129 protein-coding genes, 2 tRNA genes and 2 pseudogenes (2 of these 133 only partly in view) are annotated in these 113,460 nt (G+C 63.5%); 87 read left to right on the top strand and 46 right to left on the bottom strand.

Annotated elements, in window-relative coordinates; all coding sequences use genetic code 11:
• A protein-coding gene (locus ABH922_RS13735; RefSeq protein WP_424807436.1) for an acyl-CoA dehydrogenase family protein crosses the window boundary here: on the top strand, nt 1-386 show its final stretch. Its footprint begins 820 nt before the window's first position; only the last 386 of its 1,206 coding nucleotides appear in the window; the start codon falls outside the window, past its left edge; the stop codon is at nt 384-386.
• Here ABH922_RS13735 and ABH922_RS13740 read toward each other — a convergent pair.
• Genes ABH922_RS13740 through ABH922_RS13750 form a run of 3 tightly spaced genes read right to left on the bottom strand, consistent with a single transcriptional unit; the run spans nt 379 to nt 2,467 of the window.
• Entirely contained in the window at nt 379-1,641 is a 1,263-nt protein-coding gene (locus ABH922_RS13740) for a tyrosine-type recombinase/integrase (protein WP_424807437.1), read from the bottom strand. The two genes, ABH922_RS13735 and ABH922_RS13740, sit on opposite strands and share 8 nt — an antisense overlap.
• A gap of 3 nt (nt 1,642-1,644) precedes the next feature.
• The gene (locus tag ABH922_RS13745; RefSeq protein WP_424809673.1) at nt 1,645-2,010 is read right to left on the bottom strand and encodes an ImmA/IrrE family metallo-endopeptidase; all 366 of its coding nucleotides are present in this window, start codon (nt 2,008-2,010) and stop codon (nt 1,645-1,647) included.
• Nucleotides 2,011-2,047: 37 nt separating this feature from the next.
• Entirely contained in the window at nt 2,048-2,467 is a 420-nt protein-coding gene (locus tag ABH922_RS13750; RefSeq protein WP_424807438.1) for a hypothetical protein, read from the bottom strand.
• Between the two features lie 201 nt (nt 2,468-2,668).
• Here ABH922_RS13750 and ABH922_RS13755 point away from each other — a divergent pair, with 201 nt between their 5' ends.
• From ABH922_RS13755 to ABH922_RS14045, 59 genes are all read left to right on the top strand, one after another.
• Nucleotides 2,669-2,911, top strand: a complete 243-nt coding sequence (locus ABH922_RS13755) for a helix-turn-helix domain-containing protein (RefSeq protein ID WP_424807439.1) — start codon at nt 2,669-2,671, stop codon at nt 2,909-2,911.
• Nucleotides 2,908-3,141 (top strand): helix-turn-helix transcriptional regulator, encoded by a 234-nt coding sequence (locus ABH922_RS13760; protein WP_424807440.1) that lies wholly within the window; start codon nt 2,908-2,910, stop codon nt 3,139-3,141. Before ABH922_RS13755 ends, ABH922_RS13760 begins: the two co-directional genes overlap by 4 nt.
• A gap of 59 nt (nt 3,142-3,200) precedes the next feature.
• Nucleotides 3,201-3,638, top strand: a complete 438-nt coding sequence (locus ABH922_RS13765) for a hypothetical protein (RefSeq protein WP_424807441.1) — start codon at nt 3,201-3,203, stop codon at nt 3,636-3,638.
• Nucleotides 3,635-4,408, top strand: a complete 774-nt coding sequence (locus tag ABH922_RS13770; RefSeq protein ID WP_424807442.1) for a BRO family protein — start codon at nt 3,635-3,637, stop codon at nt 4,406-4,408. The genes ABH922_RS13765 and ABH922_RS13770 overlap by 4 nt, the downstream gene beginning before the upstream one ends.
• Nucleotides 4,405-4,659 (top strand): hypothetical protein, encoded by a 255-nt coding sequence (locus ABH922_RS13775; protein WP_424807443.1) that lies wholly within the window; start codon nt 4,405-4,407, stop codon nt 4,657-4,659. The genes ABH922_RS13770 and ABH922_RS13775 overlap by 4 nt, the downstream gene beginning before the upstream one ends.
• Nucleotides 4,659-4,976, top strand: a complete 318-nt coding sequence (locus ABH922_RS13780; protein WP_424807444.1) for a hypothetical protein — start codon at nt 4,659-4,661, stop codon at nt 4,974-4,976. Before ABH922_RS13775 ends, ABH922_RS13780 begins: the two co-directional genes overlap by 1 nt.
• The gene (locus ABH922_RS13785) at nt 4,973-5,149 is read left to right on the top strand and encodes a hypothetical protein (protein ID WP_424807445.1); all 177 of its coding nucleotides are present in this window, start codon (nt 4,973-4,975) and stop codon (nt 5,147-5,149) included. The genes ABH922_RS13780 and ABH922_RS13785 overlap by 4 nt, the downstream gene beginning before the upstream one ends.
• 38 nt (nt 5,150-5,187) lie before the next feature.
• A complete protein-coding gene (locus ABH922_RS13790; RefSeq protein WP_424807446.1) occupies nt 5,188-5,511 on the top strand; it encodes a hypothetical protein in 324 nt (107 codons plus the stop codon).
• 187 nt (nt 5,512-5,698) lie between these two features.
• A complete protein-coding gene (locus ABH922_RS13795; RefSeq protein WP_424807447.1) occupies nt 5,699-6,445 on the top strand; it encodes a hypothetical protein in 747 nt (248 codons plus the stop codon).
• Nucleotides 6,442-6,702 carry a hypothetical protein gene (locus ABH922_RS13800; protein WP_424807448.1) on the top strand — a complete coding sequence of 87 codons (261 nt, stop codon included), beginning with the start codon at nt 6,442-6,444 and terminating at the stop codon, nt 6,700-6,702. The genes ABH922_RS13795 and ABH922_RS13800 overlap by 4 nt, the downstream gene beginning before the upstream one ends.
• Nucleotides 6,699-7,673, top strand: a complete 975-nt coding sequence (locus tag ABH922_RS13805; RefSeq protein WP_424807449.1) for a DNA cytosine methyltransferase — start codon at nt 6,699-6,701, stop codon at nt 7,671-7,673. Before ABH922_RS13800 ends, ABH922_RS13805 begins: the two co-directional genes overlap by 4 nt.
• Entirely contained in the window at nt 7,670-7,855 is a 186-nt protein-coding gene (locus ABH922_RS13810) for a hypothetical protein (protein ID WP_424807450.1), read from the top strand. The genes ABH922_RS13805 and ABH922_RS13810 overlap by 4 nt, the downstream gene beginning before the upstream one ends.
• A complete protein-coding gene (locus ABH922_RS13815) occupies nt 7,852-8,760 on the top strand; it encodes a YqaJ viral recombinase family protein (protein ID WP_424807451.1) in 909 nt (302 codons plus the stop codon). Before ABH922_RS13810 ends, ABH922_RS13815 begins: the two co-directional genes overlap by 4 nt.
• The gene (locus ABH922_RS13820; protein ID WP_424807452.1) at nt 8,757-9,635 is read left to right on the top strand and encodes a hypothetical protein; all 879 of its coding nucleotides are present in this window, start codon (nt 8,757-8,759) and stop codon (nt 9,633-9,635) included. The genes ABH922_RS13815 and ABH922_RS13820 overlap by 4 nt, the downstream gene beginning before the upstream one ends.
• Before the next feature lie 156 nt (nt 9,636-9,791).
• Nucleotides 9,792-10,568, top strand: coding sequence for a hypothetical protein (locus ABH922_RS13825; protein WP_424807453.1), 777 nt, complete (start codon nt 9,792-9,794; stop codon nt 10,566-10,568).
• Entirely contained in the window at nt 10,565-10,945 is a 381-nt protein-coding gene (locus ABH922_RS13830) for a hypothetical protein (protein WP_424807454.1), read from the top strand. The genes ABH922_RS13825 and ABH922_RS13830 overlap by 4 nt, the downstream gene beginning before the upstream one ends.
• Entirely contained in the window at nt 10,942-11,955 is a 1,014-nt protein-coding gene (locus ABH922_RS13835) for a hypothetical protein (RefSeq protein ID WP_424807455.1), read from the top strand. Before ABH922_RS13830 ends, ABH922_RS13835 begins: the two co-directional genes overlap by 4 nt.
• A complete protein-coding gene (locus tag ABH922_RS13840) occupies nt 11,952-12,281 on the top strand; it encodes a hypothetical protein (RefSeq protein ID WP_424807456.1) in 330 nt (109 codons plus the stop codon). The genes ABH922_RS13835 and ABH922_RS13840 overlap by 4 nt, the downstream gene beginning before the upstream one ends.
• Nucleotides 12,278-12,637: a hypothetical protein gene (locus ABH922_RS13845; RefSeq protein WP_424807457.1), complete on the top strand. Its 360-nt coding sequence runs from the start codon at nt 12,278-12,280 to the stop codon at nt 12,635-12,637. Before ABH922_RS13840 ends, ABH922_RS13845 begins: the two co-directional genes overlap by 4 nt.
• Nucleotides 12,634-12,891: a hypothetical protein gene (locus ABH922_RS13850; protein ID WP_424807458.1), complete on the top strand. Its 258-nt coding sequence runs from the start codon at nt 12,634-12,636 to the stop codon at nt 12,889-12,891. Before ABH922_RS13845 ends, ABH922_RS13850 begins: the two co-directional genes overlap by 4 nt.
• Nucleotides 12,888-13,184: a hypothetical protein gene (locus tag ABH922_RS13855; RefSeq protein ID WP_424807459.1), complete on the top strand. Its 297-nt coding sequence runs from the start codon at nt 12,888-12,890 to the stop codon at nt 13,182-13,184. The genes ABH922_RS13850 and ABH922_RS13855 overlap by 4 nt, the downstream gene beginning before the upstream one ends.
• Nucleotides 13,181-13,438 carry a hypothetical protein gene (locus ABH922_RS13860; RefSeq protein WP_424807460.1) on the top strand — a complete coding sequence of 86 codons (258 nt, stop codon included), beginning with the start codon at nt 13,181-13,183 and terminating at the stop codon, nt 13,436-13,438. Before ABH922_RS13855 ends, ABH922_RS13860 begins: the two co-directional genes overlap by 4 nt.
• A 68-nt stretch (nt 13,439-13,506) precedes the next feature.
• Entirely contained in the window at nt 13,507-13,875 is a 369-nt protein-coding gene (locus ABH922_RS13865; RefSeq protein ID WP_424807461.1) for a hypothetical protein, read from the top strand.
• On the top strand, nt 13,875-14,144 hold the full coding sequence (locus tag ABH922_RS13870) for a hypothetical protein (protein ID WP_424807462.1): 270 nt from the start codon (nt 13,875-13,877) through the stop codon (nt 14,142-14,144). The genes ABH922_RS13865 and ABH922_RS13870 overlap by 1 nt, the downstream gene beginning before the upstream one ends.
• Nucleotides 14,145-14,173: 29 nt before the next feature.
• Nucleotides 14,174-14,965, top strand: a complete 792-nt coding sequence (locus ABH922_RS13875; RefSeq protein ID WP_424807463.1) for a hypothetical protein — start codon at nt 14,174-14,176, stop codon at nt 14,963-14,965.
• Between the two features lie 382 nt (nt 14,966-15,347).
• Nucleotides 15,348-15,431 (top strand) — tRNA-Ser (locus ABH922_RS13880).
• Between the two features lie 31 nt (nt 15,432-15,462).
• Entirely contained in the window at nt 15,463-15,657 is a 195-nt protein-coding gene (locus ABH922_RS13885; protein ID WP_424807464.1) for a hypothetical protein, read from the top strand.
• Nucleotides 15,654-16,250, top strand: coding sequence for a hypothetical protein (locus tag ABH922_RS13890; RefSeq protein ID WP_424807465.1), 597 nt, complete (start codon nt 15,654-15,656; stop codon nt 16,248-16,250). Before ABH922_RS13885 ends, ABH922_RS13890 begins: the two co-directional genes overlap by 4 nt.
• Nucleotides 16,251-16,254: 4 nt before the next feature.
• Nucleotides 16,255-16,437 carry a hypothetical protein gene (locus ABH922_RS13895; RefSeq protein WP_424807466.1) on the top strand — a complete coding sequence of 61 codons (183 nt, stop codon included), beginning with the start codon at nt 16,255-16,257 and terminating at the stop codon, nt 16,435-16,437.
• Entirely contained in the window at nt 16,427-16,771 is a 345-nt protein-coding gene (locus tag ABH922_RS13900; protein ID WP_424807467.1) for a hypothetical protein, read from the top strand. The genes ABH922_RS13895 and ABH922_RS13900 overlap by 11 nt, the downstream gene beginning before the upstream one ends.
• 21 nt (nt 16,772-16,792) lie before the next feature.
• The gene (locus ABH922_RS13905) at nt 16,793-17,551 is read left to right on the top strand and encodes a hypothetical protein (protein ID WP_424807468.1); all 759 of its coding nucleotides are present in this window, start codon (nt 16,793-16,795) and stop codon (nt 17,549-17,551) included.
• A 68-nt stretch (nt 17,552-17,619) separates the two neighbouring features.
• Nucleotides 17,620-17,829, top strand: a complete 210-nt coding sequence (locus ABH922_RS13910) for a hypothetical protein (protein ID WP_424807469.1) — start codon at nt 17,620-17,622, stop codon at nt 17,827-17,829.
• Entirely contained in the window at nt 17,822-18,181 is a 360-nt protein-coding gene (locus ABH922_RS13915; protein ID WP_424807470.1) for a hypothetical protein, read from the top strand. The genes ABH922_RS13910 and ABH922_RS13915 overlap by 8 nt, the downstream gene beginning before the upstream one ends.
• Nucleotides 18,156-19,697 carry a hypothetical protein gene (locus tag ABH922_RS13920; RefSeq protein WP_424807471.1) on the top strand — a complete coding sequence of 514 codons (1,542 nt, stop codon included), beginning with the start codon at nt 18,156-18,158 and terminating at the stop codon, nt 19,695-19,697. Before ABH922_RS13915 ends, ABH922_RS13920 begins: the two co-directional genes overlap by 26 nt.
• Before the next feature lie 371 nt (nt 19,698-20,068).
• Nucleotides 20,069-20,986, top strand: coding sequence for a phage portal protein family protein (locus ABH922_RS13925; protein ID WP_424809674.1), 918 nt, complete (start codon nt 20,069-20,071; stop codon nt 20,984-20,986).
• The gene (locus ABH922_RS13930) at nt 20,983-22,179 is read left to right on the top strand and encodes a head maturation protease, ClpP-related (protein WP_424807472.1); all 1,197 of its coding nucleotides are present in this window, start codon (nt 20,983-20,985) and stop codon (nt 22,177-22,179) included. The genes ABH922_RS13925 and ABH922_RS13930 overlap by 4 nt, the downstream gene beginning before the upstream one ends.
• A 2-nt stretch (nt 22,180-22,181) precedes the next feature.
• Nucleotides 22,182-22,592: a structural cement protein Gp24 gene (locus tag ABH922_RS13935; protein ID WP_424807473.1), complete on the top strand. Its 411-nt coding sequence runs from the start codon at nt 22,182-22,184 to the stop codon at nt 22,590-22,592.
• Between the two features lie 18 nt (nt 22,593-22,610).
• Entirely contained in the window at nt 22,611-23,525 is a 915-nt protein-coding gene (locus tag ABH922_RS13940; protein ID WP_424807474.1) for a hypothetical protein, read from the top strand.
• Nucleotides 23,525-23,908, top strand: a complete 384-nt coding sequence (locus ABH922_RS13945) for a hypothetical protein (protein WP_424807475.1) — start codon at nt 23,525-23,527, stop codon at nt 23,906-23,908. Before ABH922_RS13940 ends, ABH922_RS13945 begins: the two co-directional genes overlap by 1 nt.
• Nucleotides 23,909-23,924: 16 nt before the next feature.
• Nucleotides 23,925-24,287 carry a hypothetical protein gene (locus ABH922_RS13950; RefSeq protein ID WP_424807476.1) on the top strand — a complete coding sequence of 121 codons (363 nt, stop codon included), beginning with the start codon at nt 23,925-23,927 and terminating at the stop codon, nt 24,285-24,287.
• Nucleotides 24,274-24,609 carry a hypothetical protein gene (locus tag ABH922_RS13955; RefSeq protein ID WP_424807477.1) on the top strand — a complete coding sequence of 112 codons (336 nt, stop codon included), beginning with the start codon at nt 24,274-24,276 and terminating at the stop codon, nt 24,607-24,609. Before ABH922_RS13950 ends, ABH922_RS13955 begins: the two co-directional genes overlap by 14 nt.
• A complete protein-coding gene (locus tag ABH922_RS13960; RefSeq protein WP_424807478.1) occupies nt 24,602-24,934 on the top strand; it encodes a hypothetical protein in 333 nt (110 codons plus the stop codon). The genes ABH922_RS13955 and ABH922_RS13960 overlap by 8 nt, the downstream gene beginning before the upstream one ends.
• A complete protein-coding gene (locus ABH922_RS13965) occupies nt 24,935-25,348 on the top strand; it encodes a hypothetical protein (protein WP_424807479.1) in 414 nt (137 codons plus the stop codon).
• A 68-nt stretch (nt 25,349-25,416) separates the two neighbouring features.
• Nucleotides 25,417-26,106: a hypothetical protein gene (locus ABH922_RS13970; RefSeq protein ID WP_424807480.1), complete on the top strand. Its 690-nt coding sequence runs from the start codon at nt 25,417-25,419 to the stop codon at nt 26,104-26,106.
• A gap of 103 nt (nt 26,107-26,209) precedes the next feature.
• The gene (locus tag ABH922_RS13975; RefSeq protein ID WP_424807481.1) at nt 26,210-26,479 is read left to right on the top strand and encodes a hypothetical protein; all 270 of its coding nucleotides are present in this window, start codon (nt 26,210-26,212) and stop codon (nt 26,477-26,479) included.
• Complete coding sequence (locus tag ABH922_RS13980) at nt 26,479-26,862, top strand: hypothetical protein (RefSeq protein WP_424807482.1); 384 nt, start codon at nt 26,479-26,481, stop codon at nt 26,860-26,862. The genes ABH922_RS13975 and ABH922_RS13980 overlap by 1 nt, the downstream gene beginning before the upstream one ends.
• 2 nt (nt 26,863-26,864) lie before the next feature.
• Nucleotides 26,865-27,671: a hypothetical protein gene (locus ABH922_RS13985; protein WP_424807483.1), complete on the top strand. Its 807-nt coding sequence runs from the start codon at nt 26,865-26,867 to the stop codon at nt 27,669-27,671.
• A 12-nt stretch (nt 27,672-27,683) separates the two neighbouring features.
• Nucleotides 27,684-32,819, top strand: a complete 5,136-nt coding sequence (locus ABH922_RS13990) for a tape measure protein (protein WP_424807484.1) — start codon at nt 27,684-27,686, stop codon at nt 32,817-32,819.
• On the top strand, nt 32,816-33,652 hold the full coding sequence (locus ABH922_RS13995) for a hypothetical protein (RefSeq protein ID WP_424807485.1): 837 nt from the start codon (nt 32,816-32,818) through the stop codon (nt 33,650-33,652). The genes ABH922_RS13990 and ABH922_RS13995 overlap by 4 nt, the downstream gene beginning before the upstream one ends.
• A gap of 3 nt (nt 33,653-33,655) precedes the next feature.
• Nucleotides 33,656-35,233 carry a hypothetical protein gene (locus ABH922_RS14000; protein ID WP_424807486.1) on the top strand — a complete coding sequence of 526 codons (1,578 nt, stop codon included), beginning with the start codon at nt 33,656-33,658 and terminating at the stop codon, nt 35,231-35,233.
• Between the two features lie 15 nt (nt 35,234-35,248).
• Nucleotides 35,249-35,632 (top strand): phage gene 29 protein family protein, encoded by a 384-nt coding sequence (locus ABH922_RS14005; RefSeq protein ID WP_424807487.1) that lies wholly within the window; start codon nt 35,249-35,251, stop codon nt 35,630-35,632.
• Entirely contained in the window at nt 35,633-36,337 is a 705-nt protein-coding gene (locus tag ABH922_RS14010) for a peptidoglycan-binding domain-containing protein (RefSeq protein WP_424807488.1), read from the top strand.
• The gene (locus ABH922_RS14015) at nt 36,334-36,477 is read left to right on the top strand and encodes a hypothetical protein (protein ID WP_424807489.1); all 144 of its coding nucleotides are present in this window, start codon (nt 36,334-36,336) and stop codon (nt 36,475-36,477) included. Before ABH922_RS14010 ends, ABH922_RS14015 begins: the two co-directional genes overlap by 4 nt.
• Nucleotide 36,478: 1 nt before the next feature.
• Nucleotides 36,479-36,865 carry a phage holin gene (locus ABH922_RS14020; protein ID WP_424807490.1) on the top strand — a complete coding sequence of 129 codons (387 nt, stop codon included), beginning with the start codon at nt 36,479-36,481 and terminating at the stop codon, nt 36,863-36,865.
• A gap of 3 nt (nt 36,866-36,868) precedes the next feature.
• Nucleotides 36,869-37,156: a hypothetical protein gene (locus ABH922_RS14025; protein ID WP_424807491.1), complete on the top strand. Its 288-nt coding sequence runs from the start codon at nt 36,869-36,871 to the stop codon at nt 37,154-37,156.
• 3 nt (nt 37,157-37,159) lie between these two features.
• Complete coding sequence (locus ABH922_RS14030) at nt 37,160-37,957, top strand: hypothetical protein (protein WP_424807492.1); 798 nt, start codon at nt 37,160-37,162, stop codon at nt 37,955-37,957.
• Nucleotides 37,927-38,250: a hypothetical protein gene (locus ABH922_RS14035; protein WP_424807493.1), complete on the top strand. Its 324-nt coding sequence runs from the start codon at nt 37,927-37,929 to the stop codon at nt 38,248-38,250. Before ABH922_RS14030 ends, ABH922_RS14035 begins: the two co-directional genes overlap by 31 nt.
• Complete coding sequence (locus tag ABH922_RS14040) at nt 38,247-39,905, top strand: hypothetical protein (RefSeq protein ID WP_424807494.1); 1,659 nt, start codon at nt 38,247-38,249, stop codon at nt 39,903-39,905. Before ABH922_RS14035 ends, ABH922_RS14040 begins: the two co-directional genes overlap by 4 nt.
• 327 nt (nt 39,906-40,232) lie before the next feature.
• Entirely contained in the window at nt 40,233-40,823 is a 591-nt protein-coding gene (locus tag ABH922_RS14045) for a hypothetical protein (RefSeq protein WP_424807495.1), read from the top strand.
• 43 nt (nt 40,824-40,866) lie between these two features.
• Here ABH922_RS14045 and ABH922_RS14050 read toward each other — a convergent pair whose 3' ends face one another.
• The 7 genes from ABH922_RS14050 to ABH922_RS14080 all read right to left on the bottom strand — a co-directional run bounded on the left by ABH922_RS14050 (nt 40,867) and on the right by ABH922_RS14080 (nt 44,122).
• Nucleotides 40,867-41,190 (bottom strand): hypothetical protein, encoded by a 324-nt coding sequence (locus ABH922_RS14050; RefSeq protein ID WP_424807496.1) that lies wholly within the window; start codon nt 41,188-41,190, stop codon nt 40,867-40,869.
• A gap of 1 nt (nt 41,191) precedes the next feature.
• Nucleotides 41,192-41,530: a hypothetical protein gene (locus ABH922_RS14055; RefSeq protein WP_424807497.1), complete on the bottom strand. Its 339-nt coding sequence runs from the start codon at nt 41,528-41,530 to the stop codon at nt 41,192-41,194.
• A 90-nt stretch (nt 41,531-41,620) separates the two neighbouring features.
• Nucleotides 41,621-41,989: a hypothetical protein gene (locus ABH922_RS14060; RefSeq protein WP_424807498.1), complete on the bottom strand. Its 369-nt coding sequence runs from the start codon at nt 41,987-41,989 to the stop codon at nt 41,621-41,623.
• Nucleotides 41,990-42,084: 95 nt separating this feature from the next.
• A complete protein-coding gene (locus ABH922_RS14065; protein ID WP_424807499.1) occupies nt 42,085-42,363 on the bottom strand; it encodes a hypothetical protein in 279 nt (92 codons plus the stop codon).
• A complete protein-coding gene (locus ABH922_RS14070; protein WP_424807500.1) occupies nt 42,360-42,557 on the bottom strand; it encodes a helix-turn-helix transcriptional regulator in 198 nt (65 codons plus the stop codon). The genes ABH922_RS14065 and ABH922_RS14070 overlap by 4 nt, the downstream gene beginning before the upstream one ends.
• Complete coding sequence (locus ABH922_RS14075; protein WP_424807501.1) at nt 42,554-42,736, bottom strand: hypothetical protein; 183 nt, start codon at nt 42,734-42,736, stop codon at nt 42,554-42,556. Before ABH922_RS14075 ends, ABH922_RS14070 begins: the two co-directional genes overlap by 4 nt.
• A gap of 432 nt (nt 42,737-43,168) precedes the next feature.
• The gene (locus ABH922_RS14080) at nt 43,169-44,122 is read right to left on the bottom strand and encodes a DUF2510 domain-containing protein (protein ID WP_424807502.1); all 954 of its coding nucleotides are present in this window, start codon (nt 44,120-44,122) and stop codon (nt 43,169-43,171) included.
• A gap of 470 nt (nt 44,123-44,592) precedes the next feature.
• On the opposite strand from ABH922_RS14080, the gene ABH922_RS14085 reads away from it, so the two are divergent.
• Nucleotides 44,593-46,221, top strand: a complete 1,629-nt coding sequence (locus ABH922_RS14085) for an acyl-CoA synthetase (RefSeq protein WP_424807503.1) — start codon at nt 44,593-44,595, stop codon at nt 46,219-46,221.
• Between the two features lie 86 nt (nt 46,222-46,307).
• On the opposite strand, the gene ABH922_RS14090 is transcribed toward ABH922_RS14085, so the two are convergent.
• Nucleotides 46,308-46,384 (bottom strand) — tRNA-Met (locus ABH922_RS14090).
• 456 nt (nt 46,385-46,840) lie between these two features.
• Here ABH922_RS14090 and ABH922_RS14095 point away from each other — a divergent pair.
• Entirely contained in the window at nt 46,841-47,389 is a 549-nt protein-coding gene (locus tag ABH922_RS14095; protein ID WP_424807504.1) for a transglycosylase family protein, read from the top strand.
• Nucleotides 47,390-47,555: 166 nt separating this feature from the next.
• On the opposite strand, the gene ABH922_RS14100 is transcribed toward ABH922_RS14095, so the two are convergent.
• The gene (locus ABH922_RS14100) at nt 47,556-50,486 is read right to left on the bottom strand and encodes a UPF0182 family protein (protein WP_424807505.1); all 2,931 of its coding nucleotides are present in this window, start codon (nt 50,484-50,486) and stop codon (nt 47,556-47,558) included.
• Between the two features lie 175 nt (nt 50,487-50,661).
• Here ABH922_RS14100 and ABH922_RS14105 point away from each other — a divergent pair, with 175 nt between their 5' ends.
• Nucleotides 50,662-51,264, top strand: coding sequence for a PPA1309 family protein (locus ABH922_RS14105; protein WP_424807506.1), 603 nt, complete (start codon nt 50,662-50,664; stop codon nt 51,262-51,264).
• A 7-nt stretch (nt 51,265-51,271) separates the two neighbouring features.
• Here ABH922_RS14105 and ABH922_RS14110 read toward each other — a convergent pair whose 3' ends face one another.
• On the bottom strand, nt 51,272-52,294 hold the full coding sequence (locus ABH922_RS14110) for a YlbL family protein (RefSeq protein WP_424807507.1): 1,023 nt from the start codon (nt 52,292-52,294) through the stop codon (nt 51,272-51,274).
• Nucleotides 52,295-52,422: 128 nt separating this feature from the next.
• Between ABH922_RS14110 and ABH922_RS14115 the strand changes: the two genes are divergently transcribed.
• The 3 genes from ABH922_RS14115 (at nt 52,423) to ABH922_RS14125 (ending at nt 56,173) form a co-directional block, all read left to right on the top strand.
• Nucleotides 52,423-53,826 (top strand): zinc-dependent metalloprotease, encoded by a 1,404-nt coding sequence (locus ABH922_RS14115; RefSeq protein WP_424807508.1) that lies wholly within the window; start codon nt 52,423-52,425, stop codon nt 53,824-53,826.
• A gap of 108 nt (nt 53,827-53,934) precedes the next feature.
• Nucleotides 53,935-54,825: a hypothetical protein gene (locus ABH922_RS14120; RefSeq protein ID WP_424807509.1), complete on the top strand. Its 891-nt coding sequence runs from the start codon at nt 53,935-53,937 to the stop codon at nt 54,823-54,825.
• Nucleotides 54,826-54,829: 4 nt separating this feature from the next.
• A complete protein-coding gene (locus ABH922_RS14125) occupies nt 54,830-56,173 on the top strand; it encodes an ABC1 kinase family protein (protein WP_424807510.1) in 1,344 nt (447 codons plus the stop codon).
• Nucleotides 56,174-56,176: 3 nt separating this feature from the next.
• Here ABH922_RS14125 and ABH922_RS14130 read toward each other — a convergent pair whose 3' ends face one another.
• The 3 genes from ABH922_RS14130 to ABH922_RS14140 form a co-directional block, all read right to left on the bottom strand.
• A complete protein-coding gene (locus ABH922_RS14130) occupies nt 56,177-56,452 on the bottom strand; it encodes a WhiB family transcriptional regulator (RefSeq protein WP_424809675.1) in 276 nt (91 codons plus the stop codon).
• A gap of 213 nt (nt 56,453-56,665) precedes the next feature.
• The gene (locus ABH922_RS14135; protein WP_424807511.1) at nt 56,666-56,839 is read right to left on the bottom strand and encodes a hypothetical protein; all 174 of its coding nucleotides are present in this window, start codon (nt 56,837-56,839) and stop codon (nt 56,666-56,668) included.
• A gap of 129 nt (nt 56,840-56,968) precedes the next feature.
• Nucleotides 56,969-59,107, bottom strand: a complete 2,139-nt coding sequence (locus tag ABH922_RS14140; protein WP_424807512.1) for an ATP-dependent DNA helicase UvrD2 — start codon at nt 59,105-59,107, stop codon at nt 56,969-56,971.
• A 96-nt stretch (nt 59,108-59,203) separates the two neighbouring features.
• On the opposite strand from ABH922_RS14140, the gene ABH922_RS14145 reads away from it, so the two are divergent.
• Entirely contained in the window at nt 59,204-59,470 is a 267-nt protein-coding gene (locus ABH922_RS14145) for a mycoredoxin (protein WP_424807513.1), read from the top strand.
• A 19-nt stretch (nt 59,471-59,489) separates the two neighbouring features.
• Here the strand turns inward: ABH922_RS14145 and nudC are convergent, their stop codons facing one another.
• Together nudC and ABH922_RS14155 are read right to left on the bottom strand one after the other, a co-directional pair.
• Nucleotides 59,490-60,398: an NAD(+) diphosphatase gene (gene nudC, locus ABH922_RS14150; protein WP_424807514.1), complete on the bottom strand. Its 909-nt coding sequence runs from the start codon at nt 60,396-60,398 to the stop codon at nt 59,490-59,492.
• 71 nt (nt 60,399-60,469) lie between these two features.
• Nucleotides 60,470-61,537 carry a potassium channel family protein gene (locus tag ABH922_RS14155; protein WP_424807515.1) on the bottom strand — a complete coding sequence of 356 codons (1,068 nt, stop codon included), beginning with the start codon at nt 61,535-61,537 and terminating at the stop codon, nt 60,470-60,472.
• 149 nt (nt 61,538-61,686) lie between these two features.
• Here ABH922_RS14155 and ABH922_RS14160 point away from each other — a divergent pair, with 149 nt between their 5' ends.
• Entirely contained in the window at nt 61,687-62,103 is a 417-nt protein-coding gene (locus tag ABH922_RS14160) for a DoxX family protein (RefSeq protein WP_424807516.1), read from the top strand.
• Here ABH922_RS14160 and ABH922_RS14165 read toward each other — a convergent pair.
• Together ABH922_RS14165 and ABH922_RS14170 are read right to left on the bottom strand one after the other, a co-directional pair.
• On the bottom strand, nt 62,100-65,522 hold the full coding sequence (locus tag ABH922_RS14165; RefSeq protein WP_424807517.1) for an ATP-dependent helicase: 3,423 nt from the start codon (nt 65,520-65,522) through the stop codon (nt 62,100-62,102). The two genes, ABH922_RS14160 and ABH922_RS14165, sit on opposite strands and share 4 nt — an antisense overlap.
• Nucleotides 65,523-68,867, bottom strand: a complete 3,345-nt coding sequence (locus ABH922_RS14170; RefSeq protein WP_424807518.1) for an ATP-dependent helicase — start codon at nt 68,865-68,867, stop codon at nt 65,523-65,525.
• A 55-nt stretch (nt 68,868-68,922) separates the two neighbouring features.
• Here ABH922_RS14170 and ABH922_RS14175 point away from each other — a divergent pair, with 55 nt between their 5' ends.
• From ABH922_RS14175 to ABH922_RS14190, 4 genes are all read left to right on the top strand, one after another.
• Nucleotides 68,923-69,708 carry an alpha/beta fold hydrolase gene (locus ABH922_RS14175; RefSeq protein ID WP_424809676.1) on the top strand — a complete coding sequence of 262 codons (786 nt, stop codon included), beginning with the start codon at nt 68,923-68,925 and terminating at the stop codon, nt 69,706-69,708.
• 10 nt (nt 69,709-69,718) lie between these two features.
• Nucleotides 69,719-70,015, top strand: coding sequence for an MGMT family protein (locus tag ABH922_RS14180; protein WP_424807519.1), 297 nt, complete (start codon nt 69,719-69,721; stop codon nt 70,013-70,015).
• A complete protein-coding gene (locus ABH922_RS14185; RefSeq protein ID WP_424807520.1) occupies nt 70,005-71,747 on the top strand; it encodes an NTP transferase domain-containing protein in 1,743 nt (580 codons plus the stop codon). The genes ABH922_RS14180 and ABH922_RS14185 overlap by 11 nt, the downstream gene beginning before the upstream one ends.
• Before the next feature lie 387 nt (nt 71,748-72,134).
• Nucleotides 72,135-72,557: a hypothetical protein gene (locus ABH922_RS14190; protein ID WP_424807521.1), complete on the top strand. Its 423-nt coding sequence runs from the start codon at nt 72,135-72,137 to the stop codon at nt 72,555-72,557.
• Between the two features lie 15 nt (nt 72,558-72,572).
• Here the strand turns inward: ABH922_RS14190 and ABH922_RS14195 are convergent, their stop codons facing one another.
• From ABH922_RS14195 to ABH922_RS14235, 9 genes are all read right to left on the bottom strand, one after another.
• Nucleotides 72,573-73,205 carry a maleylpyruvate isomerase family mycothiol-dependent enzyme gene (locus ABH922_RS14195; RefSeq protein WP_424807522.1) on the bottom strand — a complete coding sequence of 211 codons (633 nt, stop codon included), beginning with the start codon at nt 73,203-73,205 and terminating at the stop codon, nt 72,573-72,575.
• A complete protein-coding gene (locus tag ABH922_RS14200) occupies nt 73,165-73,914 on the bottom strand; it encodes a sirohydrochlorin chelatase (RefSeq protein WP_424809677.1) in 750 nt (249 codons plus the stop codon). The genes ABH922_RS14195 and ABH922_RS14200 overlap by 41 nt, the downstream gene beginning before the upstream one ends.
• Nucleotides 73,904-75,061, bottom strand: a complete 1,158-nt coding sequence (locus ABH922_RS14205) for a uroporphyrinogen-III synthase (RefSeq protein WP_424807523.1) — start codon at nt 75,059-75,061, stop codon at nt 73,904-73,906. Before ABH922_RS14205 ends, ABH922_RS14200 begins: the two co-directional genes overlap by 11 nt.
• Nucleotides 75,058-75,474 (bottom strand): nitrite reductase small subunit NirD, encoded by a 417-nt coding sequence (gene nirD, locus ABH922_RS14210; protein ID WP_424807524.1) that lies wholly within the window; start codon nt 75,472-75,474, stop codon nt 75,058-75,060. The genes ABH922_RS14205 and nirD overlap by 4 nt, the downstream gene beginning before the upstream one ends.
• 66 nt (nt 75,475-75,540) lie before the next feature.
• Nucleotides 75,541-78,042: a nitrite reductase large subunit NirB gene (gene nirB, locus ABH922_RS14215; RefSeq protein WP_424807525.1), complete on the bottom strand. Its 2,502-nt coding sequence runs from the start codon at nt 78,040-78,042 to the stop codon at nt 75,541-75,543.
• Complete coding sequence (locus ABH922_RS14220) at nt 78,039-79,520, bottom strand: FAD-dependent oxidoreductase (protein ID WP_424807526.1); 1,482 nt, start codon at nt 79,518-79,520, stop codon at nt 78,039-78,041. Before ABH922_RS14220 ends, nirB begins: the two co-directional genes overlap by 4 nt.
• Nucleotides 79,517-81,655 (bottom strand): molybdopterin oxidoreductase family protein, encoded by a 2,139-nt coding sequence (locus ABH922_RS14225; protein WP_424807527.1) that lies wholly within the window; start codon nt 81,653-81,655, stop codon nt 79,517-79,519. The genes ABH922_RS14220 and ABH922_RS14225 overlap by 4 nt, the downstream gene beginning before the upstream one ends.
• Nucleotides 81,652-83,052 (bottom strand): nitrate/nitrite transporter, encoded by a 1,401-nt coding sequence (locus ABH922_RS14230; protein WP_424809678.1) that lies wholly within the window; start codon nt 83,050-83,052, stop codon nt 81,652-81,654. Before ABH922_RS14230 ends, ABH922_RS14225 begins: the two co-directional genes overlap by 4 nt.
• A gap of 131 nt (nt 83,053-83,183) precedes the next feature.
• Nucleotides 83,184-84,425 carry a CynX/NimT family MFS transporter gene (locus ABH922_RS14235; protein ID WP_424807528.1) on the bottom strand — a complete coding sequence of 414 codons (1,242 nt, stop codon included), beginning with the start codon at nt 84,423-84,425 and terminating at the stop codon, nt 83,184-83,186.
• Nucleotides 84,426-84,527: 102 nt separating this feature from the next.
• Between ABH922_RS14235 and ABH922_RS14240 the strand changes: the two genes are divergently transcribed.
• Nucleotides 84,528-85,193: a FadR/GntR family transcriptional regulator gene (locus tag ABH922_RS14240; protein ID WP_424807529.1), complete on the top strand. Its 666-nt coding sequence runs from the start codon at nt 84,528-84,530 to the stop codon at nt 85,191-85,193.
• Nucleotides 85,194-85,220: 27 nt separating this feature from the next.
• Here ABH922_RS14240 and ABH922_RS14245 read toward each other — a convergent pair whose 3' ends face one another.
• The 3 genes from ABH922_RS14245 to ABH922_RS14255 are packed head-to-tail and all read right to left on the bottom strand — an operon-like array spanning nt 85,221 to nt 88,450.
• The gene (locus tag ABH922_RS14245) at nt 85,221-86,075 is read right to left on the bottom strand and encodes a TIGR02569 family protein (RefSeq protein ID WP_424807530.1); all 855 of its coding nucleotides are present in this window, start codon (nt 86,073-86,075) and stop codon (nt 85,221-85,223) included.
• A 46-nt stretch (nt 86,076-86,121) separates the two neighbouring features.
• Entirely contained in the window at nt 86,122-87,309 is a 1,188-nt protein-coding gene (moeZ, locus tag ABH922_RS14250) for an adenylyltransferase/sulfurtransferase MoeZ (RefSeq protein ID WP_424807531.1), read from the bottom strand.
• A gap of 37 nt (nt 87,310-87,346) precedes the next feature.
• Nucleotides 87,347-88,450 (bottom strand): DUF3152 domain-containing protein, encoded by a 1,104-nt coding sequence (locus ABH922_RS14255; protein WP_424807532.1) that lies wholly within the window; start codon nt 88,448-88,450, stop codon nt 87,347-87,349.
• Between the two features lie 332 nt (nt 88,451-88,782).
• Here ABH922_RS14255 and ABH922_RS14260 point away from each other — a divergent pair, with 332 nt between their 5' ends.
• The gene (locus ABH922_RS14260) at nt 88,783-89,454 is read left to right on the top strand and encodes a TetR/AcrR family transcriptional regulator (protein ID WP_424807533.1); all 672 of its coding nucleotides are present in this window, start codon (nt 88,783-88,785) and stop codon (nt 89,452-89,454) included.
• A 144-nt stretch (nt 89,455-89,598) separates the two neighbouring features.
• On the opposite strand, the gene ABH922_RS14265 is transcribed toward ABH922_RS14260, so the two are convergent.
• Both ABH922_RS14265 and ABH922_RS14270 read right to left on the bottom strand, forming a co-directional pair.
• Nucleotides 89,599-89,829: a DUF3107 domain-containing protein gene (locus ABH922_RS14265; RefSeq protein ID WP_424807534.1), complete on the bottom strand. Its 231-nt coding sequence runs from the start codon at nt 89,827-89,829 to the stop codon at nt 89,599-89,601.
• 436 nt (nt 89,830-90,265) lie between these two features.
• Nucleotides 90,266-90,958, bottom strand: coding sequence for a ferritin-like fold-containing protein (locus ABH922_RS14270; protein ID WP_424807535.1), 693 nt, complete (start codon nt 90,956-90,958; stop codon nt 90,266-90,268).
• A 609-nt stretch (nt 90,959-91,567) separates the two neighbouring features.
• Here ABH922_RS14270 and ABH922_RS14275 point away from each other — a divergent pair.
• A complete protein-coding gene (locus ABH922_RS14275) occupies nt 91,568-93,136 on the top strand; it encodes a DEAD/DEAH box helicase (protein ID WP_424807536.1) in 1,569 nt (522 codons plus the stop codon).
• A gap of 9 nt (nt 93,137-93,145) precedes the next feature.
• Nucleotides 93,146-94,348 (top strand): hypothetical protein, encoded by a 1,203-nt coding sequence (locus tag ABH922_RS14280; protein ID WP_424807537.1) that lies wholly within the window; start codon nt 93,146-93,148, stop codon nt 94,346-94,348.
• 23 nt (nt 94,349-94,371) lie between these two features.
• On the opposite strand, the gene ABH922_RS14285 is transcribed toward ABH922_RS14280, so the two are convergent.
• On the bottom strand, nt 94,372-95,160 hold the full coding sequence (locus ABH922_RS14285) for a ParA family protein (RefSeq protein ID WP_424807538.1): 789 nt from the start codon (nt 95,158-95,160) through the stop codon (nt 94,372-94,374).
• 143 nt (nt 95,161-95,303) lie between these two features.
• On the opposite strand from ABH922_RS14285, the gene ABH922_RS14290 reads away from it, so the two are divergent.
• The gene (locus ABH922_RS14290; RefSeq protein WP_424807539.1) at nt 95,304-95,900 is read left to right on the top strand and encodes an acid phosphatase; all 597 of its coding nucleotides are present in this window, start codon (nt 95,304-95,306) and stop codon (nt 95,898-95,900) included.
• A 36-nt stretch (nt 95,901-95,936) separates the two neighbouring features.
• A complete protein-coding gene (locus ABH922_RS14295) occupies nt 95,937-96,416 on the top strand; it encodes an N-acetyltransferase family protein (RefSeq protein ID WP_424807540.1) in 480 nt (159 codons plus the stop codon).
• A gap of 154 nt (nt 96,417-96,570) precedes the next feature.
• Here ABH922_RS14295 and ABH922_RS14300 read toward each other — a convergent pair.
• Nucleotides 96,571-96,984, bottom strand: a pseudogene (locus tag ABH922_RS14300) (hypothetical protein); the annotation flags it as partial.
• A gap of 41 nt (nt 96,985-97,025) precedes the next feature.
• Here ABH922_RS14300 and ABH922_RS14305 point away from each other — a divergent pair.
• Both ABH922_RS14305 and ABH922_RS14310 read left to right on the top strand, forming a co-directional pair.
• Nucleotides 97,026-97,991 (top strand): diacylglycerol/lipid kinase family protein, encoded by a 966-nt coding sequence (locus ABH922_RS14305; protein WP_424807541.1) that lies wholly within the window; start codon nt 97,026-97,028, stop codon nt 97,989-97,991.
• 245 nt (nt 97,992-98,236) lie between these two features.
• Nucleotides 98,237-98,491: a WhiB family transcriptional regulator gene (locus ABH922_RS14310; protein WP_003940950.1), complete on the top strand. Its 255-nt coding sequence runs from the start codon at nt 98,237-98,239 to the stop codon at nt 98,489-98,491.
• Nucleotides 98,492-98,655: 164 nt separating this feature from the next.
• Here the strand turns inward: ABH922_RS14310 and ABH922_RS14315 are convergent, their stop codons facing one another.
• Nucleotides 98,656-100,158 (bottom strand): sensor histidine kinase, encoded by a 1,503-nt coding sequence (locus tag ABH922_RS14315; protein ID WP_424807542.1) that lies wholly within the window; start codon nt 100,156-100,158, stop codon nt 98,656-98,658.
• Between the two features lie 9 nt (nt 100,159-100,167).
• Entirely contained in the window at nt 100,168-100,383 is a 216-nt protein-coding gene (locus ABH922_RS14320; RefSeq protein WP_424807543.1) for a biotin/lipoyl-binding carrier protein, read from the bottom strand.
• Nucleotides 100,384-100,519: 136 nt separating this feature from the next.
• Here ABH922_RS14320 and ABH922_RS14325 point away from each other — a divergent pair, with 136 nt between their 5' ends.
• On the top strand, nt 100,520-100,594 hold the full coding sequence (locus ABH922_RS14325; protein WP_022597109.1) for a 50S ribosomal protein bL37: 75 nt from the start codon (nt 100,520-100,522) through the stop codon (nt 100,592-100,594).
• Between the two features lie 73 nt (nt 100,595-100,667).
• Here the strand turns inward: ABH922_RS14325 and rsrA are convergent, their stop codons facing one another.
• Together rsrA and ABH922_RS14335 are read right to left on the bottom strand one after the other, a co-directional pair.
• Complete coding sequence (gene rsrA, locus ABH922_RS14330; RefSeq protein ID WP_424809679.1) at nt 100,668-100,946, bottom strand: mycothiol system anti-sigma-R factor; 279 nt, start codon at nt 100,944-100,946, stop codon at nt 100,668-100,670.
• A 51-nt stretch (nt 100,947-100,997) separates the two neighbouring features.
• Nucleotides 100,998-101,606: pseudogene (locus ABH922_RS14335) on the bottom strand (sigma-70 family RNA polymerase sigma factor); the annotation flags it as partial.
• 220 nt (nt 101,607-101,826) lie between these two features.
• On the opposite strand from ABH922_RS14335, the gene ybaK reads away from it, so the two are divergent.
• The 4 genes from ybaK to ABH922_RS14355 all read left to right on the top strand — a co-directional run bounded on the left by ybaK (nt 101,827) and on the right by ABH922_RS14355 (nt 105,193).
• Nucleotides 101,827-102,321, top strand: a complete 495-nt coding sequence (ybaK, locus tag ABH922_RS14340; protein WP_424807544.1) for a Cys-tRNA(Pro) deacylase — start codon at nt 101,827-101,829, stop codon at nt 102,319-102,321.
• Nucleotides 102,322-102,644: 323 nt separating this feature from the next.
• Complete coding sequence (locus tag ABH922_RS14345; protein WP_424807545.1) at nt 102,645-103,808, top strand: hypothetical protein; 1,164 nt, start codon at nt 102,645-102,647, stop codon at nt 103,806-103,808.
• The gene (locus ABH922_RS14350; RefSeq protein ID WP_424807546.1) at nt 103,789-104,406 is read left to right on the top strand and encodes a class F sortase; all 618 of its coding nucleotides are present in this window, start codon (nt 103,789-103,791) and stop codon (nt 104,404-104,406) included. The genes ABH922_RS14345 and ABH922_RS14350 overlap by 20 nt, the downstream gene beginning before the upstream one ends.
• Nucleotides 104,407-104,476: 70 nt before the next feature.
• Complete coding sequence (locus ABH922_RS14355; protein ID WP_424807547.1) at nt 104,477-105,193, top strand: SIMPL domain-containing protein; 717 nt, start codon at nt 104,477-104,479, stop codon at nt 105,191-105,193.
• Here the strand turns inward: ABH922_RS14355 and ABH922_RS14360 are convergent.
• A complete protein-coding gene (locus tag ABH922_RS14360; protein ID WP_424807548.1) occupies nt 105,190-105,942 on the bottom strand; it encodes an SOS response-associated peptidase in 753 nt (250 codons plus the stop codon). The two genes, ABH922_RS14355 and ABH922_RS14360, sit on opposite strands and share 4 nt — an antisense overlap.
• A gap of 49 nt (nt 105,943-105,991) precedes the next feature.
• Here ABH922_RS14360 and aroA point away from each other — a divergent pair, with 49 nt between their 5' ends.
• Both aroA and rsgA read left to right on the top strand, forming a co-directional pair.
• The gene (gene aroA, locus ABH922_RS14365; protein WP_424807549.1) at nt 105,992-107,299 is read left to right on the top strand and encodes a 3-phosphoshikimate 1-carboxyvinyltransferase; all 1,308 of its coding nucleotides are present in this window, start codon (nt 105,992-105,994) and stop codon (nt 107,297-107,299) included.
• Nucleotides 107,254-108,285, top strand: a complete 1,032-nt coding sequence (gene rsgA / locus ABH922_RS14370) for a ribosome small subunit-dependent GTPase A (RefSeq protein ID WP_424807550.1) — start codon at nt 107,254-107,256, stop codon at nt 108,283-108,285. The genes aroA and rsgA overlap by 46 nt, the downstream gene beginning before the upstream one ends.
• A gap of 76 nt (nt 108,286-108,361) precedes the next feature.
• Here rsgA and ABH922_RS14375 read toward each other — a convergent pair whose 3' ends face one another.
• The 5 genes from ABH922_RS14375 to ABH922_RS14395 form a co-directional block, all read right to left on the bottom strand.
• Nucleotides 108,362-109,603, bottom strand: coding sequence for a fatty acid desaturase family protein (locus tag ABH922_RS14375; RefSeq protein WP_424807551.1), 1,242 nt, complete (start codon nt 109,601-109,603; stop codon nt 108,362-108,364).
• A gap of 149 nt (nt 109,604-109,752) precedes the next feature.
• Entirely contained in the window at nt 109,753-111,015 is a 1,263-nt protein-coding gene (locus ABH922_RS14380; RefSeq protein ID WP_424807552.1) for a fatty acid desaturase family protein, read from the bottom strand.
• Between the two features lie 24 nt (nt 111,016-111,039).
• Nucleotides 111,040-112,158 carry a ferredoxin reductase gene (locus ABH922_RS14385; RefSeq protein ID WP_424807553.1) on the bottom strand — a complete coding sequence of 373 codons (1,119 nt, stop codon included), beginning with the start codon at nt 112,156-112,158 and terminating at the stop codon, nt 111,040-111,042.
• A gap of 92 nt (nt 112,159-112,250) precedes the next feature.
• Nucleotides 112,251-112,745: a DUF6912 family protein gene (locus ABH922_RS14390; RefSeq protein WP_424807554.1), complete on the bottom strand. Its 495-nt coding sequence runs from the start codon at nt 112,743-112,745 to the stop codon at nt 112,251-112,253.
• Nucleotides 112,746-112,822: 77 nt separating this feature from the next.
• On the bottom strand, nt 112,823-113,460 hold the final stretch of the coding sequence (locus ABH922_RS14395) for a WS/DGAT/MGAT family O-acyltransferase (protein WP_424807555.1). It continues 772 nt past the right edge of the window; the window shows 638 of its 1,410 coding nt (coding positions 773-1,410); its start codon lies off the right edge, out of view — the gene reads right to left on this strand; the stop codon is at nt 112,823-112,825.

Consider the following 113,460-nt stretch of genomic DNA (forward strand, 5'->3'; position numbering starts at 1 on the left):
GCGCCCTTCTGACCGAGGCGGGCGTCGAAATCTCCTACGACACCCCGGCCTACAACCAGCATGCCGCGGCCGCAGAGTTCATCCGCCTCGAGGCCGATTGGGAAGCCTCGTACCTTTTGTCGCTGCGCGCGGCATGGATGGCGGACAACAAGAAGCCGAACTCGCTCGAAGCGTCCATGTCCAAGGCGAAGGCCGGACGTACCGGCACCGACATCACCCTCAAGGCCGTCGAGTTGGCCGGCACCTACGGATACTCGCAACGCCCGTTGCTCGAGAAGTGGGGACGCGACTCCAAGATCCTCGACATTTTCGAAGGCACGCAGCAGATTCAGCAGCTCATCGTTGCTCGCCGACTGCTCGGAAAGTCGTCTGCAGAGCTTAAATAATTTGTTTGCGAACGGCTTTCAGCTTCGTCTTCGCCCCGGTCGGCTTCGGTTCGATCGGGGCGTTTTCGTCCGTCTCCGCCTCCGAATCCTCACCAGTCCCGTACTGGTCCCGCATCAGTGCCGAATCGACAGCCGAACGGGTCCGCTCGTCTTCGCCCGGCCAAAGGTGTGTGTATATCTCGAGAGTCGTCTCTGCGGACTCGTGCCCAAGCCTGACCTGAACAGTTTTCACCGACGCCCCCGCGTGGATCAATGCACTCGCATAGAAGTGCCGGAGACTGTGCCAGGTCACCGCATCGTCAATGCCGACCCGCCTCCGCACCGCCTTGAACGAGTGGGCGACGGTTGACGACGACCACATGCGACCATGCATCGTACGGAATACAGGCATAGACCGATCGTCGCAAGGATTTTCAGCGAGTTCCTCCGCAATCGCCTCGATGGCCATATCGGACAACGGCAACACCCTCTCCGCGGCGGCGGTTTTCAGGGGTGCCCATGTGAACGTCGATGTTGCGGTTTTCGACTGTTCAGTGATGGTCATTTCCCGCCGGAGGAAGTCGACCGACCGGATGCGAACCCCGGCAATCTCTCCCCCACGCAGCCCAGTCGACGCGCCGACGATGATCATGCGCGCGAACGTCCGGTATGGCGGCACGCTACCGCGCCCCTCGGGTACGCCGATCCTCGCAGCCTCTTCCAGTTTCCACACCTCGTCGGCAGTGACGAGTTCTGCGCGGGTAACCGCCCGCACACTGCTCTGCTGTTTGCGTTTCTTGCCAATACCGGCGGCGGGTGACCTGATCAGCAGTCCATCCTCGACGAGCATGCCGAAGAATCCAGCGACCTGTCCGCACCATCCGTCGACGGTGTTGGGCTTCAGTCCGGTGCATCCCGTTTTCCAGGGTCGCCCAGACTCAAGGTGTTGCTTCCAGGTGCGCACGTCGGACACTTTTACCGCGCCGATAGGCGCGTTCTCGAGCCTGCCAAGGTTGCGACCGACCAGCTCGCGAACCTTGCGCGTACCGTCCGTCTTGGCTGCATTCTCCCAGTCGGCCCACATCTTGCCGACAGTGACCTCTTGATCCTTTGGATTGATCCACTCCCTCCGCCGCAGCTCGCGCTCACGGTCGCCCACCCACAGCTTCGCCTCGCCCTGAGTATCGAAGGTCTGGCTGTACTCCTGGCCGTCACTGCCGTAGTAACGGCCTATCCAGCGCACCTTGCCATTGCGGATTCGTTTCTGTGGCTTCATTGGTCAGACTCCTCGGTTGCGTCGTTGGATTGCCTGCCAGGCATAGATCATCGGCGCGGTGACGCCTAGTTGTGTGGCGAGAAGTGGAACGTGAGACCCGTACATTCGCTCGGCGACTTCGTAGTCATAGGCGCTTATCAACAGCTTCGCGGCGAATTCGTCCGCTCTGCGTTCCTGCCGGATCGCTGCGATCAGGTGGCGATCGTCCGTGTGTTCGTCTTCGAAATGTGCGTGGCCGAGCTCGTGCCCAAAAGTGGCCGACATCTGCCGTCGATCCAGCCGTGAGTTGAGCACGATTGACCTACGGGAGTGGACATACCTCCCCCGCTGGCGACCGGGTAGGCATCGCTCTACCACGGTCACCTCCATGTTCTTTGCGAGTTCGTACAGCCGTTCCACGTTTCCCCTAGGTGTCGTACCGCGACTCGTCGTCGTCCTCTTCGATGCCCTCGTCGGGTTCGTGCGCTACGTAGGGAAGGTCGAGGATGTCATCCTCTTCGTCAATGACAGATGGTTGATTTGTCCGAGTCAAACGATGGACGTTGACATCTTCCGTGCCAGGCAGTGGTTCGCTTGCGACGATCGGACCGTCGTACGCCCGAGACCCACCCTGCATCCGCCGAAGAACCTCGTCCATCAACTGCTCATCCTCGGCACGGTGCAATGCGTCTTCGATCGAAACCTCCGCGATGTCACTCTCGGTCAGTAGGCCGAACGCAATTAGACCCGGGACTGCCGGCTCGTTGTAGCCCCTTGCGATCTTCACGATGGTCTCGGGCGTCAATGCGGACTCTGCGAGCTGTCGATTGAGGGTTGCGGATGCCATCCCGGCTTTTTTAGCAATTTTCCGACCCGAATCTTCGCCCGTAATTCTGCGTATCCACTGGTCAATGTCTGTCATGTCTCAATTATGAGACATGGAGTGTCCCGAAGTCAAGACAATTTGATCCAATTCTTGGTTGCATGAATGACTCGCTTGTGATTAAGTCTGTCCAGCAAGTCGGACAAACCGAACAGGAAGTGAGTCATGAAAGAGATGGAAGCGCGTATGAAGCCGGGACTGCTCGACCGGCTCAAGCGGAATGCGGGCATTCGATCTGATGAGGCATTCGCAGCGGCAATTGGATCGAGCCGCGCCACCTTGGATGAAGTGCGCAGGGGTAGTCGCTCCCCGTCGATGGGTTTCGCAATCGGTGTCTGCAGGGCGTTCGGTCTGGGGCTCGGCGAGGTAGTGGAGTTTGACCGTGACGACTTGAAGGTGTCGGCATGAGCGCCAGCACCATCCGACCCGCACTGACCGCGGCCCAAATCGCCGAAACACTGTCGATGAATCCAACCTCGGTCTACCGGCTGTTCGACCGAAAAGATCATCCACTCCCCCACGTTCGAACCGGCGACAACGCCGTCCGAGTCCGTGCCGACACGTTCGATCAGTGGCTCCGAGAGGAAGAGCAGCTGTCAGTCGGCCAGGTCGCGAAGCGGAGAAGGAAGTCCGCATGAAAAAGCCGTCACCTGCTCGAACAGATGACGGCCAGTCGAATCCCAAGCAAAGGAATCTGATGACAGACGTTACCGCAGCAATCCGGAGTAGGCCCAGTACCGGCGCTGAGTTGCGCGTCGAGTTCGACGGCCACACCTACACCCTCCCGCGCCTGATCGAGCATGTCCGCAATCTCGAGTCCGCACAGGACCAACTCGTCGGCGAACGTGCCGACTACCACCGCCAGGTCATTCGGAAGCCGATCGATCACATGTTCCTTGGGACCGCCAGTACCGAAGAACTCGCTGCCCGCGACCGTCGCCCGGCAGGCAAGGGCTTCTCGGACGCCGAGCTCGACCCGATCATCTCGGCCCGCTACGACCGGCCGCTGAATCAGATCGCGATCAGTGTCGAGGGTGAGGACGACGTCTACCTCCCGCGTGGCAACGCTTTCAGCTTCATGGATCAGATCGCTCAGGCGCTCGAGGTCCAGGCCAAGCTCGGCGGTGCAGCATGAGCATCGAGCGCTTCACTTACGCCTCGACCGAACTTCACGCCACGGTCCGAACAACTGTCATCGATGGCGAACCCGCTTTCAATGCCGCCGATGTCTGCGCAATCCTCGACATTCGGAACAGTCGCGACGCGATATCTCGATTGGATGATGACGAGAAGGGTGTCGGTAGTGCCGACACCCTTGGCGGAAAGCAATTGGCGACATACGTGACCGAATCCGGTCTCTATTCTCTTGTCTTCACCAGCCGTAAGCCGGAGGCGAAGGCGTTCAAGCGCTGGATCACCGGCACCGTCCTTCCCGCGATCCGCAAGACCGGCTCCTACTCGACCGCGCCGGCACTCACTGAACTCGAAGTTGCGCAGAAGTACGTCGCCGCTCTCGAACGTGAGTCGGTCGCCAATGCCAGGATTGCGATCCTCGAGCCAAAGGCGTCGTACGTGGACATCTTCGTGGCAGGCAGTGACCTGATGACGGTGCGCACGGTCGCCTCGACCCTCGGAGTAGGTGAGACGTGGCTGCGCGCCGAACTGGTCAGCCGTGGATGGATCTACGCCGAGAAGTCGTCTCGGTTCTCAGAGAAGCACGGCAAGGTGATGCCGCAGACGCGCTACTCCGAATACTCCGACAAGAAGGCGTACTTCCAGCGCTGCGAGGCGCATGACGCACCGCGGTTCCGTGGCGAGGTCATGCACACACTCAAGATCACTCCTGCTGGTGCGCAGGCGATCGCGCGCGCAGTCGAACGCTGGACGAAAGGCGATGCAGCGTGAAGACCTACACCACCACCCCGGCCGGAAAGGTGATCGCAGTCGGCCAGCTCTACCGCGATGCCCGTGAGGTGCATGTCCGCACGTTGCGCGTCGACACGATCGACGTCGACCGATACGACTGCATCCGCGTGACGTGCACGGTGATCAGGCAGGAGGACGGCGACAAGGTAACGGAGCCGATGCGGCCGACGACCATGTCGCCTGCCCGGCTCACCAGCAAATCGTTTCGACTACTCGAGGATGTGAAGTAATGCCAGAACTCGACCGCCAGTACGCGATCCGACTTCCGAGTGGTCAGCTGCTCAGTACGCAGCCGCCCGAGGCTGCCACGTACTTCGGTCTGACCTTTCGGGCGCCGCAGCCGGAGCATCGGCCTCGCGTTGTCGTCTTCGATCACGAGCCCGACGCGCAGAAGACGCTTGACTTCCTCCGGGCCGAGGCCGCAAAGATCGGTGTCACGAACATCGGCGCCGCGATTGTCACTCGCATGGTCGGACCCTGGGGAGATTCAGACCTGACCAGTTTCCTCACCGCCATCGAGGGCCACGCGAACGGAGAGTCGTCATGACGGCCGTCGTGGCGGTTCAGCGTCACCGCGCGCTCGCAGCGATCGAGGTCTACGACGCCGCACTCCAAGCGTACGAGCTTCCTGACGCGCCCCGCACGCCTGAGCAAGAGGCCGCCGCAGCAGCGCGACTGATCTCCGCCGGGTACGGCCTCCGCGCCGCCCTCCCGCTCTAACTCTCAACCTCCATTCTCCCAAGACAGGACTTTTTGCGATGACGCATGTCCAAAACACCACCAAAACCGTTCCAGTTCAGCCTGAATCGTGCCCGGAATCCTCGCCGCTCGCAGTGCTCGGCACTGGCGACCCAATCGTCACGGCACGAGCGTTCAACTGGCCGGATACCCTCGACAATCCCGACGACGACTTCGATGCAATCACGATCGACAACGGCCGGATCAGCTTCTCCGACGACGTCGAGCCTGCGCCGAAACTCTCTCGCTCGGTGAAGATCACCGTCGGCGTCGTCCTGACGATCACCGTCGCCGCATTCATCGCATCGATGATCGCGCTCGGACAGCTCGGCGGCGTGGCATGAACGATCACATCCATAACACCGAATGCACGAAAGCCGGGCAATCGTGCCACGGACTTGGTGCCCGCTGCGGCGCAAGGCATCCCGCACAACCTGACCTCACATGCGCGAAACTCTCGATTCCTCACGGAGTGCACGAGGGCTGGGGATTCGCAATGAAACGCACCACCTGGACATCGGAGACAGCAGCATGACAACGACATTCAGCATCTCGCGATACGACCTCGCGAAAGCGCTCACGATCGCACTCAAGTTCCCCAGCAAGGACGACACGCTGCCGATGATCTGCGGGGTCGATCTGGCGATCATCAAGGGGCAGTTGACACTCACCGCCACCGACCGATTCCGACTCGGCGTGGTCAGGGTCAAACCGAACCCCGGCCTGGATGGCCCGAACGGGCGCATCGGATTCATGCCACATGCGACAGCAACCCGACTGCTGCGCGTGATCGGCGGTCCACTCGCTGGGCGTCCGCCCAGCGTGGCCGTCTCGTCCGTCGGCGCGAGCTTGACCGTCGCGGATGGCGAGACCAGCATCACCGTCTCGCTCTCGTTCGAGAAGTTCCCTGATGTCGCCGGAATCCTTCTCGGAGAGATGGACCGTCCGATCGATCTCGACCTCTGGGGAGTAAATACCGCGATGTTCGCGGCATTCAAGGATGCCGCGTGGAACAAGGGCGACCATGCGAGCGTGCGACTGTCGACGCCGTCACACCCCGCGGTTGTCCGCATCGGCGACCACTTCATCGGCTGCCTGATGCCGGTACGTCTGACCGAGCGCGGGGCGCCCGCATCGGACTGGAGGGAATTCCTCACCCCTGAACCGGAGCCGACTCCCGAGCCCGAGAAGCCGAAGCGCGCGCCGCGCAAGGCTGCGGCCAAGCGCGCCCCCGTCAAGAAGTCCACGGCTAAGCGCGCACCTCGGGCGGCGAAGTGATCGACCCACTACAGGATCCCGCCGACCGGTGGGACGACGATTTCGGCGCGCAGGTCGACCGGGCGTACGACCGTCTCGTCGCCGAGCAGGTCGAAGACGTCATGCGTTCGTTCCCGAGAATGCCGGACTACCTCACCTGGCGATGCCCGAACGGCAAACGATCGTCACCGTGCTCGCCGTCGTGCATCCAATGTGACCGGATCGAGTCAACCGACCTCAAACACGCACGTATCGAAGCAGATCGGAGGCAGGCATGATGATCGGTTCACTATTTAGTGGCTACGGCGGACTCGATTTGGCTGCGCTGCAATTGTTTCCCGGCTCGTCGGTGGCGTGGCACTGCGAATGGGACGACGCCCCGTCGAAGATTCTCGCCCACCACTGGCCGACTGTGCCGAACCTCCGCGACGTGACGAAGGTCGACTGGAACTCGGTCGAGCCGGTCGACATCCTCACCGGCGGCTACCCCTGCCAGCCATTCAGCGCAGCCGGACAACGCAAAGGGACGGACGATGAACGACACCTCTGGCCCTACGTCCGGGACGCAATTCGCGTACTACGACCACGATTCACACTCTTGGAGAATGTGGCCGGCCACCGGTCTCTGGGGTTCGATCGAGTTCTCGGAGACCTGGCCGAAATCGGGTATGACGCGCGATGGACGAGCCTACGAGCTTCCGACGTCGGCGCCCCCCACCACCGCGAGCGGGTTTTCATCCTCGTCAGTGCTCCCAACGCCGACAGTGGGGAACGCAACCGGGACGAACGAGCGCAGGGGCGGATCGCGATCGAACGAAAAGCTACTGCCGGGCGTGGTGCTGGATTTCCTCCCGACACCGAAAGCCAACGACTTCCGGGACAACAACAGCCCGAGCGAGGCCAGGCGGAAAGATCCGTCACTGACGGCAGTTTCGGTTTACTTCCCGGAATCAACTGGGGCAACTACGGACCCGCTATTCGACGTTGGGAACGACTGACCCGACCAGCGCCCGCACCAACCAGGCTCAACCGGAGTGGAAAGCCGCAACTCAACGTGGATTTCGCTGAATGGATGATGGGCCTCCCTGCCGGCCACGTCACCGATCGGACTATCGGCATCGGGCAGAAGGGCGTTTCGAAAGGCAACTCGCGCGCCCACCAACTCAAGGCCATCGGCAATGGGGTCTGCCCGCAGCAGGCGATTGCCGCGTACTCATCACTACTGACTCGAATGGAGGTCGCAGCATGAAGCTGTCCGAAGCCCGCGAGAGCGTCGGCAAGCGCGTGGTCTACATACACCCCGAAACCGGCGAGAGCGAGCCCGGCATCATCCGCGGAATCGGTGAACGCAACCTCGTCAATGTCCAGTACGGCCCGAAAGTTTGGGGCACTCACCACGACAACCTTCGTATCGACAGGAGTCGCAGATGACCTCACGCGAAGTCACCGCCAAAGCAGCGCCGGGCTCGCCGGAATGGCTCAAGATGATCACAGCATCGAAGATTCCGAGCATCCTCGGCATCTCGCGGTTCAAGTCGCAGTTCTCGCTGTGGCACGAGATGGCCGGCAACGTCGAGCCTGAGCCGATCAGTGAGTCCCGGCAGGATGATTTCGACTACGGGCATGCGGTCGAGCTGGCAGCGGCCGAGTACTGGCGCTACAAGAATGATGGATGGGTCATTTCGCGCGGTGAAGTCCAGTACACCGACGATGCGCTCGAGTTCGGCAACGCCGCCACGATCGACGGCCGAGCCTCGCGTGGAGCGTGGCGCCGCATCGTCGAGATCAAGACCGCTCGCGACCTCGCAGAGTGGGGCGACGACGGGTCGGGTGATGTGCCTGCCGACTATGCCGCACAGGTGATATGGCAACAGCTCATCACCGGATGGCATGAACCAGCGAACATCGTCCTGTGGCCGCAGTACGGCAAGCCGAAAATCTACGCGATCGACTACGACGCCCAGATCGCTGCCGAGATCTTGGCGCGAGTCCGCGAATGGAATGCCAGCCTGGCCGCCGGGATTCCACCCGAACTCGACGACACGATCAGCACCTACGAGACCGTCCGTCGTCTGCATCCAGAGGTCGACGGCCGAGAGGTTCAGCTCGATCCTGATCTGGCGCACGACTACCTGACCGCCGTCGCGGACGACAAAGAGATCACGAAGCGACTGCGCGGGTTGAAGAGTCGCGTCCTCGACGTCATGGGCAAGGCGCAAACCGCTGTCGTGATCGACCTCAAGATCGCCACACGGACACCGGGCCGCGGCGACTCAATTTCACTCCGCTCCAACACCAAGGCCGACCCGGCCGAAATCGAAAGGCTCGCAGCATGAGCAACGACATTGAGCACTACGCACCCACCGCCGTCATAGGCTCCACGCCCATCGTCCAGCAGAACCCCGCCGTGAGTCAGCTCATGCAGCACGCCGAGGCCATGAGCGCCGCATTCGACCTGGCCGAGAAGCTCTGCAATACCCAATTGGTGCCCACGCTCTACCGCGGCAAGGCCAACGACGCCACTGCCGCAATTCTGTACGGCGCAGAACTCGGCCTGAACCCCATCCAGTCGCTGCAGCAGATCTTCGTGGTGCACGGCATGCCGTCGATCTATGCCCGGACAATGGTCGGGCTCATGAAGTCCAAGGGGCACAAAGTATGGACCGAGGAGTCGACGGACGAGTCCGTGACCGTATCGGCACAGCGCCACAACGAATCTCACATCGAGACCAGCACGTGGACGATGGAACGCGCCGAGCGCGCCGGATACGTGCCGACCATCGACGAGAAGACGGGCAAGCACGCGACCAACGCGAACGGCAGGCTGATCGGCAATGAAAAGTACCTCAAAGATCCGCAGGCGATGCTGTACGCCAAAGCTGCATCGGAAGTGTGCCGCAAGATCGCCCCGGACATCTTGCTCGGCATCGCGTACACCCGCGAAGAGTTGGAGCTCGAGGAAGCTGCGAATCCGACGCGAGTGAAGTCCGAGCGCGTGCCGGCACCGAAGGGTGGCACTGCAGGTTTGGCCGCCAAGCTCGGCGTGACCGTCGACGCTGGGGCCCGAACCGGAACCCGCACCAGCGCAGCCCGAGCTGCCCGCACCCGCCACGGACACCGAGATCAAGGCCCTGGTCGATGGACTGACCGAGGCTGGCATCTCGGACAAGGATCAGGCGATCGCATTCCTGCGTGCCCGCACCGGCCGTGACGAGATCGAGAAGTCGAAGGATCTGTACGGCGCCGAGGTCGCGGCTGTCCTCGATTTTCTCGTCAACGGCGAGCCTGCGTAACCCAACCCACAACAGGTCCGGGCCGTCGTCACGGCGGCGGCCCGGCCTACGCACAGGAAGGAGGATTGAGCCCAATGGAGTGGTTCGCACTGTCGTCGAAGTATTACATCGACCTCGACGACGAAGGCGTTTCCGAGAAGGCGCAAACCTTGCTGACGCGCATCTGTGGGTACATCGCAGACAATGAAACGTCCGGATACATCGCGAAAAGTGCGCTGAAAAAGCTCGGTTTGTCGTCCGTTTCTCGGCGAACTGATGAACTGATTCGCAACCGAATCATCGTCGAAACTGCGGACGGTTTGGGGTATGACGTACCAGCTTGGTTCAAGTGGAATGAAGCCCTAGAACGCCTGGTCAGGAAGAGAAAAGCGGACCGGGATCGCATCGCGGAGAAGCGTCGTCATTCGCAAAATGTCGCGCGACAGTCGCAAAATGTCGCCGAACCACATAAACAGTTACATAAAGAGATAACTGAAGTTGTAGAGGTATCTCACGTAAGTAGCGCGCGAGAAATCGAACCACCTCCGCCCAATCTGGACCTGGGTCCGCGCTGCGATCAGCACCTCGCCGATCCGAATCCGCCGGCATGCCGTGGCTGCGCCGACGCCAGGCGGGCTGTCGAAGAATCTCAGCGACAGGCGGCGGTGACTGCCCAACGGCTCAAGTCGTCCGAAGCGCGTCGCCGAGCCGAGCTGATCCAGGAAGCCGTCGACGAGTGCGACATGTGCGACGAGCGCGGATATTTCGGCACCACGGTCTGCAATCACGATCCGAACATCGTCGAAACCGCCCAGCGAGGCATGGCGCTCGTGCGCTCGGTCCTCGCCCAATCCGCTCAGGAGCGATCGTGAGTATCCAAAACCTGACCATCCGCCTGCCCTACGAGAAACCTCCGCTGTCGATGAACGATCGTCAGCATTGGGCCGTGAAGGCTCGAATCACGGCAGGGGTTAGGCGAAGTACCCAAAGGCTCGCAAAAGCCGCCCACGCCCCCGTAGGGCTCGAATGCGTGGCCGTCACGCTCCACTACCGACCCCGCGACAACCGCAGGCGCGACACCGACAACCTCATGCCGGTTCTCAAAGCCTGCTGCGACGGACTCGTCGACCACGGAATCACCGCCGACGACACCCCCGACCTGATGACCAAACACATGCCCGTCATCCACCCCGCAGTCAAGGGCACACCACCTGCCCTCTGGCTCGAACTCGAATGGAGTGAGAAATGACCGACGACCTCACCGCCCAACTCGCGAAGATCCACCGCAAGGCGCTGGCGGACCAGGTTTACACCCGATGGGAAGACCTGACAGACGACGCAATCGAGTCGAGCGTGTCAGCAATCAACGCTGTGCTGGCCGAGCTGCACCACCAGGGAATGCTGGTTCCTGCCGGCGGTCTGGCGCTCACCGCCGAACAGGTGGAAGATGTGCGGCTGGTGATCGAGGCAGCGAAGCCGTCTGGAGTCCTCGCGTACCGTCTCCTCGCCCTGTTCCCGGCAACCGAACCCGCCGAGGCAACTCTTAACGCAGAGTTAAAAGTTCCCGCCCCATCCGATGAGTCTGCCCGCGCCGGCAAGGCCCCGACCGCAGAAGTCGAAGTGATGCAGTGGGACGGCACCCGCAAATCCATTCAGACGATCTGCGATTGGGTCAACAGCTTCGACGACGAACTCGACGACCCCACGATTTCCTACTGCTTCTCGAGCGCCGCGCCTGATGACGTGCTCGACGTGTCCCTCGCAACCAATGAAGGTGATTTTGTGCGGGTTTCGGGTGGCGACTTCATCGTCCGCGACACGCAGGGCAACTTCTACCGACGTGACCGCAACGCCTACGCGACTGTGGATGCCACCCCTCCGGTCGCCCCTGCCCCCGCCGAAACCGACTGGCCGACATGGGATGCAGTGCCGGAGGGTGTGAAGTACCGGAGCGAAGGTGACCCGAGATCCTGCTATTTCGTCAATCACGGCGGAATCATCTACCTCGCAAGTGGCCGGCCATCGACCGTATCCGAGTTCGCAATGCAAGAACTCGCCCCGTTCGTTGCGGCCCCCGCCGAAACCAAGTGGCAGGACATCTCAGAGGCTCCGAAGCACCTCACCCTGATTGACCGAGCTGGCGACAAATGGACGTATGACGGCGACAACTGGGTCACGCCTGAAACGGCGATCCTCCCGGTCCTGTACATCAACCGGAAGTACGCCCCGTTCGTTGCGGCCAAGGAGGGGAAAGCGTGAGCGCGGACAGCTGGCGGATCTTCCTCATCTGCCGAACCGAGAAGTGCAATCACCCCGAACACGAAAAATCAGCCAAAGCGAAGTGGAAGACGTTCCTCGCAACCGAAACCATCTTCGCCGCCGCGAAACTCGTTCACGCGGAACGCTGCTCGATGCTGTGGCAGGCCAATCACGGCGGCACTTATGTCGATGCCCATCGGCGGCATTGCGGGGAAGGCAGTGTCCGGCACATTGTGGCTATCGCGAATAAGCCGTGGTTCATCGACCTATGGAGTGACACGCATTCATCTGCCGACGAGCAAATGACATTTGAGGTGGCATCGTGACTGACATTGTTGAGCGGGCGACCGCGCTGGCAGCAGCAGCCCAGTTCGGGCACCTGACGACCGGAGTTTCGAGCGGCGACCATTGGTATGTCTGCGATGAAAACGAGGTGGTGGCGCACATCGCGGCGAACGACGGCCTGGACGAGGAGTTGCGTCAGCCTCGCGTCGAGCTGATTGTTCTGGCGGTCAACCACTTTCCCGCTCTGGTTGCTGAGGTGCAGGCACTCAGGGCGACCGTGGCAGCAGTGGAGGCACTGCATGTGCCAGTCGAGGTGTGCGGTGGGGAGCCGTACTGCCGAGAATGCGGCTGCCAATACCCCTGCGACACCCGACGAGCATCGGAGACAAAGCCATGAGCGAGAAGAAAATCACTGTGGAGTTGCCTGAGGTTGTCACAATTACGCCGCACGGGTCCAAGTATTGGCATCACGAAGGCTATGACTGGTTCGTAGAGATGCTGCCTGCCGACCCCGAACTCGGCTATGACGTGCCGGGGATCGCCGCATCCGCCCCGGACTGGACTGATGAGAACCCTGGAACCGTCGAACAGGCCAGGGCTTTCGCGCTGGCATTGCTCGCAGCTGCCGATGCTGCCGAGGTGTCGTCGTGACCGCGCCTAATCCGGTGGCCGAGCTGATCGCGGCGGCATTGCTTGTTAATTCGACCCTCGACGCTGACGTGAGTGATCGACTCTGGGGTGCCTTCCCGAACACCATGACGCTCACTGAACTTGCGGCTGTCTTGGCCGAGGTGGTGCAGCAGCACACGATGGCACTGACTGCCCGTGCTGAGGCTGCCGAGGCCACGATCGCGAGGGTGGAGCGCGAACTCGAACAGCGGTACATGGACGGCACTGTCGAAGCCCAGTTCATCCGCGCAGCTTTGGAAGGGGAACAGCAGTGAGTGAGACCGTGTGGCCCGAGGGTTGGTCGAGTGTGAGGTTCGGCAGACAACAGGCATTCCACTACTACCGTTCCGGGAAGTCGCTGTGCGGCAAATACAGCCTGGCTGAGCACTACTTGGAGTTCACCACCTTCACGAAGCCGAAAGACCCGCACGACGTCTGCTTTACCAGCGGCAGCGACTGTCAGGCTTGCCGGCGAAAGATGCAAGAGATGGCCGTGAACGAGCGCAAGCCTTCGGAGGAGTCGTTGTGAGTGAGATCCGATCACAGGCCACACCCGCGAGGGGCGAAACTAAGCGAGAAACATTGGCAAGACTTGGCATGATCCACCTCGCAGAGCGTTACGGCACCAGGCTTAGGCTGGAACCGTCGCACGACAACGAAATTCGCGTCGACATCACTCATTCGGGCGGCACCGAGTCTCACTTCCCTGAGGCCCTGGATCTGCTCGAATCCGTCGAAGCGATTGTCGAGAGCATGGGGCTGCGCAAGCCTCGCACGGTGGAGACCATCGCGGAGTTGGAGGCACTGCCGGAACGGTCAGTGGTGCAGAACAAGCACGGCTATCCCGGCGAAATCAGCCCCGTCAGCGGACGATCGGTCATCTTCTGGGCTGGCAACGAATGCGAAGACGAACTGACCGAAGTCGCACTCCCCGCGACCGTCCTGTTCACTCCGGGTGGCGAGTGATGGAGCGTGGAACTGTCTACATCGACGGGAAGCCGTTCGGGACTGTCAATGAAATCCAGTTCACGCCCGATGGGGCCGAGGAGTTCGGCGGCAAGACGATCGACACTCGGATCGAGAATGCCTTCACGGTATCGGTGGAGTACCTCAACCTGCCGCCTGTTGTGGCCTATCCGCCGAAGCGTCCACCGGATCCTGAGCGTCCGTTCTGGGCCGACAATCCGGGCCGCACTCGACGGACGAAATACGGACCGACCGCGAGAGTGAAATGAATCATGCTGTTATGCAATGGAGGATCGACGTGGACTATAGGTCTTGCAATGCAGATCACTTCTACCTCGACAGGATCGGGCAACGGCAACTGATCGAGATCCTGCGTGCGATCCCGACGCTCGTGGCCGGCCTCGACGTCGCAGTCGCGAAGCAGGAGAAATTCGGATCAGGCGGCCCGCGGATCGGCCGAGTTGAGCGGGCGCAGCCATTGCCGTTCAATCCCCGAGTATCCGAGGCTGCGACGGTGCTGCATCACGAGCTGGCGTCGTGGGTGCGGTTCGTGTGCGAGCCCCGTGGGATCCGCTACTGGCCGGACGGATGCACGCACTCGGCTGGATTCATCGGACCGCTGCGCGAACACGAGCGGCGTGCGCCTGTCCACTTTTCACCGCCGAGCATTCTGGAGCTGGCAAAGTGGCTCGACCGCAACGTCGCATCCCTCGCGCTCACTCCGGGCAGTGAGGAAGCGCTCGATGCGATCCGTATCGTCGTCGAGGCTGGGTTCGCAACACTGCGACCACCACCGGAGGAGGCAGGCGCTCGACTGGATGGCGCGAAACTCGAGGACGCACGCAAGACCGAAGTGAACGCAAGTGCAGCCGCAGCTATGGCGAGACAGATGGGTCGAGTGCTCGACGTCGACGGCGAGGTCGTCGAGGACTACCGGACATTGACCAGGCGGCGGATCTTCCACCTGTGCGAGGTCGGCGCCGTGACTCCTGTGCGGCGGACGAAGATTCGAGGCAAGGACTCGCCGGTCTTCATCTTCGGGCAGCTACTCGACGCGCACCTCGCGCATCCGTCACTCGAAAGCGCCTGACCTGCAACGGACAGTGAGTGTGTTAAGCTTCGCTCGCTAGGGCGTGAGAGGTATCCGGAAGGGTAGGTCTCACGCCCTCTTTGCGTCCAGGGGTGCGACTGGATGGTCGCCGACGAAACGCCCTACAGTCATCGCGACGCGGCACGGCGAACACAACGCACACACACTTCCGCGCAGGTCAAAGTCACCGCTCCGCCTGATAGAGCGGGGATTACGGAATCCAAGCAGCACACGCCACCGAGGCGTCCTTTCCTCAGTTCGTGCTGCTGCCTGCGCGGTCTCAACGTCCCCGCTCTCGGCGGGGAACACGGCAATCCATGCGACGTCTCCAGGTCGCCGGCAGCCGAACAACTGAATAGCCCCGGCCTGCAGGCGGGGTCTCGGAGAGTAAACCGTCAGTGGTGGCGGGACCGCTTCGAACGCGGCACGGGCCGAAAGGCCAGGGGTTCGACTCCTCTGCTCTCCGCAATCCAGTCACTCACTCAACGGAGGCCGCCATGCCCGTACCCACCGAACCGATTCCGTACGACGAGATGCGCAGACTCTGCGGACTTCCCGACGTCCGGCTCAAGGTCGCTGGTGACCGAATGAGACTCGCAGGCAGGCGAATGCTCACAGCCTGCCGACAGCTCAACATCGCGACGACGATACCCACCGCCGAGGGCTACGCACTCGCAGGTGGTCGGCGATGAACGCCGATGTCACTGCGGCCGTCCTGCAGGTTGGAATCGCCATTGCCGCGATCCTTGTGGGTTACGCCATCGCTCTTCGGTTTCGGCGTACCCGAGCGCAGGGCGGCGCTACTGCCGCACCAGCATGGAGCAAGGAACCAGTCGCCTGGGACATCGAAGTCGACCACTCGGCCGACATCGAACGCGCTGTGGTGCAGCGCAACGCAATGGGCATCCTCGTACACGCACCGACGTACGACAACGGCAGTCTGATACCGAAGCAGACGCGCAACTACCTTCACGCTATCCACGTAGCCCGCCTGCGTGAAGCACAGAAGCGATCTACGCCGAACGGGGATGACCCGTGGATTGATCCCCACACGTTCGCCTGGCTCGAAGCTAAGCGGATCCTCGGCCGCCGCGCCCAGCGTATTCGTGCAGACTCGATCCGTCAGATCAGCGGCCGTTACCTCAAGGCTGATCAGTTCATCCTCGACGCTGACGGCAAACCGAAGCTCACCGCCAATGGCCTGGACTTCGCCACCGAGTCGGTACGAATCCGGATCCCGCGGGACTCGTGGCTGCGCAAGAACTTCAAACACCCGAAGCGGTGAACGAATGGAATCCGAAGCGCACATCGACGTTCACGCTGGCACGCCGATCACCGGCGGATGGTGCGAGGTATGCCAACTTCCCTCACTCATCACCGTGCCCGCACTGACCATCGATGATGAAGGCGTCAACGTCGTCGGCCACATCAAGATCTGCGACGAACACGAGATGATCGACGATGGCGGCTAAGACCACCACCGAACGCGGACTCGGCTGGGAGCACCAGAAGAACGCTGAACGGCTGCTGCGCAACCACGTTGACGGCACGCCGTGCTGGTGGTGTGGCGAACCCATGTACCGCACAGCCGAACAGAACTTCGACGGCAAGACGCTCAACGCCGACCACTCGGACGCCCGCGCCTATGGCGGAACCACGGCGGATCGCCTTCTCCATGACCGGTGCAACAAAGCGCGCGGCAAGGGCGACCGTGACCATCTCCGGCCCACCGTGACCGGCATGACCGTCGAGGACGGGGTGACCGCCGAGGCCGCCCTCGGTACCCGCGTCATGGCCTGGCCGTGACCGCGATCGAGAGGATGCACGATGACTGCACTGAGAACCCTGATGACTTGGCAGGCTGACGCGCTGGCTGCGATCGAAGCCGGAACACTGCAGGCGATCTCGGCACCGCGTCCGAGCGGTAAGACCGAGCTGATGATCGAAGTCGCCCGGCGTACCGCAGCCTTTGGTGGACGGGTGCTGTACCTGACACGCGGTGAGCCCCTGGCCGCCAACGGCTGGAGCCGTCTGGTCGAGCCGTTGCGGCAGCACTGTCCCGAAGTGATCGCGAAAGCTACGCGCTCGACAGGTCGTCACAGTGTCGAGCTGACCACCGGCGGCGAGGTTCGTTTCGTGTCGGTCGGTGCCAGCTCGCGCGGCGTCGCAGGTTTCGATCTGGCCGTCTGCGACGACGTGAATATCGAAGCGTTCACGATTGCGCAGCTCATGGCACGCAGGGTCGTATGGGCGGGTTGGGGCGCGCCCCCGAGTGGCGTATCCGCACTTCGCTTCGGGGCGGATCTGGGCGATGACCTCGACGACGAGGCGACGTGGCTCAAGGCGAATCCGGGCATCGGTACGACGGTCACGCTCGATCGACTACGCCAATGGCAGCGCGCCATGCCCGCCGAAGTCTTCGCCCGCGAGGCGCTCAACCTCGTCGATCCGGCCGCTCGTCGCACCTCCGGGGTCAGCGGCCATGTGACACTCCGCCAACTCCTCGCCGCCCGAGCCACTGCCGCCGAGGCCGACGCCCTGGCCACCCCCGCCCCCGAAATTATCGAGGGGGTGGGGGTGTCCTGACTGGCCGCCATCAGTCAGGCTTTTTTTACAGGGCCCCGAAACGCTGCGCGCAATAGGTGGTGACCAGCATGGATGATGCCGAAACGCTTCGATCGATGAGCTACGAGCAGCGCTCAATGGCACTGGGTGCCGCCCGACTCGCAGTGACGGTCGCGGTTGGCTCTATCGCAAGGGTTACCGGACTGCATTTGAGTGACGCGGGAGCGGCCGAGATCGCTAATTCTGCGGCCGAGGTCCTGGCCGAGCATCTCGATGATGTAGCGGCAAGCCATGGATGACGAGTTCACTCCCCGCGAAGTCGAGGAACTGTGCGACGCCGGCCGGAAGCTCTACACCTCACTACATCAGGACGATGACCCTTACTCGTTGACGGTGCTGATCGTCGAAGCATGTCGAGTCAAGGACCGACTTGATCTTCTGAACCGGCTCAATTCTGGCGATGAGGACGTGTGGTTCGACCTCGTGGCCTCACGCGGCTCTGATGACGTCCTCGAAATCAAGATCGATTCCGGACTGCAGGAGGCGCGTCAGTTGGCGTCGGTGCTGCGGCAGTTGCTCGCCGAGATCCGTCGTCTGAGAGGTGAGGGAACGGAGCCGAAGGAAGATGACGACCTCGCCGGTATTGTATGACGACTTTCCGACACTGACGGGTCGCCAGGAACCACACCATCTTTCAGTTTTCGACGGGTTGACGGATCGCGGTGACGCCGCGGTGTTGCTTGCCAGCCGTGTTCGCAAGACTCAGATGCCGTGGCAGCGGGATGCGATGCACGCGATCCTGTCGATGTCGCCGGACGGTCTGTGGACGCACCCGGATTGCTGCATCATCGTGCCCCGCCAGAACGGCAAGAGCCTGATTCTCGTCCTCCGCTCGCTGTACGGCCTATTCGTCCTCGGTGAGCGGATTATTTACACCTCGCAGCTCTGGCCGACGGCCGAAGATGCGTACAAGCGTCTGTGGTCGATCATCAAATCGCGGCCGTCGCTGAAAAAGCGTGTCGTGAAGAACACTTGCTCGCAGGGCAAGGGGTACATCGAGCTCGACAACGGCGCGAAGATCGTTTTCTGTACCCGGTCGAACGATTCTGGTCGAGGTTTCGACGAGGTCGACCTTGTGATCTACGACGAGGCGTACAACCTCACCGAAGGCGAGATCGCGGCACTGAGTTTCACTCAGATGGCGTCGCAGAACGCCCAAACGATCTACGCGTCGTCGGCGGTGAACCAGGAACAGCACCCGAATGGCGCTGTACTGGCAGCGGTCCGCTCGCGTGGCCTCGCTCAGGAAGAGGGTTTGTACTTCGCCGAGTGGATGGCTCCCGAGTCGATGCCTCGCGATGAGGAATCGACGTGGCAGTACTGCAATCCGTCGTACGGGGTGATCCAGAAGGCTCCGATGATCCGCAAACTCATGCGGGGATTTTCGACGCCGAAGGGCCGCAAGAGTTTCGACGTCGAAGCGTTGGGTCGAGGTGATTGGCCGGTCGAAGAGGTGTCGGTGAAGTGGTCACTGATCACCGAATCCGAGTGGCTCGAGCTGCATGATCCGGCGCCGGAGCTGGTCGGCCCGGTGGCTATCGGGATCGACCGCACGATGGACCGGCAATGGTGGGTGATCGCCGCAGCGCAACGCACGTCGGCCGGTCGAATTCATGTCGAGATCGGGTACTTCCGGTCGGGTAAGACGGCGGCGATCGTAGAGCTGGTCGAGAAGGTCATGGACGCATGGGATCCGTGCGCGGTGGGTACGGACGGCAAGTCCCCGGCGAAGACTCTCGAGCTGCCTTTGCTTGATCTCGGCGTCGAGCTGGTCAAGACGACGACGAATCAGATTGCGACGTCGTCGGACGGTCTGATTGACGACGCGAAGGCGGGCGTGCTCAGCCACTCGAATCAGCCGGTTCTCAACGACTCGGTCGAAGGTGCGGTCAAACGTGATCTGCCAGGCGGCGACTGGGTGCCGAACAAGCAAGGTACGGCGATGGTCGCCCCGATGCTGGCGGTTCAGATCGCCCGGTGGGCGCTGTTGACGTTCGGATCCCGTGCCGCCGGCCCCGCAGCGCTTCCGGCATTCGAAAAGCGAGTGCAGGACGAAATTTCACACAGTTCGGTCAATGCGTTCGATGCTCTGACCGCAGCATTCTAAGGAGGTTGGCGTGGCTCAATCCAAGGCCGCCGCACCGGCACCCGAGATCGGACACATATCCGAGCATGCGACAGATATGCAGCTGTGGAATCAAGGCGAGCGTGTCCCTGAGCTGCAATGGCCACGGTCGATCGAGGTCTACTCGCGAATGCCGCGCGAAGACGGGCGTGCCGCATCGGTCCTGCAGGCGATCGGCCTACCGGTCCGGCGTACGACGTGGCGACTGGCACAAAACGGCGCGAGCGATGAGGTGACCGACTTCGTCGCCCTGAATCTGGGCCTACCCCCGAGAAGGTGCGGAACCTGGGAACACGCCACGCCGGCGGGGGCGGTTCTCGTGGGCGCAGCACCTCCGAAACGCGCTGCTCTCGCTGAAGTACGGGCATTCGTACTTCGAACAGGTCTACCGCTACGACGAAGAGACCGACCGGATCATGCTCCACAAGCTGGCCCCGCGGCCTTCGAGAACCATCAGCGACATCGTGGTCGCCCCGGACGGTGGCTTGATCTCGATCAAACAGCACCCACCCACACAGGCAGGTCGAGTTGTACACAGGCCGAGGGGCGAGTTTGTAGAGATCCCGGTCTCGAAACTCGTTGCATACGTGCGTGATCCTGAGCCTGGGGACTGGATTGGTGAGTCGATCCTTCGGCCCGCATACAAGCATTGGATTCTCAAAGACGAGTTCATGCGTGTGCAAGCCGGGACCGCGCGCCGGAACGGCATGGGTGTCCCTGTGGGAACCGCCTCGAAGTCCGACGACCAGAAGGAAGTCGAGCACATGCGAGATCTGGCTTCGAACTACAAAGGCGGCGATCACTCTGGCGTGGGCTTGGCAAATGGCCAAACCCTCACGCTGGAGGGAGTGAAGGGGAACCTTCCGGATATGCAGCCGCCGATCAACTTTCACGACAAGTCGATCGCACTCGCCGCGCTGGCACACTTCCTCAACCTCGACCGCGGCGGCTCTCATGCCCTCGCATCGGTTCAAGCTGATGTGTTCACACAGTCCGTGCAGACATACGCGGAGTCGATTCAGGACATCGCCAATGCACACATCGTCGAAGACCTCGTGGATATCAATTTCGGCGAAAACGTTCCGGCTCCCCGAATCATTTTCGACGAGATCGGCTCTCAACAGGACGCAACCGCCGCAGCACTGGCGATCCTCGTGCAGAACGACCTACTCGAACCCGACGAGGCGCTTCGAGTGACGCTGCGACAGAAGTACCGGCTACCGGCTCCCGATCGGGACCCCTCGAAAGATGACGAAGGAGATTCCGAGTGAATCCATTGATCCGCGGCCGCTCCAATTCGTCCAAGAAGCGAGATTGGTACCGCGTTACCAATGCCGTGGCCGACGAGCCCGCGGAGATCTTGATCTACGACGTGATCGGCGAAAGCTACTGGGGTGGAGTAACGGCGAGCGATTTCGTTCGAGATCTCGCCGCACTCGATACCGACGAGATCACCGTACGGATCAACTCGCCCGGGGGTGACGTCTTCGACGGCATCGCGATTCTGAACGCGCTTCGCGGGCACAAGGCGAAGATCACCACAGTGGTCGACGGACTGGCTGCTTCAGCGGCGTCGTTCATTGCGATGGCCGGCGACGAGGTTGTCATGTCTCGGAACTCGGAGATGATGATCCACGACGCCTCGAATATTTGCTTTGGCAATGCAGCGGATATGCGCGCGTGCGCTGACGATCTCGATCGTGTGAGCGGCAATATCGCGTCGGTCTACGCCGAAAAGTCTGGTACCGACGTCGAGGAATGGCGCGTGGCGATGCAGACCGAAACTTGGTACTCCGCGCAGGAAGCCGTCGATGCTGGGCTTGCTGATCGCGTTGACGGGGCGGACTCCACGACCAAGAACGCATTCGACTTGTCGATTTTCAATCACGCCGGCCGCAGGGCATCCCCCGCGCCGACGAAACCCAAGAACTCCTCTGCCGCCGAGGCGGAGGCAAACAAGAAGGAGAGCCATATGGCCACCTTGCAGGAAGCCCTCGCGGAGCGCCTCGGCATTGACGCCGACGCCGACGAGGCAACAGTTTTGGCCGCAGTCGACGAAGCTCTCGACGAGCGCGCCGACAATGACGGCACCGGATCCGGCAGCGAACCGACTGCCGAGCAGGTGACGAACTACGCGCAGCGGAACGGCCTGACGGTCGTCGATCATGCGCAGTACACCACCCTCGTTGCAAGCGCCCAGGAAGGCCGCGATGCGCGAGCTGAACAGCTCCGTGCAGCCGACGAGACTTTCGTGACGAACGCGATCGCGAAAGGGAAATTCGGTCCCGCACGGCGCGATCACTGGATGAACGCACTCAAGCTCGACCGTGAAGGAGCTACCGCCGCGATCAACAGTTTGGCCGACGGCCTGATCCCCGTAGCGGAAACCGGTCACTCGACCGAGCCGACCGAAGACATCACCAACGTCCGCGCGAGCGACGCCTACAAGGGATTGGAGGGCTGATCATGGCCGGAATTGTGGTCAAGTTCGAAAAGGGCCGGATCACGCACACCGCCGAAAAGGCGATCGTGGGCGGCCAGGTCGTAGAGCCGGGAGTCAAGGCGCGAAGCGCAGTGCCCGCCGCGGCCGATTCGGAGAAAGTACTCGGTGTCGCACTCGCCGACGCGGCACCGAAAGGCAATCCCGTGCCGGGGCTGCTCTACGTCGGCACAGACAAGGTGACCATCGCATCGGCGCCCGCAGTCGTGCCGATCAAGTCCGACGGTTCCGCCAAGGCCGGTGACCTCGTGGTCGCCGACGCCGCAGGTGCTGTGAAGAAGGCCGGTGAAGATTCCACGATCGCTCAGATCGTCGGCCGTGTCATCGAAGTAAACGCAGACGCGGACAAGACCGTCCTCGTCCGATTGGGAGGCTGAGCAATGGCAGGAAGTAATGTGGTCGTCTCGCTCGACGACGGCACGCAGATCACGGTCGATCAGATCATGGGGAATCCGAAGGTGATTCCGACCAGGGTTCTTGATCTGGTGCGCGACAACATCATCGGAGAGGCACTGTTCCGCAACGCCGGCAACCCTGGCGGACTGCTGGTGCAGTTCCAGCGGTCGACGCCGCTGTTCCTCGACGGCGAACCTGAGGCGATCGCCGAGTTTGGCGAAATCCCGGTGTTCGACCTGGGCGAGGGCGAGCCCGAGGTGGCCCGCGGCGTCAAGGTCGGCGCGGCCGTGCGAGTCTCCCGGGACATGCGCGACTTCAATCAGATCGACAAGCTGCGCAAGCAAGTCAACGGCACCGCAAACACCATCATCCGCGCGAACGACTCGGCATTCCGGTCCGCGCTCGAAAATGCGTCGGTACCCGAAGTCGCCGCGAGCGGCTCGTGGGAAGGGGTTGGAAGCAAGATTCGCTCGGACATCAAGGAGGCGGCGAAGACTATCGCCGGCGCCCTGCATGACGGCGATCCGACCAAGCCCAAGGGCTACGTGCCGGACACGTTGGTGCTCAATTCCGCACTGCTGTACGACTTCATGGACAACGAGGATTTCAACAAGATCTACGTCGGCAACGTCGCAGACCAGTCCATCTCGTACACAGGCAAGCTCCCGAACAAGGTCCTGAACCTGAACGTGCTGCACTCTCCGCTGTGGCCGATGGACCGCGGACTGGTCTGCCAGCGCGGAGTGACCGGCTTCTACGCCGATCCGCGCTCGCTCGAGTCCACCGGCCTCTACCCCGAGGGCGGCGGCCCGAACGGCGGACCGACCGAGACCTGGCGCTCGGACACCACACAGACCCGCATGATCGGCGTCGACGAGCCCGAATCCGCATGCTGGCTCACAGGCATTCAGTGATGGCGGGCAAGTATCGGCTGCGCGCCACGCTGTGGCGCGATCGTGAAGGAGTGCGCCACAGGCGCGGCGACGTCGTCACTCCGCCTGAGGAGGACATTGACCGCCTCCTTCGTGCGCGAGCTATCGAGCCACTGGGCGAGCAGGCTCAGGTGGAAGGCAAATCAGAGGTTGTGGGTTCGCAAGCCGAGAAGTCGAAGGCCGAGCCGGTCGCACCTCAGAATCGGGAGCAATCGCCCGCATCGGCCCAGGCGCTCGAGCGACCGAAAAACGCGGCAGCGAAACCGGTCTGGGAGGCGTACGCCATCGAACGCGGCGTCGAGAACGCTGCGGAGCTGAGCAAAGACCAGATCATCGACGCGGTGAACGCGCTCGACGCCAAGTGAGAGTGGGGGCGCCATCATGACGGATTTCGCAGAAGTACCCGACATCGAAAACGGGTGGCGCCCTCTCACTGCGGCCGAGAAGCTCGACGCGGTATCGAAAATCGGAGCCGTCACCCGCTGGATCAGACGCAAGAGCCACGGCATCGCCGACGACGATCCGGACGCGAAATACGTTGTCGTCGATGTCGTGCGGTTCGCCCTCGCCACCGGCAAGCACGTCGGCCAAACATCGTTCTCGCGCACGGTCGGCGGGGTGACCCGCTCGGGTACATTCGTCGACCCGGGCGGTTCGCTGGTGATCACCGATTTTCATCGAGAACTACTCGAGATTTCGAAGACCGCACGACCGAGATGGAATTTCGGTGATGAGCGTGGATGATCTCGGCAATCAGACCGTGCGCGTAATTGAACGTAAGCGGCTCAAGCGCGCCGTTATGACCGACGTGACGACGGCAGAGTATCCGGGCTGTAGCGTGCAGCCGGTCACCGCAACGGATGGTGTCCCGATCGAGAAAACGTCGAAGTGGGTGATCTTCGCGCCGCCAGGATTCCCGCTGTCGACCGAGAACGTCTTTGACGTCGACGGTATCGGCGAACGCCTACACGTCGACGGCGACCTGCAGCCGTGGGTCGACGAGGACGGGATTGTCGACCACGTCTGGGGGCATCTGAAGAAGTGGGAAGGCGGCGGTAATGGCTGATCCGAAACCTGGATCGTTCCGATTCTCCTCGCGGGATGCGAAGGCGATCATGGCATCGCGCAAGGTCCAGAGTGAACTCGAGAAGGCGGCCAAGCGTGGCGTCGCGGCGTTCAAGGCGGAGGCCAACAAGCGGCGCAAGTCCGGCAAGCTCGCCGACCGGGTCCGTGTCGAGAAGGCTCAGGGTTGGGACGGCCGCCCCGGCGTGCGGATCGTCGCGACGTCGAAGGGCAACCAGTCCGCGCTCTTCGGTACCCGACGCTCGCGGCCGGTGCGCGCGCAGGAGGCTGCTATTCGGGCGATCAACGGCGGACGGAAGGGGCGGTAGATGGTCGTCGAAGCCGATGCCACGCTCTTTCCGGACGTCGAGGATGTCCTGATGGCCTACCTCGCACCACTCGGTGAAGTCGATACCGAACCACCGCAAGAGCATTCGGATTGGATCGGAATCCAGGTCAATCGGGTCGGCGGCGCCAATGACGAGACCGGTGACTATCCGCGGGTGATGATCGTCTGCTACCACCCGGATCCGCGAAAGGCATCGAAACTCGCCCGCAGGGTAGAGAATTACATGGACAGGATCGCCGACGACGATATCGACGTCGAAGACGAACCGAAACCGATCCGTGTCGATTTCTGCCGCGTCGACACCCCACCCGAGGCCGAGCCGATCGAGAATCCGAACGCTCGCACGGTCGTCGCCTATTACGCACTGGGTCTACAGAAGCCCTGGCGGATCTAGCCGCACCCCGTTCACATATCAAGGCCCGCAACGACTGTTGTGGGCCTTTCTCATGCCAGGAGGCATACATGGTTACCGATGCAGGAAAGCTCGAGGTCGCGCGGCATCAACGCGAACTCATCCTCAAGCCCAATCGCATGCACATCTTCGGCATGCCGATGTCCGTCGATCCCATCGAGCACATCACCGAGGGGGCAACCTCGAAGCTCGCCGAATTGCCCCAGGGCGCATTCGATTTCGGACTGCTGCTCAAAGATGACTCGATCACCCTGACCCGCGAGGTCGAGAAGGACGAGATCAACGCGATCGGCTACAGCAACCCGGTGAAATCCGATTTCATCAAGGACATTTCGGGAATCGGATTCACCGGCCTCGAGACAAACCGGTACAACATCCAGAACAACCTCGGTATGGACCTGTCGGAGATGCGAGCGGATCCGGTCACCGGCGAGGTTGCGTTCGATCAGGCTGCGATCGCCGAGATCCTGCAGCTGCGCTACCTGCTGGTTTCGCAGTTCAATTCGGGAGTCGACCGGATCTACCTGTCTCGACTGCTCTACTGCGGCGAGGTCGCCGAGATGGGCGAGCAGACGCTCTCCGATGCTGGTGGCGCGCTGACGTGGCCGACCAAGGTCAACGCGATGGTCGACCCGAAGTACGGCGTCTCGGTCCGTCACTTCTTCGGCGGTCCGGGCTGGGCCCGCGTCCTCGAGGATGCCGGATTCAAGAAGGGCACCACGTCCGGCGGCGGCGGATAGCCGCCACTCAATCGCACCGGGCAGGCGGGGATTTGGCGGTCGACCGCCTGCCTGGTGTTTCCAGACCGCCCCACTGACCGCTATCGAAGAGGAGTAATCCCACATGGGAACGATGAAGACTTTCAATCCCGACGACTGGACTCCGGTCACGCTCGTCGCGCCGGATGGCCGAACGTACACGCCAGGCGATCACATCGAGCACCGACAGCTGCTCACCCAGGGCTACACCGTAGCTCCCGCCGCTCAGGACGCGCCCACATCTCCCAGTACGGCACCCGTGACCGCACAGGCGCCCGCCGCCGAGACCAGCCCGTCCGACGCCGAGGCCAGTGAGAACAAGCCCAAGACCACCCGACGCAACGGAGGCCAGTAGTGAGTAACGACATCGACAACATCGCAACACTGACCGATTTCGACGATCACAATGTCGACACATTCAGTGGTGAACGGCGCGCGAAGAAGGCGCCGTACCGATTCCGGATTGGCGAATCTCCCGTCTTTCAGGTCGAAGCGCCCGACGCCGATGCCGTTCTTGACATCGAGGAAGCGAAGACCTCCCGCCGAGTCCTCAAACTGTTCCTCGGCGACCAGTACGACGACGTCGAGGACTATCTCGGCCCGCAGGATCCCGACACGCTCATCGACGTCATCCGCGCGATGTCTCGACACTTCGGACTCTTCGACGCCGACGCGGCGCTGAATCGCGCCGAGAAGCGTAGCCGTAGCCGCCGCCGCGGTGGTGGTGGTCGTCGGTAGTCATGACACCTGACGATAACGGGTCGGCGGCATCGTTTTTCGAGACACTTCTCGGCGAGGCTGTCGGCCCGTTTTTCGTCATTCTGGACGACGGGACCGAGCTGGCCATCGATGTGCCGAACTCCGACGATGTCGCCGAACTCGACACCACGGCGTCCATTCACGATCAGCTCGATCTTCTCGTCGCCGACGAAGACGTGTGGGACTCGATCGACGAAGCCTACGGCCGCCGGCCGATCGGCGACCTTGCCGAACTGGTCGACGATATTCGCGAGCATTTCGGCATCCTCGTCGCCCCGATGTGCGGCTGGGCGTACCTGGTCAACGAACTCGACCGGTACGGCGCCGCGATCGAAAAAGATCTGTTCGGCAAGCCCGAAGATCTCTACGACTGGGTGCGCGATCACCTGCGCACTCCCTGGGACAAGCTGCTACGCCTACTGCCCGCGCTGCCGATCGGCGGCTGGTATCACGCGGCCATCGCCGACGACGATGACCGCGCCCGTGAAGTCCTCAAGCTCGAAGTCGAAGGAAAACTACCCAAGCCGTCGACCCGGCCGTCACTGGTCGGCTGGACGCCGGAAATCGAGAAGCTGACCGAAGCGGTCGAAACACTGCGCGCGATTCAGCATGGAATCTGGGCTGCATCACCGAAGTTCCAAGGCAAGGGCGGTGCGCCGCCCCGGCCACTACCGCGCCCGCTGACCGCTCGCGAGCGCGTCGAAGAAGAACAAGCACTGGTCGAGCACGACGACATCGCGTCGCAGCTCCTCGGCTCGCGGTACACGCGCCGATTCTCCGAATCTTAAAGGGGGTGAACGATGTCCGACCTACAGGGTGGGCAGACATTCATCAACGTCCTGCCATCGATGACCGGATATTTCCAGCGCATGTCATCCGCGCTGAAAAACAACAAGGTGACGCAGAACGTCGACGTCGCACTCGATCAGAAGCGCCTCGACAAAGCGAAATCCGATCTCGAAAAGCTCACCAAAACCGAAGAGGCAGCTAAGAAGAAGTCCGCCGACGCGACCGGTGCGCAGACGACCGCTGAGGCGAAGCTCAAGCAGTTGCGCCTCGACGGCGTGACCGACCTCGGGCGCATCGCCACCGCCGAGGAGAACGTCGCAAAGGCCAAACGCAACAGCGAGGCTGCGGCGAAGTCCCTGGCGGACGCCGAGTCCAAGCGTGGCGCTGGCGAGCGCCGTGTGCAGCGTATCGAGGCCACATTCGACGGCAGCCGCGCGGAGGCGGACTCGCGCAGCTTCCTACAACGGCTAGCGGCTCGCTCGGAAAGCGAAGGCGACGGGATCGGCAAGAAACTGGTCGGCGGCATCGGTAACGCGATGAAGATCGGGGCTGTCGCGGTCGGTGGCGCCGTTGCCGGCGTGCTGGGCGTGTCGATGAAAAAGGGCATGGATCGTCTGGTCGCGATCGATGACGCCAAGGCGAAGCTGATGGGTCTCGGGCACACGACCCAGAACATCGAGGCCATCATGAACGACGCGATGGCCTCGGTGAAGGGGACGTCATTCGGCCTCGGCGACGCCGCTACTGTCGCAGCGTCCACGGTGGCCGCCGGTATCGAGCCGGGCAAGAAACTCGAACGCACGCTGTCGCTGGTCGGTGATGCTGCGACGATCGCCGGTACCGATCTCGGCTCGATGGGCGCAATTTTCAACAAAGTTGCCTCTCGCGGAAAGTTGACCTCGATGGAGGTCAACCAGCTCGCCATCGCCGGCATCCCGGTTCTGCAGCTCCTCGGCAAGGAGATGGGTAAGACCACCTCCGAGGTTCAGGCGCTGATCTCCTCTGGCGGTGTCGATTTCGAGACTTTCCAGAACGCGATCGAAAAGGGCATGGGCGGTGCGGCCCGCGCCGGAGACACGTTCTCTGCCGCTACCGCGAACGCCGGCGCTGCAATGGGCCGTCTCGGTGCTGCAATCTTGGATGCGCCGTTCAAGATGGCCCCGAAGTTGATCGGAAAATATACGGCCTTCATCGACGGGCTGACCGACAAGGTCAAGGGCATTCAAGAGCTGCTGATGACCGGCACATTCGGTGATGCGTGGGAGAAAGCTTTCCCGGGAAAGGATCTCGACAACTCGCTCATCGGGAAATTCCTCGTCGAGACGAACCAGAGGGCGGTCGAGCTCGGCGCAACGCTGAAGCTGTTCCGCACTGGCGACTTCGATGCAGACATCGGTCGCGCCCTCGGCGTGGACGAGGATTCCGCGCTCGTCGACAAGATTCTGCGAGTACGCGACGGCGTCGCCGGGCTGAAGGAGTTCATCGCCACCGGAAATATCGGTGAAGAGATGGCGCGGGCGTTCGACTTCGATATGCCGCTACTCGGCAAGATGGAACGCGCCCGTGAGACGGTCATCGAGTGGGGCGGTCAGATCGGCCGAATCCTCGGCACGGTGAAAGACACCTTCGTCGAACTCGGGCCACCTGTCGGTCAGATCATCGGATCTCTCGCTGAGGCATCAGCGTCAATCGGCATCAGTGTGTGGTCGATTTTCCTCGACACCCTCGAAGCGCTGCTACCAATCATCAAGGACATGATCGTCCCCGCAGTGCAACTACTCGCGGATCTGATGAAGGAAAACCAAGGCGTCGTCACCGTGCTCGTGGGCGTATACACCGGGTACCGACTCGCGATTGTCGGGGCCAGGGCTGCACTCATTGCCAAGTCGGCCGCCATTGGAGCATGGACGCTCGCTGTCAAGCTCGGCACTGCGGCCGTGCGGATCAAGACAATCGCAGTGCGAGGGCTGTCCGTGGCAACGAAGGTTGCAACGATTGGATTCCGAGTAGCCGCGGCAGCGGCACGGTTGTTCGGCGCTGCACTGAAGGCAAATCCGATCATGGCGATCATCGGTGTAGTCACGCTCTTGGTCGGCGCGTTGGTGTGGTTCTTCACGAAAACCGAACTCGGCAAGAAGATCTGGGACAAGGTCTGGGGCGGCATCAAGGACGCGATGTCGAAGGCATGGGACTTCCTGCGCCCGATCTTCGAGAAGATCGGCGAGATCGCCTCGACGGTATTCTCTGCGATCGGTGACATTTTCTCGTGGCTATACGACAACGTGATCTCACCGGTTTTCACCGGCATCAAGATCGCTATCGCGATCGTCATCACGGCATTCCTGCTGTGGTGGGACTACGTCAATTTCGTCATCGGCCTGATCGGCGACGTACTGACGTGGCTGTGGGAGAACGTCGCTCAGCCTGTCTGGGAAAAAATGAAAGAGGCGCTGGCGAAGGTCGGCGAGTTCTTTTCCTGGGTGTGGGAGTCCCTGATCAAACCGGCCTGGGAGGGCCTCGGTAAGGGCATCTCGTGGGTGTGGGAGAACGTGATCCGGCCCGTGTGGGATGGCCTGAAATTCGCCCTGGGCAAGGTCGGCGAGTTCTTCTCGTGGGTCTGGAACTCGGTCATCAAACCAGCGTGGGAGGGCCTCGGTAAGGGCATCTCCTGGGTGTGGGAGAAGGTCATTCAACCGGCATGGGACGGCCTGAAGAAGGCGCTCGGCGCGGTCGGCGATTTCTTCAAGTCCGTGTGGGAGGGCGTCATCAAACCCGCGTGGGATGGTCTCGGGAACGGGATCAAGTCCGTGTGGGAGAACGTGATCAGCCCGGCGTGGGACAAGATGAAAGAAGGACTCGGCAAGGTCGGCGAGTTCTTCGACACGATCGTCAAGGGCATCCGAGACGTCTGGGACAGGCTCAAAGGTTACCTGGCCAAGCCGATCAATTTCATGATCAATACCGTCTGGAATGAGGGTATTGCTAAGGCGTGGAACAAGGTTCGGGATTTCATTCCTGGCCTGTCGGAGGCGAAGCCTCTCGCGGGAATCCCGGAGCGCGCCACTGGTGGCCCGATCGTTGGACCTGGCACCGGAACGTCGGATGACGTGCTGATGTGGGGCTCGAACGGCGAGCACATGATGACCACCAAGGAGGTCCAGAAGGTCGGCGGCCACAATGCCGTCTACGCGCTTCGCGACATGATCATGCGCGGCATCCCTTTCTCCTGGGACGGCGGCAACCTCATCCGCGAGATGGGCCGCGACAACGTCAACGCCTACGGTGCTCAGGTCGCACAACACGGCCTCGGCAATGTCGACCCGCAGGGAATGTTCGACTGGCTCCTACCGAAGTATCGGGACGGCGGCGAGATCCGCCCGATGTGGGAAACCCAGCTCGAGAACGGTCACCGTGCGGCGAAGATGCGCAACGGCAATCCGTACACATGGGGATTCGAGGACTGCTCGGGCTACATGTCTGCGATTGCCGACGCCATTATCAACGGCGGTAACGGGTCGTGGAAGTGGGCTACCGGATCGTTCCCTGGCGGTCAGCCGTGGGTTCCGGGTCTCGGTCAGGGTTTCTCGGTCGGTGTCCACGACAATCCGGGCGGGCCTGGCGGTGGTCACACTGCCGGCACGTTGACCGGTGTCGGCGGGTACTCGACCACGAACGTCGAATCGGGAGGCGCGCACAATTACGTCGCGTACGGCGGCCCGGCTGCAGGCGCGGATTCGCCGCAGTTCGCGGGCAGGCATCCAGGGTTGTTCCATCTGGCGATCGGCGCAGATGGTGCATTCGAATCCGGAGGCGGGGGCGGTGGCCCCTCCCCTGAACAGAAGAAATCGTTCGTGCAGCGGAAAATCGCCGATGTCCTCGATTTCTTCCTCAACCCTGTCAAGGAGCGCATTGCGGGCGACGTCGGTAGCCCACCTCCGGCATGGCTGGGTATCCCTCCCGGATATCTGGACACCGGCCGCGACAAGGTGTCCGGATTCTTGGCGGGCACCGTCACAGGGCTCGGTGATCTGCTCGGCTCTGTATGGGACAAGGCCAAAGGCATCGGCGGCCTGTTCCGTGACCAGGGCGGGTGGATACCGACAGGGCGGTCGATCGTCCGCAACGAGACCGGCAAGCCTGAGGCGGTGCTGAACTGGGATCAGATCGAACTCATCCGGGACATCCTCGGACGTATCGGACTGGGCGGCACAGACAAGGTCGCCAAGGAGGGCGAGGTCATCGCGCCGGTCGACTGGGCTGGAGCGGGCTTGCAGATCGGGACGTCGTTCCTGGCGGAGATGGGTAACGATCTGCTCGCAATGTTCGGTATCGGCAAGCAATTCGAGGGCCTGCAACTGGTCGACGAGCACGGTCGCCGCGCCGACGAGCCTGGCGAGCGGAACGAGGCATCGTTCAACGAGTCGACGAGCGAATCGGATTCCAGTGCATCGGATTCGGCAGTCACGGAGTCCACGGTCTCGGATTCGACGTCCGTGGAGCTCTCCACGCCGGCCATCGAGGCATCGTCGAGTGACGAGTCCCCGATGTCGGTGGTCGACACGGTCAAAGCCGCATTCAAGCCCTACGGCTGGGATACCGGTGAGCAGTGGGCCGCTGTCGACTGGATCATCCAGAAAGAATCGGGCTGGAATCCGTTGGCGCGTAACCCGAAATCGGGTGCGTTCAGCTTGTTCCAGTTCCTCGGGTCGACGAAGGATCAGTATCTTCCCGACGAGTCCGAGGATCCGGCTGTGCAGGGTGCGGCCGGTGCGAAGTACATTCGCGACCGATACGGCGATCCTGTACGGGCACGGACGTTCTGGGAGAAGAACGGGTACTACGACCAGGGCGGTATGGCGTTCGGTAAGGGCTTCATGCTCAAGGACGTCATTCACCCTGAGCGTGTCCTGAGCCCTCGGCAGACGGAGGCATTCGAGAACCTGGTTCCGATGCTCTCCTCGATGCAGATGGCGACCACAGCGCCCGGTGAGGTCATGCCGGATGCGGCGCGCAGCGCACTCGAATACGCGCCGGTCAGTACCGGTGCGACGTACATCATCAACGGAAAGGCGGATCGAGGAACCATGAGCGAGTTGGGTATTCACGAACGCCAGTCCTCGCGGACGTACGGATCGAGGATGCGATGATCGACCTGCGGGATTCGATCTCGATTCGCGGTGTCGATGGTGCGTCCTGGGCTCTCGGTGGCCCGGGGCGCACCGCGAAAGATGCGTGGATCACCGGCGGGTTGGCCGCGCTGTTTCAAGCGGCCCCGCGGACCCCGACTCGTACGTCGCGTGCGTACGAGATCGGGTCCACCCCGCGGATGGTCAAAATCGAGGAACGTCTGCTCGATTTCCGGGTACGCCTCGAAGGGCGCACCCGGCGCGATCTCGAGCAGCTACTCGCGGCCTGGAATCGGTCGTGGTCGATGTACGCAGACACACAGCTCTTCACCCGATCGCTCGAGTGTGGGACACGCAGCATCAAGGTTCGGCTCGATCGTGACATCACGATCGCGACGGAACATTTCTCGATGCAGTCCACGAAAGTCGATCTCGAGATGGTCGTGGTCGCTTGCTGGCCGTACCTGACATCGGGTACCGACGAGCTGACATCGGATTTCCCGGCCGGGAGGTCCGAGCACAGGTTCGAGATCCACAACCCGACCGATGTGCCGCTGTGGATGGAATGGGGCGGCACACCGATCACCTCGGCGAAACTGCCGGACGGGCTTTCAGGCCGGATGGTGCCGATACAGGCGCAGACGAACGTCTGGAAGGCCCGCACGCGCGGCGGGCTCGAAAAACTCTCGTCGGCGGACGGCACGAACCAGCTCAAGGGCTTGCGAGGTCTGAGTTTCCTGTACGAGATCCCACCGAATACCCCGCCGACGATACTGCCGGCGGAAGTTACCGCGGCTGTGCCCGGAAAGCTCCGGGCGATCATGCCGCGCTACCACGAAATGCCCTGGGGGTGAGTCATGCCGGTCTATGACCTCGACGAGGGCCTACGGGTCATCGACGAGCGATACGAGCACGACCTCGCGCAGGCGAACGCCCGGCCCCGGGTGAGCATCCTCGACAAGGATCTCGAGCTGGTCGGCTACGTCTGGGGCGAGGACGACGGATCTCGCGAGGTGATCTGCAATGATGCGGGTGAAGCGTTCGTGACGATCCCCGCCGAGGACGATCTCGCGCAGTGGCTGATCGATCAGCCGAAAGATGCCGACATCTTCCTGTTGTTCGAATCCGAGTACGAGCACGAGTGCTACAAGGTTTTCGACATCGAGGTCGAGACCGACGAGAACGGCATCAGCGCAGTGCGGCCGGTGGCATTGCATATTTTCGACGAGATCAAACACATTCAGTGTTGGCCGAACCCGATGCGCACCATCCTGGTCCAGACACCGAAGACGGATCTGCGATTCGGCAACGCGATCAAGGTGATCAAAGCGTTCGCGCACATGAATCTGCTGCGCGAGCAGCAACCCGGCTGGAATCCTGCATTCGACATCTGGAATGCCGCGAACTGGCGAGCGAATTTCGACAACGACCGATGGCCGATGGTGATGATTCCGTACATCGCCGAACGTGACGGTATCGCAGAGTGGACCGCACTCGGGTCGAGGATGAACAACCTCTACGACCTGATCGCATCCACCCTCGATGACGCGGGAGTCCAACTGACAGCGAAGTTGTGGCGTCGAGGTGACCCGCAGCCGTGCCCGTCGCACTTCACCCTCACCCGCCCGACGATCGTCTTCGACGTCGTACGCCGCTCGGTCGCCGCCGGCATCACGGGCACGATTCTCGATCCGATCCGCGACCTGATGCGGATCATCCGATCCGACGGCACATCCGAGACAGTCACGATCGCTGACCCGAACAACAACCCGAACCACGCCAACGACGACGACCCGTACATCATCTTCCGTAGAGGGCAATATCTCGGGCTGCGATCGAAAATGACGATCCACAAGCCGATCGAGCACACGATCACCACGGGCGGCAAGAGCCCGGACTCGATCAACCAAGGCGCGAAGCTGATTTCGAACATTCTCCTCGGCCTGCTCGGCAGCCTCATCGGCATGCCCTGGCTCACGCTCGGGATTTTCAGCAAAGCAGTCGAGGATGTGATCCTGGCGTGGGCGGTCTACACCGACCACGAACGCAAAGCGGCGATGGGCCGATTCGCGCACAAATCAGGATTCGAATCCGGTGGCGGCGTGGCTATTTCTCCGTCCGGTCTGCAAACCGGGCGTGTCGGGCTGCACAAGGCTCGCGGATACGTCTCTTTCGCCGCGGACTTCGACGACGGTAGCGGCGGTTTCTTCATGGGCCGCCATATCGAGGTCGGCATCCGATGCGGCTTCGAGATCGGTGACCGAATTTGGCTCTCCAACATCGCATCCGGCAAACAGTCATGGTCGCGCACCATCGCCCCGTTCTGGGCGTTCTCGGTCGGCGACTACCGCGCCGGTGAACCCAACGGCACCAAAGCACTCCGGCACGCCGAAACATTCATGGGCGCATTGCGTCAGGTTTCGAGTGCCACCTGACCCGAAAGGACACCAGTGGACACCTCGCAAGAACTCAGCCCCGAACTGCACGAGGCAATGCCGCCGGACATGCACCCCTACGCCTACGCATTCATGCACCCGGCGATGCAGAACGCACTACCGAAATTCGAGCCCGACGAAATCAACGATCTCGCCCGCCATATCGAAAATCTCGGTTTCCGGCCCGTCGCCGACTGCCTCATCAGGTACGACCCACCCGAAGATGGCGACCTCCATCCGCACAACCCCGGTAAATGGTCGCCGAAAACGCGGCCACGACCGACACCACCGCCGACGGCGGTCGAACGGTTCGTAGCCCGCCTCAACGACCTACCGGAAAACCAACGCGCCGAAGCCATAGCGGCGCTCACCAAATCGGTTCCACCAGAGGAGGAATAGATGTCCTGGCGCACTGCAATCGCTCTCGACGAATACCGCAACGAGGTAAACCGCCGATTCCCGAACCGCTCCAAAGCATCAGACGGAACAATCGGCGACAACGCTCACGCCGGACAGGGCAAAGGCTCCGATCACAATCCGTGGGTGGTCAAGAACGGCGTCGGCGTCGTGCGCGCATTCGACCTCACTCACGACCCGAGGAACGGCGTCGACTGCGACAAACTTTCCGATTACCTGTTCGAGATGGGCAAGGCCGGAGATCCGCGCCTACGCAACCAGGGCTACATCATCTTCAACTGGTGGATCACCAACCCGGACTGGCGATCCTGGCGCCGGTACACCGGCAGCAACGGGCACACCAGCCACATGCACATCTCATTCTCCGTCGACGGATACGACAACCGCGGCGACTGGTCGAAGGCATTCGCGGGCATCGTTGTTCCCACTCCAACCCCGATCACACCTACCCCACCAACCGCTGGACCGAACCCGCTCCCCACCCTGCAACGCGGTTCAATCGGACCCGATGTCGCCTACCTACAGAATCAGCTCAATCGCATGTTCTCGAGCTATTCAACCCTGGCAGTCGACGGCGATTTCGGCCCCGCCACAGAGGCGGTTGTGCGGCAGGTGCAGAGCCGGTCCGGCCTCGCAGTCGACGGCATCGTCGGCCCAGCCACCTGGCGCGCGGCCGGTGTCCGATGAAAGGCGCTGCGGCAATCGCCGCCACCGCCGGACTCGTCACCGCAGGCACCGCCTGGGCAATCGCTTGGGCGGTCTGGCGCTGGGCAACCGGACACGCCGTCATCGCCCGATCCGATCACTACGAGCGGAGGAACTTCTGACATGGCAATTCTCGACACCATCCGCGCAGTCATCCCGGCGACTGCGCGCACCCAGTACTACACGTACGTCGCGGCCGTCGTGCTACTGCTGTCCGGGCTCGGCTACGTGGCCGAATCGGTGGCATCACTCTGGTCGGCGGCCGGTATCGCATCCGTCACACTGGTTTTCGCGCTACTGCACTCGACGTCGCCGTGGCGGACCGCACTCTACGGATTCCTCGCCGCACTCGCACCACTGGCGCTCTGGTACTCGATCGGCACCGCGACAGGCTGGGCGGCCGTGCTCACATTCGCGGCCACCGTCTTCGGCATCACGAAAGCAGCGAGCAACACCATCGTGACAGCTGTCCCCGGGGGCCGTCACCGCGCGCCGGAATCGAGCAGGTGATTCATGTTGCTCGAATTACTCAGCCCCGAGCGGATTGCGGCGATCGGCCTCATCATCACCGGCCTGTTCGGTTCCTGGTTGACGTCGAGAGTCCGCCACCTCGAATCCGAGGTGGCGGACCTGAAAGCGCAGCGGAAGAAAGATCAGGGCGTCATCAAGGTTGCGCTGCGCTACATCAGAGATCGGATCAGCTACTCCGAACTGCTGACCGGCCTGCTCCGCCAGCACGCGCCACACGTCGAGATCCCACCCGAACCGGTCACACCGGACGAGCTGAAAGATGATGTGTGAGAGATGACTTCGCCAGACGGATGGTCCAGTGGATATGACCCCGGATGGGGCGACATGGGCGACATGGCCGATGAGTACGGCCGTGAGATACGAAAGATTCAAAAACAGGGTGAGGACAACGGCATCCTGATCACTGGCTACGGCCGGCAGATTGCCGATCTCGAGGATGTCACGCGCACCGGAGTGACGACACCTGCATGGGCATCCGCCGGCGGCCGAGATCTGATCTCGTTCCCGGACACCATGATGCAGATAATCGACACCTTCACCGATACCGGGGCCTGGGATTCAGTGATACCCGCCTACAACCCGGCCAAACGTGCAGCCGAGTTTGCCTTTCTACGTGGAGGTTTGGATCGAGCAACGCCCCTGGAAGTGCTCCGCATCATCACCGGCTCCGACTCCGGATTGTTCGGAATCGACGCCTGGTATCTCGGCATCTACGGGTACGACCAGCCCGGCAACCGGATGATAAAAATCTGGGACTCGGGCGACATCAAGGCGATTCTGGCCAGGCAGAGGCGTCGCTATCACATCGCAACCGGGCTCAATCTGATGGCCGAGCCCGATCAACTATTCGCGGTCGCATCGCTGCAGATCGCCCCCGGACTCGCCCAGCGCACCAGAGGGCTGGGGGCGATCCAGCTGACGAATATTTCCGAGGAGGACGGGACGATTCCCCAAGCGCGGCATGCCCGACTCAGTAACCAATCGAGCCTGCCGTCGACCGTGCCTATGGGAGCGTTCGATTACGACAGGCGTCGGCTCATGTGGGCAGCATTGGGGGCGTCGTCGTCGTGATGATCGAGGGAAAGCTTCGGGTCTCAGCGGCCGAGCTGGCACAGTTCGCTGCACCCGCAGTCGGTGGCATCGCGCCGATCGCACCCCATCTGTGGATCATCGAAATGTCGACGGGCGCAACGCAAGTGATTCGATCGGGCGACTACGAGAGCCTTCCCGCAGGCTGGGTGCTCCTGATGACCGGACCTGATCCGGACTGGATTGCGCAATGGGACGGCGACTGGCAGCGCGCATGCGATGAGCAAATCAATCCAATCCTGTCCGAACACGACGATGAGAGTGAAGAGCCATGACTGTCATCAAGGAAGATTTCACCGATATCGCACTCGCGGGCGTCGACATCGTGATCACTTTTTCCGCCGAAGCCGGTCGACCGAAGTCCGGCAACACCGGCCTACTGGCACCGAAACCGGTACCCGTGCGCGCAATGAATGGACAGCTGACCTCGCCGGGGCTCGACGGCGGGCCGGGTCGGGTGTTGATCGAGGCCGGAACGTGGATTCAGTCGTACGACATCGTCATCCCCGACACCGGCACGCATCGACTGCGCGACCTGATCGAGATGTACGAGATTCCGGATCCGCCGGCCGTCTCGCTCGTGAAGCGGTACCTCGACGAGACCGTGGAGGCCCGCGACATCGCGGTAGCAGCCGCCGAAGGTGTCGCGGGTATCGCCGACGACGTCGAGCAGGTTGCCCAGGACCGTGCGGCGGCCGAGCTGGCGCGCAATCAATCAGTGGAAGCTCGCGGTGTCGCGGAGGGCGCAGCGGTATCGTCCGGTAACTCTGCAACCAATGCCGCCGATGCCGCCCGCGATGCGAAGAGCTTCCGCGACGAGGCCGAAGGTTTCGCTACAGCAGCGAACGGAAGCGCTGAGGCTGCCGGTCAGTCCGAATCTGATGCCGCACAACATAAATCCGACGCAGAATCCGCTGCGAACCTGGCCACACAAACAGCCGCGGGAATCCAAGACGTCGCCGCCGATGCCGCCCAGGTATCGGCAGATCGGCAGGCAGTCGAGTCGGCTGCCGCAGCTGTCGCCACGGACCGCCAAACCGTCACCGAAGCGCGCGACGTCGTCGTCACCGCCGAGGGTGCTGTCGGTCAGATCCAGACCGACGTCCTACAGATCAAGAGCAGCATCGAGAACACCGCCACGACCGTGGCCGCCGATCGGCAGGCATCGGAGCAGGCAGTCACCGATGCGACGGCGCAGGCGCAGCGAGCAGAGGACGCGGCCGAGGGCATCATCGCGGGCGCAATCCTCGACGGATCGGTCCTCACGTCGAAGCTCGCCGCCGATGCGGTCACGGTGCCGAAACTGGCTCCTGACGTCCGCACCTCGCTCGGCAAAGCGGACACGTCGATACAGCCGAGTGATCCGCGACTATCCGATGCCCGTACGCCGACCACGCACACCCACACCGAGGCGCAGGTGACCGGCCTGACCGCGAAACTCGCCACGAAAGCGGATCTCGACGGCGGCGGCAAAGTGCTGGCGGCGCAGATTCCGGTCGAGGCGCGCGCGAGCTTCCGGGGTGTGGCGCATTCGGAGGCGGCGATGATCGCGCTCGGCGGCGAGCGCGGCGACTGGTGCACTCGCAGTGATCGCGGCACGGATTTCCGGCTGATAGCGAATCCCGCTGCGGTGCCTACGAATTGGTTGGAGGCGACGTATCCGGCGTCTCCGGTGTTGTCGGTCAACGGCAGGAAAGGTGCGGTCGACACATCCAGCGCGGACATCACCGACGCCACGGCGGTAGGTCGGGCGGTCATGCGGGCCGCTGACGCAGCAGCAGCCCGAACGGCGATGGGCGCAGGAACGGGGAACTCGAACCTGACAGTCGGCACCACGGCGACGACGGCGCTGCGCGGCGATGCGATTCAGGTTGTCTCGTCGATCCCCGCCAATCCCGTGGCCGGCGTCCTCTACTGCATCCCGGAGTGAGCCATGCCCAACGTTGGTAATCAGAAAATCAAGACGTTTCAGGTCGGCAGCCAGCGGATCAAGGAAATCTGGACGCTCGTCGGCGGGACCATGCGCCGGGTCTACTCAGCCATCCCACCATTCACCCCGTCCGGGATGACGAAAAACGGTGATTGGGCTCCCAGTTCGACATTTCCATGGGTCACAGTCCCGGCGTGGACAGCAGATACCGGGTCGACTGTCGTGAGCAACGGGGTCGCGGTGCGGGGGACGAAATCCGATGCTGCTGTCATCTCGCAGGTGAGGGTCCGAAATACCGCGAATGGCGGCAACGAATGTGCTATGCGAATGCTCGTCGACGGCATCGTCGTAAAAACCGGATCGGTCGTATCCATGAGCGGTTCCCAGACTGTGGACCTGTCGCTCTCGACTGATCCGATATCTGTGAGCACCGGCCAAATCGTCACCGTGCAGATCCAGGGGCGGCACGGATACCTGGAGGTCCAGGGTGGGGCAGATACCTGGGTCCATATCGATAGGCAGCCCCTGGGGATGACGAAAAACGGCGACTGGGTTCCGACTGCAAACGGGTCGTGGCTCGCAGTGCCCGCATGGGCCGCAGACCCCGGGGCCACGGTTTCTGGAAACGGCGTCCAGCCTCGGGATGCGAAACCGAGCGCGATCATATCCGGGCAGCTGAGCGTGGTCAGCCGGTCGGGCCTGTATGCGGTCGATGTACGCCTGAAGCTCGACGGCACGGTCGTGAAGACGATCACCGACTTCCCTCTCGACGCGTGGGCGACGACCAATGTTCCGATCTCATCCGGCCCGATCGCGGTCGCCGTAGGCCAGGTCGCGACGATCGAATGCCGGTTCGTGAATTGGGCCAATGCCTTCACGATCCAACCCGGCGCGAACACGTACGTCCGCATCACCTGATCGACAAAGCCCCCACCTCATCGCGAGGTGGGGGCACTTTTTGTCACTTCCCGAGCCACTTCCGGATTGTCATCCGGTCCACGCCGGCATCGCGTGCCGTGCGCGTCTCCGCCTGCCCGTCCTCCACGGCCATCACCGCCAACTGTCGCACCGCGATTTTCGCGCGCCGCAGCTCGTCGCCGACTTTCGCGACCGACGTCTCACCGAGCATGTACTGCACGGCCGCCGACAGGGCAGCATCTCGCTCGTACTGGTCGTCAGGATCGGGGTATATCTCACCCACCCGATCCGCCTCCCGGTTCAGTCGCGCCCGCTGCTCATCGTCCAGCTCATCCCACGCCGGCCCTGCCCAATCCTGCATATCCATGTCATGCCTCCATTGCGTCGAATGCCGCGTCGATCAGATCGAGCAGCGTGTCGGTGATCGGGGTGACCGAGATGATCGAGGTCGGCATGATCAGTCGGGCACCGAGGTGAGCGTCCTCGTCCTCGTCGTCAGAGTCCGGCCCGTCCAGCTCGACGACCACCGAGGTGGCATCGAACGGCACACCCGATCCGGCGAGGTAGGTAGCAAGCTCCTCGAGGCTGTCGCAGACGGAGATTCCGGTGCGTACGTCGTCGGAGCTGTACGACTCGGAGACCTGCAGCTCGGGATCGAGGAGTGCTGCGGTATCGAAGTCTGCGGCCTGGACTCGGTAGTAGCTCATGTAGAAAACTCTACAGCCTGCTTGTAGAAAAGTCTACAGAATTGAGAAATCCCGCCACTCGGCCGAGTGGCGGGATTCTTTGCGTGTCAGCTACTCGATGTTGAATTGCTTCCGCATTTCATCCAGTGTCAACGCGCCGAGTGATTCCCCGTCGGGTAGTGCCGTGTCGATCCGAACTAGGTACTCACGGAGTCGGGTCGGGACCGGAAGCGTCTCAGCGATTGGTCCGGCAATAAACTCCGCGAGGTTTTCGAACGTATTGATTTGCCGGAATTTGGCGACCGTAAAGCCGACCTTCGCCGGATCGAAGACGACCGACAGGATTCCATCCTGGCATGAAATTACCGATACCGATTCGGCGATCTTGACGCCACTGCGCGATCGCTCGGCAACGAATTCCTGGGCGAGTTTGACAATCTCTTCGTCAGTTGGAGCGTTCAGTGCATTGCTGGTGGCCATAGTGTTCCCTTCGCGGAAGTGGGCAAACTGGACGGTAGGTTCAGGATGCCCGAGGCCCCACCCGATCGCAACGGAACGGGTGGGGCGTCTGTCGGTTACGGAAGTGCCGGCGGTTGGTAGTCGCCGAATACGCCCGTTGGTTTCCCGGCGAGGTAATCGCGGTCCTGCAGATCGGCCCTAGTTGCGATGACCCGCTCGGCGGCACGCCTGACGTTCCGGCGATGGGCAGCGAGCCCGTAACCGGCACCCGCGCCGACTACGACCCAGACGAGCGCGCCGAGCCACAGTGTCGAGATCATGCAGCCGAGCAGCCCGAGCGCGCTCACTCCGAGTAGCGCCCAGCAGGCGATGGGGATGATCTTCGATTGGGTCATGTCAGGTCCGTTCTCGCACCACGTCCGGGGCGGTTGGCGTTCCACTCGTCGATTGTTTCGGGTGCCCAGCCGAAGTTTCGGCCGACCTTCACATCCGGTTCGGGCAGGTAGCCGAGTTTGTCGTAGCTCTTGATCGTGCCGAGAGCCACGCCGAGACGTTCGGCTATCTCTCCCCGGCTCAGGTAGACCTTCATCGGTTCGTGCCGATGTCGGTGCGCTTGAGTTCGTGGCGCACGATGGCTATGCCAGTGATCGCCCACCCGATGCCCCAGACCACCGCGCGGGTGGGTGTGAAGTTCTGGGCGAGCATCGTGGCGGCGAAGCCGGTGATGACGATGAATACCGCGATCGGGGCGGTTGTCAGCTTTCGCATTGTGCCAGTCCTTTCGGTCGATGTTGCGTGTTCTTCGTGAGAGCGGGAGACTGACCTAGGTGACCGGCCCGGTACCATCGGGCCGGTCACTTTCGGCTACCTCCTGCGGTGACGTCCCTTGCGCTTGCGACGCTCGGTCAGATACCGCCGGAGTCGATGCTTTATCCCTGCTCGGTAGGTGAACCACCATCCGGTGATTATCGCTACCCAGAAGTAGATATCCGATTTGTCGGGCATCTCAGCTCCCACTCTGTTGAATTGTTGCAAGCCTTTCGGCTTGCAGTAGGGCCTCTCGGCCTTACATCTATTACTATACACCCATAAGGTAGTATTGTCTAGTCTTTTGACGGGGATCTGACAAAGAAAATGACCCGCCCACCATGTGGTGAACGGGCCATGTTTCGGGGGCCGCCTTCGAGCCTCTACAGCCACCTATTCGGGCGGGCTAACCAGGGGCGCAGTGTGGTCAGTCCACTGCCCGCCATCCCAGTAACGTTGCATTGGGTTACCGCTAGGGTCTGGATACCACCCTGCCGGGACCGATGGAGGCGGTGGTGGAGGTGCGGATACTGCAGTGACATCCTCGCGAATCGACTCGACAAATTCAGGTACTGGCGCTTGCGCTGACTCCGGCTCTGAATGGGTGGCCCGCTTACTCGCGACTGCACTCGCCTGATTCACGGCCGCAGCAAACTTTCGCGCATTACTCTCCTGCTTCGACTTCGCTTCAACCATGATGACTTGACCGTCTTCCAGGTCGATGGTCAGGTAGATGTTGTTCGTCTTTTTCTTTGCCATCGCGCCGATCGCTGTACCGACGCCAAGTGTGACGACGGAGCCAACGACCATGCGTGTAGCGGTCGTGCGCCGCTGGGTGCCACCGACTTCGACGGTGGCCCGAGCGCCGGCAACTGGATGCTTCGACATCTTGAAGTGGATGGAACCAGGCTTGAGTTTGATGCCTTCGAACTCCCCGAGGACCGCTTGATCCGCGAGCGCTTCCATCCAGCCGCGTTTCGGTGGGCCGGCCGTTGGCGTAAGTGTGCCGGGCGTGAAGTCGTCGATGGGCTGGGCATCGGCGAGCGCGCTTTCGACGGCGTGGGCGAAATCGGTAATCTTGTCCGCCCCGTTCACAAAATTGAAATCGTCCATCTTGTTGTCATCGAATCCAGCCCTGGATCGGAGGATCGCCCGAAACTCGGAAGACTTGAAGCCCTTGGTTTCTCGCCACTCGATACTCTCGATCGCTCCGAGTGGAATTACCCACGGTGACGCCTGCTTCTTCGCCTTTGCATTCAATATTCCACTGTGCTCAAACGTCAGCGTTTGTTCATCAGGGTTGAAGATCACCGTCGTCCCGTTGCCGGAATATCTCGTAGCCGTCATGCCAGCATCAAACCAGACAGAACGGTCGTAATGGGCATCCGATCCGCCAGCCAGCGCCTCGGATGATCGAATCTGTCACACCATCGGTCCCGTACTGGTCCCGCATCAGCACCGACAGCTATCGAAATGACGAGAACCTAGAGATGGCTTAGAACGATCTGACAAGCAGATATCCAAATTTCCCGCTCAGCCAAATATCCGAAGAAGATCCTCGACATTTTCGAAGGCACGCAGCAGATTCAGCAGCTCATCGTTGCTCGCCGACTGCTCGGAAAGTCGTCTGCTCAGCTCAAGTGATCTACTGACGGTTCTCGATTCGGCCGAGCCTGCGACGGCAGCACCTGCGTCGCAGGCTCGGTCCGGTCGCGATGTCGCTGATGCCATACCGGCGACAGCGATGTGACACACCCCACGCCGTGAGCGATTACTGTGGAGCAGGCCACACTTCGACTCTCGGAAGAGGTTCACGTATGCCCGGCTTGCTCACCAAGGTCACAGACACACTCGGCGCGGTCAGGGTGATGGCGCGCGCCGGCCTCGTGCCCCTTCCGCGACTTGATCACGGACTGAAAGCATTGGCCGCAGTGGACAAATACGGACCATTTGCCGGTTCGGTCCATGCACATTTTCTCAACGGCTACAACGCGGTGGCCATCATCGACGAGCGCGGACCCGTCACGTACGCCGACCTGGAGCGGCAGAGCAACGCGCTCGTACGGGCATGGCAGGAGGCGGGGATCACCTCCGATTCCGTACTGGGTGCGATGTGTCGCAACCATCGCGGACTTGTACTCACGATGCTCGCCGCTGCGAAGAACGGCACCAAACTCGTTCTCATGAACACCGGTTTCGCTCCACCCCAACTGGCGGACGTCGCCGCCCGGGAGAATGTGGTCGCCTTCGTCTACGACGACGAATTCTCCGAAGTCGCCGCCGCACTCCCCGGCGCCGTGCGCCGCTACCGAGCTTGGACCGAGAGCACTCTCACGTCCGACGCGACCACCCTTGATCAGGAGATCGCAGGCAGAAGTACGGATGCGGTCCCGGCGCCCGCGTCGACCGGCGGATTCGTCTTGCTCACCAGTGGCACCACCGGAACCCCCAAGGGCGCACCGCGCGGCCGTACCTCGCCACTGGCATCGGCACAATTCCTGGACCGGATCCCGCTGCGCCGAGGACAAACCATGATGATGGCCGCCCCCGTCTTCCACGGCACCGGCGTGTCCCAGTTCGCCATCGCTTTGAACCTCGGCCAGACGGTGATCATGCATCGCAAGTTCGATCCGGAAAACACGGTGAAGTTGGTGGCGCAGTATCACTGCGACAGCCTCGTGGTGGTGCCGACGATGCTCTCCCGCATCATCGACCTCGGTCCGGCGGTGCTCTCGACCTACGACACCAGTTCCCTGAAAATCATCTTCTCCGCCGGCTCGTCCCTGTCACCGGACTTGTGCAGGCGAGTAACGGCGTCCTTCGGGTACGTCCTGTACAACCTGTACGGGTCCACCGAGGTTGCGGTCGCCACGGTTGCCACCCCGGAAGACCTCACCATCGCGCCGGGAACGGCCGGACGGCCGCCGGTCACCTGCCACGTCACATTGTTCGACGAGAACGACCGACCCGTGACAACCCCTGGCGTCACCGGCCGAATCTTCGTCTCCAGTGGCCTGAGCTTCGAGGGCTACACCGACGGCCGCGACAAGGAAAGGATCGACGGACTGGTCTCCACCGGCGACGTCGGACACTTCAACGCCATCGGCCTACTGTTCGTGGACGGCCGCGACGACGACATGATCGTCTCGGGCGGCGAGAACGTCTTCCCGCTCGAAGTGGAGAACCTACTCGCCGAACGGGACGAGGTACTCGACGCGGCAGTGGTCGGCGTGACGGACGAGGACTTCGGACATCGACTACGCGCCTTCGTCGTCGTCGCTCCAGGTACCGAGGAGAACTCCGACGACCTCCGTGAGCACGTCCGTACCAACCTGGCCCGCTACAAGGTGCCCAGAGACATCATCTTCATCGACGAGCTTCCCCGCAACGCAACCGGGAAGCTCCTGCGGAAGGTTCTCGAGAACATGGACGTGAGCGACGCCTGAACCCTGCTGTGCGCCTTTGTCAACCGCCGGAGGTTGACGAAGGTGCACAGCAAAAAGCCCGGAGGCAGGGCCTCCGGGCTTTTTCTTGGTAGCGGGGACAGGATTTGAACCTGCGACCTCTGGGTTATGAGCCCAGCGAGCTACCGAGCTGCTCCACCCCGCGATGCATGAATAAAGTTACACGAGCGGATAGACAGAACACAAATCGCCAGGAAACCCCCGATGGACGACGGAAAATTCGCCGATATCACCCAAAATCAGTGATCGGCTTCACAATTCGAGCGTGACCATCGCCACATAACAGACATGTAACGAAGATGCTTCGAAACGGCAACGACGATTGTCACGCTGGGCTTTAGTTGAATTCTGTCCGATTTCTTCGCTCTTCGCGTCCGAAATCGGAGGAATGACGATTGCTCGAGGCTGACGTACGGTCGATCCCGGCCCGAATCAACCGGGCGAACTCCGACCCGCCGCTGCCTGACTCTGCCCCGCGGGACCGGAACCCCTGAAACCTTCGAGGGGCAGAGACACGGAGAGACAAGCGCCCGGGACGAGACGCACCATTCGAACCGCAGGCCCGCCGCTGTCAGCAAGCGCGGAGAGGATTTACCCCGACATGACGTACACCAGTATCACCAAGCGCACCCTCGGAACGCTGGCCGTAGCCGGCGCCTTCGTCGCAGTGCCGCTGACGATCAACACCGGTACCGCTTCCGCAGCCACCCACAACTGGGATGGCGTCGCACAGTGCGAGAGCGGCGGGAACTGGAGCATCAACACCGGAAACGGCTACTACGGTGGCCTACAGTTCTCCCAGAGCACCTGGACCGCCAACGGTGGGACCGGATCACCGGCTCACGCGTCCAAGGAAGAGCAGATTCGCGTGGCCGAGAACACCCTCAAGACACAGGGCCCCGGCGCCTGGCCCGTGTGCGGACAGCGCCTGACCGTCGCCAGCGAACCCGTCGTCGTCGACGCACCGGCTCCGGCAGTCCAGGCGCCGGCAGTCCAGGCACCGGCCGCCATCGAGATTCCGGCGGAGATCGCTCCCTACGTGCGCCAGGCGTACGACACCGCCCGTGAGCTCGCCGGCCAGTACGGCTTCTCCGCACAGTTCCAGCAGCTCTCCGATGCGAACCCGGAGATCGTCGCAGCCCTGCGCTGACCGACGTGATCCGCTCGGCGAGAAGCGGCACCTCCGAGACGTTCGGCAGGTGCCGCTTTTCTGCTGTCCGACCGAGAAACCGCAGATCCGCTACCCGAGGTACGACGACAGGCCCGCCACCCGAATTCCGGGTGGCGGGCCTGTCGTCACTTACCTTGCGAGAGTGTTACTTACCGAGGTTCTGGTAAGCGTCCACCGCCTTCTGCAGAGCGTCCAGCGCTCGGCCGTAGGCAGCGAAGTCGCCGCCTGTCTGCGCGGTCTTCAGATCTGCCAAGGCTTTGTCGACCGTGGCCAATGCAGCGGCAGTCTGCTCCGGGGTCACCGGAGTGTTGGCTGCAGGCGGGGGCGGCGGCGTGGCCGGAGCCGTCGTCGGCGTATTCCCCTCACCGTTGTCGGTCGGCGCCGGCGGCGTCACCGTGGCGGCCGCACCTGCACCCGGCCAGATCTGACTGATCGCCTCGGACACCGTCGGCGCGTAGCCGATTCGAATTCCGTTGGTGTCACTGAAGCTCACGAGCACTCGCGCCAACTGAGGGAAGGCATTCTGCGAGTTACGCTGCGAGTACAGCGGCTCCACATACAAGATTCCACCCTCGGCGATCGGCAAGGTCAACAGATTGCCGTACTGAATCTTGTTGGACTGCTTGAGCAGTGACACTTCGGATGCGACTCGCGAGTCCGAGGTCATGGCGGACTGCGCCTGTTGCGGGCCCTGAGTCTGGGTATCGGTGGGCAATTGCAGGACTGTGAACTTGCCGTAGTTCTCCTTGTCGTTTGCCACCGAGATGTGCGCAGAGAGCAGCTCTCGGTTGAAGCCCACCATCGGAGAGGTCAGACGGAAGTCCGGTTGCGCCGTGTCCTTGTTGCCGACCAACACGTAGTAGGGCGGCTGGTTTGCACTCGTGTCGATGGTCGGATCACTCGGCACCGACCAGAACGCGTTGTTCGTGAAGAACTCGCTCGGATCGTCGACGTGGTACTTGGCGAGCATCTCGCGCTGAACCTTGAACAGATCCTCCGGGTAGCGCAGATGTGCCTGCAGGTCGTCGGAGATGTCGCTCTTGGGCTTGACCGTGTCCGGGAACACGCCCATCCACGCCTTCAAAACCGGATCGTTCTCGTCGTACTGGTACAACGTGACCGTTCCGTCGTACGCGTCGACGGTCGCCTTGACCGAGTTGCGGATGTAGGACACTTCCTGACGCGGGATCAGTCGACCGGTGGTCTGATCGATGCTGTCCTCGACCAATCCGTCCAACGAACTGCGCTGAGCGTACGGGTAGTCCTGCGCGGTGGTGTAACCGTCGATGATCCACTGCATCTTGCCGTCCACGACAGCCGGGTACGCAGCGCCGTCAGTGGTCAGCCACGGCGCCACCGCCTTGACGCGTTCCTTGGGATCTCGCTTGAAGATGATCTTGGAGTTGTCACCGATGGCGCTCGAGAACAAGATGTTGCGCTCGGTGTACTTGGCAGCGAACGCCAACCGGTTGATCCAGTTGCCGATCGGGACGCCACCCGAGCCGGTGTAGGTGTACTTCGAGGTGTCGGTGTCGTACTCCCGGGGGCCTTCACCGTCGACCGAACCGACGATCGAGTAGTCCGCGTCCGACTGGGAAATGACCTCGCCGTAGTACGAACGCGGGTTGTCGAGCTTGAGGTTCTCGTTGTCCGGAGTGGTCGACAGATCACTGACCGTGTAGATCGGGTAACCGCCGGTGTTGTTCTGGTTGTCGCCCTGTACGACGGTGACCTCGTTCGCCTGCGCGGCGACGAACCCGTTTCCGTGGGTGTACACGGTGTGCTTGTTGATCCAGTCGGTCTGGTTGCCGGTCAGGTTGGCCGGCGACAACTCGCGTGCCGCGACGACGAAGTCACGAAGCTGACCGTCCTGCTCGTACCGGTCGATGTTCAGCGTCTGCGGGAAGCCGTAGAAGTTCTTGAGCTGCCGCTGTGCGGTGAAGGTCGGTGACAGGATCGTCGGATCCAGCAGTCGGGTGTTGGCGATGGTGGTGCGGTCGGCGGCCACATTCTGTGGTTCGCTCTTGCCGACACCGGGATAGTCGACGTATTCGACGTTGTCACTCGTTATCCCGTACGCCTGCCTGGTGGCTTCGATGTTGCGCTCGATGTACGTGCTCTCCTTCGACGCCGCGTTCGGCTTGACCGAGAACTGCTCGACCACCATCGGCCAGACGGCACCGACGAGGACCGACGAAAGCACCAACAGCGCCACACCCATGGCGGGTACTCGCAAGTCGCGGGTGAAGATCGCCGTGAAGAAGGCCAACGCGCAGATGATCGCGATGGACATGAGGATCAGCTTCGCCGGGAGCACAGCGTTGATGTCCGTATAGCCGGCACCGGTGAACGTCGGCTCCTTGCGCCCACTCGAGAGCAACGAATAGCGATCGAACCAGTAGGCAACCGCCTTGAAGAGCACGAACACACCGGCCAGAATCGCGAGCTGCACTCGTGCCGCGGTGGTGAAGGAACCGCCACGCCCGGCCAGCTTGACGCCACCGAAGATGTAGTGGGTGAGCAGGTTTGCCACGAAGGCCAACAGGATGGAGACGAACAGCCAGTTCAGAACGAACCGGTAGAACGGAAGATCGAAGGTGTAGAAACCGACGTCCACGTTGAACTGGGGATCGGTAATTCCGAACGAGCCACCGTTGAAGAACAACTGGACTGTGACCCAGTTCGACTGGGCGATCAGTCCCGACAGAATGCCGATCGCGATCGGGATGACGACGCCGAACAGACGCAGTCGAGACATCACGGTCGTGCGGTAACGAGCGATCGGATCATTGGGCCCGGATACCGGAACGAACACCGGACGCGAACGATAGGCGAGGAGCATCGCGAGCCAGACGACGGCCGCCACGATGATGCCGACCACGAAGAACAGGCTGATTCGGGTCAGCAGAACCTTCGTGAACACGCCGCGATAGTCGACTTCGCCGAACCACAACCAGTCCGTGTACATGCTGATCAGCCGTGGACCTACGAGCAGAAGAGCCGCTATGACAACGGCAATCACCAACAGGATTCGACTACGTCTGGACAGAGAGGGTATACCTGCGGGGGGCCGCATGCCCACGTGCCACGCTCCAAAATTCGGCGACACCTTCGCGTCGCAACCGATTGCATCGATCAGTGCAGCCAGACCCCTTCCGGGAATGGCCGTGTGAAACCACTGTACGTAACTACTGTCACAGGTTGGCAACGCGGCGAGTCCGCCCCCTGCCGGCAAGTGCAAAGATGAACGGGTGAGTGAAGAGAATACGAGCCGATCACCGAGCGCCCTCGCCCGCTGCGTTCACGAAGTGGTCGACCATGTCGACGCGGAGGGTTGGGACCAACCGCCGCGCCTGTACGCACTGGTTCCGACACATCTGCTCGCCGCGGCCGAACCCGGACTCCTCGACCATCTGGCGGACGGCGCCGAGTACACCCCGATCGAGCAGGAAGCACTACCCGAGGACATTCTCGGTGGCACTCCTGCCCTCGACGAGTTTCTCGCCACGACGCATTGGCCCGAGTCCGTCGAAGGCTGCATTCTCGTCCAGGAAATAGTGGTCCTGCCGCCGACCGCCGAATCGGATCTCGATCACGCGACCGCTCCGGTGCTCACCGACCACCATGCCGCCGACGAGGTGGCGCGTCTGACTGCGAACAACCACCCGGACCGACGAGAGGCACGACTGTTCGTCGGCGTCCTACGCGACGGGCCCTCGCTCGCGCTGTTGCAGATGCGACCCGACGAGGACGCGGACCCCTACGGCGACATGGAGCTTCTGACCTACGACGGTCTGGCTCCGCATCTGGTCCACGCGCTCTACGCAACTCTGGACGAAGCGGACGACGACTGATCGCGGCTCAGCAACTCGGCGCGTCCCCGCCCTTGTCGAGGCTGTCGAGCGCACTCACCGCGCCGGCAAGGTCGTCGACTTTGACCAACCGAAGGCCTTCCGGCGCATTCTGTTTCGCCTCGTCACAATTTTGGGAGGGCACGAGGAAGGTGACCGCCCCCGCGTCGGCGGCGGCGATCAACTTGTAGCGGATGCCGCCGATGGGACCGACGGTTCCGTTGGAGTCGATGGTTCCGGTACCTGCAACGAATTCGCCGCCGTTCAATTCGCCGGGACTGAGCTTGTCGATGACGGCGAGAGTGAACATCAGCCCGGCCGACGGGCCACCGATGTCCGCGAGATTGAAGGTGACCGTGAACGGAACGTCGGGTATCTCGGTGGGCGTGATGCCGAGGTACCCGACATCGTTGTGGCCGGGGCGAGTGCCGATCTCGACGGGCACCGTCGTCTCGACGCCTGCGCGCCTGACGGTGATCGGCACTTCGGTGCCGGGGGCGATCGCCGCCACCGCCTTCTGTACGTCCGTGACCGTTCCGACCGCGGTGTCACCGATTTTCAACAAGACGTCGCCCTCGACAAGCGCACCCGAGGCGGGCCCGTCGGCACCGACGTTCGAGACGGTGAGATCGACGGGCTTGTTCAGAAAGTGCAGCGCCGCCAGTTCCGCGCTGTCCTCGGACTGCTGAAAGTCCGCGGTGTTCGCCTGCTGTACTTCTTCCTTGGTCTTCGACGGCGGATACACCTCGGCACGCGGAACGAGTCCGTGGCTACCGCTGGCCCACAACCCGAACGCCTCGAAGATGTTGAGGCCGTCGCGCACGGATACCGTCGTCATGTTCAGATGTCCCGTGGTGGGGTCGATGTCCGTGCCCTCGATGTCGACCACCTGTTTGCCGTCGACTTCGCCGAGGGTGTTGAACGTGGGGCCGGGTCCGAGGGCCACGTACGGAACCGTGACGGAGGTTCCGACGATTCCCAACACCAGAACGGGGGCGAGTGCGGCCACGAGCGTGACGATCCGTCGATTCACCTGACCCAGGGTAGAGCGCCCGCGCCTGGCGTGGTCTCACGGCACTGCCGACCGTCGTCGCCGACATGTTCGCCGTCAGCGTGACTGCGAGCGCGACTCCGGGCGTGGAAGCCTTGTACCGTTGAGGTATGAGCAATATGCCGTTCGGCTTCTCCAACTCCGACGACGATCCCGATCGCGACAAGAACGCATCGGGTGGCAATCCGTTCGGAGGTGGTCAGATGCCGTTCGGATTCGGCGCCGGTGGTGATTCCTTCGATCCCGCACAGCTGGGTCAGATGTTGACTCAGTTCGGTCAGATGCTCAGTGGCATGGGTTCGTCGATGGGCAGTGGGCAGTCGGGTCCGGTGAACTACGACATCGCGACGAAGCTCGCTCGCCAACAGATCGGCTCGGTCACGCCGATCACCGAAGGAAACGTCAAGGCCGTCGCCGATGCCGCGCACCTGGCTGAACTGTGGCTGGACGCGGCGACCACGTTGCCTGCCGGCGCGACACGCACTCTCGCCTGGACGCCCAACGACTGGATCGACAACACCATCGATCGCTGGAAGCGACTGTGCGATCCGGTGGCCGAGAAGGTGTCGGGCATGTGGGTTCAGGGCCTCCCGGAGGAAGCACAACAGATGGCAGGCCCGATGCTGGGCATGCTCGGCCAGATGGGCGGTTTGGCGTTCGGATCGCAATTGGGCCAAGCGCTCGGGCAACTCTCGAGCGAGGTGCTCTCGTCGACCGATATCGGTCTACCTCTCGGACCGGAGGGCACCGCAGCTCTGTTGCCCGCCGCGGTTGCCGCATTCAGCGAGGGTCTCGAGCAGCCGCATCAGGAAGTGCTGGTCTTCCTCGCTGCGCGGGAAGCGGCACATCAGCGTCTCTACAGCCACGTGCCGTGGTTGCGTCAGCGGGTACTCTCCACCGTCGAGGAGTACGCGCGCGGAATCACCATGGACTTCTCCGCCATGGAGGAGTTCGCCAAGGACTTCGATCCGTCGACCCTGAGCGATCCGAGCAAGCTGGAAGCTCTGATGCAGCAGGGAACGTTCGAACCCCAGAACACCCCGGAGCAGAAGGCAGCTCTCGAGCGTCTCGAAACACTTCTCGCGCTCGTCGAGGGCTGGGTGGAGACCGTCGTCACCGATGCGCTCGGCGAGCGACTGCCCGGCGTGGCCGCGATGAGTGAGACGCTGCGTCGTCGGCGGGCGACGGGCGGTCCGGCCGAACAGACCTTTGCGACATTGGTCGGCCTCGAACTGCGCCCACGGAAGGTGCGCGAGGCGGCCGGTCTGTGGCGCACGCTCACCGACGACGCCGGCATCGATGCCCGTGACGGTGTGTGGTCACACCCCGACCTGCTACCCGATTCCAGCGATTTGGACGCACCGACCAGCTTCGTCCAGGGAATCGTCGGCGGCGGCGAGAAGAGCGACTTCGACGATCCGATCGCTCAGCTCGAGGCCATCGAGGCCAAGGAGCGCGCCGCTGAAGCGGCGATGGACAAGGCGCGCGAGGACGACGAGGACACAGACAAGTAATTTTTTTCACCGGCAGGGCGAGAGCCGCAGGTCACTGCGGCTCTCGCCCTGTGGACAACCTGCCGGTGAGCCCGATGGGCGGGCGGGCGCGGTGTGAACATCTAGGACATGGACACCGCCAGGAACATCTCCAGTCGTGCCACAGTCCCGCAATGGGACACCCGGATAGCCATGCTGCTTCGCCCGGACGGACGCCTTCAGCTCGGCTGGAATCCCGAACGAGCGATGACGCTGACTCCCCCGCCGGGTATCGACAGCCGGGGACTGCAGTCGTTGCTCCGGTCCATGGACGGCCGGACGACCTTGCCGTCGCTGCTGTGGAAGGCTGCGCAACTGGGTGTCGCTCCGGCAACCATGGAAGCGCTCGTCGACGAACTCACCCGATCCGGATATCTGCGCCATGCCGATACCGCCACGGGTCCGGTTCGGATACACGGTCGTGGTCCGTTGTCCGACGCCATCGCCGGTGCGCTGCGCTCGGGCGGGGTTTCAGCCCGTCGCTCACACGGCTACACCAACAGCGACGTCGTCGGCGAGTGGAACGAAAGTCTGGTGGTTCTCACCGACGACGTGGTCACCGATCCTCGACTGGTAGCTGATCTGGTGCGCGGCGGTCTGCCCCATCTGTCAGTCCGTCTGCGGGACGGGACGGCGGTCGTCGGCCCGCTGGTCCTTCCCGGACGATCCAGTTGCCTGCGCTGTGCCGATATCGTCCGCTCGGCAGCCGATCCGGACTGGCTGCATCTGTCGGCGCAACTGCTGGGCAGCGCCGGGCACGCCGAGGCCTCGATCGTCCATGCCGCCGTCTCGTTCGCCCTGTCCGAAATCGACGCTGTACTCAACCCCCGTACCCACGCTGCTCCGTCCGGTTTGTCGGCAACCGTGGAAATCGAGCTGAATCCGTATCGGGTCACGACTCGGCGCTGGCCTCGTCAATCGTCGTGCAGCTGCCAATACCTTGCACCCGATACAGGCGAAGAACGCGTCGGTCAGCCATGATGGTGTGGTGCCCGAGATCCCACGCAAGAGTTCCACCCGAACAGCCAAACTCGCGAGCATCCCTCTGGGAATCGCCGGCCGGGCCGCCATGGGCTTCGGCCGAAAACTCGCCGGCGGCGACAAGGGCGAGATCGACGCCGAGTTGAGCGCCAAAGCCGCCGAGCAGCTGTTCGCTGTACTCGGCGAGCTCAAGGGTGGCGCCATGAAACTCGGGCAGGCGCTCAGTGTGATGGAAGCTGCGGTGCCCGAGGAATTCGCGGAGCCGTATCGCGAGTCGTTGAACAAGCTCCAGGCTGCGGCACCGCCACTTCCGACGAAGCAGGTTCACAAGATGCTGGACCAACAGCTGGGGACGAAGTGGCGCGAACGGTTCACCTCGTTCGACGACGAACCGACGGCCTCGGCGAGCATCGGCCAGGTACACCGTGCCGTGTGGTCGGACGGCCGCGACGTTGCCGTGAAGGTGCAGTATCCGGGAGCCGACGAAGCGTTGCGCGCCGACCTGAAGACTCTCGGCCGGTTTGCGGGTCTCTTCGGTTCGGTCATGCCCGGTGTCGACGTGCGCCCGGTCATCGATGAGTTCACCGCTCGCACCGAGGAGGAACTCGACTACCGGATCGAGGCGAACAATCAACGTGCATTCGCTGCAGAGTTCGACGGCGACCCTCAGTTCGCGGTGCCCAAGGTGATTGCCAGTGCGCCGAAAGTGGTGGTGACCGAATGGATGACCGCGACACCACTGACGAAGATCATCGAGAGTGGAACCGCCGAACAGCGCAATGCCGCCGGTGCGCTCCTCGCCGAGTTCCACTTCGCCTCACCTGCTCGCGTCGGTCTGCTGCATTGCGATCCGCATCCGGGCAACTTCATGCTTCTCGATGACGGCCGACTCGGAGTCATCGACTTCGGCGCGGCGGCCCCGTTTCCGAACGGATTGCCGCCCGTGCTGGGTGCCATGGTGCGGCTGGCCGTGCAGGAACAGTTCGACGAGTTGACGGAGTTGTTGCGGGCCAACGGTTTCGTCATTCCCGGACGTGACGTCACCGATCAGGAGATCGCAGACTACCTGCGCCCGTTCACCGATCCGATCCAGACGGAGTCATTCCACTTCACTCGTTCGTGGCTCCAGCGAGCCGCCGGAACTGCCACTGATTTCAACAGTGCGCAATTCCGGACGGCCCGTGCTCTCAATCTTCCACCGCAGTACCTGATGATCTTCCGGGTACTGCTCGGTTCGGTGGGTATCTGCGCTCAATTGGATGCGAATGCGCCGTACATGGCGATTCTGACCCGCTGGCTACCCGGTTTCACCGAACCCACCGAAGGTGAAGCCTCGTCGGCCGAGTGACGCTCACGCGCACACGAGCTGCTTCCTCGGTCGACCCCTCGGTCTCTTCCTGGCGATGACAGCGCCCTGATCGAGGATCTCACCACCCCAGACTCCCCACGGCTCGGCGCGATCGAGAGCCGCGCTCAAGCAACGGGAACGGATCGGGCATGCCGCACACAGGGTCTTGGCCTGCTCGAGTTCGGCGGGAGACTCCGCGAACCACAGGTCGGGGTTCGTGACCCGGCACGGCAAGTCGCGGCGTGTGGACGCTACCTCGATGAACGATACCGCTGCCACGGAAGTTGTTTCGGTGGTGGAGTTCTCGGAATCCACTCGGTTCAGGTTGGCAGACAATTCGTCTCCTAGTGCTCGGGTGCGACTCGGTGTCGCAAAGAAGGGTTCTGTGGGTGCGAACCTGTGCCGAGTCGAAAACCGAGAAGTCGGTTGTCCAACAGAAAGGCCACGGTCCGCGAGGGTGCGGGTCCGTGGCCGTAAGTGAACGGGAGTGTCCTACCGAGAAATTTCTCGATGGCTTGAGAACACGGACTCGACAGCTGCTTTGCCTGCTGCGGCGAAGCGCAGGCGTGACGCGTGCTGCGCCGATCCCGCTGCTTGCGGCAGCATGGGGGCGGCAACAGCGAACTTCGCGTTCACGCGCGCTTCGTAGGAAATCAAGTTCGTCATTTCTTGCCACCTCCATTTCGTGTCGGTCCGGATATTTTCCGTGTACGGGTTGCCCCGTAACACCGAAAACCAGAGTAGAGAATCCGTTGAATCTACACAACCTATTTTTGACCTGCGGTTATGCACCGGTCAGAGGTCGAGTGTTTCGGCTCTTATGTCACCGCGGATAACTGCCAACACGTCTTCGCCGTAACTGTCGAGCTTCTTGGGGCCGATGCCCGAAATCGCGACCAACCCTCGACTGTCCTGCGGCCGCTGCTCCGCGATCGCCATGAGAGTTGTGTCACTGAAGACCACGTATGCCGGCAACTTGAGCTCTCGAGACTTGTCCAGGCGCCACGCCCGCAACTGCTCGAGCAGTGCGAGATCTGCGTTGGACGGGCACTTCTCGCACCGGCCGAGCATAGTGGCCGGGGTTCCGATCAGCGGTTTGCCGCACACCCGGCACCGAGGGCGCTTCTTGTTACCCGTCGCCGGAGCAGCCACCCGCGACGCCGGCGAATCCTCCGGAATCAGACCGTTGAGGAACCGCGAGCGGCGACGCGACTTCCGTCCGCCCTCGTTGCGGGCGAGCGCCCACGACAGGTGCAGGTGTTCGCGCGCGCGGGTCACCCCGACATACAGCAGTCGCCGCTCTTCCTCGACTCCGACGTCGTCGGCACCGGAGTTCGCGTCACCGAGAACGTGCTGGATGGGCAGCGTTCCGTCGTTGAGTCCCACCAGGAACACCGCATCCCATTCGAGACCCTTAGCCGCGTGCAGCGACGCCAGAGTGACACCCTGCACCGTCGGTGGGTGCCGCGCTTCCGCACGAGCGGTCAGTTCCCGCATCAACCCGGTCAAGGTCAGATCGGGATCGTGACCGAGTTGCTCCTCAGTGAGTGTCACCAACGCCGTCAGCGACGCCCAGCGCTCACGCGCCTGTGTACCCGACGGCTCCTCGGTGGTCAGACCGAGCGGGGCGAGCACGGCCCGCACCAACGACACGAGTGCCTCCCCGGTATCCGCGCCCGCCGGTAGATCCTCACGTACCGACGCCTGCCGCAGCGCCGTCACGGCCTGCCGTACTTCGGTGCGGGTGAAGAATCCTTCACCGCCGCGAACCTGGAACGGTATACCCAGTTTGGTGAGGGCCTGCTCGTGCGCCTCGGACTGCGCGTTGATCCGGTACAGAACGGCGATCTCCGCTGCCGGCGTCCCGGCCGCGATGAGCCGCTTGACAGCCCGTGCGACGCCGAGAGCTTCGGCCGGTTCGTCGTCGAACTCCGTGAACTCCGGTTCGGGGCCTCGAGCGCGCTGCCCGATCAGCTGAAGGCGAGTGCCCGCGATCCGTCCGCGGGCGGCACCGATGACCCGATTGGCCAACGACACCACTTCGGGGGTGGACCGGTAGTCACGTTCGAGGCGGACAACCGTCGCGTCCGGGAATTTGCGCGAGAAGTCGAGCAGGTAACCGGGTGTGGCCCCGGTGAACGAGTAGATGGTCTGGTTCGCGTCGCCGACCACCGTGAGGTCGTCTCGATCACCGAGCCAGGCGTCCAGTACTCGCTGCTGCAGCGGCGTGACGTCCTGGTACTCGTCGACGACGAAGCACCGGTACCGCTCGCGGAACTCGTCGGCGACGGTGGAGTGTTCCTCGAGGGCCGCGGCCGTGTGGAGCAGGAGATCGTCGAAGTCGAGGAGCATTCCGTCCTGGCCGCGCGCTTTCAATTCCTCGTACACCGAATAGACCTGGGCCACCTTCGTCGCGTCGACCGGTGCCTCCCGGCGCATTTTGGCGATGGCACGCGGATAATCTTCCGGTGCGATCAGCGAGGCCTTGGACCACTCGATCTCACTGGCCAGATCTCGCACGCTCTCCGTACTGGTCGGAAGTCCGACGCGCGCGGCCGCGCTGCTGACGACCGCGAACTTGCGGTCGAGGAGTCTCCACTCGGTGTCTCCGATCACCTGCGGCCAGAAGTACTTGAGCTGCCGCAACGCCGCGGCGTGGAATGTCCGCGCCTGCACCTGTGGGCCACTGCCGCCGACACCGAGTTCGCGCAGCCGGCCCCGCATCTCACCGGCCGCGCGGGCGGTGAAGGTCACTGCCAGCACTTGTCCGGCCGAGACGTGACCGTCTGCAACCAGGTGCGCGATCCGACGGGTGATGGTGCGAGTCTTACCTGTTCCCGCGCCCGCAAGGACACACACCGGTCCGCGCGGGGCGAGCACGGCGGCTGATTGTTCTGGATCCAGTCCGGTCTCCGCAGGCATGTGGACCATCATGTCAGGGCCTTCCGACACACCCCTCGCCGCGCCCGTGACCGGCGCGAACCGGGGTGGACGCGGAACAAGTACCGCGGTCGTGGTGTTATATCGGCCGTGACTTCTACCGACACCACCCCGGCCCTGACCATCTATTCGACCACCTGGTGCGGCTACTGCCGCCGCCTCAAGACGCAACTCAACGCGTCGGGTATCGAGTACACCGAGATCGACATCGAGAACGACCTCGCCGCAGCCGAGTTCGTCGGCAGCGTCAACGGCGGCAACCACGTGGTCCCCACGGTCAAGTACGCCGACGGCAGCGTTGCCACCAACCCTTCGCTCAACCAGGTCAAAGACGCCCTCGCGTCGCTGAAGAAGTGAGCAGGCGGCGGCAGCCTGCTCACGCTCGGACTGCCGCCCAGCTCTCGAGGATTCCGCGCGCGATGGACACCGAACCCGGCAGTAGCAGCGGAGTGTCGGCATCGGACGCCCAGTCGCCGAGTTCGAGAGCCTTGCGTACCTCTGCCCTGGTGAACCAGAAGCCTTCGGCGATCTCCCCGTCCGCGAAGAGCAGCGGCGCGGCGGGATCGCCGATCGCCGTGAATCCGAGCATCAAGGAGCGCGGGAACGGCCACGGCTGGCTTCCGAGGTAGCGCACGCTGTGGACGTCCACGCCCACTTCTTCCTTGATCTCTCGGATGACGCACGTCTCGAGCGATTCCCCCGCCTCGACGAATCCGGCGAGAATCGAGAACCGACGCTCCGGCCACGTCGGCTGACGGGCGAGCAGAACGCGATCGCCGCCGTCGTGAACCAGGCAGATGACGGCAGGATCGGTACGCGGAAACTCCTCGTGGCCGGTCGTACTCGAGATGCGCGACCACCCGGACATCGTGGGCCGGCTCGGTGCACCGTCGATCGCGCTGAAGCCCGCACTGTCGTGCCAGTTGAGGATGGCAACCGCACCGGTCAGCATGCCCGCGTCGGCGTCGCCGAGGGTTCCGCCGAGTATCCGCAGCTCCGAGAGCCTACCGGCCAGCACCGTCACTCGATGTGCCCAGACGTGCCGCCCGTCACGAATGCCCAGGAAAACGGCACCCGAGACCGGCTCGGGTCCCAGATCCGTTGCCGCTCCGAACACGAGATTCCCGTCCGAATCGACGACCACCTGGCCGCTCGGATTGACCCGCAACAACTGGGCGTCACCCCAACCGGCCTCGAGAGCGGCTTCGTCGGAGCGCAACTCCTCGGCGCGTCCGACACTCGAGCGGGAGAGCAATGGAGTTTCGTTCAGCTGAAAGTCGTACACCGCAACGACATTACTGCGCCGCGGTGACACCGCGGCGTCCAGTGCCCCCGTTACCCGCGTGCACCGGTTCTCTAGTTGGTGACGCGGCGAATGTAGAGCAGCCGATCGTTTGCCTCGACCGCATCGACCTCGGGTGAACCGACACGAACCAGGCGTCCGTCCCGGACCACACCGAGAACGATGTCCGCCAGGTGCCGGGGCGATCCGCCGACCTCGTCGCGTTCGACAGCGCGTTCGGCAATCGCGAAGCCTGCTTCCGGAGTGAGAAGATCCTCGATCATCTCGACGACGGTCGGGGTGGTGGTCGCGATACCGAGGAGTCGACCTGCGGTCTCGGACGAGACAACGACCGAGTCCGCGCCGGACTGTCGGAGCAGGTGTGCGTTGTCGGTTTCACGAATCGCCGCCGCGATCTTGGCCTTCGGGGCCAACTCGCGGGCCGTCAAAGTCACCAGAACCGCCGTGTCGTCACGGTTGGTGGCCACGATGATCGACGCGGCGTTCTGCGCTCCGGCAAGACGAAGGACGTCCGACTTGGTCGCCGAACCGAAGACCGTCACCAGCCCCTTGGCGGCGGCGGAATCGAGAACCGCCTGATCGGTGTCCACCACCACGATCTCCGATGCCGGGACGCCGTCTCCGAGCATGGCTTCGATCGCGGTTCGACCCTTGGTGCCGTAACCGACGACGACGGTGTGATTGCGCACTTGCTGCCTCCAACGCTGAATTTTGAACGCCTGCCGTGAACTCTCGGTCAGAGCGGACAGGGTGGTGCCGACCAACACGATGAGAAAGAAGATGCGCAGTGGTGTGATGAGCAGGACGTTGACCAGTCGCGCCGAGGGCGTGAACGGAGTGATGTCGCCGTATCCGGTGGTCGAGAGCGACACCGTCGCGTAATAGACACAGTCCAGGAGCGAAAGCTCGTCACCTTGGACATCCCGGTATCCCGAGCGGTCCACGTAGACGATGGCCACGGCCAGCCCCAGTGCCCCGAGCGCTATCAGCACGCGCTTGTAGATGGCTCGGAACGGACTGCTCTGGAACTGGGGTATCCGCAGGACTCCGACGAGCGCGAAGTCCGGTTGATCGGACAACGCCTCCGACCTACTCAGTCGGGCCCGGATTCTTCCGGCCATACCTGGACACTCCCACTCGTTCTTCGTACGGATACCGGCAGGCAGCGTAACCCCACGTGGTGGGGTCCGACATTCGGGGACACACACCGTACGGCGCCCCGGTGGTCACCCTAGTGGCACTGTGACCTCCAGTGAGGCAGGGTGGAGAAATGTCCTCCACGAGTTCGTTCCACGGTTTCGACACCGCACGTCCCAGCCAGGCGGCGGCATTGCGTCTGTCCGCACTGTTGATCGGCGCGGGAGCCATGCATTTCGCGACGCCTACCTTCTTCGACAGCACCGTGCCCCGGCAACTGCCCGGAGCTGCGCGCACTTACACCCAGGTCTCTGGTGTGGCGGAACTGGCGATCGGTACGGCCCTGTTGGTTCCCAAGACGCGCAAGCTCGGCGGTGCCCTGGCGGCAGCGCTGTTCATCGCGGTATTCCCGGCGAACATCCAGATGGCGGTGGACTGGTGCCGGAGCAAGAAGACCTCGACCCCGCAGAAGATCGGATCCATTGCTCGCCTGCCGCTGCAGATTCCGTTGGTGACCGAAGCACTCAAAGCTCGACGTAACGCCCGCTAGTTCACCTCGTCCGGTTCGGCGTCGCGGGCGCCGGCCGTGCGGATGAGGTGTGCGAGCGCGGCGCCGTCCGGCAGGTTCTCCGGGGCGATGGTGCGCCCTGATCGGACGTAGTGGAATGCGGCTCGCACCTTGTGAAGCGGGAACTCCTCCCGGCGCCCCATCGATCTGGCCCGCGCCGACATCAGCTCCGCCCACGCCACCCGGTACGCCGCCAACTGCATCACCACCGCCTCTTCGTTGGCTGCGGACGGCTCGGCACCGGTCTTCCAGTCGATGACCGTCCATCCGCCGTCCGGGTCGGCGAACACCGCGTCGATACGCCCCCGTAGCACCGTTCCCGCGATGGACGTCTCGAACGGTACTTCCACCTCCATCGGGCTGCGGTTGGCCCACGGAGAACGCAGGAAGGCATCCTGCAACTTGACCAGGTCGGTTTCGGGGCCTGCACTGTTGTCGGCTGCTCCGGGGAGCTCGTCCAAATCGAGCAGACGCGTCGCCCCGAACCTCCGCTCGATCCAGGCGTGGAAGGCCGTACCGCGTCTGGCCAGTGGGTTCGGCGGATACGGTAATGGTCGACGCAGACGAGCGGCCAACTCGTCCGGATCGGCTTTGAGGTCCACAAGCTGGGTCACCGAAAGCTGGGCGGGTAGAACCACTTCGGCACGTGCCGAGGCTCTGGCTTCGCGCTCGGCGAGCAATGCGTCGACATCCGATGCCCAGTTCTCCGGATCGTCGGCGGCGGAATCGGTATCGTCTTCGGCGGCGCATACCGGCTCTCTCGCACGCTCGGCCAGAGCGGCGAGAACACTGGCTGCGCCCGCTTCGACAGCCTCCCGACGAGAACCGAGCGGGTCCGGTGGCCACTGCGCGGTGCGCGGCGTGGATGCCAGCGGGTTCTCGGAATCAGGTTCGGGATCGCGAGCCCAGGTTTCGACGATGCCGATCGGCGCGCGGGAATTGTCGGCGTCGTCGTCCGCGGTGACCATCTGATGCAGTTCGTGCAGAAACTCCGAGGGCCCTTTGGGATCCGAGCCGGATTCTGCCCAGTGATGTGCCGAGATGAACAGCGCCCGTTCAGTTCTGGTGAGAGCGACGTAGAACAGACGGCGATCCTCGTCGAGCCGACGATCGCCGAGTGACTTCTTGTGCGCGGTGATCGCGTTCTCGAGGTCCTTGCGGTTGTACACCTCGTCGAGGTCGAGCACCGGTACGCCGTCGGCGGAATCCGCATCCGTTGCCCGGTCACCGCGAAGCGACGGCGGCAATTCCGCAAGAGCACCGAGCCACGAACCGGAGGCAGTGGACGAGGGGAACACACCGTCACAGACATGTGGAACCGCGACCACCTCCCATTCGAGCCCTTTGGCCGAGTGCACGGTGAGAATCTGCACACGATCCGGCGCTACTTCCACTTCTCCTGGCGCCAAACCCTTCTCGACCTGTTCGGCGGCCGCGAAGAACGACAACATGCCGACCAGGTTGGCCGTCGGACGCGTGGCGTAGTTCGCCACGACGTCGGCAAAAGCGTCCAGATGCTCTCGCCCGGCTGTGCCGACGGCTCCGAGCCGGGTGCGTGCTCCGGCTTCGATACCGATGCCGAGCACACGTTCCACCTCGGCCACCAGTTCGGTCAGCGGTTGGCCGATACGTTCACGCAGTGATGCCAGTTCCGCTGCGATCGAATTGATCCGGGTGTATCCGAGCGCGGAATAGCGTTCTGCCGGGCCGGGATCGGAAATCGCGTCGATCAGGCCCGCCTGCTCGGCGTTCTCTCCCGGCAGTGATTCCTGGACTGCGGTCGCCAGGGCGGCCGGGTCGGTGACCGCGCCGGCCGTGCCGTATCCGGCCGAGATGGCGAGCTCGCGCGAGCGCTGAGAGAGTGCGGCCAGGTCGCGCGCGCCGACCTGCCAGCGCGCCCCGGTGAGTATCCGGACGGCGGCACTGCCCGCGAGCGGATCTGCAACCACCCGCAACATCGCGATGACGTCGGCGACCTCCGGTGTGTGCAGGAGCCCGCCGAGACCGACTACCTCGACCGGTAGTCCTTTCGCCCGCAACGCCTCGGCCAGCGGAGCCGCGTCGGCGTTTCGACGAATCAGCACGGCAGCGGTGGGCGGTGGCTTGTCCTGTGCTCGTGCCGCGTCGTACTGCTCGGCGATCTTGTCCGCCACCCAGCGGCGTTCGTCTTCGACGTCGGCGAGCAATGCCAGTCGGATATCGCCTGCGGTGGCGCCGGGGCGGGCCCGCAACGTACTGACGGCTACGCCCCGCCGGCGCAACGGCGCGGATGCCAGATTGGCCAGCTCGAGTGCTTCGGGTGGGTTCCGCCAGCTGGTCAGCAGTTCCAGTGTCGGCGCCGGGCGTGTGCCCGAGAGTGGGAAGTCGGTGGCGAAACGCGGCAGATTCGCTGCCGAAGCACCGCGCCAGCCGTAGATGGACTGCATCGGATCGCCGACGGCGGTCAGAGCGAGCGCGGAGTCCGCGCCACCGCCGAACAGCGACGAGAGCAGCACGCGTTGAGCGTGTCCGGTGTCCTGATACTCGTCGAGCAGTACCACCCGGAACCGCTCGCGTTCGGCCTGCCCCACCTCCGGATGCTCGGATGCGACCCGCGCCGACAGCGACATCTGGCTACCGAAGTCCAATGCGCCTTCACGGCGCAAGGTTTCGGCAAGGCGAGCGACGATGGGCAAGAGTTCGATTCGCTTGTGCTGCACGTCCAGGTAGCCGAGAAGTTCCTTACTCGGCCCACCGCGCTGCTTCGGGCCGGCGGGCAGCGTGTGGATCAGTTGGTCCAACTCGGTGTGCGCCCCCAGAAGTTGCTCCGGGTCGACGAGGTGTTCGGCAAGTTGACCGGCAAGGGCGAGAACGGTTTCGGTGATCGAACCCGGATTCTTGTCGGTGTCGAGGTCGCCATCCCAGTTGCTGACCACGCGGTGCGCCACCTGCCAGAGTTCGGTCTCGGAGAGCAGTGTTGCACTCGGCTCGATCGGCAGCAGCAGACCGTGCTCGGAAAGCAGTCGTCCGGCGTACGCGTGGTACGTGCTCACCTCGGGTTCACCGGCCAGGATGCGGGCCCGGACACCACCGGTGGGATCGAGTGCTCGCAACACGTCGGATCCGGCCAAGCGTGCCAGACGCTTTCGGATTCGCGCGGTGAGCTGCTGCGCGGCTTTACGGGTGAACGTCAGTCCCAGTACCGCTTCGGGGTCGACGTATCCGTTGGCCACCAGCCACACGACGCGGGCCGCCATGGTCTCGGTCTTGCCTGCCCCCGCGCCCGCCACCACCAGCGTCGGACCGAGAGGGGCCGCGATGACGGCAGACTGCTCCGGGGTCGGCGGATGCTGACCGAGCGCCACCGCCAGGTCGACGGGATCGATCTTCGGCGCTCTGAGCTTCGGCGTCGCGGCAGACATCTACTCGCTCACCTGCCGTCCCTCGTCGTGCGCCGGGCAACTCGACCGCACCGGGCAGTGCCGGCAGCCGTCGTTGACCCGCGCCAGATACTGCGGGCCTTGCGTCGCGGCGGCGGCGTCGTGAATGACCTCGCGCCACATCTCGACTGCCTCGGCGGTCAGGGGTGGTTGCACACGCTGCGTCGCTCCGTCCTTCCGATTGGCCTTGGCGACGAAGACGAGGCGGGCTCCGCCCGGCTGGGACGGTGGTTCACCGGCAATCGCTCCCTCGGCCGCCGCTACCTGGTAGGCCGCCAATTGTGCGTGGGACTGCGTGGCTTCGTTGGTAACCGGATTACGGGCCGTCTTGACGTCGACGACGACGGGCCTGCCTTCGGTATCGCGCTCGAGCCGGTCGATTCGCCCGCGCAGTTTCACGGTGGGTGCGCCTTCCTCACGAGGTTCGAGGATGCCCTCGACTGCCACCTCGACGCCGATTTCGGTGAGTTCTCCGCGGGTGGCGTTCATCCAGGCGGTGAAGGTGGCCAGCATTTCACGGGTGCGATTGAGTTCGCGCCGCGAATACCATTGCGAGCCCAAATCGATCGATTCCCAGGCATCTTCGAGTGCTTTCTCCACCTGGTCCGGAGGAATTCGACCGGCAAGCGCCTGGACCAGTGTATGGACGAGGGTACCGGCGATCGCATGGGTGTTCTCTCCGTCCGATCCTCCGTGCCGCTCGAACACCCAACGAAGCGGACATGTCTCGAGGAGTTCGATGGTGGACGGCGATAGCGACACCGGGCCGTCTTCGGGCTTCCACAACGGCGCGAGGGTGCTGGGTTCGGCGGTGCCGTACCACTGATCGGGATGTGCGCCGCGCACTCCGGCTGCGGCCAGGCGAGCCAACTGCCGCGCTGCCCGCGTGTGCTTGTCCGGGTCGACGCGCGCGATGTCGGGATCACACACGACGCTGCGGAGTTGGGCCAGGAGGGCCGGCAGCGAGAGCACCCTCGTGTCGCCTGCCTCGGGCGTCACCTCTCGGTCCGGTTGGAAGTCGCCGGAGTATTCGTCACCGCGGATCAGCTCGTCGACAAACCGCGACGGCAGCAGATCGGTGTCGCCCGCCGCCGATTCGACCGCGGTGACCAGCAACGTGCGGCGTGCCCGACTACACGCGACGAGGAAGAGTCTGCGTTCGTCGGCCAACAACGGCGCCGTGCGCGAAAGTCGTTCGGCAGCTGAATCGCTGCCGTCGGACACCCCGTTGACCAGGTCGATGAGTGCCTCGATCCGCAGCAGTGACCCACGAGCACGCAAGCTCGGCCACAGACCTTCCTGTACACCGGCCACCGCGACGACGTCCCATTCGCGACCCGCCGCCGCATGCGCGCTGACCACGGTGACGGCGTCCGGCGTGATGACCGATCGACTGCGCGAATCCGTCGGAATCTCCTGGCTGGTCAGGTAGTCGACGAAGCCGGCGAGTTGCGAGCGTGGCAGCCTGTCCACGTAGCTGGCTGCTGCGTCGAAAAGCGCAACCACCGCGTCGAGATCACGATCGGCTTGGGAACCGATCGGCCCGCCGCGCGCCGACGCCGCCGCCCAGCGCCGTTCGAGTCCGGTGGCCTGCCACGCCGCCCACAACACCTCTTCGACTCCGAGCCCACGCTCGAGGGGAACCCTGGCCTTGCGCAGCACTGCCAGCACCCGAGTCAGCGCCGCCGCCTCGACGTCGGTGAGTTTGCTCATCAGCCGCTTCGACTGTGCACGATCGTCGCCGATCAGGATGAGCCGCAACAACTCTGCGGAATCACGATCGCCGCCTGCCGCCAGCTCGACGCGGCGCAATCCACGTCGCAGGCGACGCAACGTGACCGGCTCGGCGCCGCCGATGGGTCCGGCCATCAGCGCAAGGGCGTCGTCACCGGTGAACTGGTCGCCGCCGAGTGCACGAAGCGCGAGCAGTAGCCCGGACACACCGTGTTGGCGAGCCAGTGGCAGTTCGGTGGCCGCGGTGGTGACCGGTACGCCGGCAGCAAGCAGTGCACGTCGCAGCGGTGCGAGGGTTCGCGGCACCGAACGCACGATCACGGCCATGTCCGACCAGGCGATGCCGTCGAGTAGGTGAGCGCGGCGCAGTGTGTCCGCGACGACGGCGGCTTCCTTGGCGGTGGTGCCCAACAGTCGCACCGACGCCGTGCCCGGATTGTCGTCGGAGAGGTCCGCGGGCGCCGCGATCCGGTGGGCGAGGTTGCCGGGTAGGCGAGCGGAGATCTTCGACGTGATCGATGCGATGTCGGCATTGTTGCGGTGGGTGACGGGTAGAACGACCTGGCGTTCGTCACCGCGCTCGGCGAGGCCGAGTAGGAAGCCGGAATCCGCGCCGCGAAACCCGAACACCGACTGATCCGGATCACCGGCGATCACGGTGCTCACGGTGCCGGTGCCGATCAGCTGAACCAGTTGTGCCGCTTGAGGATCGAGATGCTGGGCATCGTCGACGAGCAGGTGCCGGATACGGGTTCGTTCGGACTGCAGGAGGTCCGGATCGGTGGCGAACGCCGTGAGCGCGGCACCGATCAATTCGGCCGCATTGAGGGCCGGCGCAGTCGCCTCGGGAGCCTCCACCCCGACGCTGCCGCGCAGCAGAACACCGTATTCGTAGACCTGCGCGAACTTCCCGGCGGCGACCCATTCCGGACGGCCGTGCTTCTTACCCAGTTTGATCAGATCTTCCGGGCCCAGACCACGTTCGTCGGCCCGGAGCATCAAGTCTCGAAGCTCCACGGCGAAACCGTTCATGGCAAGCGCCGGCCGCAGCCGCTCCGGCCAGTAGTGGGCGCCGTCGTCCAGATCACCGCGCAGCATCTCCCGGATCACGGCATCGTGCTCGGCGCCGGTGATCAGACGCGGCGGAGCGTTCCCGTGCGCGGCCGCCTGCAACCGGAGGACGGCAAAGGCATAGGAGTGGACGGTGCGAACCAACGGTTCACGAGTCGCCTGCGGACCACGCTCCTGCTCGAAGCCGAACAATCCGGCGGTGATCTGTTCACGAACCTGCGTCGCGGCTCGACGCGACTGGGTGAGGACGAGCACCGACTCGGGATCTTCTCCCCCGGAGATCTTCTGTACCGCCAGATCCACGAGCAGCGACGTCTTGCCGGTGCCGGCGCTGCCCAGAACCTGCCAGGGGTTCCACGGCGACGCCCCGGTGAATGCGAGCATGAACGAATCCTCGGCCGGCGGCTCGAACAATCGGGACGTGCCGTCGTCCCATCGGCGCGAGGTGAGTGACGGCGCGAGGCGATGCACCAACCGCGCCCGCGGAACGGTGACCTTGTTGCGAACCGACGTCTCACTCACCCCGGCATTCCATCAGAGAGCACCGACATCTCACGCATCGCCCACGTCCGGCATGATTGTCGACGTGAGCGCCCTCAACACCTACCTGTACGGCGACGCCGGATCACCGGAAATCCTCGCCCTCCACGGCCTGACCGGGCACGGTCGACGCTGGCAGGCCATGGCAGAGCGCCAACTCCCCGACGCCAGGTGGATCGCCCCTGACCTGCGCGGTCACGGCCACTCCACCTTCGCTCCGCCGTGGAACATCGACACCCATGTCTCGGACCTCGAGGCAACCCTCGACGACCACGCGAGCGGACCGGTGTTGATCCTCGCTCACTCCTTCGGCGCACTTCTCGCCCTGCACCTGGCTGCGCAAGCACCGGAACGCGTCCGTGGCCTGGTTCTGCTCGACCCGGCGGTCGGCTTGGATCCCACCCTCATGCAACGCATCGCCGAACTGACGATCGGCTCCCCCGACTACACCGATGCCGCCGAAGCCCGGTCGGAGAAGGTTCACGGCGCATGGGGTGAAGTCGACACCGCCGTCCTGGACGAGGAGTTCACCGAGCACCTGGTCCCCCTGGGCAACGGGCGAGTCAACTGGCGGCTGTCGACGGCGGCCGTCGTCACGGCGTGGGGAGAACTGGCCAGGCCACTGGTTCTTCCACCGCCGTCGACGCCGACAGTCCTGGTGCAGGCGATGAAAGTCCAGCCGCCGTACGTCACCGACGAGTTCCGGGCGGCCCTGACCGCCCACCTCGGATCGAATCTGACGTATGTTCCGTTCGACTGCGACCACATGGTGCCCCAGGTTCGCCCGGACGCCGTCGCCGATCTGGTCCGACAGCTGCTGTGAGGTCGACCCCATGGCCGTGACCACCGAGGAACAGATCGAGGACGTACGCCGCCTCGTCGCGTCGATCCCGGCCGGGTTCGTGGCCACCTACGGCGACATCGCCGAAGCCGCCGGACTCTCCAGCGCCCGCACGGTCGGCTGGATCATGCGGATCGACAGTGCGGACCTACCCTGGCATCGGGTGATCGGCGCGTCCGGAAAGCCCGCCGCACAGATCGCACGTCGCCAGATCGCTCAGCTCGAACTCGAGGGTGTACCGATCCGGGACGGGCGGATCGACATGAAGACGGCCAGGCATGAGTTCTGACCGGCCCACGCTTGCCCTGGTTCTCGCGGGCGGGCGAGGAACACGGATGGGCGGTCTCGACAAACCGGCACTCGACGTCCGTGGCCGCCGAATGCTGGACATCGCACTGGCGGCCGTCTCGCACCTGGGAACCACCGTGGTGGTCGGCCCGCACCGTCCGGAACTGCCCCCTGCTGTGATTCAGACGCAGGAGAGCCCGATCGGCAGTGGGCCGGTGGCCGCGATCGCGGCCGGGTTGGCCGCCGTCGACACGCCGGCCGATGCCGTCGTGATGGTGCTGGCTTCGGACCTGCCCTACCTCGAGCGATCCGCCGTCGATGCCCTGATCGCCGCGACCTCGCTCCGGCATCCGGTGACCTGCGCCGTCGACGAGAACGATCGTGTGCAGTTCCTGCTGTCCGCATGGACGGTGTCCGAACTGCGCCGCCGCCTGTCGACGCTCCATGCCGACACGCTCGACAATCGCGCTGTGAAAGCACTTGTCGCCGCGTCGTTCTCGACATTACGAGTGCCGGGCACCGCTGACGCCGACACCCCGGCCGACCTCGACCGGGCCCGCGAGTACCCACGTTTGAGCATCACCGCTGCCCGCGCCGCGATCACGAACGCACTCACCCCGATGCCCGCCGGTACCGCACAACTGATCGAGAGTTTCGGTGCGGCCCTGGCCGGACCTCTGATCGCGCACGGCGACCTGCCCAGATCCGATGTATCCGCGATGGACGGCTACGCCGTGGCGGGTGCCGGTCCATGGCATATTCGGGACGAGATCCGGATCGCCGGGGCCACAGGCACACTCACCTTGACCGACGGCGAGGCCGCCCGCATCGCAACGGGTGCACATCTACCCGCCGGGGCCACGTCCGTCATTCGTGACGAGCACGTCACGGTCGTCGGCAATCCACCCGAACTCCACGAACTGCCCGACGTACCCCGCCGCAACGACGCCCGGCTGCGCGGCGAGGACTGGAGCAGCGGATACACGATCGCCCCCGCCGGGACGACGATCACGCCCGCACTGGTTTCCGCTGCATCGAGTGGCGAGGTATTCGATGCACCTGTCCGCGGACCCGTGCGCGCCCGTCTCGTGATCACCGGCGACGAGATCCGCAGTACCGGACCGCTACAGCGGGGACAGACCCGCGACTCGGTAGGTGCAATACTTCCGCATCTTCTCGAGCGCAGCGGTGTCCGCTGCATCTCGAACACCCATCTGCGCGATACCGCAGACAATTTCGAGAGTGTACTGACCGCCGAATCCGGCGGGAATCTGATCGTGATCGTCGGCGCTACCGGCGGCGGCGCCGCCGACGAATTACGTTCGGCGCTAAGCCGACTCGGCGCTCGGGTAATCGTGGGGCGAGTAGCCTCCAGGCCCGGCGGTTCGCAGATCACCGCCGTATTGCCAGACGGCGCGGTCGTTCTCGGACTACCCGGCAACCCGTACGCCGCGGTGACGACACTTCTGACGATGCTGCCGACAATTGTCGCCGCCCTGACGGCCTGTGCACCGGCTCCCCCGACGGTAGGAGTCATCGCCAACGCTTCGGACGTGAGTTCCGTTGCCACGCGCCTGCTTCCGGTAACCCAACTATCGGACGGACGCTGGCGTGCCGACCCGTCGGTGCGGACAGCTCACCTCGCCGGGCTGATCGGGCGCGCCGCCTTCGCCCTGATACCGGAAGGTGCCGATGACGACTGCGTCGCGGAACTGATCTTGTTGCCCACATAGGACGACGCGTCGTCGCGATCACGCGTGTTGTCACGATCGGTGCCACCGAACGCCTCTGCGTCCGCACCCACGGCGCGGCCGTGCAGGTTCCACCCACGGCGCGGCCGTGTAATTTCCACCCACGGCGCGGCCGTGTAAATTCCACCCACGATGCGGCCGTGCAGTTTGCGGAGCCGGCTGATCACACCGAAAGCCTCCCGCGACACGCCCATTTCAGACGACTGCGAAGTGCGGTCAGCGGTTGTATATGCACCACTATCCTGGCTGATGCTCCGCGCTCGACCGTGCTCACGCACGCGAATCAAGAGCGGCAATCCCCCTCCGTACGACCGAAATGTCCGTAATATGAACCGCGCCCGCGGTCGACTGTCCCAAAGGAGATAAAACGTGAAACCGAGGTCCGCCTTTTTCGCGACAGCAGCAGTCGTGGCTGCATTCTTGATCGGGACAGGTGTCGCATCTGCGCAGACACCGACTGATGGCAGATACGTCGGGACCAACGGCTTGAATGTTCCGTCGTTCGTCTGGGCGGGAAAGACATTCGCGAACTCCGGCACCACCGTGAGCAATCGCATTCTCGGCGGAATCGACGCCGTCCCCGGTGACGTCTACACCGGACCGAGCATCTACAACCGAGCGCCGGTCGTACACGTGGACTACTCCAACAAGTCCCCGCAGCTCGGAGCGTTCATTCACGACGAGATCACCCAGGACGCGCAGAACCAGAACAAGTGGAACGGCGTCATGTACTTCACCGGCGGCGGCCAACCCATTGCGCTGACGACATTCACGCTGGTGAAACAGCCGTAACCTTTGAACCCCCGTTCAGAACGGCCAATCGGGCAGAGTGGGTAGTCCGGGGCGGGTCGGACGCCCGATCAACCACGCCAACGTCTCGGCGTCCGAGAGCGTCGGAACACCGACCCCCGGTGCGGCATTGGACAAAAATCCCAGTTCTCGGACGAGGGTGAACTCCACGTACGCCGACGGCCAGTCGTGGCACGTGTAACCGATGTCCAGATCGATCAGGTGTATCTCGATCTCGTTCCAGCGCAGGATCGGGAGATCTCGGGCGAGTATCGGCCTGCGCCACGGAACCGGAACGTCCAGACTCGCCGAGGCGACACCCTCGAGCGCCGACACGAGCCGGCTTCCGGAGAAGGCGTAATCCGCGGCCAACAGTGGTGCGGGCCGGTCAGCGCCCTCTTCGATCGCAGCGTTACGCGCGGGCGGACCACCTGGGTACATTTCGCCCGGCACACCACTCTCCGCTCCCGCCACAAGTCGGCCGAGAGCGTCCGCATTGCGTGCCATGTGAGTGATCACGTGGCCCCTGGTCCAGCCAGGCAATGCCGACGGCTCACGCACGTGCAAGTCGGGCACGCCGCTGATGAGAGCCTGCGCCTTCGCATCGGATTCACGAACCGCTGCGACCAGGTCGGCATACGTCGTCGTCATGTTCGCGATAGTAGCGTGAGCCCGCGACCGGACTCGACACCGCGGACCAGCGCTGAGCCAGTAGATCCACGATCTCGGGGTCGAGACCGAGTGGGTCACTGACTCCGTCCGCTCCGGCACTGTGCAATCGGTTGTGGAACAACCCGTGTGCCAGCAGATACGAGGCGACGAAGACTCGTCGACCGGATCTGTTCCGCGCCGACTCGACAGCTTCGACCACCGTGGGTTCCGCCGTGGCGACGTATCCGATGTCCACGCGCGTTCCGGACGCGGCCGCCAGCAAGGCAGCCGCCCGCTGCACGTCGCGCAGCGCGCGAATGTCCGAGGATCCGGCCGCCGCCAGTACGATCGCGTCACCGTCACGCCAACCTGCGGACCACAAGCGCCGCATCATGACACCTGCCAACACGGGATCGGGACCCAGAGCAGGCGTCACCGTCACGTCTCGGTGCCCACTGTCGGCAACTTCTCGCCGGACGTCGATGTGAACGTGATACCCCGACGCCAGGAAGGCAGGCACTACCACCGCTCGCCCTGTCGTGGCCCGAAGTACCTCCGACGGTGACGGCCCGAGAACGTCGACGAACGCTACTCGGGTCCGTCCGATCCGCGCACCGACTGCGCGAGCCAGCGCTGCAATCATTTCCACACCCCGAGCGGAGCGGGTTCCGTGCGCGACCAGCACCAGGACATCGTCGTCACCGCGAATGTACACGTGGACTCCAGGCGTCTTCCTCCGGGGCGAGCGCGAGCCGATATCCTCGCTTCACCACGGTCTGAACAGCTTTGGGCGCACCAAGACATACTCGCAGCCGCGCCACCGCGGTCTCGACGGCGTGGGTGTCCTCACCGCCACCGGGAAGCACGGCGAGAAGCTCGTCTCGCGAGACCACGTACCCGGGCTTGGCACCGAGCGAGCGCATCAGCGACATTGCCGCAGGCGGCAGCCGCCGCACGACACCGTCTACCACGACACAACCACCGCGAATGCTGATCGTGTGCTCACCAGCCTGGATCATGTTGGACCGCAATGGCAATTGATCGACAATATGTCGTGCGAGTGCTCCGAGCCGGGCTCGTTCCGGCGCTGTCGTCGGAACCCCCACCGCCTCGAGCGACGCCGAGGTCACCGGGCCGACCGACACCGCGGTCACCGGCCCTCGCAGGGCATCGAGCAGTAGGTCCAGGCGCGCTGTTCGATCTGCTCGCATCAGGAGCGAAGCCACCGCCGGCGCACTGGTGAAGCTGACCGCGTCGATTCCGGCAGCACAGATCGCGTCGATCATGTTGTCGAGCAGGGTTAGGTCCTCGGGCGGCTCCCATCGGTAGACGGGCACTGCGATGACCGCTGCGCCTGCGTCACGAAGCACCTGACAGAAATCCGGAATCGGCTCCCATTCGCTGGTCGCCCCGTGAAGCTGGACTGCTACCGTCTTTCCGTAGACACCTTCGGCCAGAAGATGTTCGAGCACTTCCGCCGACGACTCGGAGGCCGGCGACCACTCCTCACGCAACTCCGCCGCTCGTATCGCGCCCTTCGTCTTCGGCCCCCGCGCCAACAGCCGCGCCGAATCCAGTGCACCGCGCAGATTCTCGGCCTCGCCCCATCCGTCCGCCGCCTCGAGCCAACCGCGGAACCCGATGCCGGTCGTAGCCACGACGATGTCAGGTGGTTCGGCCACGATCTGGCGAGTCACCCGTTCGAGCTCACGATCGTCGGCCAACGGAATGATGCGAATAGCGGGAGCGTGCAGCACGTTCGCTCCCCGCCGGGTGAGCAGCGTGGCGAACTCCTCGGCACGACGAGACGCCGTGATCCCCACCGTGAATCCAGCCAACGGCATGTCCTCGCTCACGGCAGGACGTGGCTTCCCACCAGGTGTGCGCCACCACGTTGGCGGCTGCTGTGCACCTGAACCACCCCTGCCCACACCCGAACCTCGTACACCGGCAGCGATACCGACTCGTCGTCGAGCGCTCGGCCGTCGAGAAGCGAGAACACCTGCTTGAGCAGCGGCGACACCACTATCGGCTCACCTCCGCGATCGCCGACCAAACCGCGGGACATCACTGCCGCACGGCCGTAAGGATCGATGTTCCCGACGGCCCGCAACGTACCGTCCTCGAGTAGGAAGAGCGCCACCTGCTCACCTCCTCGAAGCAAGACGGCAACTCCACGTCCGGCGATGAGATGACTCAGTGAACAGGCCGACGTCCACTCCGGCCGCTGCGAATCCAATGTGGCGATCTGCGCATCGATGACACTCATCGAAACCTCCTCGGTTCGTCATCTACGTTTGTACGGACACCGTGTTTCCCACGGGTTACACAGCGATTACCGGCGCGTGGGAAGGCTCGGCATCCCCATCAGAACGGGAACCTTGCGCGCCCCGGTCTCGTCGAAGACCACGGTCGGGTCGGACTGATCAGGGGCATTGACGAAGGACACGAATCTCGACAACTTCTCCGGATCACCGAGAACACCCGCCCATTCGTCCTGATAGCCGGCCACGTGCTTGTCCATCAGCGCTTCGAGTTCCGCACCGATTCCGAGGCTGTCCGCGCAGACGACAGCTTTCAGGTGCTCGAGGCCGCCGTCGAGCGAATCCACCCACGGCGCGGTGCGCTGCAGTCGGTCGGCGGTGCGGATGTAGAACATGAGATACCGATCGATGTAACTGACCAGAGTCTTGTCATCCAGACCGCCGGCGAGAAGTTGGGCGTGCTTGGGCGACTGGCCGCCATTTCCACCGACATACAGGTTCCAACCGTTCTCCGTCGCGATGACACCGACGTCCTTGCCGCGCGCCTCGGCGCATTCTCGGGCACAACCGGATACCCCGAACTTGATCTTGTGCGGCGAACGCAGGCCGCGGTAACGATTCTCGAGACTCACCGCCATGCCCACCGAATCCTGGACCCCGTATCGACACCAACTCGAACCGACACAACTCTTCACCGTCCGCAACGATTTGCCGTACGCCTGACCGGATTCCATTCCGGCATCGACCAGTCGCTTCCAGATCGCCGGCAACTGCTCGACGCGGGCACCGAACAAATCGATCCGCTGGCCGCCGGTGATCTTGGTGTAAAGGCCGAAATCGCGTGCCACCTCGCCGATCACGATCAGTTGCTCAGCCGTCACCTCGCCGCCCGGCATCCGAGGCACTACCGAGTACGTTCCGTTCTTCTGGATGTTGGCCAGGAAATGGTCGTTGGTGTCCTGCAACGACGCCTGCATGCGGTGCAGGATGTGATCGGAATCGGTCGACGCCAGAATCGACGCGACAACGGGTTTGCAGATGTCACAGCCTGCGCCCTTGCCGTACTTGGTGATCAGCGCGGAGAACGTTCGTGTCTGTGTCGACTGCACGATCTGGAACAACTCGGCCCGCGACTGCGCGAAGTGCTCACACAGCGCCTTCGACATCACGACACCCGACTCGGCGAGTAGTTGCTTGACGGTGGGAAGGCATCCACCACAGGTCGTTCCGGCTCCGGTGCAGGATTTCACCGACGCGATGTCACAGGCACCGTCGGCGATCGCGCCGCAGATCGTCGCCTTGGTGACGGCATTGCACGAGCACACCTCGGCGTCATCGGGCAGCGAACCCGCCCCCGGTTTTTCGCCGACAGGCGAGATCAACGTAGCCGGATCGCCGGGCAGTTCGCGTCCGACCAGAGGACGCAGCGACGAGTACGCCGAGGCATCTCCGACCAGAATGCCGCCGAGCAGGATCTTCGCGTCGTCGGAGACCACCAGCTTGGCGTACGTCCCCTTGGCCGCATCGCTCAGAACCACCTCGAGGGCACCGGAAGCGGTCGCCAGCGCATCACCGAAACTGGCGACGTCGACACCCATCAACTTGAGCTTCGTGGACATGTCTGCACCCGGGAACTGCGCGCCGCCACCGAGCAGGCGATCAGCCACGACCTCGGCCGTCGAGTACCCCGGCGCGACCAGTCCGTAGCAGCGGCCTTCCACGGCTGCGCACTCGCCGATGGCGTAGACATTCTCGTCCGACGTCCGGCAGCCGACATCGGTCAGGATTCCGCCGCGCTCCCCTACCGCAATTCCCGCCTCACGGGCCAGCAGGTCGCGCGGACGCACACCGGCCGAGAAGACCAGCAGTGCTGCGTCGATCGTCGAACCGTCGGACAGCTCGACCACGATTCCCTCCTCGGACTGCGTGATTCCCGCGGTTCCGACGCCGGTGTGCACCGTCAAGCCGAGCTCGGTGACCAGGCGGGCGAGCAGCGCCCCACCGCCCTCGTCCACCTGTCTCGGCATCAGCCTCGGGTTGTGCTCGACCACGTGCGCTGCCATACCCAGGCGTGAGAGTGCATGTGCTGCTTCGAGGCCGAGCAGCCCGCCACCGACCACCACCCCGACAGCTCCCGGCCCCGCGCTCGCTGCCGCCGACCGAATGCCGTCCAGGTCGTCGAGGGTGCGATAGACGAAGCAGCCGGCGCCGTCGTGACCGGGCACCGGCGGCACGAAGGGGGAAGAACCGGTCGCCATCACCAGCGCGTCGTACGGCAGCGTGCGGCCGGCAGTGGTCGTGACGGTACGCGTGCCCTTGTCGATCGAGACCGCACCCTCGCCCACCCGGAGATCGACCAAATCGTCACCGTCGAAGTCGTTGCCGGACAAGGCAAGTTCTTTCGGATCCCACACTCCCACGTAGGACGAGAGCCCCACCCGATCGTAAGCGGGGTACCTCTCTTCGCACAGGATCGTCACCGACCAGAGGCCGGATTCGTCCCGGGAGCGCAGGGCTTCGACAAAACGATGTCCGACCATTCCGTGGCCCACGACCACTACCGATTTACTCATGCCGCACCTTCTTCCCGTGTGTCCAGTGAGTTCCCGGTGACTGCGGGATCGACCGACGTCAGCCACTGGCAGATACCGGCGACCGCCCCGCTGCACCCCCCGCAGCCCGTAGTTGCCCGGGTGGCCGAAACCAGTGCATCCGCAGATCGTGCACCCGACTTCCAGGCCGTCGTCAAATCCGACTTGGTCACCGAATTACAGCGGCAGATCACCGCCGAACCCGGCATACCCGAAGGACTCACCGATTCGACAGCGGCACCGGTGGCCCGCCCGGTCAGGAGCGCGATCCGGTCGGGCGGAACCGGAAGTTGTGTATCGAACAGTTGCGTCACAGTCCCGACCACATCGGGAACCCCGAGCAACAACGCACCCACCAGGCGCTCGTCCTTGACGACGATCTTGGCGTAAGTGCCCCGGCTCGCGTCCACGACGGTGGTGACCTCCACCGCACGGCTGAGCGTCGTGGCATCGACGTCACCCATCGACGCCAGGTCGATGTCGGGTGCCTTCAACCTGGTCGAGAGTGCGGTTCCGGTGTAGTTCGCCTTCGAATCGGTACCGGTGAGCAGCTCTGCCACCACGGCGGCCTGTTCCCAACCGGGTTGCACCAACCCGTACACCTCACCGCGATGCTCGGCGCACTCCCCGATCGCCCGGATACCGTCGACGTCGGTGCGCAGTTCGTCGTCCACCAGGATCCCGCGTCCGACGCTCACGCCGGCACGCTCGGCCAACTCGACGCACGGCCGAATTCCGGCCGAGAGAACGAGAAGATCTGCCCGGAGTCGACTTCCGTCGTCGAGCACTACTTGCGAGTCACCGAATTCCGTCACCCGTCTGCCCAGGACGACCCCGACGCCGACGCTCTCGAGCACCCGGGTCAGTACGGCCCCGCCGTCCGCGTCCATCTGACGTTCCATCGGAAAATCCTTGGGATGCACGACCGTGACGTCGACACCGCGCATCCGCAGACCACGCGCCGCCTCGATACCCAACAGGCCGCCGCCGAGCACCACGGCCGCCGTTCCGGAAGTGGACGCCTCGATGATCCGGGCGCAGTCGTCGAGCGTCCGGAAGGTGGCGACGCCTGGTACGAACCCGCCCGCCCCGTCGAGTGCTCCGACGACCGGGGGCACGACAGCCCGACTGCCGGTGGCGAGGATCAGGTCGTCGTACCCGATCGCGGTTCCGTCGACGCAGAGCACCCGTCGCTCGGTGGGATCGATCCCGAACACCGCGCTCCCGTGGCGGACATCGATCTCCTGGCGGGCCCACCACTGGTCAGGTTTGAGTCGGACATCGCGCGCCGTGAGGCCGCCGGCCAGAACGTTCGACAACAGAATCCGGTTGTAGGGCGCATGCAACTCGTCACCGATCAACACGATCTCGAGTGACTCCGCAGCCGTACGACGACGCAACTCCTCGGCCGCGCGCGAACCGGCCATACCGTTGCCCACTATCACGATGCGCCGCTTCACGATTCACCGACCGGTTCGAGCCGGACCGCGCAGACCTTGAACTCCGGCATCCGACTGGTAGGGTCCAGCGCCGGATTGGTCAGCAGATTGGCCCGGGCATCACCGGCGAAATGGAAGGGCAGGAAAATCGTGTCCAGCCGCATCGAATCGACACAACGCACCGTCGCTTCCATCCGTCCCCGCCGACTGGCGACGGCAGCCACGTCGCCGTCGGAGAGGTCCACCCGGCGAGCGGTGTCCGGATGAACCTCGACGAACATGTCACCGGCAGCGGCCACCAATTCCGGAACGCGCCTGGTCTGGGCGCCCGACTGGTAGTGCGCGAGAACACGTCCCGTCGTCGCCACCAGCGGATACTGCGCGTCCACCGTCTCCACCGGCCCACGATGTTCGACGCAGACGTACTGCGCACGCCCGTCCGGAGTGGCGAATTCGTCGAGGAACAGGCGGGGCGTGCCCGGATGATCGACGCTCGGGCAGGGCCAGTGCAGGGCCTCACCCGTGTCGAGACGGCCGTAGCTGATACCGGAGTAGTCGGCGATCCCACCGGCGGACGCGCGTCGCAACTCCTCGAAGACCACTGCCGGTTCGGTGGGGAACCGCTCGCCCGGTTGACCGAGCCGCTGCGCGATCTCGGACCACACGCGTAATTCACTACGCGGGCCTTCCGGCGCGTCCACCGCGCGTCGCCGACGAAGCACCCGCCCTTCGAGACTGGTGGTGGTCCCCTCTTCTTCCGCCCACTGCAATACCGGCAGTACGACATCGGCCAACGCCGCCGTCTCCGACAGGACGAAATCCGAGACCACCAGCAAATCCAACGCCCTCAACCGGTCTACGACGTGGCCGGCCCGCGGTGCGGACACCGCGAGGTTGGCGCCGTGCACCAGGAGGACTTCCGGGCCGCCGGGCTGCCCGAGTGCGTCGAGCAGTTCGTAGGCACTGCGCCCCGGACCCGGGAGTTCGTCGGCCTCGATCCCCCACACCGCCGCGACGTGGGCGCGCGCCACCGGATCGGCGATCTTGCGATATCCGGGAAGCTGATCGGCTTTCTGTCCGTGCTCGCGGCCACCTTGGCCGTTGCCCTGGCCGGTGATGCACCCGTACCCGCTGCCGACGCGACCCGGCAGGCCGAGAGTGAGCGCGAGCCCGATGACGGCCGACACGGTATCGGTTCCGCTGGCATGCTGTTCCGTTCCGCGCGCTGACAGAATGTACGATCCTGCATCCGACTGTCTTGCTTTCCAAAGTAATTCGACGGCGCGACGCAACTGACCGACCGGCACCCCGGTGACCCGCTCGGTCCGCTGCGGCCACCATTGCGCTGCCGCGAGCCACGCGTCGTCGAACCCGGATGTCCGGGCGTCGACGTACTCACGGTCGACCCACCCCTCCACCACCGCGATGTGCATCAGGCCGAGTGCGAGCGCCAGATCGGTTCCCGGACCGAGTTGCAGATGAACTCCGCCACCGCTGAGCGCCCGCTCCGCCGTCGCCGTACGCCGGGGATCGGCCACGATCAGCCCACCCGCCGCAATCGCCGTGTCCAGATGCCCGACCAGCGGCGGCATCGTCTCCGCGACATTGGCGCCCAGCAGCAGAATTGCCGTCGCCGACGTCAGATCACTCACCGGAAAGGGCAGGCCCCGGTCCAGCCCGAAACTCCTGATGCCCGCCGCCGCTGCCGACGACATGCAGAACCTGCCGTTGTAGTCGATGTTCGCGGTCTTCACCGCCACTCGCGCGAATTTACCCAGCATGTAGGCCTTTTCGTTGGTGAGACCGCCGCCGCCGAAGATCGCCACCGCGTCACGGCCGCTGCGCGCCTGGGCGCTCTGCACGCCGGCCACGACCCGATCCAGCGCCTCGTCCCACCCGACCGGGCGAAGTTCGCCGCCACAGCGCATCAGCGGCGTCGTCAGCCGATCCGGAGTGCGTAACAATTCCGCGCTGGTCCAACCCTTCTGGCACAAACCGCCACGGTTGGTGGGGAAACGACGTCCGCCGACCGTGGCCGATCTGGCCGGAACCGGCGCCCCGTCGTCCCGGGTCACTGCCATCGCGCACTGAAGGCCGCAGTACGGACAATGTGTCGGCGTCGTGACGAGCAGATCCGCCGGGGACGTGGTGGTCATACGCCGACCGGAATTCTCGCGTCGTCGACATCGGAGTTGCTTGTCGACGGCCTACGCAGGAACACGAACCAGGTCATGACGATGCAGGCGAGGTAGAAGGCGAGGAACACCCAGAACGCCATGGTGGCCGACTTGGCCGGACTGTTGTACGACGCCCGTAACACCAGATTGATGCCGACTCCACCCAAACCACCTACCGCACCGGCGAATCCGATGAGCGCGCCGGATATGCCGCGCGACCACACAGCCTTCGCCTCGCGATCCATCTCGGCGAAACTCTGCGCCTTCGCCTCGAAGATCGCCGGAATCATCTTGTAGACCGACCCGTTGCCGATACCCGACAGCAGGAACAACGCGATGAATCCGAGCACGAAGGCCACCATGATCGCGGCGCTCGCGGCGCCGACCGTGTTGTCGTCCACCGTCCCGGCCGTCACCAGAACCGACGCGGCGAGCGCCATGGCGACAAACGTCCACATCGTGATCTTGCCGCCGCCGATACGGTCGGCGAGTTTGCCGCCGATCGGCCGGGCGATCGAGCCGAGCAGTGGCCCGACGAACGCTATCTGAGCGGCGTGCAGCGCTGCCTGCGTCGCCGTCGCACCACCGGCCAGGAAATTGATCTGCAAGATCTGCCCGAACGCGAAGCTGAATCCGATGAACGATCCGAACGTACCGATGTAAAGGAAGCTGATCACCCAGGATTCGGAGAACTTCAAAGCCTTCGCCATCGAACGAAGATCCGACCTCTGGTTCCCCAGATTGTCCATGAACAGCGAAGCACCCACCGCCGCAACCGCAATGAACATCAGGTACACCGCACACACCAGATACGGCGCGCGGTTGCCCACCGTGGCGATCACCAACAGACCGATCAACTGGATCGTCGGCACACCGATGTTGCCGCCGCCGGCGTTCAACCCGAGTGCCCACCCTTTGAGGCGCTGCGGGTAGAACGCGTTGATATTGGTCATCGACGAGGCGAAGTTGCCGCCGCCGATACCGGCAGTGGCCGCCACCACCATGAACGTGGTGTACGACGCACCGGGGTTCAGCATCAGAATCAACGTGAGAGTGGTGGGCACCAGCAGGAACAGTGCGCTCATCACCGTCCAGTTCCGCCCGCCGAAACGTGCGGTCGCCACCGTGTACGGGATGCGAAGGATCGAACCCACCAACGTGGGAACGGCCACCAGGAAAAACTTTCCTGCCGCATCGATGCCGTACACCTCGACGGGCATGAACAACACCATCACGGACCAGATCGACCAGATCGAGAAGCCGACGTGCTCGGCCACCACCGACCAGATCAGGTTTCGTCTGGCGATGTCCTTACCGCCGGACTCCCAGGCGTCGACGTCCTCGGCATCCCATTTCTCGATGTAGTGACTCACCAGGTCCTCCTGAATACGTGGGAGACCCCACCGTAGAAAGGAGATATTGCGCCGCTGCTGCCCGCGATGACCTGGACGTCAATTGATCCTCACCTGCAGACCGGGCCGGCTGTGAGATCTGCTGCACCCACCTCTTACCGCGACGGAGCGTGCCACGAATCCTCGAGCATACGCGGCTTGCATGCGACGTAGGCGCCGGCCAACCCGACCCCTACCGCCACCGTCAGGAAGAAGAACGGCACGCTCCACCCGTTCGTCGCGTCGTGGAGAACACCGACCAGTAGTGGACCGAGGCAGGCAACGGTGTACCCGAGCCCCTGCGTGAATCCGGACAGCGCCGAGGAGCCGACATGCGTACGCGTCCGCAGATTGATCAAGGTCAGTGCCATCGGAAAGGCGCTCGGGCCGAAGCCCAGAATCAGGATCCACACGATCGGGGCGGTCATCGGAGCGAAGTACAATCCGGCGAATCCGATCAGATAGCAGAAGGCACACACGATCACGATGGGAAATGGATTGGTCATCCGCGCGCACAACGTGGGCGCGGCGAAGGCCGCAACCAGTCCGATCACCGAGAACATCCCGACCATCGAACCACTGAACGCATCACTGGCTCCGGCATCGTGCAGGATCGTCGGAATCCAGGTGAACATCGAATACGTGATCAGCGAGGTCATGCCGAACATTGCCGCCATTCCCCAGGCCACCGGGGACCGCCAGACCTGACCACGTTCCGGTGCGGTTGCCGGCGCGGAGTCCGGGTGCGCTTCGGACTCGACCGTCCTGCGTGCCTGGACGAGGGTGATCAACCAGGGCACCGCCGCTGCGAAACCGAATACCGACCACCACCCGAGCGAGAACCGCCATCCGAATGCGTCCGCCACCGGCACCGCGACGAATGCCGGAACTATCGTGCCGAGCTGAACCGCGCCGATGTAGACCGAGCTCATCACTGCGAGCTTGTCCGAGAAGTAGCGTTTGACCAGCGGCGGAATGACGACGTTGCCGATGCCCATACCCGCGAGCGCCAACGCCGACAGCGCGAGAAGCGACCACGTCGACGACATCACCGCGCGCAACAGGATGCCGGTTCCCGCCATCAGCATGGCGAGAAGGGCAGTGCGTTCGAGCCCGATACGTTTGGCGACGAACGGTGTCACCAGCCCGAACACCGCGAACATGAGAGTCGGAACCATACCGAAGATTCCGACCACCGACGCCGAGAAACCGATCTCTTCGCGAATTTCTGCGGCGAGGGGCGAGAAGGACGTCACGGCGAGTCGAAGTACCAGGGCCGACATCACGATGGCCGCGAAGACGAGTGCCCGACCCTTCACCAGCGAGCGGGCGGCTGTTCTCTGGAGTTGGGCAGTCACCGACAAATCATAGGATGACCGGATGAAATCGCACAAGCACAGTAATATAGGACACTGTCACCCTGACTCGCCCGCCGATTCGACTTCCGAGGAATTATCTACGTGCACACCGTTCGCCGCGCCGGCCTCATCACTCAAGTCACCGAACTGCTCCGCACTGAAATCCGTAGCGGGACATGGCCGGTGGGCACCCGAATTCCCACGGAACCGGAGCTGACCGAACTGACCGGAACCGGACGAAACACGGTACGTGAGGCCGTTCAAGCGCTCGTTCACGCGGGAATGCTCGAACGCCGCCAAGGGTCGGGGACCTATGTCGTGGCGATCTCCGACCTCGGCGGAACACTCGACACCTACTTCGCCGGAGCCCACGAACGTGATGTGATCGAATTGCGGCGCGCTCTCGACACCACGGCAGCGGGGCTGGCGGCAACCAGGCGCACCGACGACGACATCACCGATCTGACGCTTCTACTGCACACCCGCAGCGCCGCCTGGGAAGCCCAGGACATCGCCGCCGCCACGAGCGCGGACATCGCCCTCCACCGGGCGATTGTCGCCGCCAGCCACAACGCCGTCTATCTCGAGTTCTACGACTCGCTACTACCGGTCATCGAAACCACGGTCCGTCAGCACACCGAAGCTACCGGCCAGGGTTTCCACGGCGAGCACACCGCCCTGGTCGAAGCCGTCATCGCCGGTGACAGCGTCACCGCAGCCAACGCTGCCCGCGACTTGTTCGAGAGTGTGGTCGCCGATTTCGGCTGACCGGTGAACCGAATCCGCGAAAGATCGTCAGAGCAACAACCGCACGACGTCCGACGTCCGAGCCAAACCGGGGAACGCGTCCGCCGTGGACCGCGGATGCAGGACGTGAACCGCCAGCCTGAACATGACGGCGCGAAGGAGCATCTGCGGCCATTCCGGCAGATCTTCCCAACGGCCGATCAGCGCCTCGTCCGCACCGCCCCACGAGATCGCGTCCACCACCGCCACGGCGGCCGCCCAACTCGCCGGTCGCCAATACGGCGTGATGTCGGTGATACCGGGAGCGAGATTGCCGGAGAACAACACCGTACCGAACAGATCACCGTGAACCAGTTGGTCAGGACTACGGATCGGTTTCCGCAACGTCGCCAGCCCGGCGATCAACTCGAGGCTCTTCCGGCCGTCCGGCGTCGGAGATTCCATCTGTTCGACGCCCTTGGCGATACGCAGCGGAACCGTCTCCCACGCAGCACGATCCGCGGCGACGAACACATCGACCTCGGCCCACGGCGGAACCGGCGGCTGAGCGAGGAATCGGGGGCGCTCGAGGGCGGCCGTCGCGGCGTGCAGCCGACACGACATGGACACCACTTCGTCGTGCCGCGGTTCCGGAGTACCGACGATGAAGGTGTCTGCCCGCCAGCCGGACACCACGTAGCGACCGTCGGTCGAGCGCACCGGCCTGGCAAGTCGAACCCCGTCGACTTCGAGACTCTCGCGCACCTTGGCCGACCAGGCTGCACGGGCATGGTCGGCGACAGCGGAAAGAACGACATCTCCACACAGCCACCCGCCGTCCCAATCCGCACCGAGCGGGACCGGATCCACCTCACGGAGGCCGAAGGTGGAGCACACGTGTTGGGGAGGTTGGCCAGTGCTCACGCCACAACGCTACCGGTGCCGGGCCGCCAGATCGCGTAAGGCGCGCCTAGTAAACCGGCAAACTGGCGTCCACCTGATTGGCCCAGGCGATCGCACCACCTTGCACGTGGACTGCATCCGCGAAGCCTGCACTCTTGAGAAACGCGAGTGCTTCCGCCGACCTGATTCCGGTCTTGCAGTACAGAACAAGCTGCCTGTTCTGCGGTAACGATGCCAGCGCATCGCCGGAGAGGATGCGATCCTTGGGCACGAGCACCGCACCAGGTAAACGCATTATGTCCCATTCGACCGGTTCTCGGACATCGATCAACTCGATCTCACGACCGCCGTCGATCAACGCCTTCAGCTCCGGGGCCGTGATGGTCGAACCCACCACCGCCGCGCTCGCCTCTTCCGAAACCACCCCACAGAACGCGTCGTAGTCGATCAGCTCGGTGATCGGCTCCCGCGCCGGATCACGTTGCAGCCGGATAGTACGGACACTCATGGCGAGAGCGTCGTAGATCATCAGCCGGCCGAGCAACGGCTCGCCGATACCGGTGATCAGCTTCACGGCTTCGGTCGCCATGAAGGAACCGATGGTCGCAGGCAGAACCCCGAGAACTCCGCCCTCGGCGCACGAAGGCACCATTCCCGGCGGCGGCGCCTCCGGATACAAATCGCGGTAGTTCAGCCCCAGACCGTCCGGGGCGTCCTCCCAGAACACCGAGACCTGACCCTCGAAACGGTAGATCGAACCCCACACGTAGGGCTTGCCCGCCAGCACTGCAGCATCGTTGACCAGGTATCTCGTCGCGAAATTGTCGGTCCCGTCGAGGATCAGATCGTATTCGGAGAACAACTCGACCGCATTGTCGTTGTCGAGACGAACTTCGTGCAGTCGCACGGTCACGTGTTCGTTCAGCTCGCCTATCGACTCCCGCGCACTGACCGCCTTCGACCGTCCCACGTCAGAGCGCCCGTGAATCACCTGACGTTGCAGATTCGACATGTCCACCTCGTCGAACTCGACGATGCCGATGGTCCCCACGCCTGCCGCAGCCAGATAGAGCAGCGCCGGAGAACCCAATCCCCCTGCCCCGATGAACAGCACCTTCGCGTTCTTGAGTCGGCGCTGACCGACCGAACCGACATTCGGAATGATCAAGTGTCTGCTGTAGCGGGCAACCTCCTCGCGGGTCAACGACGCAGCAGGATCCACCAGCGGTGGCAGGACGACAGTTGGTGCGGGCACCGTCAAACTCCTATATCGAGATGTGGTCGAAACATGTTCACGCTCTGGGGTACGGCCACGGGTTGAAACGACACGTCAGACCGTTCATCGGGACGACGCCGGCGGGGTCCAACTTGGCGATGTCGTCGTTCGCGGTACCGAACGTCTGTTGCATCATGATCGGCGCCAGCCCACCCTCGGTCTCGCACGGCTGATGCGCGGCATAACCGATCGCATGCCCCACCTCGTGATTGATCTGATACTGCCGATACGAACCGATGTCGCCCTGGAACGAGATGGCACCGCGTACCCACCTCGGCTCGTTGATCAGGACCCGACCCATTCCCGGGTTGTAGCAGGACCCCTCCAGTTCGATCTCGTACCCGCAGCCGTCCCGAATCGTCATCTGCGAAGTGAGCGAGATACGAAAGTCCGGCTTGCCGTTGTCGATCCGCCGGAACGCCACTCTCGGGTCGTTGGTCCAACTCTTCGGGTTGGCCAAGGTCTGATCGACCATCCGACCGTACGACTCGTCCCCACCGAATCCCGCGGTGTCCACTCCGTCCTCGATCTCGACGGTGTACGTGAACTCGCGTTCGGTCCCTTGCCCGACCTTGGCACTTGTTCCCGGCACCACATGCCATGTTCCCGCACCGGAAACCGCGAACAACCCACCGTCCGGAAGCGCACCCGAAGGAATCGACGACGCGAACGATCCGTCCCCGGCCGGAGGCGCCCCGATCACGGACGTACCGTCGGTGCTGTGCGCGATGTCCGCTGTCGGAGGAACCGACCCGGCATCCTCGGGAACCGGCCGGACGGCGTCGTAGATCACGAAGATCGTCAACGCGACGAGGACCGGAATCGCGTACGCCCGCCAACCGTACGTGGCCACGAACCGGCCGAGTCGGCTCTGCTTACGCGCTCCACGATCAGGCCGCGGACTGCGGGCGATCTTGCCGGAGTCCCGACGGGTGGGATCCCACTGCGCCCGCAAGGGCTGATGCGACGAAATTCCGCGATAATCTCGTCCACCGTCGTCGAGGGTGTCGCGAACCTCCGAGTCCCGGTAGTCGACCCCGTGCGGATCCCATACGTCCTCCCCCGGGCCGCGTCCTGGAAATTCGTCGCGGTCAGGGTTCTGCGAAGTTCGTCCACGCATGCGCGGTCCCCCTGGGTCAGTCACCACTCCAGAATCTCATACACCGCAACCGTCCCGCCGTCCTGATCGAAAGGCCAAGCCGGTGGCGTGTCCCCGCACCGTCGGCCATACGAGGGATCCACAGGACCGCAGAGCCGTGCTGCCCGTCGAATCTCGACCTCGAACGCCCCACCCGAACGCAGAATCGGACAGAGGGCAGAGCCGCCGCCGGGACACGGTATCGTTTCATCCGGCTACTCCCGGTGTGACGGAGGATACTGGCGAGTACGCAAATGCGAAATCGTCGGATCCGTGTGGCAGCCGACTTTACTCGTGCTCAGATTGGAAGCGACATGACAGAACTCGCGGATCGGACCGACGCCGATCGCGGCACAACGGCCGGTAAGCCTGCCGGAACACGTCGCAGCACCCGCCTTCCCCGAGACGCGCGCCGACTGCAACTGCTGGCAGCAGCCAGCGAGGTATTCGTGGCCAACGGATATCACTCCGCGGGAATGGACGAGATCGCCGAATGCGCGGGTGTCAGCAAACCCGTCCTCTACCAGCACTTCCCCGGCAAGCTGGAACTGTACGTGGCGGTGTTGCAGAGCTACGTCGACAGCCTGATCTCCGGTGTCCGCCAGGCCCTGCGCTCGACAACCGACAACAAGCAGCGCGTTCGCGCCGCAGTTCAAGCGTTCTTCGACTTCGTCGACAACGACTCCCAAGGCTTCCGCCTGGTATTCGAATCAGACATCATGGGTGAGCCGCAAGTACAGATTCGTGTCGAGCAAGCCACCGAAGCGTGCGTCGACGCCGTCTTCGACCTGGTCAGCCACGATTCCGGACTCGACCCGTACCGCGCTCGAATCCTGGCAGTCGGACTTGTCGGCGCAAGCCAGTTCACCGCCAGATACTGGCTCGAGGCCGCCCGTCCCATCCCCAAAGAAGAAGCCGTGGAGATCACCGTGTCCCTGGCCTGGGGCGGACTCTCCCGCGTACCACTCCAGCCGGAGAACCGCTGATCTTCCGTGCACGAGTAGGGCGGGTAGTCATCACGACTACCCGCCCTACTCGTGCACGTGCCAGACGGTAATCCTCAGCCCGACTTCGTCAGACGGTAATCCCGAGCCCGACTTCGTCAGACGGTAATCCCGAGCCCGACTTCGTCAGAGGGTGGGCGCAAACCCGACCTTGCGAATATCAGAAGGCCCGATCTCCACATACGCCACTCGACTTGCCTGGACCAGGAACTTACGGCCCTTGTCGTCGACGAGCGAAAGAACGGACTCGGCGCCACCGAGCACACCCGCCACCAACGCCTCGACCTCGTCGGGGGTCTGCTCGCTGTTGACGATGAGCTCACGCGGGCTGTCGATTACACCGATCTTGACCTCCACGGCCAACCTCCGAACTGTTCGTGAAATACATCAACTGTCCAGGCAAGGCTAATGCAGCAACAGTCCCGGATGCTCGCCCGCACGCTGTGCCCACAGCGAACAGGCCGGAGGGGGACGGCAACCACCGCCCTGCTGTCACCGAAACAGAGCACGACATTGCGCCCCACCATCGCGTCGGAGAGCCTCGCACCCTGCGAACTCGCACCTGGCGGCGACTCATCGGCACAACGGCGCACCTCCAATCGGGACGGCTCACCGATCCTGCACTGATCACCCGTCCCGCGCGAAGGTGATCCACGGCGCAAACGCGTCGATACCGAAGCCACCTCGACAGAGGGGCAGACAGCCGAAACATACTGATGCAGAGCTACATTCAACCTTCACCAAGATCGAGCACGCCACGCCACGCCGACGAAACCTCAGCCGCCGATCGACTTCAGACGAGTCCGAGAACTGCCATCCGCTCGGCGTGCTTGGCCTGCATACCGTCGAACAACGCCACCACCCCGTTGAGGTCTCCGGAGGCCGAGATCACCAGATCTGTGAGATCTTCACGCTGAGCCAGCACGAACTGAGCCTGGGTGATGGCTTCGCCGAGTAGACGCCGACCCCACAGCATCAACCGGTCCTTGGCGCGGCCACTTGCCTCGACGGCCGCCCTGACTTCGAGCACGACGAACTCGGAGTGCCCGGTCTGCGACAGGACGTCCTCGACGATCTCGGCCGCGCCCGCCGGCAGTGAATGCCCGATTTCACGGTAGAAGTCGGCTGCGATGCCGTCACCGACATACGCCTTGACCAACGACTCCAACCAGGTCGACGGGATGGTGGACGCGTGATAATTGTCCAGGGCTCGAACGAACGGGTCCATGACTTCGAATATGTCGAGCCCTCGGTCCGTCAAGGCTGCTTGCAAAGTTTCGAAGTGCGCCATTTCGGCTGCGGCCATACTTGCCAACGCGACTCGCCCGCGCAGATCCGGCGCCATCTGCGCGTCTTCCGACAATCGATAGAAAGCCGAAATCTCCCCGTAGGCGAGTACGGCGAACAAGTCGATCATCCCGGGATGATCGGAAGCGATACGTCCGGTTCCGCCGGCGGTCGAAGTCTGGAGATCGTGTGCGCCCATGGTTCCAAACTGTAGTGCGTTTCCGCCGTCGACGACCGTCAAGTCACACCGACAGGCAACAGTGATCTTCGACATGGCGGTCCGCTCGGCTCCCGTTCGGACTCACGGCCCGAGCTACCCGGTGCCCGACCTCGCATTTCAGGCCCCGATCGGTGATCTTCGACATGATCGACTCGGATCGGACGCACGAGCAGCTACAATGAGGCCCGGGAGTTCGACTGTTCACCCGATCGGCCCCACTCGGCTGCGCTCGAAGCGACTGTGTCCGGGAGGAGCACTCGGTTTCGTACAGTGCACGAGACGAGTCCGTCCGAGGCGCACAGAGGCGTATCGGCAGGTCAGGTCGACCATATCCATCACGAACCCCACCGATAATGTGCGCGCACCTGCATCGAAGGTAGTCGCCCGTTTCGCCGAGGCCGTCGGACGCATCACCAGCGTCCACGTCGACTCCGGGCGACGTAGGCGAACCGACGAAGAAAGAGGGCAACGACAACGGTCGATCGACGACCTTGCCCCTCACCTCGTGCGTGCGTACCGCCACGAGGAAAGGCCAGTCCCCTGAGCAAGATCACTGTCGACCACGAAGACGACGTCACCGAGAACTTGGTGTCCGTCCAACTCGACGAAACCCACGTACCCCCGACGTTCTCCGAACTCGGCGTCCGCGACGAGATCGTGCGCGCTCTCGACGAGATCGGCATCGAACGCACCTTCGCAATCCAGGAACTCACACTTCCGCTCGCTCTTGCCGGCGACGACCTCATCGGTCAGGCCCGAACCGGAATGGGCAAGACCTTCGGCTTCGGTGTTCCGCTGCTCCATCGCATCGCCACCGCCGCGAACGGCACCGCAGCCCTGGACGGCACCCCGCGCGCGTTGATCATCGTTCCGACGCGTGAACTCTGCATCCAGGTTGCACGCGATCTCGAGAATGCCAGCAAGTATCTCCGGGTCGGTGATCGAGGCCTGCAGGTGCTGCCGATCTACGGTGGGCGTCCCTACGAAGCTCAGATCGCCGCACTGCAAAAGGGTGTCGACGTCGTCGTCGGAACGCCCGGTCGCCTGCTCGACCTGGCCAATCAGGCCCATCTGATCCTGGGCAAGGTCGGGGTCCTGGTCCTCGACGAGGCCGACGAGATGCTCGATCTCGGGTTCCTTCCGGATATCGAACGCCTCATGGGCATGGTGCCGGACAAGCGTCAGACCTTGCTGTTCTCGGCGACGATGCCCGGACCCATCATCACGCTGGCCCGCACCTTCCTGACCCAGCCGACGCATATCCGTGCCGAAGAAGCCGAGTCCTCGGCTGTGCACGATCGCACGAGTCAGCACATCTACCGCGCGCACGCTCTCGACAAGGCCGAGATGGTCGCCCGTGTCCTGCAGGCCGAGGGCCGCGGCGCGACGATGATCTTCACCCGCACCAAGCGGACCGCACAGAAAGTCGCGGACGACCTCGCCGAACGCGGATTCTCCGTCGGAGCCGTGCACGGCGACCTCGGCCAGATCGCCCGCGAAAAGGCGCTCAAGTCCTTCCGTAACGGCAAGGTCGACGTGCTGGTCGCGACCGACGTCGCCGCCCGCGGTATCGACATCGACGACGTCACCCACGTCATCAACTACCAGTGCCCCGAGGACGAGAAGACCTACGTGCACCGGATCGGTCGTACCGGTCGCGCCGGCCGCACCGGTATCGCCGTCACGCTGGTCGACTGGGACGACATCCCTCGCTGGCAGCTCATCGACAAGGCGCTGAGCCTCGGAATTCCCGACCCGGTGGAGACGTACTCGAGTTCACCGCATCTCTACGAGGAACTCTCCATCCCCGAGGGCGCAAAGGGCACCATTCGCAAGCCGAAGATCGTCGAGCCGGTTGCGGAGAAAAAGAGCGCACCGGTCGTCGACGCGCGCACTTCCGAGCCCGCCGACGCAGAGAAGTCCACTCCCCGACGGACTCGCACCCGTCGGCGAACTCGCGGCGGAGCTGCAGCGACCGCCGGCACCGACGCTGCCGTGACCACGGATACGGTGACCGCGGCCCCCGAGGCTGTTGCAGCCGCGTCCGCCACCGAAGCTGTTGCGGTCGAATCTGCCACCGACTCGGACACCGCCGCGCCGCCGCGCCGCCGTCGCCGCCGTTCCTCGGCGAGTACCCCGGCAGGTGCCGCAGAGTAAGCTGCGTCCGTGCTGGCTCCCGAGCGACGTACCCGCTCCGATGTGATGTTCGCGCTCGGTATCGCCGTGGCCCTCGTCGCGGCAATCACCGTCGTGTGGCTACGTAGTGACGCTCGCGGCACCACCTCGGTGACCGCCGAGACCGAACTTCCCCCCTTGTCGACATCGGTGACGCTGCCCGACGTGTTGACCGAGGTGTGGAGCGCTCCGAGTGCGGCTTCGGCAACTCCGGTGGTCGAAGGTAATGCGGTGGTCACCGCCCAGGGCGGGGACGTAGTCGGACGTAACCCTGCCTCCGGAGACGAGGTGTGGCGTTACTCCCGCAACAAGGACCTGTGCGGGATCCTCGGAACGTGGGACCGCGTGGTGACGGTCTACCGGGATGATCGTGGATGCTCGCAGGTGACGTCCCTGACCGGCGCAACCGGAGCCCGCAAGGACCAACGTAACAGCGACGCCGATCCGGCCGTGACCTTGTCGGCCGACGGCACCTACGTCATCTCGCGCGGCGACGCACGGATGGAGCTGTGGCGTTCGGATCTGGTTCGCACGTTGGAATTCGGTCGCGTCGACGCACCGGTGAACCCGAACAAACAGCCACGGGCAGGATGCACATTGCTCGACGCCGCCTCGAGCAGTAACCGGGTGTCCGTACTCGAAAAGTGCCCGGACGACACCTCGAATCGGCTGACGTTGATGAATCCAGCACCCAAGGACGCGCAGGAGCCGGAGGAGTACGGCTCGGTCGTCCTTCCGGACTCCGAGGGTGCCCGCGTGCTCGCGGTATCAGGTGAAAAAACTGCACTCTACCTCCCCGCCGGCAACGGAACCGTCTCGCGCATAAGCATTTTCGACGGCACCGGCAATGCGTTGGTCGACTACCCGATCGAGGGTCCGGTGGTCGAGAACGCCCGGGTGTTCACCGAAAAGAACACCATCACCTGGTGGACCGGAACACGAACGGTCAATCTCCGACTCGGCGACCTGGTTCCGACTTGGATCGTCAACGGCACGTCCGGACCGGGCACTTCGGTGGACGGGCAGATCCTGATCCCGGTTCCCGGCGGAGTTGCCGCCGTCGATCCGGCCGATGGCGCCGTGCAGCGGATGATCGGTGTCGATCGTGGCAGTTTCACCGGACCGGTCGTTCTGACCACTGCGGGCGATACCGTACTCGAGCAGCGTGGCGACACCCTGTTCGCGCTGCGCTGACAGATCGCACGCAGCGCGGGCAACTACTCGGCGGCGAAGGTCGCGACCGCTCCGCCCTCCCAATGCCGGACCAGATTGTCGGCCAGTTCGCGGTACGCATCTGCACCCTTGTTCTTGCGCCCTGCGAGTACCGACGCACCTGAGGCGGACGCCTCCGCGAATTTGACGGTACGCGGGATCGGCGGCGCCAGAACCGGCATCGAATAACGATCACTGACATCGGCGAGTACGTCCCGACTGTGCGTCGTGCGAGCGTCGTACAGAGTCGGAAGTGCCCCGAGCAGAACAAGATCGGGGTTGGTGATCGCCTGAACCTCGCGGACCGTACGCAGCAGTTGCCCGACCCCACGATGTGCGAGCGTTTCGCACTGCAACGGCACGAGCACCGCCTGCGCCGCAGTCAGCCCGTTGAGCGTCAGCACACCCAGCGAAGGCGGGCAGTCGATGACCACCACGTCGTAGTGACCCAACAGCGGCGCCAATGCACGCTTGAGGGCGAACTCGCGGCCGGCACGCATGAGCAGCAGCGCCTCCGCACCGGCAAGATCGATGGTTGCAGGAAGCAGATCCATGTCGTCGACGGTGGAGAGAATCACCTCGGCCGCCTCGACGTCACCGGCCAGAACTTCGTTGACGGAACGCTCGAGCCGATCGGGATTGTGGCCGAGGGAGAACGTCAGACACCCTTGTGGATCGAGGTCGACCACAAGCACCCGCTTCCCCATCGCGGCCAGTGCTGCGCCGAGAGAAGCGACCGTCGTGGTCTTGGCCACTCCGCCCTTTTGGTTTGCCACTGCCAGAACCGTAGTCACAGACAGATCCTTGCCTACTCGAGGCCACGAGGCGAGCAGTACACGCGTTCTCCAGCAATCTCGGGCAATGCCGGCCATCCGGCGACACGCACACCAGCCTCCGGACATCACGGTCGGCACCGCCTCCTGAGAACATGGTCGGCATGTCTACAGCTCCGAACGCCCGACTGATACTCATCCGCCACGGCCAGACGGAATGGGCTCGCACCGGGAAACACACCGGTCGCACCGATGTTCCACTGACCGCTCTCGGCGAACGCCAGGCAAGTATCACCGGCGAGCGAGTGGCCGATCTCGAATTACGCGATCCGCTGGTGTTGACCAGCCCACGAGAACGCGCCCGCAGGACGGGCCTGCTGGCAGGTCTGTCCGAGGAACGGTCGTGGGAAGCCCTCGCCGAATGGGACTACGGCGACTACGAGGGCCTGACCACTGCGCAGATCAGGGAAACCGTTCCCGAGTGGACCGTGTGGACACACCCCTGCCCTGGAGGCGAGCAGGCAGATCAGATCCACGCACGCACCGATATGGTGCTGTCACTGGTGCGGTCCCAACTGCCCGAGCGCGATGTGGTGGCGATCGGTCACGGCCACTTCTCCCGGGCGCTGATCGCACGTTGGCTCGGTCTTCCGGTCTCGGAGGGCAGGCGATTCGGACTCGACCCCGGCGCGTTTTCGGTCCTCGGGTTCGAGCACGGTTCCGAACAGTTGGTTCACCACAACGTGGCGCCGCGGCCGTGAACACCCTGCCGCGACCCGGAGCCTAGGATCGACGACATGATCCGACGCGCCGTTGCCTCCGACGTTCCCGCGATCACCGAGATGATCTACGAACTAGCGGAATATCAGAACGCCGTAGCCGAATGTACGGTGCGGCCCGAGCAGATCACCGAAGCGCTCTTCGGCGACGCCCCGAGCACCTTCGCCCACGTGGCGGTGGAGCACGGCGGAGCCGTCGTGGGAATGGCGCTGTGGTTCCGCAACTTCTCCACCTGGGACGGAGTGCACGGGATCTATCTCGAAGACCTGTACGTCAAACCCGACCGACGCGGCTCTGGACACGGGAAGGATCTCCTGGCTGCACTCGCCAGGGAATGCACCGCCAACGGTTACACGCGATTGTCCTGGTCGGTACTGGCATGGAATGCACCGTCGATCGCGTTCTACGAATCGCTCGGCGCGGATGCGAAATCGGACTGGGTCACCTACCGCCTGACCGGCTCACATCTCGATACGCTTGCCGCACAGGCACATTGACACACCGAACGGATCAGGCTTTGCGTCCACGACGCTTGAGCCGAGCCGGCTTCTGCTCCACCGAGTCGTCGATCACCGGCCCGTCGATCACCGGCCCGTCGATCATCGTGGCATCGTCGTCGGCCGGAAGGGGTTCTTCTTCCGTCGAGATCTCGTCGGCGAACTGACCGTACTCGGCCGCCATCCACCGCGAAGTCGGCGCCGAGAACAGGAACACCAACGCGGCGAGAACCACGATACCGAGAAGAACACCGAGTAGAACCTGATGTGAATCGGTCAGCAGGGACCACGCCACCGGAAGGAGCAGTAGTTGCGCGACCACCGCGATCGCCCGGCCCCAACGACGCCCCGTCAGCAGAGCGACACCTGCGGCCAGTACTGCGCCGCCGAGGATGGCGATCCAGGCCGCCAACCCGTATCCGTTGGTGACGGACTGATCGTGGCCGGTGATTCCGCGGACCAGGAGGACAACTGCGAATCCGGCGGCGACCAGTCCCTCCAGGGTCACGAGAGCACCTGCCCACCTGACTGTCGTGGGAAGGGCATTCGGACTTGCGGTATTCGGCACGAAGCAAGCCTAGAACACGCCACCGGATAGGCTGATGCCCCGTGCGCGCACTGTTGATCGTCAACCCCAATGCCACGTCGACCACCGCGGCAGGGCGAGACCTGTTGGCGCATGCTCTCGAGAGCCGAGTTCGGCTCACTGTCGAACACACCACCCACCGCGGGCATGCCGCCGAGCTCGCCAGAGCAGCACACGACGACGGATTCGGATCGGTGATCGTGCACGGCGGCGACGGCACCGTCAACGAAGTGGTCAACGGTCTGCTCGGCACACCGCGTCCCGCGTCGATGAAATCGGTACCCGTCGGACCGATCCCCACGATCGCGGTGGTTCCCGGCGGGTCGGCGAACGTCTTCGCCCGCTCCCTCGGAATCGCGCCGGACCCGGTGGACGCCACCAACCAGTTGATCGATCTTCTGTCCGCCCGCACGAGGCGACGGATCGGACTCGCCCACTGCGACAACCGGTGGTTCACCTTCAACGCGGGCATGGGTCTCGATGCCGAAGTGTGTGACGCCGTCGATGCCGGTCGCAAGAACGGTGAACCGGTGACGCCGGCGCGGTACGTACGTTCGTCGATCTCGGCCTTCTTCCGCGCAAAACGCGCCGAACCGGCACTCACCGTGCACCTTCCGGGTCGGGATCCGGTGCCCGGCGTCCACTATGCCTTCGTCTCGAATTCGAGCCCGTGGACTTTCCTCGACACCCGACCGGTGCACACCAATCCGGGGACCAGCTTCGACGGCGGGCTCGGGATCTTCGCCATGACGAGCACCCGAATCCTTCCCTCGTTGCGAGTGGTTCGCCAGCTTTTGGCGGCAGGCGCGGGACCGAAATCGAAGATATTGCTCCGTGAGGACGACCTCGAATCGCTGACCATCGAGTCGAGCAGACCTATCGGACTGCAAATGGACGGTGACTATCTCGGGCTGCGCAGTCACGTCACCTTCACGTCGGTTCCCGAGGCACTCGAGGTTTACGCACCAGCACCGCTGCCGCCACAATAGGTGCCTTCACCTGCGAAGACGAGCCGAGGCAGCATCGGACGGCGGGTGAAATCGAGGTAACGGCAGGGTGGCCGCACGGTATGTCTACTTTTAGTGAGTTGGCCCACGAACCTGTGCAAACCTATTGACATACCGCGAGTTCGTGAAAGCATTCACAAGTAACAGTGCGGAAACATTGATACGCACACACAAACTCATCAATACATCACGGTGCAAACATGCACCCAGTTAAAGGAGCGAAAAGGATGGACTGGCGCCACAACGCAATCTGTCGCGACGAGGATCCCGAACTGTTCTTTCCCGTGGGAAACAGCGGACCGGCCCTCGCGCAGATTGCTGATGCCAAGGTTGTCTGCAACCGCTGCCCTGTCACCGCCGAATGCCTCTCCTGGGCACTCGAGTCGGGTCAGGATGCCGGCGTCTGGGGCGGTATGAGCGAAGACGAGCGTCGCGCTCTCAAACGTCGCAACGCACGTACCCGTGCACGCACCTCTGTTTAGTTCTGACTGAACCGTACTCGGCTCGGAGATCAGCCCCTCCACCGGAGCCCTCGAAACGGTTCGTTCGGCGCAACGCCGAAGACGACAGCCCGGCACACTACGGTGCCGGGCTTTTTGTCTGCGCAGCTCAGCAGCGGTGAGTGGCCAAACCGCACGCCATCGGATCAGTATCGTGCACTTCGCCTGCCGAGCGGGACTCGCAGGACGGCGTCAGTTCCGCCGCCCGCACCGGGATGCAACCCCAGGGAACCGTTCAACTCCGCTCCCAGCAGGGTCCGCACTATCTGCAACCCGAGCCGGTCTGACTTCTCCACATCGAATCCGTCGGGCAATCCACGACCGTTGTCGTGAATGATCACGTCCAACCACCGCGCGGATCGTTCGGCTCCGAGCGTGACAATCCCCTCGACCCCCGGATCGAAAGCGTGCTCGATCGCGTTCTGCACCAACTCGGTCAGAACCATGACCAACGGAGTGGCTCGCTCGGCGGAGAACACACCGAGGCTTCCCTCCCGTCGGATCGTCACCGGCGCACCCACTCCCGCGACATCCGACATCATCGGCAGCAGCCGGTCGATCACGTCGTCGAGATCGACTTCCTCGTCCACCGACATCGACAACGTATCGTGTACCAGCGCAATGGACGTCACGCGACGAACCGATTCCGTCAACGCCAACCGCGCCTCGTCGTTACTCGTTCGGCGAGCCTGAAGCCTGAGCAGCGCAGCGACGGTCTGCAAGTTGTTCTTCACGCGATGGTGGATCTCCCTGATGGTGGCGTCCTTGCTCAGCAAGGCCCGATCACGGCGCTTCACCTCGGTGACGTCTCGAACCACCACCGCGGCACCTACATGCCTGCCACCGGGTTTGAGTACCAGCGCACGCAGAAGCACTGTCGCGCCGCGAGCTTCGATCTCCATCCGACGACCGGGCTTGTCCGCCAAAGTGTCCCGAATGTATCCGGCGGCCTCGGCCGACTCGAAGGGATCCGTGACGAGCGACCGGGTCAACGCCGCCAGATCCTGGCCGACCAGATCGGAACTCAGACCCATCCGGTGGTACGCCGAGAGGGCATTGGGGCTGGCGTAGACGACCACACCCTCGGGGTCCAACCGGATGAACCCGTCGCCTGCACGCGGACTGGAGTTGGTGTCCGAGCGTGATTCCCGGATCGGAAACGTGCCGTCACTGATCATCTGGCACAGGTCGTCGGCACAGTCGAGATACGCGAGCTCGAGGGGACTCTGCGCCCGTTGGTGCGACAGGTTCGTGTCCCGACTCAGAACCGCGATGACACGGCCGTCCAGGCGCACCGGAAGGGCTTCCTTGCGGGGCGGCATCCCCTCGCGCCACGTCTCGTCCTCCCCGCGCACGACCCGACCGTCGGCAAAGGCCTCCCACACCTGCGGATGCTCGGATTCCGACACCACGGTTCCGACGGCATCCTCGGGAAAAGCCGTCGATGCCGTGGTCGGGCGGCAATGCGCCACACAGATGACAGACCCCCGGTGATGATCGTCGGTTTCGGTACTGACCACCCACAACAGCACATCGGCAAACGACAGATCGGCGAGGAGTTGCCATTCCCCCACCACGCGTTGAAGTTGATCGACTGCCGCACCGGGCAGGTCGGTGTGTTCGGCCAGAAGATCACTGAGCGTGGACACGCCGCGCGCCTAGGAGATCACGGCGATCAGGTCACCCTGCTGGATGACGTCACCGACCTTCACCCCGACGGTGGTCACCGTGCCGGGCACCTCCGCGAGAACCGGTATCTCCATCTTCATCGATTCGAGTACCACCAGGGTGTCCCCGTCCACGACGAGGTCTCCCTCGCTCACGATCACCTGGTAGACGGTCGAAACCATCTCGGCGCGCACGTCTTCTGCCATCGTGAACCTCGCTTCTGTGGAAAGTGCTCTCGAGCACCGAAAATCCGTCGACCGACAACCCGATCGACCTGCCAATGGAACCACATCGGCGGGGACGTGAAACAATGACGCGAAAGAAACAGAAGGGAGACCAATCATGGGTAAGCGTGGTCGTAAGAAGCGCAGCCGTAAGGGCAATGCAGCTAACCATGGCAAGCGTCCAAACGCCTGACCGTTAGCACTGCACGACGAAGGGGCGGGAAAGCAACTACGCTTTCCCGCCCCTTCGTCGTACCAGCCCGCTTCTACTCCGTCTCGACCGTCTTGAGGATGATCGTCCGCCGAAGTTCGATGGTGAGTCGTTGGCGCAAACTCTCCGGCGCCAGGTCGCCACCACATTTGCGGCCGATGAGTCTCTTGACCTTCTCCTCGATTCCGTACGCCTCGAAGCACGATCCACAGTCGTCGATGTGCTTTTGCAACCGAGCCCGACTTGATTCGTCGCATTCGCCGTCGAGCATCAACCAGACGTCGGCGATGACCGCCGAGCAGTCCAACCGTTCGAATTCGTCCCGCCCGCTCATCGAGTCACACCTTCCACCGAGGCGACCTCGTCGACCACCGCCTTCTTTGTTGAATCCACGTTCTTTGGCAACCCCTGCCAGGAGTCCACGCAGCTGCTTGCGACCCCGGTGCAGCCGAGACATCACAGTTCCGATCGGGGTCCCCATGATCTCCGCGATCTCCTTGTACGGGAACCCTTCGACGTCGGCGTAGTACACCGCCATCCGAAATTCCTCGGGAAGTGACTGGAGCGCCGCCTTGATGTCGTCGTCCGGCAGCGAGTCGAGAGCTTCCACCTCGGCGGATCGAAGTCCGGTCGAGGTGTGTTCGGCGGTGGCTGCCAACTGCCAGTCGGAGATCTCGTCGGTCGGATACTGCGCCGGCTGACGCTGCTTCTTCCGATACGAATTGATGTACGTGTTGGTGAGAATCCGATACAGCCACGCCTTCAGGTTCGTGCCCTCACGGAAGGAGCGAAACGCCGTGTACGCCTTGACGTAGGTTTCCTGGACCAGATCTTCGGCATCGGCTGGATTACGCGTCATGCGCAGGGCCGCGCCGTACAACTGGTCGAGCAGCGGAAGTGCGTCACGCTCGAAACGCGCGATCAGTTTTTCCTGGGTTTCGGGCACCTGCGCGACTTCTGGCTGGTCGTCCTCGGGCCGGTCGTGTTCCAGCACTCTGATCCCTTCGCTCGCCGTAGGGATCAAGGTTACCGCCAACGCAAGTTCCGACCCACCGGCCGGTCGTCGCTCGCACACAGCCTGCACAGTCGCTCCTCGGGTTCGTGATTGTCCGTTCCTGCTCTCGCATCGAGATCGTGCGAGTTGGTCACCGGGTTCCAACACCACGTTCGACGCCGTTTGTTCCCGAACTCCACGATCCGATTAGAGTGTCCGAATGGCCGGAACCGCGACGCCAGCGACAGCACTGCTGAAGAAGTCGAAGACTACGCATCTGGTGCACAGTTACAGCCACGACTCCCGCTCCGAATCGTTCGGTGACGAGGCGGTCGCGGCTCTGGCGACGAAAGTGGGCGTCGAACCGGCCCAGATTTTCAAGACACTCGTGATCAAACTCGACACCGGCAGCCTCGCCGTCGCCGTTCTTCCAGTACCGGACAAGCTCTCACTCAAAGCGGCGGCCGCCGCCCTCGGTGCGAACAAGGCGAGCATGGCGGATCGCCTCGAGGCCGAACGGTCGAGCGGCTATGTATTCGGCGGGATCTCTCCCCTTGGACAGCGAAAGAAGCTGCCAACCGTGCTCGACGTCTCGGCGCTTCGATGGGATCGCATTCTGTGCAGTGCCGGTCGGCGAGGTCTCGAGATCGAGTTGCGCCCGACGGATCTCGTTTCGTTGAGTGGTGCCGCCACGGCGACAATTACCGCTGGTTAACTTTCCCATACCGGACAGTAACCAGAATCAGGCGACAGATTCCGCCTCCTGCACACTCGACCCGCGAACCGCCCGGCTGACTGAACGGTCGAAATCCGTTACACAGGGTGATTTTCGCAAATCAGAATGACGTGATGCGCGTCGTGCACGCCAGGACTTGACGAACGCGGTCACATTCTAGTTAACTTCTAGCGAACGCAGGGTTGCTCGACGGCAATATTCGAGCAACCATCTTGCCCAACTCGGGAGTGCTCGGTTTGTCGCAGCAGTGCATGCAACGGCGCGCCCGCACATTTGCGAATCATCGGAAGGACGGCACCACCGTGAAGTACCAGAACAGACGCGTGCGATCCCTGGCCGCCACAATCGCAGTCGCCGGCTTCGCGGTATTCGCCGTCACCACCCCTGCTACCGCCACCCCCGTTACCGCTACTGATGGCGAATCGACATCGGCGAGCCCGACCCTCGCGCAGCCGACGAACACCGCAGAAGCACGAGCAACTCTCACACCCTCCAGCACCCCTACTGCAGCTGCAACTACCGCACGTCCGACGAGCACGCCCCGGAGCGACACCTGGACCACCCCGGACGACGGGACAGCCGCGGGAGAACGTCAGTATTCCGTATCGCCAGGACTGGTGACGGTCTACTACCCGGCCGGACAGAGCGCCAACCAGGGCGATCACGTAAATCTGACCATCAGAAATCCCGAAACCGGCACCACCATGCACTTGGGCACGCATATCGACGGCAACGGACAATGGACCGAGAAGTACATCGGCACATCCCCGTGGGTGCTCGATATCGCCTCACACCCGGACTTCCCCGGCTGGTCGGCGTTCGAGGTGACGTGGGTGCAGGTCCACGGCCAGAATTACCACTACGGCGAACATGGCGAGCAGCCGATGTCCAGCCGACAGTCTGATTTCGAAAATCCCTATGCTACAACAACTCCCGCCACCTACCCCGCGCCGGTGACGACCACACCCGTCACCACCACACCCGTCACCACCACACCCGTCACCACCACACCCGTCACCACCACACCCGTCACCACCACACCCGTCACCACCACACCCGTCACCACCACACCCGTCACCACCACACCCGTCACCACCACACCGGCAACAACAACACCGTCGATTCCGACCACGACCGGCACGAAAATCACAACCACGCCGGTAGCGATCCCGATCGTCGACGTTCCTCGCATCGACTCCGACACTCCGGCCCCCACTATCGGTCCCGAGGGCGAACCGGTTTACGTCACCGAGACCCCAGAGGGGTACCTGGTTCACGGATACGACAACCCACACGGCACCTTCGTACCGCTGGCGTACGACGACGCCCTCGTCTTCCAGACCGGCAAGAATGAATCGAACGGGCCGTCGTCGGCGGTGATCGCCGGAATCGGATCGGCAACCCTGATCGCCTTGATCACCGGAACCTTCGTGCTGCGTCGCCGTCGTGACACACGCGCACACTGACCGGATTCGCGCCCTGCTCCTGACGGCGTCGGTGCTCCTACTCACCGGATGTGGGGCGCCGGCCACACCCGAGGACGCTCCGCCGCCGGTGAGCCGTCCACCCGCGCACGAGGTTCCCGTGGATTCGATGGACAGTGCGCAGGTCCCGATGTCGATCCCGAATCGGTTGTCGATCGACGACCTCGGTATCGACTCCGAGATTCGCACGATGCCCGCCGGCGCCTGCCCGATTCTGGACCCGCCCGATCTGGACCATGCATTCTGGGTTGGCTGCCGCAGCATGCCCGGAACTGACAGCGATGGAACGGTTTTCGTCATCGGGCATGCAGCGGCAGGAAAGGACGCTGTTTTCGACCGACTCCCGGAGATCTCGGCGGGAAGCACCGTCCGTATCGAAACCGACGCGGGCACCGTCGAGTACGTCGTACAGGAGACAGCTTTGTACGAGAAGGTCGGGGAAGCTCAATCGTCCCCGGAACTGCGCCGAAAGCTGCCTGGCCGACTGGTTCTGGTCACGTGTTACCTCGAGAACGGGACCACTCTGTCTTCGAAGAACTTCGTGGCCTACGCATCGATCAGTGGCGCTGTTGCCCGGTAGGTTGCCCCGGACATCGCGACAACCCTCGAAGTCCCCCGAGCAACGCACCCGAGTCGTTACGGTCTCCCCCATGCGCTCATCACGACCATCACTCACAGTGGCAGCCGCAGTGGCAGCGGTCACCGTCTCACTCACCGCCTGCGGAAGTTCCGACCACAGCGTCAAAGAAGTCACCGTCGTCGGATCGGGACAGGTCCGCGGCGCCCCGGACATTCTCACTGCCGGGATCGGTGTCGACGTCTCGGCGTCGGACGTCTCGGGGGCTCTGTCGGCGTCCAACGAGAAAGCACGTCGGATGATCGACGCGATGGTCGCCGCCGGTGTCTCCGCGGAGGACGTGCAGACCGACAACGTGTCGGTGGGGCCGCGGTACGACGCGGCAGGCGGACCGTACGGCGGGGGCACGGTGACCGGCTATCAGGCCACCAACTCGGTGCGTGTCGTCGTCCGCGATCTCGACAAGGCATCGGCGGTTCTGGACGCAGGCGTAGCGGCGGGCGGTGACGCGGCACGTGTGAACAGCGTGACCTTCGATATCGACGACGACTCCCGATTGCTCGCCGACGCCCGCAGTCGCGCGTTCGAGGACGCGAAGAATCGGGCGCAGCAGTACGCGGACCTGTCCGGCACGTCGTTGAACGGTGTCGTCACCATCACCGAGGCGCACAACGCCTCCAGTGAGCAGAACGTGCTGCGTTCACCGGACGCATCCATGGCCGACATCGCGCTCGCCCCCGGTACCCGACAGGTCTCCTTCGAGGTGACGGTCACCTGGTCGCTCGGTTAGAGCAGGCTGATCTGCTCACCGGCCCGGTCGACGTCCGGCTCGATCAACTCGCGCCCGTTGTTCTTGACGCTGTTGACCAGTGGGCGAACGCGATCGATCTCGATCCTCGCGAACAGATCCGGCACCGGTTCGAGCAGTGCCTGATCAGCGCGGTGATCGGGATCGAGCCACGCGTCCCACCGATCCGCGGGCAGAGCCAGCGGCATCCGATCGTGCACCTGGGCGAGGTGCCCGAGCGCGTCGACCGTCACTATCGAACAACTGAGCACGGGGGTGGCGTCCTCGATATTCGGATCACGCCACACCGACCACAGTCCGGCCATGAACAGCCGAGTATCGTCACCGCTGTGCAGGTAGTACGGAATCTTCGCGGCCTTCCTGCCACCGAGCGGTTCGGTCTGCCATTCGTACCAGCCGTCCATCGGGACCAGGGTGCGCTTGTACGCGAACGAGGTTCGGAACGCGGGCTTGTCGGCCAGTGAATCTGCGCGTGCGTTGAACAGCACCGGGCCCTTGCCCAGCTCCTTGGTCCACGGCGGCACCAGTCCCCACCGCATGCGGCGGACACGTTTCCTCGGCGCGCTCTGCGGATCGTCACGGTCACGGCGCAGACTCACGGTCAGCACCTCGGTGGTCGGCGCCACGTTGAAGTCGGCTGAAACTCCAGCCGAATGGTCTGTCTCGTCCAGCGCGTCCAGTTCCACCGCCAGGGTGGCCGGGTCCGCAGTGGTCGCATACCTTCCGCACATGACACCCAGGGTGGCACGGTTTCGACCATTCCCGCACCGATGAGAGAAGATGGACCTCGTGAGTCTGAGTCTGTGGAGCGCCCCGAGGGCCAAAACACCCGTCGACGCAGTGGTGACGCTGCCCGGATCCAAATCCATCACCAATCGTGCCCTGATCCTCGCAGCCCTCGCCGACGGTCCGTCGACGGTGCGCGGTGCACTCCGCAGCCGAGATGCGGACCTGATGATCGCGGCACTACGAGATCTCGGCGTCGGCGTCGACGAAGACGGTGATCCCACCACGCTGCGCGTCACCCCCGGAAAACTGCGCGGTACGGACGTCGACTGCGGGCTCGCCGGCACGGTCATGCGGTTCCTCCCCCCACTCGCCGCGATGGCCGACGGTGTCGTCCGCTTCGACGGTGACGAACAGGCTCGTACGCGACCGCTCGGCACCATCTTGGAAGGACTGCGCGGACTCGGCGCATTGATCGACGGTGACGGTCTTCCCTTCACCGTCACCGGCACCGGTTCCCTGCGCGGCGGTACCGTCACCATCGACGCGTCCGGATCCTCCCAGTTCGTGTCCGGTCTGTTACTGTCCGCGGCATCGTTCGACGAGGGTGTCACCGTGCACCACAACGGCAAGCCGGTCCCGTCGATGCCGCACATCGACATGACGGTCGAGATGCTCAGGGAAGTAGGCGTGGCCGTGACGACACCGGCCACCGGCGGTGACGCCGACACCTGGCGGGTCAAGCCCGGCCCGATCCGGGCCATCGACTGGGTGATCGAACCCGATCTCTCCAATGCGACCCCGTTCCTGGCCGCTGCGGCCGTTACCGGCGGCTCGGTCAGCGTGCCGTTGTGGCCGTCGACGACCACACAGCCGGGTGACGCGATCCGCGGCATCCTCAGCGCGATGGGCGCGGATGTCGCACTCGCCGACGGCGTCTTGACGGTGCGTGGTCCGGACACCTTGCGCGGCATCGATATCGACCTTCACGACGTGGGCGAGCTGACGCCGACGGTGGCGGCGCTCGCGGCCCTGGCGCAGGGGACCTCGCATCTGCGCGGCATTGCGCATCTACGCGGCCACGAGACGGACCGTCTGACCGCGTTGGCCGACGAAATCAACAAGCTGGGCGGCTCCGTCACGGAAACCGATGACGGACTGATCATCGTTCCGGCACAACTTCACGGTGGGCAATGGCTGTCGTACGCCGACCACCGTATGGCCACGGCGGGCGCCATCATCGGCCTGGCGGTGGACGGAGTCGAAGTGGCCGACATCACGACCACAGCCAAGACGTTGCCGGGATTCGAGAACATGTGGGCGGACATGCTCTCGCAGTCGTCGAACAAGGCAAGCTTCTGAGTCCGCGGCAGTACGACGAGTCCGACGTCCGGGTACGGCCCGGCCGCGGATCACGTCCCCGTACGAAGACCCGGCCCGAACACCTGTCCGCCGAATCGGGAATGGTGGTCTCCAAGGACCGCGGCCGCTGGGGTTGCGTCCTCGGCGGCGATCCCGACCGCCTGATCGTGACCATGCGCGCCCGCGAGCTGGGCCGCACGCCGATCGTGGTGGGCGACAACGTGGATATCGTGGGCGATTTGTCGGGTAAAACCGACACCCTTGCCCGCATCGTGCGGGTGTCCGAACGCACGACGGTGCTTCGGCGCACTGCCGACGACACTGATCCGTTCGAGCGAATAGTCGTCGCCAACGCGCAGCAACTGCTCATCGTGGTCGCGCTCGCCGATCCGCCACCGCGTACCGGTTTCGTCGAACGTGCCCTGGTCGCCGCCTACGTCGGCGGGCTGGTCCCCATCGTGTGCCTGACCAAGAGCGATCTCGAGCCGCCGGAGGAATTCGCGAGTACGTTTTCCGATCTCGACATCGAGGTGGTCGTCGCCGGCCGCGACGACCCGCTCGACGAGCTCACCCAGATCCTGAACCACAAGCTGACCGCACTGATCGGACACTCGGGTGTCGGAAAGTCGACACTGGTCAATCGTCTTGTCCCCGAAGCCAACCGGGCCGTCGGCATCGTCTCCGGCGTCGGCAAGGGCCGCCACACCTCAACCCAGTCGGTAGCGCTGCCCCTGGCCGGCGGCGGCTGGGTGATCGACACTCCCGGCATCCGATCGTTCGGTCTGGCACACATCTCACCGGAAAACGTGGTTGCCGCGTTCTCCGATCTGGCTGCCCAGATCGAGGACTGCCCCCGCGGCTGCACGCACCTCGGCCCGCCCGCCGATCCCGAGTGCACCCTCGACCTCCTCGAAGGCAAGTCCGCGCGTCGCGTCGTCGCCGTTCGCCAACTACTCGAGGCGATCAACTCCAACGATCAGTACTGAGCCGGCCCGTCCACTACGACACTTCGGCCCGACACCGCGATGACGGTGTCGGGCCGAGGCGTCGTACCAGCAGGGGTCAGCGCAATCCGAGGAGGCTACGCACCTTACCGCTCTTGCGCTTGCGGGCGATGGCGCTCTTGAGTCCGGTACGCCGACCGGTCACCGGATCGACCGTGGACGTCAGGTCGCCGTCGAACATCCGCTCGGACGCCGTCTCCGGCGCATTGTCGGCGGTGTCCTTGAGATATTTGTTCGGCAACGACAACTTGGCGATGGTGCGCCAGGACTTCGCGTACTGCACTGCGAGCGGACCCGTCGTGTAGGGCAGGTCGTACTTGTCCGCGAGCTGACGCACTATGACGGCGATGTCCTTGTAGCGGTTACTGGGCAGGTCGGGAAACAGGTGATGCTCGATCTGGTAGCTCAGGTTGCCCGTCATGAAGTCCATGAGCGCGCTTCCTTCGATATTGGCACTACCGAGCATCTGACGCAGGTACCACTGCGCCTGGGTTTCCTGGTCGATGTCTTCCTTCGTGAACTTCTCGGCACCGTCCGGAAAATGTCCGCAGAAGATCACGGCGTTGGTCCAGACGTTACGTAGCGTGTTCGCCGTGAAGTTCGCGGAGATCGTGCTCTTCCACGCCTTACCGGTCAGGGCCGGATAGATGACGTAGTCGCGCAGCGCCTGCTTGCCGATCTTCTCACCGGCCTCGCGCAGCTTGCGCCTGGTCTCCTCCTTGTCGGCACGGCCTTTGGCGACCTTGCCGAGCTCGAGATGCTGTGCTGCGATTCCGTACTCGAAGAACAGCGCCAGCAGAGTGTTGTAGACGAGGTTGCCGGCGTTGAAGGGCTTCCACCGCTGATCACGAGTGACGCGCAGCAGCCCGTATCCGACGTCGTCGTCCATGCCCAGGACGTTGGTGTACTTGTGGTGGAGATAGTTGTGCGTCTGCTTCCAGTGCGCTGACGGCCCCGTCACGTCCCACTCCCACGACGTGGAATGGATCTCCGGATCGTTCATCCAGTCCCACTGCCCGTGCATCACGTTGTGCCCGAGTTCCATGTTCTCGATGATCTTCGAGAGCGTCAGCAGACCGACTCCCGCCAGCCAGGCCGGACGACGGCGGCTCGCGAACAACACGGCGCGACCACTGACCTCGAGTGACCGCTGTAGACGAATCACGTTGCGCACATAGCGCGCGTCCTTCTCCCCGCGCGACGCCTCGACGTCGCGGCGGATGGCGTCGAGCTCGCGACCGAGCGCCTCCACGTCAGCTTCGGTGAGATGCGCGTATTCCTTGACGTCTGCGATCGCCATGGAAGCCTCCTAGCAGTTGGATCGACGAGCGATGAGTTCGGGACGAGGCGCGAATGTACCGAGAAGTCCATTCGTCGGCTGTCGCTTCGACACTTACTCTAACGTAACTTACGAGACCGTAGGTTGACAGCCCGGCGATGTAATCGAAATCACTTTCGGCGTCTGGGCATGCGCTGACGCGCCTGGGTGGACAGCGCGGTCAGCAACCCGAGTCGCTTGCCGGTCACCGGATCCGTTCGAAGATCGTCCACCACCGCCCTGGCCGCACCCTTGATCCCGGCATCGCGAAACCTCAACTCGGACGACGTTTCGGGCGCATTATCGGAAGTGGCCGTCAGGAAACGATCGGGTAGCGCCAGCTTGTGAATGGTACGCAGGGCCAGCAGGTACTGCTTGAACAGCGAACCGGTGGTGTACGGAAGGTCGAACTTCTCACACAACGCGCGCATCTTCACCGCGATCTCCGGGTAGCGGTTACTCGGGAGATCGGGAAAAACGTGATGCTCGATCTGATAGCTCAGGTTTCCGCTCATCAGACCCATCAGCTTGCCCGAGTTGAAGTTCGCACTCCCGAGCATCTGACGCAGGTACCACTCGTGCCGGGTTTCCTGCTCGAATTCGGCAACGGTGAACTTCTCGGCCCCGTCGGGAAAATGCCCACAGAAGATCACGACGTACGCCCAGAGGTTGCGCACGAGATTCGCGGTGGCATTCGCAGTGAGCGTCGACTTCCACGCCGATCCGGACAAAGCCGGAAACACGACGAAATCCTTGCCCACCTGGCGAAAGATCTTCCGCGCGAAATCCTTGTTCGCCTGCGTGTTCAATTGCCGGGGCGGCGCTCCCTCGAGTTCCTGCGCCGCCGATAGATCGTGGATCGCGATCCCCCACTCGAACGTCGCCGCCAGGAGCACGTTCGCCAGTGGCTGCAGCAGGTTGACCGGTTTCCACGGCTCGTCTCGCGTCATACGCAAGATCCCGAATCCGAGGTCTTCGTCCATGCCGACCACGTTGGTGTACGTGTGATGCTGGTAGTTGTGGGCGCGCTTCCAGTGCTCGGACGGACCGGTCTGATCCCACTCCCACGACACCGAGTGGATTTCGGGGTCGTTCATCCAGTCCCACTGCCCGTGCATCACGTTGTGCCCGAGTTCCATGTTCTCGATGATCTTGGACAGACTCAGCAACGTGGTACCCGCCAGCCACGCCGGCCGATATCGACTGCCGAACAGCGCAATTCGACCGCCCAGCTCCAATGCGCGCTGCACCCGGATGACTCGGCGAATGTAGCGAGCATCGCGAATGCCACGAGAATCTTCGACGTCGAGCCGAATCTGGTCGAGCTCACGTCCCAGAGCTTCGACGTCGGCCTCGGTGAGGTGGGAAAACTCTTTGATGTCGGTGATGGCCACCGTGATCCTCCGTGTGCCTAGAAGCTATGCGTCAAGCGTACAGTCGCCGGCAGCCGCGGAGATGCACGTCTGAATACGCTCACCTTCGACGTGCTGTTTTCCCGAACGCAGATCGATCGCATGACCGGAGACGAGGGGCACCACACACGTTTGGCAGATTCCCATTCGGCAGCCGAACGGCATCAACGCACCGGAACGCTCACCCGCCTCGAGTAACGTGGTCGCACCGTCCACGGTGATCGACTTGCCCGATTTACCGAAGGTCACCGTCCCGCCGTCCGCCGACGCATCGACGCGAGAGACCGCGAAGCGCTCCATGTGCAGCCGATCCGAGATCCCCTCCGCCGTCCAGACGTCTTCGATCTCGTCGAGCAACGGCAGCGGACCGCATGCCCACGTGTGACGTTCACGCCAGTCCGGGCATACCCGATCGAGCGAGCTCAGTTTGAACTTTCCGTCGCGACGGGTGAGTTGGACATGACTGACGAAATCTTCGTGCTCGGCATGCAGAGCGGTGAGCTCGTCCGCGAACATCACGTCGGATTCCGTGGGCGCCGAGTGAATGTGTGTCACGTCCGGCAACTGCCCGCGACGGTTCATCGTCCGCAGCATACCCATGACCGGCGTGATACCGCTGCCGGCGGTGATGAACAAGACTTTCTCCGGCGGCGGATCGGGTAGTGCGAAATTCCCTGCGGGAGTAGCCAATCGGACGATCGTTCCGGATGGCACCGCGCCGCCGACGAGGTGACTCGACAGAAATCCCTCCGGCATCGCCTTGACCGCGATGGAGATACGCTTGTTCTCCCAGTTCGGCGGCGAGGTGAGCGAGTACGAACGCCAGTGCCATCGTCCGTCGATGTGCAGTCCGATGCCGATGTACTGCCCGGGCTGATAGTTGAAGTCGAACCCCCACCCCGGTTTGATGACGATGGTTGCCGAGTCCTGCGTCTCCGGCCGCACCTCGACGATCTGACCACGAAGCTCTCGCGCCGACCACAACGGATTCGCCAGGTGCAGATAGTCGTCGGGCAGTAGCGGCGTGGTCAGCCGTGCCGCCACCCCGCGCAGCAGATTGAGCTTCGATCGTGCCGCTGGAACCACCGATGCCGCCGGCGCCTCGATCCAGTCTTTCAGACCCATCTGACTTCCACCTCTCACCTTCCGAACCCACCGCCTACGGTACCGTAGGTTATCAGGTTACGGTACCGTAGGTTACTTTCGGGTAGTAACTTTTACAGAAGGTCGAGCAGGAACGGAAGCTCCTGCGTCGCGTACCACGCCAATTCGTGATCCTCGGCATCTCCCAACGTGAACTCGGCGTCGGTATCACCCAGATCTGCCGCGTCGACGATCGCCGCCGCGCGTTCGACGTCCAATTCTGCCTGCTCCAGATCCACATGTACCGAGGCGACCTCCGACATGGTCACCGGAGCTCCCAGTCGGACCACCGCGTCGTCGAGATCCGGACGCAATTTGACGTCCTCGACATCGGCGGCGATCACTGCCCGACGGAACGTGATGTCACCTTCGGCACCTGCGATCAGACGCAACGACGCCCGAGCCGCCTCGGCCATCGCCGCCTCGGCCAACTCGTCGTCATCGCCTGCCGCATACGCTTCGCGCAGCGCCGGGGTCACCGCGAACGCCGTCCGACTGATCGGGTCCAACTCCTGGTCTGCGACCAACTTCTGCAACATCTCGACAGTCGCCGGAATGTACACCCTCATGCAATCACCTTCACGTTCTTCTAGTCACGACCGAAGCCGCTGCCAGGGCAGCCCTGGTGGAAAGACCTACCGTCAGTTCACCGACTCGCATCCCTGAGTTCTTCGAGAGCCTCGAAAACCAGAGAACGAACCACCTCGACGTCCGCCATTGCGTCGCGGTCGGCATTCAAACCGTAGTAGACGCCGCCGTCGTACGACGTCAGGGCGATACTGAGTGTCTGATTCCGCAACAACGGCGACACCGGATACATCGCCAGCATCTTCGCCCCACCCACGTAGAGCGGAAACTGTGGACCGGGCGCGTTCGTGATCATGAGGTTGAACATTCGCTGCGACAAATTGCTCGCCACCCGCGAACCCATCGCGTGCAACGTGGCCGGCGCGAAGCCCGCCATCTGCACCATCGTCTGCGCTGTCACCCGCCTACCCTGCCGCGCGAACGCCTCGGTGGCATGCGCGACGTGTGACAACCGAACCACCGCATTGGGTTCCCCGACCGGAAGGTCGATCAGGAACGACGACACCCGCCCCGGAGCATTCGGATCCGAGATCTCCGGACTGTCCGGACCGTCGACGTACACCGACATCGGAACCATCGCGCGAACGGTGCCGGCCTCGGTCACCGGCTCCCCGCGCGAGAGCAACCAGTTGCGTAACGCACCGGTGATCACGGTGAGGATGACGTCGTTGACCTCACACCCGTACCTCGCTCTGA

It is taken from the genome of Rhodococcus sp. 27YEA15, assembly GCF_049739425.1.
Taxonomy (GTDB): Bacteria; Actinomycetota; Actinomycetes; order Mycobacteriales; family Mycobacteriaceae; genus Rhodococcus_F.

Coding starts and splice junctions, on each gene's coding strand:
- ABH922_RS13740 (WP_424807437.1), bottom strand. CDS start 1,641: ATGAAGCCACAGAAACGAATCCGCAATGGCAAGGTGCGCTGGATAGGC.
- ABH922_RS13745 (WP_424809673.1), bottom strand. CDS start 2,010: ATGGAGGTGACCGTGGTAGAGCGATGCCTACCCGGTCGCCAGCGGGGG.
- ABH922_RS13750 (WP_424807438.1), bottom strand. CDS start 2,467: ATGGCATCCGCAACCCTCAATCGACAGCTCGCAGAGTCCGCATTGACG.
- ABH922_RS13755 (WP_424807439.1), top strand. CDS start 2,669: ATGAAAGAGATGGAAGCGCGTATGAAGCCGGGACTGCTCGACCGGCTC.
- ABH922_RS13760 (WP_424807440.1), top strand. CDS start 2,908: ATGAGCGCCAGCACCATCCGACCCGCACTGACCGCGGCCCAAATCGCC.
- ABH922_RS13765 (WP_424807441.1), top strand. CDS start 3,201: ATGACAGACGTTACCGCAGCAATCCGGAGTAGGCCCAGTACCGGCGCT.
- ABH922_RS13770 (WP_424807442.1), top strand. CDS start 3,635: ATGAGCATCGAGCGCTTCACTTACGCCTCGACCGAACTTCACGCCACG.
- ABH922_RS13780 (WP_424807444.1), top strand. CDS start 4,659: ATGCCAGAACTCGACCGCCAGTACGCGATCCGACTTCCGAGTGGTCAG.
- ABH922_RS13785 (WP_424807445.1), top strand. CDS start 4,973: ATGACGGCCGTCGTGGCGGTTCAGCGTCACCGCGCGCTCGCAGCGATC.
- ABH922_RS13790 (WP_424807446.1), top strand. CDS start 5,188: ATGACGCATGTCCAAAACACCACCAAAACCGTTCCAGTTCAGCCTGAA.
- ABH922_RS13795 (WP_424807447.1), top strand. CDS start 5,699: ATGACAACGACATTCAGCATCTCGCGATACGACCTCGCGAAAGCGCTC.
- ABH922_RS13805 (WP_424807449.1), top strand. CDS start 6,699: ATGATGATCGGTTCACTATTTAGTGGCTACGGCGGACTCGATTTGGCT.
- ABH922_RS13810 (WP_424807450.1), top strand. CDS start 7,670: ATGAAGCTGTCCGAAGCCCGCGAGAGCGTCGGCAAGCGCGTGGTCTAC.
- ABH922_RS13815 (WP_424807451.1), top strand. CDS start 7,852: ATGACCTCACGCGAAGTCACCGCCAAAGCAGCGCCGGGCTCGCCGGAA.
- ABH922_RS13820 (WP_424807452.1), top strand. CDS start 8,757: ATGAGCAACGACATTGAGCACTACGCACCCACCGCCGTCATAGGCTCC.
- ABH922_RS13825 (WP_424807453.1), top strand. CDS start 9,792: ATGGAGTGGTTCGCACTGTCGTCGAAGTATTACATCGACCTCGACGAC.
- ABH922_RS13835 (WP_424807455.1), top strand. CDS start 10,942: ATGACCGACGACCTCACCGCCCAACTCGCGAAGATCCACCGCAAGGCG.
- ABH922_RS13850 (WP_424807458.1), top strand. CDS start 12,634: ATGAGCGAGAAGAAAATCACTGTGGAGTTGCCTGAGGTTGTCACAATT.
- ABH922_RS13865 (WP_424807461.1), top strand. CDS start 13,507: ATGATCCACCTCGCAGAGCGTTACGGCACCAGGCTTAGGCTGGAACCG.
- ABH922_RS13870 (WP_424807462.1), top strand. CDS start 13,875: ATGGAGCGTGGAACTGTCTACATCGACGGGAAGCCGTTCGGGACTGTC.
- ABH922_RS13885 (WP_424807464.1), top strand. CDS start 15,463: ATGCCCGTACCCACCGAACCGATTCCGTACGACGAGATGCGCAGACTC.
- ABH922_RS13890 (WP_424807465.1), top strand. CDS start 15,654: ATGAACGCCGATGTCACTGCGGCCGTCCTGCAGGTTGGAATCGCCATT.
- ABH922_RS13895 (WP_424807466.1), top strand. CDS start 16,255: ATGGAATCCGAAGCGCACATCGACGTTCACGCTGGCACGCCGATCACC.
- ABH922_RS13900 (WP_424807467.1), top strand. CDS start 16,427: ATGGCGGCTAAGACCACCACCGAACGCGGACTCGGCTGGGAGCACCAG.
- ABH922_RS13905 (WP_424807468.1), top strand. CDS start 16,793: ATGACTGCACTGAGAACCCTGATGACTTGGCAGGCTGACGCGCTGGCT.
- ABH922_RS13910 (WP_424807469.1), top strand. CDS start 17,620: ATGGATGATGCCGAAACGCTTCGATCGATGAGCTACGAGCAGCGCTCA.
- ABH922_RS13915 (WP_424807470.1), top strand. CDS start 17,822: ATGGATGACGAGTTCACTCCCCGCGAAGTCGAGGAACTGTGCGACGCC.
- ABH922_RS13920 (WP_424807471.1), top strand. CDS start 18,156: ATGACGACCTCGCCGGTATTGTATGACGACTTTCCGACACTGACGGGT.
- ABH922_RS13935 (WP_424807473.1), top strand. CDS start 22,182: ATGGCCGGAATTGTGGTCAAGTTCGAAAAGGGCCGGATCACGCACACC.
- ABH922_RS13945 (WP_424807475.1), top strand. CDS start 23,525: ATGGCGGGCAAGTATCGGCTGCGCGCCACGCTGTGGCGCGATCGTGAA.
- ABH922_RS13950 (WP_424807476.1), top strand. CDS start 23,925: ATGACGGATTTCGCAGAAGTACCCGACATCGAAAACGGGTGGCGCCCT.
- ABH922_RS13955 (WP_424807477.1), top strand. CDS start 24,274: ATGAGCGTGGATGATCTCGGCAATCAGACCGTGCGCGTAATTGAACGT.
- ABH922_RS13960 (WP_424807478.1), top strand. CDS start 24,602: ATGGCTGATCCGAAACCTGGATCGTTCCGATTCTCCTCGCGGGATGCG.
- ABH922_RS13965 (WP_424807479.1), top strand. CDS start 24,935: ATGGTCGTCGAAGCCGATGCCACGCTCTTTCCGGACGTCGAGGATGTC.
- ABH922_RS13970 (WP_424807480.1), top strand. CDS start 25,417: ATGGTTACCGATGCAGGAAAGCTCGAGGTCGCGCGGCATCAACGCGAA.
- ABH922_RS13975 (WP_424807481.1), top strand. CDS start 26,210: ATGGGAACGATGAAGACTTTCAATCCCGACGACTGGACTCCGGTCACG.
- ABH922_RS13985 (WP_424807483.1), top strand. CDS start 26,865: ATGACACCTGACGATAACGGGTCGGCGGCATCGTTTTTCGAGACACTT.
- ABH922_RS13990 (WP_424807484.1), top strand. CDS start 27,684: ATGTCCGACCTACAGGGTGGGCAGACATTCATCAACGTCCTGCCATCG.
- ABH922_RS13995 (WP_424807485.1), top strand. CDS start 32,816: ATGATCGACCTGCGGGATTCGATCTCGATTCGCGGTGTCGATGGTGCG.
- ABH922_RS14000 (WP_424807486.1), top strand. CDS start 33,656: ATGCCGGTCTATGACCTCGACGAGGGCCTACGGGTCATCGACGAGCGA.
- ABH922_RS14010 (WP_424807488.1), top strand. CDS start 35,633: ATGTCCTGGCGCACTGCAATCGCTCTCGACGAATACCGCAACGAGGTA.
- ABH922_RS14015 (WP_424807489.1), top strand. CDS start 36,334: ATGAAAGGCGCTGCGGCAATCGCCGCCACCGCCGGACTCGTCACCGCA.
- ABH922_RS14020 (WP_424807490.1), top strand. CDS start 36,479: ATGGCAATTCTCGACACCATCCGCGCAGTCATCCCGGCGACTGCGCGC.
- ABH922_RS14025 (WP_424807491.1), top strand. CDS start 36,869: ATGTTGCTCGAATTACTCAGCCCCGAGCGGATTGCGGCGATCGGCCTC.
- ABH922_RS14030 (WP_424807492.1), top strand. CDS start 37,160: ATGACTTCGCCAGACGGATGGTCCAGTGGATATGACCCCGGATGGGGC.
- ABH922_RS14040 (WP_424807494.1), top strand. CDS start 38,247: ATGACTGTCATCAAGGAAGATTTCACCGATATCGCACTCGCGGGCGTC.
- ABH922_RS14045 (WP_424807495.1), top strand. CDS start 40,233: ATGCTCGTCGACGGCATCGTCGTAAAAACCGGATCGGTCGTATCCATG.
- ABH922_RS14050 (WP_424807496.1), bottom strand. CDS start 41,190: ATGGATATGCAGGATTGGGCAGGGCCGGCGTGGGATGAGCTGGACGAT.
- ABH922_RS14055 (WP_424807497.1), bottom strand. CDS start 41,530: ATGAGCTACTACCGAGTCCAGGCCGCAGACTTCGATACCGCAGCACTC.
- ABH922_RS14060 (WP_424807498.1), bottom strand. CDS start 41,989: ATGGCCACCAGCAATGCACTGAACGCTCCAACTGACGAAGAGATTGTC.
- ABH922_RS14065 (WP_424807499.1), bottom strand. CDS start 42,363: ATGACCCAATCGAAGATCATCCCCATCGCCTGCTGGGCGCTACTCGGA.
- ABH922_RS14070 (WP_424807500.1), bottom strand. CDS start 42,557: ATGAAGGTCTACCTGAGCCGGGGAGAGATAGCCGAACGTCTCGGCGTG.
- ABH922_RS14075 (WP_424807501.1), bottom strand. CDS start 42,736: ATGCGAAAGCTGACAACCGCCCCGATCGCGGTATTCATCGTCATCACC.
- ABH922_RS14080 (WP_424807502.1), bottom strand. CDS start 44,122: ATGACGGCTACGAGATATTCCGGCAACGGGACGACGGTGATCTTCAAC.
- ABH922_RS14085 (WP_424807503.1), top strand. CDS start 44,593: ATGCCCGGCTTGCTCACCAAGGTCACAGACACACTCGGCGCGGTCAGG.
- ABH922_RS14095 (WP_424807504.1), top strand. CDS start 46,841: ATGACGTACACCAGTATCACCAAGCGCACCCTCGGAACGCTGGCCGTA.
- ABH922_RS14100 (WP_424807505.1), bottom strand. CDS start 50,486: ATGCGGCCCCCCGCAGGTATACCCTCTCTGTCCAGACGTAGTCGAATC.
- ABH922_RS14115 (WP_424807508.1), top strand. CDS start 52,423: ATGAGCAATATGCCGTTCGGCTTCTCCAACTCCGACGACGATCCCGAT.
- ABH922_RS14120 (WP_424807509.1), top strand. CDS start 53,935: ATGGACACCGCCAGGAACATCTCCAGTCGTGCCACAGTCCCGCAATGG.
- ABH922_RS14135 (WP_424807511.1), bottom strand. CDS start 56,839: ATGACGAACTTGATTTCCTACGAAGCGCGCGTGAACGCGAAGTTCGCT.
- ABH922_RS14140 (WP_424807512.1), bottom strand. CDS start 59,107: ATGATGGTCCACATGCCTGCGGAGACCGGACTGGATCCAGAACAATCA.
- ABH922_RS14155 (WP_424807515.1), bottom strand. CDS start 61,537: ATGGCCGGAAGAATCCGGGCCCGACTGAGTAGGTCGGAGGCGTTGTCC.
- ABH922_RS14160 (WP_424807516.1), top strand. CDS start 61,687: ATGTCCTCCACGAGTTCGTTCCACGGTTTCGACACCGCACGTCCCAGC.
- ABH922_RS14165 (WP_424807517.1), bottom strand. CDS start 65,522: ATGTCTGCCGCGACGCCGAAGCTCAGAGCGCCGAAGATCGATCCCGTC.
- ABH922_RS14180 (WP_424807519.1), top strand. CDS start 69,719: ATGGCCGTGACCACCGAGGAACAGATCGAGGACGTACGCCGCCTCGTC.
- ABH922_RS14185 (WP_424807520.1), top strand. CDS start 70,005: ATGAGTTCTGACCGGCCCACGCTTGCCCTGGTTCTCGCGGGCGGGCGA.
- ABH922_RS14195 (WP_424807522.1), bottom strand. CDS start 73,205: ATGACGACGACGTATGCCGACCTGGTCGCAGCGGTTCGTGAATCCGAT.
- nirD (WP_424807524.1), bottom strand. CDS start 75,474: ATGAGTGTCATCGATGCGCAGATCGCCACATTGGATTCGCAGCGGCCG.
- nirB (WP_424807525.1), bottom strand. CDS start 78,042: ATGAGTAAATCGGTAGTGGTCGTGGGCCACGGAATGGTCGGACATCGT.
- ABH922_RS14225 (WP_424807527.1), bottom strand. CDS start 81,655: ATGACCACCACGTCCCCGGCGGATCTGCTCGTCACGACGCCGACACAT.
- ABH922_RS14255 (WP_424807532.1), bottom strand. CDS start 88,450: ATGCGTGGACGAACTTCGCAGAACCCTGACCGCGACGAATTTCCAGGA.
- ABH922_RS14260 (WP_424807533.1), top strand. CDS start 88,783: ATGACAGAACTCGCGGATCGGACCGACGCCGATCGCGGCACAACGGCC.
- ABH922_RS14270 (WP_424807535.1), bottom strand. CDS start 90,958: ATGGGCGCACACGATCTCCAGACTTCGACCGCCGGCGGAACCGGACGT.
- ABH922_RS14290 (WP_424807539.1), top strand. CDS start 95,304: ATGTCTACAGCTCCGAACGCCCGACTGATACTCATCCGCCACGGCCAG.
- ABH922_RS14295 (WP_424807540.1), top strand. CDS start 95,937: ATGATCCGACGCGCCGTTGCCTCCGACGTTCCCGCGATCACCGAGATG.
- ABH922_RS14310 (WP_003940950.1), top strand. CDS start 98,237: ATGGACTGGCGCCACAACGCAATCTGTCGCGACGAGGATCCCGAACTG.
- ABH922_RS14320 (WP_424807543.1), bottom strand. CDS start 100,383: ATGGCAGAAGACGTGCGCGCCGAGATGGTTTCGACCGTCTACCAGGTG.
- rsrA (WP_424809679.1), bottom strand. CDS start 100,946: ATGAGCGGGCGGGACGAATTCGAACGGTTGGACTGCTCGGCGGTCATC.
- ybaK (WP_424807544.1), top strand. CDS start 101,827: ATGGCCGGAACCGCGACGCCAGCGACAGCACTGCTGAAGAAGTCGAAG.
- ABH922_RS14355 (WP_424807547.1), top strand. CDS start 104,477: ATGCGCTCATCACGACCATCACTCACAGTGGCAGCCGCAGTGGCAGCG.
- ABH922_RS14360 (WP_424807548.1), bottom strand. CDS start 105,942: ATGTGCGGAAGGTATGCGACCACTGCGGACCCGGCCACCCTGGCGGTG.
- aroA (WP_424807549.1), top strand. CDS start 105,992: ATGGACCTCGTGAGTCTGAGTCTGTGGAGCGCCCCGAGGGCCAAAACA.
- ABH922_RS14375 (WP_424807551.1), bottom strand. CDS start 109,603: ATGGCGATCGCAGACGTCAAGGAATACGCGCATCTCACCGAAGCTGAC.
- ABH922_RS14385 (WP_424807553.1), bottom strand. CDS start 112,158: ATGGGTCTGAAAGACTGGATCGAGGCGCCGGCGGCATCGGTGGTTCCA.
- ABH922_RS14390 (WP_424807554.1), bottom strand. CDS start 112,745: ATGAGGGTGTACATTCCGGCGACTGTCGAGATGTTGCAGAAGTTGGTC.